The sequence below is a fragment of the Streptomyces sp. HUAS 15-9 genome, assembly GCF_025642155.1.
GTDB lineage: Bacteria > Actinomycetota > Actinomycetes > Streptomycetales > Streptomycetaceae > Streptomyces.
This window is the reverse complement of sequence record NZ_CP106800.1, coordinates 1-96,071: the sequence shown is the minus strand read 5'-3', so window position 1 is coordinate 96,071 and position 96,071 is coordinate 1. Positions and strand designations below refer to the sequence as shown.

104 protein-coding genes and 1 pseudogene are annotated in these 96,071 nt (G+C 69.9%); 66 read left to right on the top strand and 39 right to left on the bottom strand.

Features of this window, described 5'->3' with window-relative positions; all coding sequences use genetic code 11:
- Positions 1-1,041: 1,041 nt before the first annotated feature.
- Positions 1,042-1,800, top strand: a complete 759-nt coding sequence (locus N8I87_RS43940) for a hypothetical protein (protein WP_263217553.1) — start codon at positions 1,042-1,044, stop codon at positions 1,798-1,800.
- On the top strand, positions 1,797-2,270 hold the full coding sequence (locus N8I87_RS43935) for a helix-turn-helix domain-containing protein (RefSeq protein WP_263217551.1): 474 nt from the start codon (positions 1,797-1,799) through the stop codon (positions 2,268-2,270). Before N8I87_RS43940 ends, N8I87_RS43935 begins: the two co-directional genes overlap by 4 nt.
- Before the next feature lie 609 nt (positions 2,271-2,879).
- On the opposite strand, the gene N8I87_RS43930 is transcribed toward N8I87_RS43935, so the two are convergent.
- From N8I87_RS43930 to tpg (N8I87_RS43900), 7 genes are all read right to left on the bottom strand, one after another.
- Positions 2,880-3,041 carry a hypothetical protein gene (locus tag N8I87_RS43930; RefSeq protein ID WP_263217548.1) on the bottom strand — a complete coding sequence of 54 codons (162 nt, stop codon included), beginning with the start codon at positions 3,039-3,041 and terminating at the stop codon, positions 2,880-2,882.
- Positions 3,042-3,154: 113 nt separating this feature from the next.
- The gene (locus N8I87_RS43925; protein ID WP_263217546.1) at positions 3,155-3,526 is read right to left on the bottom strand and encodes a toxin Doc; all 372 of its coding nucleotides are present in this window, start codon (positions 3,524-3,526) and stop codon (positions 3,155-3,157) included.
- Position 3,527: 1 nt separating this feature from the next.
- On the bottom strand, positions 3,528-3,785 hold the full coding sequence (locus N8I87_RS43920; protein WP_263217544.1) for a type II toxin-antitoxin system HicB family antitoxin: 258 nt from the start codon (positions 3,783-3,785) through the stop codon (positions 3,528-3,530).
- Positions 3,786-4,282: 497 nt separating this feature from the next.
- Entirely contained in the window at positions 4,283-5,260 is a 978-nt protein-coding gene (locus tag N8I87_RS43915) for a CopG family transcriptional regulator (protein ID WP_263217542.1), read from the bottom strand.
- On the bottom strand, positions 5,257-5,808 hold the full coding sequence (locus N8I87_RS43910; protein ID WP_263217539.1) for a hypothetical protein: 552 nt from the start codon (positions 5,806-5,808) through the stop codon (positions 5,257-5,259). Before N8I87_RS43910 ends, N8I87_RS43915 begins: the two co-directional genes overlap by 4 nt.
- A 183-nt stretch (positions 5,809-5,991) precedes the next feature.
- On the bottom strand, positions 5,992-6,780 hold the full coding sequence (locus tag N8I87_RS43905; RefSeq protein ID WP_263217537.1) for a hypothetical protein: 789 nt from the start codon (positions 6,778-6,780) through the stop codon (positions 5,992-5,994).
- Between the two features lie 104 nt (positions 6,781-6,884).
- Positions 6,885-7,478, bottom strand: a complete 594-nt coding sequence (gene tpg / locus N8I87_RS43900; RefSeq protein ID WP_263217536.1) for a telomere-protecting terminal protein Tpg — start codon at positions 7,476-7,478, stop codon at positions 6,885-6,887.
- A gap of 101 nt (positions 7,479-7,579) precedes the next feature.
- On the opposite strand from tpg (N8I87_RS43900), the gene N8I87_RS43895 reads away from it, so the two are divergent.
- From N8I87_RS43895 to N8I87_RS43885, 3 genes are read left to right on the top strand one after another with little or no spacing between them, the layout of a single operon-like run.
- Positions 7,580-7,939 (top strand): DUF8825 domain-containing protein, encoded by a 360-nt coding sequence (locus N8I87_RS43895; RefSeq protein WP_263217535.1) that lies wholly within the window; start codon positions 7,580-7,582, stop codon positions 7,937-7,939.
- Between the two features lie 2 nt (positions 7,940-7,941).
- Entirely contained in the window at positions 7,942-8,481 is a 540-nt protein-coding gene (locus tag N8I87_RS43890) for a DUF6233 domain-containing protein (protein ID WP_263217533.1), read from the top strand.
- 16 nt (positions 8,482-8,497) lie between these two features.
- Entirely contained in the window at positions 8,498-9,877 is a 1,380-nt protein-coding gene (locus N8I87_RS43885; RefSeq protein WP_263217531.1) for a hypothetical protein, read from the top strand.
- A gap of 136 nt (positions 9,878-10,013) precedes the next feature.
- Here N8I87_RS43885 and tpg (N8I87_RS43880) read toward each other — a convergent pair whose 3' ends face one another.
- Both tpg (N8I87_RS43880) and tap read right to left on the bottom strand, forming a co-directional pair.
- Entirely contained in the window at positions 10,014-10,571 is a 558-nt protein-coding gene (tpg, locus tag N8I87_RS43880) for a telomere-protecting terminal protein Tpg (protein WP_263217529.1), read from the bottom strand.
- Between the two features lie 6 nt (positions 10,572-10,577).
- Positions 10,578-12,818 (bottom strand): telomere-associated protein Tap, encoded by a 2,241-nt coding sequence (gene tap, locus N8I87_RS43875; protein ID WP_263217528.1) that lies wholly within the window; start codon positions 12,816-12,818, stop codon positions 10,578-10,580.
- A gap of 291 nt (positions 12,819-13,109) precedes the next feature.
- Between tap and N8I87_RS43870 the strand changes: the two genes are divergently transcribed.
- Complete coding sequence (locus N8I87_RS43870; RefSeq protein ID WP_263217527.1) at positions 13,110-14,384, top strand: OB-fold nucleic acid binding domain-containing protein; 1,275 nt, start codon at positions 13,110-13,112, stop codon at positions 14,382-14,384.
- A 42-nt stretch (positions 14,385-14,426) separates the two neighbouring features.
- Here N8I87_RS43870 and N8I87_RS43865 read toward each other — a convergent pair whose 3' ends face one another.
- The 3 genes from N8I87_RS43865 to N8I87_RS43855 form a co-directional block, all read right to left on the bottom strand.
- Positions 14,427-15,134, bottom strand: coding sequence for a hypothetical protein (locus N8I87_RS43865; RefSeq protein ID WP_263217526.1), 708 nt, complete (start codon positions 15,132-15,134; stop codon positions 14,427-14,429).
- Between the two features lie 38 nt (positions 15,135-15,172).
- Positions 15,173-15,694 (bottom strand): hypothetical protein, encoded by a 522-nt coding sequence (locus N8I87_RS43860; RefSeq protein WP_263217524.1) that lies wholly within the window; start codon positions 15,692-15,694, stop codon positions 15,173-15,175.
- Positions 15,695-15,799: 105 nt separating this feature from the next.
- Positions 15,800-16,486: a hypothetical protein gene (locus N8I87_RS43855; RefSeq protein ID WP_263217522.1), complete on the bottom strand. Its 687-nt coding sequence runs from the start codon at positions 16,484-16,486 to the stop codon at positions 15,800-15,802.
- Positions 16,487-16,764: 278 nt separating this feature from the next.
- On the opposite strand from N8I87_RS43855, the gene N8I87_RS43850 reads away from it, so the two are divergent.
- On the top strand, positions 16,765-17,673 hold the full coding sequence (locus N8I87_RS43850; protein ID WP_263217521.1) for a DUF4231 domain-containing protein: 909 nt from the start codon (positions 16,765-16,767) through the stop codon (positions 17,671-17,673).
- A 377-nt stretch (positions 17,674-18,050) separates the two neighbouring features.
- The gene (locus N8I87_RS43845) at positions 18,051-18,254 is read left to right on the top strand and encodes a hypothetical protein (RefSeq protein WP_263217520.1); all 204 of its coding nucleotides are present in this window, start codon (positions 18,051-18,053) and stop codon (positions 18,252-18,254) included.
- 71 nt (positions 18,255-18,325) lie between these two features.
- Here N8I87_RS43845 and N8I87_RS43840 read toward each other — a convergent pair whose 3' ends face one another.
- Entirely contained in the window at positions 18,326-20,008 is a 1,683-nt protein-coding gene (locus N8I87_RS43840) for a hypothetical protein (RefSeq protein ID WP_263217519.1), read from the bottom strand.
- A 254-nt stretch (positions 20,009-20,262) separates the two neighbouring features.
- Here N8I87_RS43840 and N8I87_RS43835 point away from each other — a divergent pair, with 254 nt between their 5' ends.
- Complete coding sequence (locus tag N8I87_RS43835) at positions 20,263-20,604, top strand: hypothetical protein (RefSeq protein WP_263217518.1); 342 nt, start codon at positions 20,263-20,265, stop codon at positions 20,602-20,604.
- A gap of 83 nt (positions 20,605-20,687) precedes the next feature.
- Here the strand turns inward: N8I87_RS43835 and N8I87_RS43830 are convergent, their stop codons facing one another.
- The gene (locus N8I87_RS43830; RefSeq protein ID WP_263217517.1) at positions 20,688-21,497 is read right to left on the bottom strand and encodes a DUF6042 family protein; all 810 of its coding nucleotides are present in this window, start codon (positions 21,495-21,497) and stop codon (positions 20,688-20,690) included.
- Positions 21,498-21,969: 472 nt separating this feature from the next.
- On the opposite strand from N8I87_RS43830, the gene N8I87_RS43825 reads away from it, so the two are divergent.
- Positions 21,970-23,799 (top strand): hypothetical protein, encoded by a 1,830-nt coding sequence (locus N8I87_RS43825; protein WP_263217516.1) that lies wholly within the window; start codon positions 21,970-21,972, stop codon positions 23,797-23,799.
- A gap of 29 nt (positions 23,800-23,828) precedes the next feature.
- On the opposite strand, the gene N8I87_RS43820 is transcribed toward N8I87_RS43825, so the two are convergent.
- The gene (locus N8I87_RS43820) at positions 23,829-24,392 is read right to left on the bottom strand and encodes a GntR family transcriptional regulator (RefSeq protein WP_263217515.1); all 564 of its coding nucleotides are present in this window, start codon (positions 24,390-24,392) and stop codon (positions 23,829-23,831) included.
- Between the two features lie 599 nt (positions 24,393-24,991).
- Here N8I87_RS43820 and N8I87_RS43815 point away from each other — a divergent pair.
- Complete coding sequence (locus N8I87_RS43815) at positions 24,992-25,117, top strand: hypothetical protein (protein WP_263217513.1); 126 nt, start codon at positions 24,992-24,994, stop codon at positions 25,115-25,117.
- A gap of 86 nt (positions 25,118-25,203) precedes the next feature.
- Here N8I87_RS43815 and N8I87_RS43810 read toward each other — a convergent pair whose 3' ends face one another.
- The 3 genes from N8I87_RS43810 to N8I87_RS43795 all read right to left on the bottom strand — a co-directional run bounded on the left by N8I87_RS43810 (position 25,204) and on the right by N8I87_RS43795 (position 28,123).
- Positions 25,204-25,569, bottom strand: coding sequence for an ASCH domain-containing protein (locus tag N8I87_RS43810; RefSeq protein WP_263217567.1), 366 nt, complete (start codon positions 25,567-25,569; stop codon positions 25,204-25,206).
- A gap of 1,091 nt (positions 25,570-26,660) precedes the next feature.
- Complete coding sequence (locus N8I87_RS43800) at positions 26,661-27,227, bottom strand: AAA family ATPase (protein ID WP_263217511.1); 567 nt, start codon at positions 27,225-27,227, stop codon at positions 26,661-26,663.
- On the bottom strand, positions 27,224-28,123 hold the full coding sequence (locus N8I87_RS43795; RefSeq protein ID WP_263217509.1) for a hypothetical protein: 900 nt from the start codon (positions 28,121-28,123) through the stop codon (positions 27,224-27,226). The genes N8I87_RS43800 and N8I87_RS43795 overlap by 4 nt, the downstream gene beginning before the upstream one ends.
- Positions 28,124-28,594: 471 nt before the next feature.
- On the opposite strand from N8I87_RS43795, the gene N8I87_RS43790 reads away from it, so the two are divergent.
- On the top strand, positions 28,595-30,388 hold the full coding sequence (locus tag N8I87_RS43790; protein ID WP_263217507.1) for a hypothetical protein: 1,794 nt from the start codon (positions 28,595-28,597) through the stop codon (positions 30,386-30,388).
- Between the two features lie 68 nt (positions 30,389-30,456).
- Here N8I87_RS43790 and N8I87_RS43785 read toward each other — a convergent pair whose 3' ends face one another.
- The 3 genes from N8I87_RS43785 to N8I87_RS43775 form a co-directional block, all read right to left on the bottom strand.
- Positions 30,457-31,359, bottom strand: coding sequence for a hypothetical protein (locus tag N8I87_RS43785; RefSeq protein WP_263217505.1), 903 nt, complete (start codon positions 31,357-31,359; stop codon positions 30,457-30,459).
- A gap of 178 nt (positions 31,360-31,537) precedes the next feature.
- Positions 31,538-32,410: a DciA family protein gene (locus N8I87_RS43780; protein WP_263217504.1), complete on the bottom strand. Its 873-nt coding sequence runs from the start codon at positions 32,408-32,410 to the stop codon at positions 31,538-31,540.
- 9 nt (positions 32,411-32,419) lie between these two features.
- Positions 32,420-33,916, bottom strand: coding sequence for a helix-turn-helix domain-containing protein (locus N8I87_RS43775; RefSeq protein ID WP_263217502.1), 1,497 nt, complete (start codon positions 33,914-33,916; stop codon positions 32,420-32,422).
- 852 nt (positions 33,917-34,768) lie between these two features.
- Here N8I87_RS43775 and N8I87_RS43770 point away from each other — a divergent pair.
- Positions 34,769-35,416, top strand: coding sequence for a hypothetical protein (locus tag N8I87_RS43770; RefSeq protein WP_263217501.1), 648 nt, complete (start codon positions 34,769-34,771; stop codon positions 35,414-35,416).
- 260 nt (positions 35,417-35,676) lie between these two features.
- On the opposite strand, the gene N8I87_RS43765 is transcribed toward N8I87_RS43770, so the two are convergent.
- From N8I87_RS43765 to N8I87_RS43755, 3 genes are read right to left on the bottom strand one after another with little or no spacing between them, the layout of a single operon-like run.
- The gene (locus N8I87_RS43765) at positions 35,677-36,234 is read right to left on the bottom strand and encodes a hypothetical protein (RefSeq protein ID WP_263217500.1); all 558 of its coding nucleotides are present in this window, start codon (positions 36,232-36,234) and stop codon (positions 35,677-35,679) included.
- Entirely contained in the window at positions 36,234-36,776 is a 543-nt protein-coding gene (locus N8I87_RS43760) for a GNAT family N-acetyltransferase (protein ID WP_263217499.1), read from the bottom strand. Before N8I87_RS43760 ends, N8I87_RS43765 begins: the two co-directional genes overlap by 1 nt.
- Before the next feature lie 8 nt (positions 36,777-36,784).
- Positions 36,785-38,107 (bottom strand): NsdA family TPR-like regulatory protein, encoded by a 1,323-nt coding sequence (locus N8I87_RS43755; protein WP_491743954.1) that lies wholly within the window; start codon positions 38,105-38,107, stop codon positions 36,785-36,787.
- A 222-nt stretch (positions 38,108-38,329) separates the two neighbouring features.
- Between N8I87_RS43755 and N8I87_RS43750 the strand changes: the two genes are divergently transcribed.
- Complete coding sequence (locus N8I87_RS43750; RefSeq protein ID WP_263217498.1) at positions 38,330-38,614, top strand: hypothetical protein; 285 nt, start codon at positions 38,330-38,332, stop codon at positions 38,612-38,614.
- A 107-nt stretch (positions 38,615-38,721) separates the two neighbouring features.
- Here the strand turns inward: N8I87_RS43750 and N8I87_RS43745 are convergent, their stop codons facing one another.
- Positions 38,722-39,480, bottom strand: coding sequence for a GntR family transcriptional regulator (locus N8I87_RS43745; protein ID WP_263217497.1), 759 nt, complete (start codon positions 39,478-39,480; stop codon positions 38,722-38,724).
- Between the two features lie 246 nt (positions 39,481-39,726).
- Between N8I87_RS43745 and N8I87_RS43740 the strand changes: the two genes are divergently transcribed.
- The 20 genes from N8I87_RS43740 (at position 39,727) to N8I87_RS43645 (ending at position 53,574) form a co-directional block, all read left to right on the top strand.
- On the top strand, positions 39,727-40,122 hold the full coding sequence (locus N8I87_RS43740) for a hypothetical protein (RefSeq protein ID WP_263217496.1): 396 nt from the start codon (positions 39,727-39,729) through the stop codon (positions 40,120-40,122).
- A gap of 43 nt (positions 40,123-40,165) precedes the next feature.
- Positions 40,166-40,477 (top strand): hypothetical protein, encoded by a 312-nt coding sequence (locus N8I87_RS43735; RefSeq protein ID WP_263217494.1) that lies wholly within the window; start codon positions 40,166-40,168, stop codon positions 40,475-40,477.
- A 278-nt stretch (positions 40,478-40,755) separates the two neighbouring features.
- On the top strand, positions 40,756-41,481 hold the full coding sequence (locus tag N8I87_RS43730; protein ID WP_263217493.1) for a hypothetical protein: 726 nt from the start codon (positions 40,756-40,758) through the stop codon (positions 41,479-41,481).
- Positions 41,482-41,648: 167 nt separating this feature from the next.
- Positions 41,649-41,969 carry a hypothetical protein gene (locus tag N8I87_RS43725; RefSeq protein WP_263217492.1) on the top strand — a complete coding sequence of 107 codons (321 nt, stop codon included), beginning with the start codon at positions 41,649-41,651 and terminating at the stop codon, positions 41,967-41,969.
- Complete coding sequence (locus tag N8I87_RS43720; protein ID WP_263217490.1) at positions 41,969-42,244, top strand: WhiB family transcriptional regulator; 276 nt, start codon at positions 41,969-41,971, stop codon at positions 42,242-42,244. The genes N8I87_RS43725 and N8I87_RS43720 overlap by 1 nt, the downstream gene beginning before the upstream one ends.
- A 75-nt stretch (positions 42,245-42,319) precedes the next feature.
- Entirely contained in the window at positions 42,320-42,487 is a 168-nt protein-coding gene (locus N8I87_RS43715) for a hypothetical protein (RefSeq protein WP_263217489.1), read from the top strand.
- A 268-nt stretch (positions 42,488-42,755) separates the two neighbouring features.
- Positions 42,756-44,495 carry a DUF2637 domain-containing protein gene (locus N8I87_RS43710; protein ID WP_263217488.1) on the top strand — a complete coding sequence of 580 codons (1,740 nt, stop codon included), beginning with the start codon at positions 42,756-42,758 and terminating at the stop codon, positions 44,493-44,495.
- Between the two features lie 146 nt (positions 44,496-44,641).
- Positions 44,642-44,914, top strand: a complete 273-nt coding sequence (locus N8I87_RS43705; RefSeq protein ID WP_263217487.1) for a hypothetical protein — start codon at positions 44,642-44,644, stop codon at positions 44,912-44,914.
- A gap of 183 nt (positions 44,915-45,097) precedes the next feature.
- A complete protein-coding gene (locus N8I87_RS43700; protein WP_263217486.1) occupies positions 45,098-45,565 on the top strand; it encodes a hypothetical protein in 468 nt (155 codons plus the stop codon).
- A gap of 17 nt (positions 45,566-45,582) precedes the next feature.
- The gene (locus tag N8I87_RS43695) at positions 45,583-46,869 is read left to right on the top strand and encodes a hypothetical protein (protein ID WP_263217484.1); all 1,287 of its coding nucleotides are present in this window, start codon (positions 45,583-45,585) and stop codon (positions 46,867-46,869) included.
- Complete coding sequence (locus tag N8I87_RS43690) at positions 46,866-47,591, top strand: hypothetical protein (RefSeq protein ID WP_263217483.1); 726 nt, start codon at positions 46,866-46,868, stop codon at positions 47,589-47,591. The genes N8I87_RS43695 and N8I87_RS43690 overlap by 4 nt, the downstream gene beginning before the upstream one ends.
- A 163-nt stretch (positions 47,592-47,754) precedes the next feature.
- Positions 47,755-49,821: a P-loop NTPase family protein gene (locus N8I87_RS43685; RefSeq protein WP_263217481.1), complete on the top strand. Its 2,067-nt coding sequence runs from the start codon at positions 47,755-47,757 to the stop codon at positions 49,819-49,821.
- Positions 49,822-49,838: 17 nt separating this feature from the next.
- Entirely contained in the window at positions 49,839-50,141 is a 303-nt protein-coding gene (locus N8I87_RS43680) for a hypothetical protein (RefSeq protein ID WP_263217479.1), read from the top strand.
- Positions 50,142-50,227: 86 nt separating this feature from the next.
- Positions 50,228-50,830: a hypothetical protein gene (locus tag N8I87_RS43675; RefSeq protein ID WP_263217477.1), complete on the top strand. Its 603-nt coding sequence runs from the start codon at positions 50,228-50,230 to the stop codon at positions 50,828-50,830.
- A 126-nt stretch (positions 50,831-50,956) separates the two neighbouring features.
- Complete coding sequence (locus N8I87_RS43670) at positions 50,957-51,166, top strand: hypothetical protein (RefSeq protein WP_263217476.1); 210 nt, start codon at positions 50,957-50,959, stop codon at positions 51,164-51,166.
- A 112-nt stretch (positions 51,167-51,278) separates the two neighbouring features.
- A complete protein-coding gene (locus tag N8I87_RS43665) occupies positions 51,279-51,806 on the top strand; it encodes a hypothetical protein (RefSeq protein ID WP_263217474.1) in 528 nt (175 codons plus the stop codon).
- Positions 51,803-52,090, top strand: coding sequence for a hypothetical protein (locus N8I87_RS43660; protein WP_263217473.1), 288 nt, complete (start codon positions 51,803-51,805; stop codon positions 52,088-52,090). The genes N8I87_RS43665 and N8I87_RS43660 overlap by 4 nt, the downstream gene beginning before the upstream one ends.
- Before the next feature lie 137 nt (positions 52,091-52,227).
- Positions 52,228-52,437 (top strand): hypothetical protein, encoded by a 210-nt coding sequence (locus N8I87_RS43655; protein WP_263217471.1) that lies wholly within the window; start codon positions 52,228-52,230, stop codon positions 52,435-52,437.
- A gap of 20 nt (positions 52,438-52,457) precedes the next feature.
- Positions 52,458-53,192 (top strand): hypothetical protein, encoded by a 735-nt coding sequence (locus N8I87_RS43650; protein WP_263217470.1) that lies wholly within the window; start codon positions 52,458-52,460, stop codon positions 53,190-53,192.
- Positions 53,193-53,271: 79 nt separating this feature from the next.
- Positions 53,272-53,574 (top strand): hypothetical protein, encoded by a 303-nt coding sequence (locus N8I87_RS43645; RefSeq protein WP_263217469.1) that lies wholly within the window; start codon positions 53,272-53,274, stop codon positions 53,572-53,574.
- A gap of 112 nt (positions 53,575-53,686) precedes the next feature.
- Here the strand turns inward: N8I87_RS43645 and N8I87_RS43640 are convergent, their stop codons facing one another.
- Complete coding sequence (locus N8I87_RS43640; RefSeq protein ID WP_263217467.1) at positions 53,687-53,920, bottom strand: helix-turn-helix transcriptional regulator; 234 nt, start codon at positions 53,918-53,920, stop codon at positions 53,687-53,689.
- 135 nt (positions 53,921-54,055) lie between these two features.
- Here N8I87_RS43640 and N8I87_RS43635 point away from each other — a divergent pair, with 135 nt between their 5' ends.
- The 19 genes from N8I87_RS43635 (at position 54,056) to N8I87_RS43545 (ending at position 66,978) form a co-directional block, all read left to right on the top strand.
- Entirely contained in the window at positions 54,056-54,490 is a 435-nt protein-coding gene (locus tag N8I87_RS43635; RefSeq protein ID WP_263217465.1) for an RRQRL motif-containing zinc-binding protein, read from the top strand.
- A gap of 50 nt (positions 54,491-54,540) precedes the next feature.
- Positions 54,541-55,752, top strand: coding sequence for a DUF4097 domain-containing protein (locus N8I87_RS43630; protein ID WP_263217464.1), 1,212 nt, complete (start codon positions 54,541-54,543; stop codon positions 55,750-55,752).
- Between the two features lie 166 nt (positions 55,753-55,918).
- Positions 55,919-56,827 carry a DUF6919 domain-containing protein gene (locus N8I87_RS43625; protein ID WP_263217462.1) on the top strand — a complete coding sequence of 303 codons (909 nt, stop codon included), beginning with the start codon at positions 55,919-55,921 and terminating at the stop codon, positions 56,825-56,827.
- Between the two features lie 17 nt (positions 56,828-56,844).
- The gene (locus tag N8I87_RS43620; protein WP_263217461.1) at positions 56,845-57,240 is read left to right on the top strand and encodes a RapZ C-terminal domain-containing protein; all 396 of its coding nucleotides are present in this window, start codon (positions 56,845-56,847) and stop codon (positions 57,238-57,240) included.
- Between the two features lie 94 nt (positions 57,241-57,334).
- Positions 57,335-58,126 (top strand): hypothetical protein, encoded by a 792-nt coding sequence (locus N8I87_RS43615; protein ID WP_263217460.1) that lies wholly within the window; start codon positions 57,335-57,337, stop codon positions 58,124-58,126.
- Between the two features lie 104 nt (positions 58,127-58,230).
- On the top strand, positions 58,231-58,722 hold the full coding sequence (locus N8I87_RS43610) for a hypothetical protein (RefSeq protein ID WP_263217459.1): 492 nt from the start codon (positions 58,231-58,233) through the stop codon (positions 58,720-58,722).
- A 93-nt stretch (positions 58,723-58,815) separates the two neighbouring features.
- Entirely contained in the window at positions 58,816-59,271 is a 456-nt protein-coding gene (locus N8I87_RS43605; RefSeq protein WP_263217458.1) for a transcriptional regulator, read from the top strand.
- Positions 59,272-59,327: 56 nt separating this feature from the next.
- On the top strand, positions 59,328-60,338 hold the full coding sequence (locus N8I87_RS43600) for an ATP-binding protein (protein WP_263217457.1): 1,011 nt from the start codon (positions 59,328-59,330) through the stop codon (positions 60,336-60,338).
- Positions 60,335-60,721 carry a hypothetical protein gene (locus tag N8I87_RS43595; RefSeq protein ID WP_263217456.1) on the top strand — a complete coding sequence of 129 codons (387 nt, stop codon included), beginning with the start codon at positions 60,335-60,337 and terminating at the stop codon, positions 60,719-60,721. Before N8I87_RS43600 ends, N8I87_RS43595 begins: the two co-directional genes overlap by 4 nt.
- Positions 60,718-61,029 carry a hypothetical protein gene (locus tag N8I87_RS43590; RefSeq protein WP_263217455.1) on the top strand — a complete coding sequence of 104 codons (312 nt, stop codon included), beginning with the start codon at positions 60,718-60,720 and terminating at the stop codon, positions 61,027-61,029. Before N8I87_RS43595 ends, N8I87_RS43590 begins: the two co-directional genes overlap by 4 nt.
- Positions 61,026-61,442 carry a hypothetical protein gene (locus N8I87_RS43585; RefSeq protein WP_263217453.1) on the top strand — a complete coding sequence of 139 codons (417 nt, stop codon included), beginning with the start codon at positions 61,026-61,028 and terminating at the stop codon, positions 61,440-61,442. Before N8I87_RS43590 ends, N8I87_RS43585 begins: the two co-directional genes overlap by 4 nt.
- A 110-nt stretch (positions 61,443-61,552) precedes the next feature.
- The gene (locus tag N8I87_RS43580; RefSeq protein WP_263217451.1) at positions 61,553-62,125 is read left to right on the top strand and encodes a hypothetical protein; all 573 of its coding nucleotides are present in this window, start codon (positions 61,553-61,555) and stop codon (positions 62,123-62,125) included.
- Between the two features lie 34 nt (positions 62,126-62,159).
- The gene (locus N8I87_RS43575) at positions 62,160-62,408 is read left to right on the top strand and encodes a hypothetical protein (protein ID WP_263217449.1); all 249 of its coding nucleotides are present in this window, start codon (positions 62,160-62,162) and stop codon (positions 62,406-62,408) included.
- Between the two features lie 93 nt (positions 62,409-62,501).
- Positions 62,502-62,798 (top strand): hypothetical protein, encoded by a 297-nt coding sequence (locus tag N8I87_RS43570; protein WP_263217448.1) that lies wholly within the window; start codon positions 62,502-62,504, stop codon positions 62,796-62,798.
- Positions 62,795-63,439 (top strand): ASCH domain-containing protein, encoded by a 645-nt coding sequence (locus tag N8I87_RS43565; RefSeq protein WP_263217446.1) that lies wholly within the window; start codon positions 62,795-62,797, stop codon positions 63,437-63,439. Before N8I87_RS43570 ends, N8I87_RS43565 begins: the two co-directional genes overlap by 4 nt.
- Before the next feature lie 124 nt (positions 63,440-63,563).
- Entirely contained in the window at positions 63,564-64,688 is a 1,125-nt protein-coding gene (dnaN, locus tag N8I87_RS43560; protein WP_263217444.1) for a DNA polymerase III subunit beta, read from the top strand.
- A gap of 104 nt (positions 64,689-64,792) precedes the next feature.
- Positions 64,793-65,512: a hypothetical protein gene (locus N8I87_RS43555; RefSeq protein WP_263217442.1), complete on the top strand. Its 720-nt coding sequence runs from the start codon at positions 64,793-64,795 to the stop codon at positions 65,510-65,512.
- 70 nt (positions 65,513-65,582) lie between these two features.
- Entirely contained in the window at positions 65,583-65,957 is a 375-nt protein-coding gene (locus tag N8I87_RS43550; RefSeq protein WP_263217440.1) for a hypothetical protein, read from the top strand.
- The gene (locus N8I87_RS43545) at positions 65,950-66,978 is read left to right on the top strand and encodes a DUF5131 family protein (protein WP_263217439.1); all 1,029 of its coding nucleotides are present in this window, start codon (positions 65,950-65,952) and stop codon (positions 66,976-66,978) included. Before N8I87_RS43550 ends, N8I87_RS43545 begins: the two co-directional genes overlap by 8 nt.
- 333 nt (positions 66,979-67,311) lie before the next feature.
- Here the strand turns inward: N8I87_RS43545 and N8I87_RS43540 are convergent, their stop codons facing one another.
- Positions 67,312-68,400, bottom strand: coding sequence for a ParB/RepB/Spo0J family partition protein (locus N8I87_RS43540; RefSeq protein ID WP_263217437.1), 1,089 nt, complete (start codon positions 68,398-68,400; stop codon positions 67,312-67,314).
- Positions 68,397-69,545: a ParA family protein gene (locus tag N8I87_RS43535; protein ID WP_263217436.1), complete on the bottom strand. Its 1,149-nt coding sequence runs from the start codon at positions 69,543-69,545 to the stop codon at positions 68,397-68,399. The genes N8I87_RS43540 and N8I87_RS43535 overlap by 4 nt, the downstream gene beginning before the upstream one ends.
- A 622-nt stretch (positions 69,546-70,167) precedes the next feature.
- On the opposite strand from N8I87_RS43535, the gene mobF reads away from it, so the two are divergent.
- Both mobF and N8I87_RS43525 read left to right on the top strand, forming a co-directional pair.
- Entirely contained in the window at positions 70,168-71,976 is a 1,809-nt protein-coding gene (mobF, locus tag N8I87_RS43530; protein ID WP_317633577.1) for a MobF family relaxase, read from the top strand.
- Positions 71,973-72,320, top strand: a complete 348-nt coding sequence (locus N8I87_RS43525; RefSeq protein WP_263217435.1) for a hypothetical protein — start codon at positions 71,973-71,975, stop codon at positions 72,318-72,320. Before mobF ends, N8I87_RS43525 begins: the two co-directional genes overlap by 4 nt.
- A gap of 478 nt (positions 72,321-72,798) precedes the next feature.
- Here N8I87_RS43525 and N8I87_RS43520 read toward each other — a convergent pair whose 3' ends face one another.
- On the bottom strand, positions 72,799-73,263 hold the full coding sequence (locus N8I87_RS43520; RefSeq protein WP_263217434.1) for a hypothetical protein: 465 nt from the start codon (positions 73,261-73,263) through the stop codon (positions 72,799-72,801).
- A gap of 262 nt (positions 73,264-73,525) precedes the next feature.
- On the opposite strand from N8I87_RS43520, the gene N8I87_RS43515 reads away from it, so the two are divergent.
- The 5 genes from N8I87_RS43515 (at position 73,526) to N8I87_RS43495 (ending at position 77,352) form a co-directional block, all read left to right on the top strand.
- Positions 73,526-73,996 carry a hypothetical protein gene (locus tag N8I87_RS43515; RefSeq protein ID WP_263217433.1) on the top strand — a complete coding sequence of 157 codons (471 nt, stop codon included), beginning with the start codon at positions 73,526-73,528 and terminating at the stop codon, positions 73,994-73,996.
- 118 nt (positions 73,997-74,114) lie between these two features.
- Positions 74,115-75,173: a replication-relaxation family protein gene (locus N8I87_RS43510; RefSeq protein WP_317633576.1), complete on the top strand. Its 1,059-nt coding sequence runs from the start codon at positions 74,115-74,117 to the stop codon at positions 75,171-75,173.
- Positions 75,174-75,328: 155 nt separating this feature from the next.
- Positions 75,329-75,793 (top strand): hypothetical protein, encoded by a 465-nt coding sequence (locus N8I87_RS43505; protein WP_263217432.1) that lies wholly within the window; start codon positions 75,329-75,331, stop codon positions 75,791-75,793.
- Between the two features lie 413 nt (positions 75,794-76,206).
- Positions 76,207-76,341, top strand: a complete 135-nt coding sequence (locus N8I87_RS43500; RefSeq protein WP_263217431.1) for a hypothetical protein — start codon at positions 76,207-76,209, stop codon at positions 76,339-76,341.
- 150 nt (positions 76,342-76,491) lie between these two features.
- Positions 76,492-77,352, top strand: a complete 861-nt coding sequence (locus N8I87_RS43495; protein ID WP_263217430.1) for a hypothetical protein — start codon at positions 76,492-76,494, stop codon at positions 77,350-77,352.
- 21 nt (positions 77,353-77,373) lie between these two features.
- Here the strand turns inward: N8I87_RS43495 and N8I87_RS43490 are convergent, their stop codons facing one another.
- From N8I87_RS43490 to N8I87_RS43485, 3 genes and pseudogenes are all read right to left on the bottom strand, one after another.
- Positions 77,374-77,721: a hypothetical protein gene (locus tag N8I87_RS43490; protein WP_263217429.1), complete on the bottom strand. Its 348-nt coding sequence runs from the start codon at positions 77,719-77,721 to the stop codon at positions 77,374-77,376.
- A gap of 48 nt (positions 77,722-77,769) precedes the next feature.
- Positions 77,770-77,967: pseudogene (locus N8I87_RS44845) on the bottom strand (zinc finger domain-containing protein); the annotation flags it as partial.
- Between the two features lie 118 nt (positions 77,968-78,085).
- The gene (locus N8I87_RS43485; RefSeq protein WP_263217428.1) at positions 78,086-79,420 is read right to left on the bottom strand and encodes a 3'-5' exonuclease; all 1,335 of its coding nucleotides are present in this window, start codon (positions 79,418-79,420) and stop codon (positions 78,086-78,088) included.
- 220 nt (positions 79,421-79,640) lie between these two features.
- Here N8I87_RS43485 and N8I87_RS43480 point away from each other — a divergent pair, with 220 nt between their 5' ends.
- The gene (locus N8I87_RS43480) at positions 79,641-80,174 is read left to right on the top strand and encodes an AAA family ATPase (RefSeq protein WP_263217557.1); all 534 of its coding nucleotides are present in this window, start codon (positions 79,641-79,643) and stop codon (positions 80,172-80,174) included.
- Positions 80,175-80,304: 130 nt separating this feature from the next.
- Here N8I87_RS43480 and N8I87_RS43475 read toward each other — a convergent pair whose 3' ends face one another.
- Both N8I87_RS43475 and N8I87_RS43470 read right to left on the bottom strand, forming a co-directional pair.
- Positions 80,305-81,201, bottom strand: a complete 897-nt coding sequence (locus N8I87_RS43475; RefSeq protein WP_263217555.1) for a replication-relaxation family protein — start codon at positions 81,199-81,201, stop codon at positions 80,305-80,307.
- Positions 81,202-81,782: 581 nt separating this feature from the next.
- Entirely contained in the window at positions 81,783-82,607 is an 825-nt protein-coding gene (locus tag N8I87_RS43470) for a cell division protein ZapB (protein ID WP_263217427.1), read from the bottom strand.
- A 164-nt stretch (positions 82,608-82,771) separates the two neighbouring features.
- Between N8I87_RS43470 and N8I87_RS43465 the strand changes: the two genes are divergently transcribed.
- Together N8I87_RS43465 and N8I87_RS43460 are read left to right on the top strand one after the other, a co-directional pair.
- Positions 82,772-83,278 (top strand): hypothetical protein, encoded by a 507-nt coding sequence (locus N8I87_RS43465; RefSeq protein WP_263217426.1) that lies wholly within the window; start codon positions 82,772-82,774, stop codon positions 83,276-83,278.
- Positions 83,279-83,406: 128 nt separating this feature from the next.
- Positions 83,407-83,919, top strand: coding sequence for a hypothetical protein (locus N8I87_RS43460; RefSeq protein WP_263217425.1), 513 nt, complete (start codon positions 83,407-83,409; stop codon positions 83,917-83,919).
- 83 nt (positions 83,920-84,002) lie between these two features.
- Here the strand turns inward: N8I87_RS43460 and N8I87_RS43455 are convergent, their stop codons facing one another.
- Positions 84,003-85,574, bottom strand: coding sequence for a zinc-ribbon domain-containing protein (locus N8I87_RS43455; RefSeq protein WP_263217424.1), 1,572 nt, complete (start codon positions 85,572-85,574; stop codon positions 84,003-84,005).
- A gap of 145 nt (positions 85,575-85,719) precedes the next feature.
- On the opposite strand from N8I87_RS43455, the gene N8I87_RS43450 reads away from it, so the two are divergent.
- Both N8I87_RS43450 and N8I87_RS43445 read left to right on the top strand, forming a co-directional pair.
- Positions 85,720-86,355, top strand: a complete 636-nt coding sequence (locus N8I87_RS43450; protein ID WP_263217422.1) for a hypothetical protein — start codon at positions 85,720-85,722, stop codon at positions 86,353-86,355.
- 87 nt (positions 86,356-86,442) lie between these two features.
- On the top strand, positions 86,443-86,679 hold the full coding sequence (locus N8I87_RS43445) for a DUF8825 domain-containing protein (RefSeq protein ID WP_263217420.1): 237 nt from the start codon (positions 86,443-86,445) through the stop codon (positions 86,677-86,679).
- Between the two features lie 486 nt (positions 86,680-87,165).
- Here N8I87_RS43445 and N8I87_RS43440 read toward each other — a convergent pair whose 3' ends face one another.
- Both N8I87_RS43440 and N8I87_RS43435 read right to left on the bottom strand, forming a co-directional pair.
- The gene (locus tag N8I87_RS43440; RefSeq protein WP_263217417.1) at positions 87,166-88,302 is read right to left on the bottom strand and encodes a hypothetical protein; all 1,137 of its coding nucleotides are present in this window, start codon (positions 88,300-88,302) and stop codon (positions 87,166-87,168) included.
- Entirely contained in the window at positions 88,299-89,579 is a 1,281-nt protein-coding gene (locus tag N8I87_RS43435) for a hypothetical protein (protein WP_263217415.1), read from the bottom strand. The genes N8I87_RS43440 and N8I87_RS43435 overlap by 4 nt, the downstream gene beginning before the upstream one ends.
- Positions 89,580-89,728: 149 nt before the next feature.
- On the opposite strand from N8I87_RS43435, the gene N8I87_RS43430 reads away from it, so the two are divergent.
- Entirely contained in the window at positions 89,729-91,771 is a 2,043-nt protein-coding gene (locus tag N8I87_RS43430) for an ATP-binding protein (RefSeq protein ID WP_263217413.1), read from the top strand.
- Positions 91,772-91,888: 117 nt separating this feature from the next.
- Here N8I87_RS43430 and N8I87_RS43425 read toward each other — a convergent pair whose 3' ends face one another.
- Together N8I87_RS43425 and N8I87_RS43420 are read right to left on the bottom strand one after the other, a co-directional pair.
- Complete coding sequence (locus tag N8I87_RS43425) at positions 91,889-94,561, bottom strand: DEAD/DEAH box helicase (protein WP_263217411.1); 2,673 nt, start codon at positions 94,559-94,561, stop codon at positions 91,889-91,891.
- A complete protein-coding gene (locus tag N8I87_RS43420; protein ID WP_263217409.1) occupies positions 94,558-95,559 on the bottom strand; it encodes a hypothetical protein in 1,002 nt (333 codons plus the stop codon). Before N8I87_RS43420 ends, N8I87_RS43425 begins: the two co-directional genes overlap by 4 nt.
- Positions 95,560-96,071: the final 512 nt, after the last annotated feature.

The following is a 96,071-nucleotide window of genomic DNA, read 5'->3' as shown; positions in this document are numbered from 1 at the left end:
CCACATCGCTGCGCGATGTGCAGTGGGGCGGTCGCTGCGCCCCGCTGGCCCGCGCGATGCGCGGCGGTCCTTCCGCTGCGCTCCAGGGACCGGTGGGGCCGCGCGATGCGCGCCTGGCCGGCCGCGCATCGCGCGGCCGTGGCTGGCGGGGTGTCAGGTGCGGCTAGTGGGGCCTCTAGTAGGGGAGTTGTGGAGTGCTCCGCACTCCTGGGCGGGTCCGCTGCGCTCCCCCGCCTGACGGTCCTTCCGGCTGCGCCTCCAGAATTTTGTAGGCCGCTGTCGCGGGCCGGGCTGGCTACGAGGGGTGCGGGTCGCTCGTTCGTGTGGGTTCCAGTGTATCGCGTGCATCAGGTTGATGCAGCATGTACCGTTGGCGGAAACACGAGACACCCCCCAACCACCCGGACGGGGCGCGTCTTTTGATAAGGCGTCAGCATGCGGATTCGGTCCGTCAACTCACGCGAGGAATCACGAATTGGGGAGCTTCGGGCCTCAGTCGAAGAACGTTACTTCAGATATGGGAAAGGGAGAATTCAGAGGTTCGGAGGTACCGGAGCCGAACGGCCCCCAGGGCCGGGCGGCGGAACCCCCGGCGGCGCCAGCCACGCCTTGCTGCTGCTTGTCTCGTCACGGCGGGCACCACCCGAGACTCAGAGCCGCTGGTGCCGCCTACGGTCTGCGCGGGCCCACGGGCCCGCACGCGAAGCCGCCTCAGCCACGACGGGTCCGGCCGGCGGCTGCGGGTGGACCTCGGCCACCTAATACTTACCCAGATCAAGAACCCGCTGGTCAGAGGCGTGCACATCCGGCGATCTGTCACCTCAGGAGGTACACAACGCCGCCGATGTGTACCTCCTGAGGAGTCACATCGAGGCCCGAATGTCAGCCAGGCCGACGGTTCCGAGCCCGAAACGTCAGCCACGCCGACATTCGCGACGGCGTCCCGTTGAGCGGTCCGCCGGAGCGCGCAGGGGGGAGATCTGTCCCCCCTGAGGGGACACAACACGCCGGAACGTCAGCCAGACCGACATATCTGTCGGAGTGGCTGACATACTTCTGCCGTCCAAGATCAGCGAAGTGGAGAGCAGCCTCGTGTCATCCGAGCCACAGCGCCGCCATCCCGCACCGAAGCGCGCGCCGCGCCGCCCGGAGCTGCCCCCCAACGATGAGATCCAGGCGTGGTCCAAGCCGGTCCAGCCGGTCGACGACCTGGACTCGGTGGCCAACCGCTACCCGGACCGGCACCTGTCGCTGAGCAGCAAGCGCAAGCCGATGGAGTTCTACGACACTCCCGAGCGGCCCAAGGCCTTCTCCATGGACTCGCTGGAGTTCTTCTTCCTGATCGCGCAGTACTTCCGCGAGGCGCTGCCGCTGCGGCTGATTCTGCTGATGATCGCCTGCCAGAAGGCCGGCGGGCAGATCCGTCTGACCCAGGAGGAGATGGCGACGGTCCTGGACGTACACCGAGGGAAACTCAACGAGGCCCTCGCGGAAGTCATGTCGCACGGCATCGTCTTCAAGGTGCGCCGTGGCATCTACCAGTTCAACCCGCCCTACTCGTACCGTGTAGCTGAGTTCATCCCGGGCACGGAGATGATCGAAGCCGAGTACGTCCAGGTCGACCAGGACAAGACGATCGCGAAGATCCGCAAGGATGAGACCCTGCCGGATCTGGTGCGGTTCCCGTCGCTGGAGCACATGCGCGAGGCGATCGAGAACCTGCGCAAGCAGCGGGCCGAAGAACGCGCTGCACGCCGGCTGGCCCGTGCCCAGCGCCAGGAGGAGGGATCAGCCCAGTGAGCACCTTGAAGTGGTCGGCGACCAACGCCGACGGTCTTCTCGCCGACCTGGACCTGCCGCCCGCCGCCTACCGGGCGCTGCTGAAGCTCCGGGCTCGCAGCGAGGCCGGCGGCCGCATCGCGATGGACCAGGCCACCCTCGGTCAACTGCTCGGGCTCAGCCGCCCCAGCGTGAACGCCGCGCTGCGGGAGCTGGAGCTGGCCAAACTGGTCAAGAAGGTCCGCAACGGCGTCTACCAGATCAACCCGATGCTGGCCGGCTACACATCCCCCGAGGAGGCCCTGGCCGCCGTCAAGGCGATGCCCAAGGCGGACCGCCTGGACAGCAAGACCTACGTCGCGGACTACCACCGGGCCGTCGCCGCCTACCAGGACCAGCTCGCCGAGCAGCGCAAGAAGCGCGCGGCCGCCGCGGCCGCCAAGAAGGCTGCGGCCGCCAAGAGGCGCGGCTCCCTGCACGCCGTCAGCTGACCCGGCCGCCCGCCCGGCCGGGTGACACGACATCAGTGGCGCCGCACCCCTCCGGCAGGGGCGCGGCGCCGCTTTCGAGTGCGGGCGGTGGGTGTCAGATCCGGACGGGCGGCCCCATGGGCGGGGAACGCGCACCGGCTTGTCCCGCCCAGCGCAATACATCGTTCCCGCCCAGGGGAAACCACAGGTCGCCGAGGTGCTGCACGAGAGGGCGGTATCACCAGAGGAACCGTGTTGTTCTGGAGAAGCAGAACAACCGGCAGTCCGCGGGCAGCCGCGTACATCCTTCCCTCGGAGGGGAAAGGCACAGGTGAACGGAGACGGCGAGCAGCACCAGCCTGGGCGCTCCATGCAGTAGCCGTGCATAGATCTCATGCATAACATCGCAGATCTGCGATGTTATGCAGACGCCGCTGCCGGGCTACTGCCTCGGAGGCAGCGGCGCCGGCTGCCCAGGTGCGGCCGTCCAGTGGCCAGGTGTCCTGGGTCGTGCGAATACTGCGCACCGAACCCTGAACCGGCTCACCCCAGGAGCAGCGGGCGCCGTGGGGCGGGGCTGGCGGTTCCAGCTGCACCGCCCGCGACCGGTCGGATCTGCGGCTGTGGTCGTCAGTCGATGCCGAGAGCGCGGTGCACGGCCTGGCGGGCGCGGGCGACGTCGGCGTCCGAGGTTGCCTCGTCGTCCTCCACGCCGCTGAGCCACTCGCCGATCTCGTTGGGATGCCAGCGGTCGAGGTCGGCGGGGATCTCCAGAGTGCGGCTATCGGTCACCGTGTTCCTCCTTCGTACGGTCACCGTGGTTAACGGCCGCCGCCGCTGCCAGGTTGTCGGCGAAGAACGAGCAGCAGGCGGTCTTAAGTCCTGCTTCGGCGCCGGCCCGGTGTTCAGAGCCGCCAGGAGCGGATGCGGTCGGCTGCGTCGTACCCGTCGGCGCGGCCGGTGTCGATGTCGCGGGCGAGGTCGATCAGCGCGCCGTAGGGCGGGTCGATGGCCTCGCCCGCGGCGTCCATGTAGGACACGACAATCGCGGCGCCGTACAGGGCGTTGCGGGCCGGGAGGGGGCGCAGCCGGATGACGGCGTGCATGAGGGCGGCCGCGCGCCAGGCGTTGTCGACGGTCACGCCGACCTGCGGGGTGTTGACGCGGTGGCGGGCGATGGCGGCCACGAGGTTGGAGAAGTCGTGGACTTCGGGGTGCTTGGGCAGCACCTCCGCCTGGCGCTCCAGCAGCCAGCGGATGTCGATGTGGAGCTCCACGTCAGGCCGCCCGCCCCGGGGCCTCGGCAGCGTCCAGGCGGGCGGGGGCGTCGTCGGGGAAGGCCGCGTCGAACGCGTCCGCGTTGTCGGCGACGAACTGGCGGAAGACCTCCGCAGCGCCTTCGAGGCGGGGGTCGCGGACCGCGTTGCGTGCGGCCTCGGTGATGAGTGCGGTGACCGTGGTGCCCTCGGTCTCGGCCCGCTCCTGCAGCTGCGCGTGGAGGTCCTCGGGGACCCGGATCGTCACTGATTTCGACATACCTCGAACGTACAGCAGGGCGTACAGCACGGGTACGGATTCGGCAGAATCACCCCGAAAGAGACGGCCCCAGGCCGACACGGACCCAGCGACCCAGCCGCCCGGCCACCATGCTGGGTCCGGCTGGCCGCCATGACACAGATCGGCTGATCAGTGACACAGAAGGCGTGTCCACCAGGCAGGACCCGGGGTCGATGACACAGGTCGCAAGACTGATCAGTGCCTGCCTCCCCCTGCGGGAGCGGGACGTGAGACCTTCGCGGCACCTCGGGGTGGCTACGTTCCGTATCGCACACGAGGGCACGCGAGGCAAGATCATGAGTGTCACGCCCTGCCCGCGATCCGCCCGCAGAGGGGGTTCACTGGCCTTAAAATCGGACATACGCGGATGTATTCGAGGTAGCGTGACGCTTTTCCGGGAGTGCGTGACAGCCCGTGTCATGCTGACAGAGCGTGAGCGTGACACGGGCTGTGTCCGGTCTCGGGGGCGGCGGGCACTATCCCCAGCGCCGCAGCTCTCGTGTCAGCTCCTGGTGCCACGCTGTCCGGCGTGATGTGCGATGGCCATCGGGCGGAGTGCCAAGGGCGACCACGGGATCGGTGATCTGGTAGGTGACCCGGTAGGCCAGGACATCGGTCGCGGCGTCCATCCAGTCGTTGGCGTTGCGTGAGGGCGCCATGGGACCGAGCGCGGTGACGAACCACACCGGCAGCAGCTCCGCGCCGCTGAGGGCGTCGGAGAGCCGGCTGCGCAGCCGAAGCCGCAGCTTCGTGTTCGCCCGCTGGCCGGCCTCGATCGCCTTGGCGTTCTTCGCGCGCAGGACGTCGTCCGCCTCCAGCTTCTGACGGGCCGCCTCCGCGCTGGTCGTCAGTGGCCCGATCCGGCTGTGAGCCTGCTGGGCCTTGGGTGCGGACTCCTTGAAGTCGCGTTCGGCCGCCTTCCGCTCCGCGTCTGACGCCTGCGTGGTGGCCAGGACCGCGGCGGCGCGAAGGACCGCGGCACGGTGCCGACCCCGTTCCTCCCGTGCGTGCTTGAGATGGTCACCGGCCAGCTTCAGCCGGGTGCGCTCGTAGTCGGGCAGGAGGCCGGCCTGCGCGGCGAGGCCCTTGTTCACGGTGACCGTCAGGGCGTGCAGTTCGCCTCCGCGGTCCTCATCGAGGTCGACGACGACGGCTCCCTCGGCTTGGCGCAGGTACCGCTCCAGCGCCGCCACCCGGGTAGTGAGCCGGTCCACGCTCCCGTCGACTTCCGAGATGCGGTCATCAAGGTCGCTTTCGACCCGCTCGGTCTCCTCCTTCGCCTCCCGCAGGTCGTACTCGAGACTGTCGACCCGGCGGGGGATGCCCTCCAGCTGGTCGACGGCGTCCTCCACCTCCGACAGCTTGGAGCTCACATCGGACAGGGAGTGCCGGAGGCTGGTTTCAAGGTTGTGGACCTTGCGGTCCAGGCTCGTGTACGACCCTTCCAAGCTCACGCTGCCGCCTTCCCTTCCCGCGCGTGTGCGGCGTCGGCGTCGGTCGCCAGGACGAAGCTGCCGATCCAGCCGGCGGCCGCGGCGATCCAGAACCATCCGGGCAGCACGTCAAAGACGAGAAGGGGCACCAGCACGGTGACCGCCCCCAGGGCGCCCGCCGCGATGCGCAGCTCCCGGTGTCCCTGAACCGGGGCGTCCATCCCGCTGGTCACGAACCCGACCAGCAGCTGGAAGACGGCGAGAGCGACCCAGCCCCAGCCGATCCAGCCGGTCAGCGGCGCCAGCGTGAGCAGTACGGCCCCGAGCATGTGCACCCGCGCCGACCAGGTGAGGGCGCTCTTGCTGACCTTCCGGTGCGGCTCTTCCCGTTTCGCAGGGGCCTGGGCTTCGTACTCCAGCAGCGCTGATCCGGCGTTGACCAGCTGCGCGAAGAGCGCCTCATAGCGCGGATGGTCTTCAGGCAGGCCCTGTAACTCTTCGAGCACCGAGCTGATGTCCCCCTGGAGACCGGCGACCTTCCCGGCTATCTCGTGATCGATCTCGCCCACTCGTACCCCCTGTCACGACGCGCCGACGGAACACTTCCCGGCGACGGCCCGCACCAGCCGCAAACTGATCGACCGTACCGACCCGCGTCCGAAGTGAGCTGGGCAATGATCAGAAGTGGCCGAATCCGCGCTGCCCCCCTGGTGCCCAGACCGCCACAACGGCCTCGAGCTCCTGGCGCTCGCTCAGGCCGGGCTCCCCGCAGGGTCGTTCGCCCCGCCGGCGCGGGTGAGGAACGCCGCGAGATCGGCGGCGGCCTCGGGGTCGGCAGCGGCAAGCTGTGCCGCGAACGCCAGCTGGCCCGGGCTTGCGTCCGGGACCAGGCGGGCGAGTTCGGCGAGCAGCGCGGCATGCGCGAGTAGCGGCGGCGGCAGGAGGCCGGCGGCGGCCTCGCGTGCCGCCGGGCCCGCGTAGTGCCCGCGGTGCGCGGCCAGCGCGTGCGCAAGCCACGCGTCGACGTCCGTCTGCACGTACGACCCGGCGCGGCGGGTGAGTTCGTCCCGGACGGCTTCGTCACCCTCGCGGGGGTCGGTCTGCTCCAGCGTGCCCAGCTCACGCAGCGCCTGGAGCTCATCGGCCCGGGCGGCGATCCGCTGTGCTTCGCGCAGTTGGACTTCCCGCTCTGCGGCGGCCGCGGCTTCGGCGGCGAGTTCGGCCTGGACGACGTCGTCGGTGTCCGGGGCGTAGACGGTGCCGGGAGCGGCGGCGGCGAGCAGCTGGTCGATGCGCTCCCACTCCGCGAGCTCCGCGCGGCCGCGCTCATCGTCGGCCAGGTGCTCGTGCCTGGAGTCCTGCCGCGCGTCGACCCGGGCGTCCTCGAGGGCGCGTGCGACGGCGCCGGCGTCCATGCCTTTGGCGCGGCGGCGGACGACGCGCCGGCCGACGCGGGCGTGGTCGAACGGTTCGCGCGGCGCGGCCACACGCGGGGCGAGCGGGCGGCGGACACCGCGCCGGGGCGGCCAGGGCGTACTCATCAGGGCCTCGCATCCGTCGTGCCGAATAAGAGGTGGGCCGTCGCCAGAGCGCTGTACGGCGACCCACCGAATACGGTTTATAGCAGGCCCCGAATTCAGCGTGGTCAGAACCGAAAATCTATGCTGCGGACGCGCGTGAAATCCGCGCGCAGACCATCGCAGCGGGTGCCCCAATCCGTGAAATACGACTCGGTGATGGCCTCCGCGACGATCGGATGCAGGTCCTCCTCCGTCGCACCGGCCTCCTGCATCCGGAGGATCTCCTTGGCGTAGGTGGGCGAGATCGGCGTGCTGATGAACCGCTCGCGGCCGTCGTCCGAGGACCCGGAGGCGGTGAACCCGAAGTAGGCGTACACCTCCACCTGCATGCCGCCGGAGGTGGCCGCGCGCTCCCTTGCTCGTGCCCTGACCTGCGGTTGCCACTCCGAGGCGGTCTCCTCCGTCAGGGCCTCCCGGAGCTTCTTCTGAGGCTTCTTCAGCTGTCCGGCGCGGTAGCGCTCCACTGTGCGGGTGGAGACGCCTAGGCGCTCCGCCAGGTCCTTGGCGGAGTCCTTCATGCGTGTGAGGAGGAATTTCACCTGGGCATTGGCGGATTTAGGGGCAGGACGGGTGAAGACCTTGCGCTCCGCCCGTACGAGGGCGTCCAGGACCTTCCCGCGACGCGGGGCCGGCTGCTGCGAGTCGTGCTGATCATCCATGGAGGGAAGCGTCCGTCAGGTCACCTGTGGACAGACGGCAGCGAGCACGCCCCCGGTGTCGTACGGACGGCGCTGTCGGCGGGTCGAACTACTGTTGGGCCGTGACGACGTACGACTATCCCGGCGATCTCCTCCAGGCGCAGCAGGACCTCAACGAGGTGCGCGCCAGCCTCAATGCCCTGGTCAAAAGGCTGCCGTACTCCGTGGAACCTATGGAGTCGTGGCAGCGCCCCGAGGGCTACTGGCTCGCCGCGTCCCCGGCCTACCCCGCCTCGCCGGGCTGGTCGGAGGAGGAGCAGAAGGACGTCGCCGCGCGGCGGGAGCGGGAACGCGACCTCGCCGCTCTGATCGTCACGCACCCGTTCTGGAACGAGGTCGCCGGGCCCGAACGCCCCGATGCCCGTTCCCAGCTCAGGCACGCCCTCGGCAACGGGGACGGCGAGGACCAGGAGGCCGCGTAGCCGTGGCGGACACCCCGCCTGAGCCGCCGCCCATCACCGTGGTCCTCCCGGACGACCAGGAGGTCACCGGCCGTCTGCACGAACGCCGACAGACGCCGGAGGGCTGGCTGTACAAGGTCTCGGTCCCGGCCTGGATGGTTCAGGACAGCCAGGTGGTGCCCTCCTGGTACACGGTGTGGGTGCAGGCCCCCGCCCACGTGAAGCCGGTCAAAGGCGTCTCGTACGACGACGTTCCCACCGAGCGCCTGGAGAATCCGTCGACGGCGCGCGAGATCCTGGGACCGCGCAGGCCCTCCGGATGGGTCCTGCAGAAACTGGACGGCGGCCGCGGTCCGGGCCGGGGCATCGTCCACGCCGTCGACTGCGAGGAAGCACCCGCCGGGGCGCCGCCGCTCACCCTGGACCAGGCGCTGGACGCTGCCGAGCATCCGGGCACCCGGCTGTGTTCCCTGTGTGGTGCGGCGGCCGAACTCGACCCCGTACTCAAGGGCTTCGAACCTGGCTTCGGCAGTGCGGAAAACGACAGCGGGGAACCGTCGTGATCGTCACACTGACGGGATGAGCTTGTTCCACGCTGACGCCTACGACCCCGACGACATGATGGTGCACCCTCGCCATCAGGCGATGCAGTCGGTCTTGGTTCAGCTCATTCAGCAGCTCCGCGACTGCGAGACGGTGGAGGCCGGGGTCGATTTTCAACGGGACCTGCTCAACCGCCTGCTGGAAGTGGAGAAGGACCGGGCGGGGTTCAAGCGTGTCGTCAAGCGGATGCGCAGCGGCAAGGGGCCGCACCAGGAGGCGCCGGAGCCCCAGTCGGGCCGCGACCTCGCCGACGTGGCGACCTGGCGGTTCGAGCAGGACGTGTGCGACCGGCTGGCCCGCCAGCTGCGCTCGGTCGGCGACGCGCTGGCCTGGCGCGTCTTCGGCTTCCACCGCCCGTTCATCCTCGCTCTGTGCCGCAACCAGTCGCCTGGCCTTATGCACGGCAAGGCAGGACTGCAGGCGGAACGCGAACACGTCGAGAGGGCCTTCAAGGAGGACGGTGCTTTCGCACTCCTGCACGACCTGACCAACTGCCTGCGCATCGGCGACATCACGGTCTGGGACGGCGTGCACCCGCCCCACACGGAAGAGATCAAGACCAACCCGAACAACACCAAGAGCGCTCAGCTACGGCGGATCAACCAGGCTCGTGCGGCGGTACTGGACGGCGGCCCGCTGCCCGGAGACAACGCCTCGGAGCTCCTCTACGACCTGAACCTGCCGCTGCGCACCCACCTGGACCTGCTGCGCGAGGCCCTGGATCGGGCCGCGACCGAGGGCATCTACGCCACCGAGGTGCCCGGCAGCCGGGCCCTGTTCGTCATGGACCAGTACGGATGTTCCCAGCAGGGACTGTCCTCGAAGCAGTACAACCAGCGCCTTCAGCAGACAGTCGACGCCGCCGTGCAGTGGGCAGGGATCGCGGCCGGCCGCGAGGACCACAACATCTACGCCACCAGCCTCGACAGCACGGCCCGCGACCCGCTGAGGGTGCCCTGGGCGAACTACCCACTGCATCCCGTGGCCTGCGCCCGCCTGATCGCCGACTACACCGTGGCCACCGTGGAGACCTCCGGTCCTCTCCTGGCCCGGCTGCTGCAGGTGGCCGGCCTGGACGCGCGCTGGGTTCGCCCGCCGGGGAAGGCAGACCTCCAGCCGGGCGAAGTCGTCATGGAGATCCACCAGCAGGAACAGCTGCGGGCCGTGGCACTGCCGGGAGGCCTGACGATGACGCCCGGCTGGACGCTGCAGATGCGCCGCTCCGAGCTGGAGCGCTACCTGCTTGAGCTGCTGCGGCCGGGCTCATGGGTGGCGGGCATCAAACACGTCCTCGCCGCACGGCAGGCCGGGCGGCCATGGCCGCACTACCGCAATGAGCACGAGATCTGGGTCTAGCCGGCCGCCAGCCAGTGACCCGTCCCGGTCCTGCGCGTTGAACACGGCATCGCGTGCATGAACATCCGACCCCCCCGCGGATACGCGAGCGCGCCCCGGACTAGCCAGTCCGGGGCGCGCGGCATGTTCGGGACGTCTACAGGTCGAACTCCAGGTGCTGGATGTCGGTGAAACGCACCTCCTCCAGCTGGCCGGCGCGGCGGCCGTTGTCCTGGAAGTACACCTCCTTGAGCGCTTCGGCGGCGATCTCCTGCAGGCGCTGGTCGGTGGCGCCCTGCTCCTGGGCCTCGAAGAGGCGGGCGGCGTACTGCGGTGGCAGCGCTACCGTGAGGTGGCGCAGCCGGTCCTCGTCAGTCGAGCCGATCGGCGCGGTGTAGCCGATCCGGGCCTGGGTGTCGATGACGATGCCGCCGGTGGTCGCCGCCTTCTGCCGCGCCTGGGCACGGATCTGCGGCTGCCACCGCTTCTTCACCTCGGTCTCCAGCCGGGCGGCGAGGTCCGGGCGCGGCTTCTTGATCTGGTCTTTCACGTACCGCTCAACGGTGCGCTGGGAGATCCGCAGCATCTGGGCGACCGCCTTGGTGCCCTTGAGCTGCTTGACCAGGTAGCGCATCTGCGCACCCGCGCTCTTGGGCGCCGGCCGGGTGAACGCCTTCTGCACCGCCTTGTCCAGGCCGTCCCCGAACACGCTCATCGGCTGCTACTCCCCGTCGTCCTTGTTGGTGACCTCACCGGTCTTGATGTACCGGGCGAGGTTGAGTTCCGGCGCCTCGAACCGCTCCCGGACCTCTTCAGCCCACAGCACGGTCTGGGTGCCCTCGTGCTTGACCAGCCCAGGGTTCACCCCGAGCTTCCAGCCGCCCGGGAGCGGCTTGCCGTCCTTGTAGGGCAGGAAGTCCAGCGGCGAGGGGCCCTCGGAGGCGTACACCACGCAGTCGGAGAGGATCGCGACCGGGTACTGCCCGGTGTAGGCCGCGTGCTTGACGATCTTGCGGTGCATGTTGATGCGGGTGCGGGAGATGACGGCCGCGCGGATGTCCGGGCGCCACGTCGGCCTCGACAGAGCCCGCCACGGCTCGCCGGACTTCCAGCCCTCGCCGCGCGGGCGTTCGCGCAGCTTGCCCAGGCCGCCCTTGACGGTCGCCTTGACGGCGGAGACCACGATCGCCAGGTGCGGGTCGCGGTCCTTGTAGCCGTCCATCGCCTTGAGGAACTCCTGCGGCGGCAGGTCAGCGGGGACCCCGAGGTCGGCCATCGTGTCGATGTACGCGTCACGCAGCCGGTTGTACCAGGAGTCCAGGTAACGGCCGTTCTCGTAGCGGACGTTCGCCTCGAGGGGGGCGACGTCGTAGCCGAGCTCCACCGCGTAGGCGACGGTCCGCGTCTCGTACCAGGCCGGACCGGTCGGCCGCTCGCCGGTCGGCGTGAACGGGCTGGGAAGCAGGCTCGCGTCCAGCTCCACCCACTCCTTGCCGACCTTCACGCGGGACAGGTCGACGTGGGAGAGGTCGACCAGCCAGGAGCCGGGCAGCTTCGGGTCGAACACCGGGTTCTTCACGTTCGTCGGCTCACCGAGGCCGACGACCAGGCCGTTCGCCCCGGCCGCGAAGGCCATGTTGACGTCGATGCCGACCAGGTACCGCTTCGTGCATTCGTCGTCGGTGAGCGGCCGTGCCCAGTCGAGGATCTCCTCGAACAGCTTCTCCGCCGGGGTGCGGCGGTGGAAGCGCGGCAGGTCCTTCAGCAGCGGGTGTCCGTCGGGGACCTCGCACGGCGCGGGGTCGACGGGATCCTTGCCCAGGCTGCCGGGGTTGTGCTCGCTGTGCCGCTTGCCGTTGGCGTCCGGCTCGGAGGCGCGGGTTGGCGGGTGGAAGGCGGTCATCAGCTCCAGGCTGGTCACGGCGGCCGATCCGCGCGGCGTCATCACCCGCGACGCGTACGTGCCCAGCATCTGGGCGAGTTCGGCCGGCGGGAGCTGCCCGGCATCTCCCCAGTGGCGGGTGTCGAGCGCGTTCCACGACGGAATGCACAGCTGCACGCAGTTGCGTTCCGAGCCCTGCGCCGGGCGGTAGATCCGCGCCCACGGCCCGAACCCGCGCTTCGTGAGCTTCCAGTCGGCGCGTGCCAGCTGCTTGATGACCTTGTGGCCCTCCGGCAGGCGCCCGGCGAGCCGCTCTTCCTCGGTGAGGGCGACGGGAAGGCCGTAGCGCTCCAGCGCGGCTTCGGTGAGCACGATCAGCGGGTCGGCGTCCTTGCCGGGGCCGGACAGTTTCGGCTGCCCGAGCTTCGCCTCGCGCAGGGTCCAGTCGACCAGGGCCGGGATGGACTTGGCGGGCACGTCCAAGACCAGGCCGCCGACGCAGTACGCGAGGACCTGGCCGTCATTGTCGACGTCGACGACCGCGAGCGGACCGTTGGCGAAACGCGGGTCGGTACCGGCCGGGGTGTTCGCCGGGGCGGCCTTCCGCGCGGCCGGGCGGCGCGACGTCGACGACGGCCTGGCGGTGCGCGCCGGACGGGACGCCGCAGCCGGAGCCGATTCGGGCGTGGAGGCGGGCCGGGTGTTCTGTTCAGTCGTCATGACCGCAGCCTCGGAGACCGGGCCTGTGGACACGGGCCGCGTTCCCGCCGCCGGGGCGGGAGCGTTCGCGAACGTCTCCGGGACGGCCGTGTCCTCAGCGGGAGCCGCGGAGTTGAGGTCGGCGGGGTAGAGCTCCGCGAGCTTGCTGAGCAGGCGCGCGTACGCATCACGCTCGGGGGGCCTGGGCTCCGTCTTGCCGGACTCCCAGGCGCTGACGGTCGCCCGCCGCACCTGCAGAGCCTCAGCGACCTCGTCCAGCGTGAAGCCGTGGGCCTGGCGCAGTCGCTTGCGTTCCGCCGGCGGCGGCAGCGGGGACCGGGACGCGATCAGCGCGTCGACCCGGTCGAACAACTCGGACATGGAACACCTCCTGTTCCTCAATTGTAGCGTGAACCGTACGGATCGCGTACCAAACGCGTACAGATAGCGCACATCTTGCGGGATTGGGTTGCTAGCGCGGCAACCGCCTCCGAGGTGGTCAGGCCCGTACGAGCGATCCGGCGGCGGCGATGAAGGTGCTGTGTGCGGCCCGGGCGACGGAGGCCGCGTACCAGGCGGCCCCTTGCGGACCGCCTGGCCTTGGCCCGTCTTTTCACACACCTGCCATTCGTGATCCCCTAAAAGCCCTGTGGATCAAGGGGGTTGGAGGCGTTGGAGAAGGCGCGCCTGTACCAGGACGGCAAGGTCGGCAAGAGGGTCTTCGCGCACGAGATCGACGACGAACCGTGGTGGCGCCGCGAGAAGATCCCGTTGATCTGCGCGTTCTGCATGACGCGGGTGGTGTCCCAGCGCACCACGGTGGGCCGTGCTCCCCGGGCCGCGCTGTTCCGGCTCGCCCAGGACCGGCAGCACGAGGACATCTGCCCCCTCAACCCCACCGAAGTCCTGCAGAAGATCGCGCACGGTTCCCAGGGCGTGGCCGTGATCGAAGGCGACGAACTGCACCTGGTGCTGCCCGACGACCTGGGCCAGATCGACACCGGCCCCACAGTCGACACGGGGCCTGCCGCCCCCGGCGACCCGTTCGGCGTGAACATCTCCACGGTGCGGCCGCTGCTGCCCCCTCTGATCAACAGCGCGGTCGTCATCGCCCGGTTCCTGCAGAAGCACGACTACGACCCGGACGTGGTCGCCCAGTTCAAGGTGCGCCGCCCCGGTGAGGCCCAGACGGTGGGCTGGGGCGAGTTCTGCCACGGCCCCGCATCCGGCGACCATGCCCGGCTGTACGCGCGCCTGACCGGCGCGGCGAAGCCCGAGCACCCGGTAGCCGTCTACGGCCGTGTCACCGCTGTGGAGCGCGACAGCCAGAAACGGCCGGTCCTCCGGCTCGCCGACGGGCGCGGCTTCACCGTACGCATCCGGTCCGAACACGCCAGCTTCCTCAACCCGCTCGCGCCCGGCTCTTTCGTCCTGGCCGTCGGCACCTGGAAGGTCTGGACACCCCGCAGGGGCAGGCCCGAGCTGCAGATGTTCGCCGAAGAACACTGGCAGCTCGCCCACTGGACGTATGACGCCGCCACCGGCCGAAGCAGTCGGCCCGCCTGCCCGCCGCCGCTCTCCCTCGCCCAGCGCACCCTCCAGCAGACCCGATCGGCGGCCGCCGCACGCAAGCCAGGACCTGGACGGGCGGCCCGCCTCTCCCCCAGGCCGCCGCGCCCAAGCGGGCCGCCCACATCCGACGCGCCGCCACCGACTGCCACACCGCCGGTGCCGCCGACGACCGCAGTGCCGCCGCCCGCAGCTTCCCCTGCCCCGCCCACGCCGCCGTCCCCGCCCGGTCCGGTCGTACCGGATGAGGTCCCCACTGAGCCCGCACCCCCGGCACGCCCGCCTGTGCCGCCGCGACCCTCGACACCGCCACGACCGGCTGCTCCGCCGCGTCGCCGGACGCGGCGGAGCTGGTGGCCGTTCGGCCGCCAGCGCTGAACCTGCGGCGTCTGGGCGTCGGCAGCCCGACCATGTGCTGTGTCAGGTGGGGATCTGGTGGGGCAGCGCGCCGGCTCGGGACCGCTTCAGGTACCAGCTGATCTCGTTGGGGAACTGGTCGGCAAACCGCAGGAGCCGTTCCAGGACGCCTTCGTACAGCGGGTCCGTACCCAGGCGGTCGAAATCGGTGAGCCGCCCCGCCCACAGGGCAGATGCCTCCGTCGGGACGCCGTCGCCGAGCTCGGCAGCACACTCGATGACGCCCTCCACCGAACGCAGCAGTTCACGGCGGTCTTCCTCGTGCCGGTCCCGGAACGAACTCTCGCGCGCGATCAGCAGGTCGCTGCACGGGATCGACAGAGCATCGCGCAGCTGGCCGAGGGCTGGCTCCTCGCAAAGCTCCGTCACCACGGCTGCCGTCAGGGCGGGCCGGCCGCCCACGACGCGGTCCAGGATGCTGGTGCCGAGCACCACGGCCGCGCTCGCGTAGCGCCAGGCGAGCAACCCGACGCCGCGCTCGTAGCGGTCGGCCAGACGGCCAAGCCGGTGCAAGGCGTCGGGGTGGTGGGTCAGGGCTCGGCCCTGCGTATACACCTGCGCGTTCTCCTCCAGCCGGTAGCAACGGCCGGTGAGGGCGAGCGCGGACTCGTACTCGTGCCGCAGGTCCTGCGACGTAACGTGCAAGGAGCGCAGCGCCTCGACCTCGAGCGCGGTCAGCGGCGCCGCATCGGTGAATACCGGAAAATCCATGGGTGTCGTCTCCTCAGGACACTGTCGGGTGTCGTCTGTCAGACCCTTTTCGGGTCTTCGCGCGCCCGCCATTCCCGGCGGGCGTACTCGCGCACGGCGTCGCGCTGCGCCTCCGTGCAGCCTTCCTTCAGCGGCGGCGGTATGTCGCCGGTCCGGCTCGTGCCGTGGCGCAGGTCGTGCTCGGCCAGGTGGCTGGCGACGCTGGAGGCGTCGGTGCGCACCTCATCCGCTTCGTCCGGCCCGTCGGGCTCCTCTTTGTAGGGCCAGGGCAGGTAGCCGCCCGGCGGGTGGCACAGGGCGAGCACGTCCAGGACGACGGCCGTCTCCAGCAGCTCGTCTCGGTACTCCATTGCCTGAAGGCGAACGGCGGACAGCACCCGGTCCTGATTGCCCTGCTCGTGCGCGACGGCCAGGTCCTTGCGATCCATGATGTGGCCGTAGAGCAGGGCCGGAATGAGTTCGGAGATGCGGACCAGGTGCTCGCCGTATACGGCCTGTGCCGCGCGGCTGGTCACCCAGCCCGGCCACGGCTCGGCCGGGGACGCTCGGTGCGGGATCATGCACGCCACGCTACCGGCCGCGTACGACATCCCGGCCCGGCGCCAGCTAGCCGAGCGCCGGGCCGGGCAGGCGTCAACTGGCTCACGTGGCAGGGTGGTTGACGGTCAGGTGAGGGGGACCCAGCCGAGGAAGATGTGGCCGGCGGCGCCGTAGCGCAGGACGTCGTTGGGTCCGGTCGCGGAGACCGGCTCGAACACGGTGGAGACGCCCAGCAGCAGCCCGTTCTGCTTCCGGCACGCCTTGATGGTCTCAAGGTCCGCCGACGACGACCACTGTCCGTCCAGGCCTGCGTCAATGTTGATGGTCGATCCGGTCAGGCGGGCGCGGGGCGGGGCCTGGTCGGCCACCCACTTGTCGACGACCAGCTCACGGCCCATGGGGCGGAACCCGCGGGCCCGCCAGTGCCGTTCGGTGTTCACCGCCCAGCCGTCGCCGCCGTCCTGGTCCAGGGTGACCGCCTCGAGGTGCGGGCAGACAATGAACGTCGCGCGCGGGCCGCGCTCGCCGTCATCGACCGGCAGGGTGAAGAAGCGGCTGGTCCACGACAGGTGAGCCCCGGCTACGACCGCGCGGACGTGGTACCAGCCCGACGGGCGGCAGCTCTGGTGATTGAGCATCGCGCTCAGAAACGGCCCGTTGTCGTCGATTGTCAGGGCGGGCGCATCGGCGCCGAGCGGCTTCCCGCAGGTCTGGCAGTCCCGCTTGTGCAGGTGGGCCGCCGCCTCCGCGAGGGTCTTCTCCGACAGCCGGGTCCTGATCTCGTCCGCGATGAAGAGCTCGGTCACTGCCATGGATGCCTCCTGAGCAAACGGGAAAGGGGGGGGCGGATCTGCTGGTTCGGCTGCCGCACATCCTGTGCAGCTGCCGGCACCGGCACGCGGCCGGCTGTCACACTGCCCGGCTCTCGCTGCGAAATGACCGAGACCGCATCCTTGCGGTGTCGTCGGCACTGCGCCGCTCATGGCAGGGTCATCGGTGATCGTGAACAGCCAGGCTTTGCGGGGGAGTTCGTCGTGCGCCTCACCCCTGTGGGCCCGCTGCCCAAATCGGAGAGGGAGGGGCGCACCAGGTGGGCCGCCACATCGACGACGACTTCCCGCGCCGGATAGCGAACGCGGATGCAGCGCTCGCGGAAGGAGAGGGCTCTGCAGACGAGCCGCGGACCGTGCGGTACCTGACGGTGGCCGTGCGGAACATGGAACGCGCCATCGCGAAGACGCGGTTCATCACCCGAACCCAGCGCGTGTGCGTCGTCGTCGGCGTGGTGGCGCTCCTGGCCGGGGCGGCCGGCACCATCCTGGCCTGGGGAACCTCCCTCCCGTTCCTGAAACCCGCCATCGGCTGCGGGCTTGTCGCACTGCTGGCCGCCGCGCTGTGGATCGGCGTATGGGATCGGCCCCGGGATGCCGGGGATGGTCAGCGCACCGTGTTCAAGCCGCTTCCGGAGCTGGAAGCGCTGGCTGAGGCGCTCCGTTCAGAACTGGCGATGGCCCGGGCGCAGGAGTACCCGGAACTGGGCGACCGGCGCAGCCGCTACCGCGACGACGTTCGCGGCATCATCCAGCAGTACCAGGGCGAAAGCCGCCACTACCGACGCGTCCACAACACGCTGCAGACCGTCATCATGGTGGGCTCCGCCATCGCCACCACCGCATCGTCCCTGGACACTGAGCCGCTGAACTGGCAGAGGATCACCACGATCGCCGTCAGCTTCACCATCACCGTGTCCGCGGCCATCACCGGCTACTACAAGTACCGGGAGCGGGCCTACTTCCTGCAGCAGACCGCCGACGCCGTCGAAGAACAGCTCAATGGCTACGAGTACGGGGTCGGCGACTACCAGGATGACGACCAGGACGCCGCCCTCGCCCGGCTCACGCAGAACGTGGAAGGCCTGCGCAACGAGCAGCGCCGCCGCCAGCAGCAGCTGGATCAGCCCACTGAACAGGCGACGACCGGCAGCCAGCCGTCGGCCTGAACACGTGTGCGTGTCGCGAGGGTTGGTGCGCGGTCCTTCCACTACAGTGCGGGGCGCGTGCGACATGCGCGAGCCTGGGATGCCGACGTGTCCCGGGTCGGCCGACAACAAGGCGCCCCGAAGCGGGCTTGAGCCTTATTGCGCTGTCTGAGTGGCCGTTGCTGGGCCTGTGGCTGATGCCTCGAGAGCCCGATTGTTGAGCCCACGACCCCCTGCTTCCCAGCTCACCGGGATGAACAGCCATAGTGCGGCCCTGGCAAGGCACCGAGACCAGTGAACGTCGGCACGGCCTCAGCAAGACCCCACGTAGGCAACGTGGTGGTCGGGCTGAGAGCCGTGTGCCCCAGGTCCGGCCACCGGAAAGGTCATCCGGACCGTTGGAGTTCAACCAGTCGTTCGGCGTCAAAGTGCTGCTGGTCGTGATCTGCGCCCTGATCTCGATAATCGTGGCCACCGGCGCCGGAATCCTCACCTACACCACCGGCGCGTCACTGGCCGAGGCCGTCCTCTCCGCAGGAGGTGCCTTCGCCGTCTCTATGGGGCTCTCTTTGACCACCTTGGCTGCGCTGGGCCTGGTCTGACAGCCGACATGGCAGCTGGGCCGCCGCGGAAAGGTCTGCGTACGGCCCAGCTATCCACCATCGCTCTCTGCCTACCTCTTCGGCGGGGGCTTCCGGAGACGGCTGTACTCCTTGGCCAGCTCGACTCGTGAGCGGTGCGGGCCGCCGGGGCTTTCACAGCGAGCATCAGGGCCCTGGCTGCAGTCGGGACACGTGACGTCGTACACGCGCCACGGAGACGGTGGCGGGGTCTGCTGTTGCTGTTTGGCCTTTCGTTCTTCGAGGATCGGCTGGAGCCGCTCGTCATGGGGGACGTTGCGCACCTCGCCGGTGCTGGTCTGGTTGTCGATGACGCAGTTGTGGCCTTGGCCGGCGTGGCAGCGCGGGCAGCTTCTCTTGATCCAGTATCGGCGTGCCACCTGCTTGTGCAGATTCCTCCGTCTGGGCTGCTGCTGGTCTCCGGCGGGTGCCGCCCGGGCGGGCCTGGCCGGGGAGGGCGAGGTCGGCTGGTTGAGGCCCGCGCGCTCCTTCCAGTAGGCGATCTGGATTGCTTCGCGGTCGCCCGTGAGGCTCCCTGCGTCGGCCGCTGCCTGGATGGCCTTCTCCACCAGGGGGCGCATCTGCGCAGGTTGCAGATGTCGCCCGGTGCGGCTGAGACCATCGAGGATGCCCCGGACCCGCTCGTAGGCCTCCGAGGTGAAGGCGGTCATGTAGTCGGCGGCCGCGGCCGCGATGACATCCTCGGTGTCGGTGCGGTCGTGGCTCGCGGTCGCGTTGACACGGGCCAGGAGTTCCCGGATCTGCTTGGTGCGCCGGGCGGCCACGGCCTCGTCCAGGCGGGCGAACAGGTCTCGCCGGACTTCGGCCTGCCCCTCCAGCCAGCGGTTCGCCCCCGCCACGGCCGTGTCCAGCTCGGCCTGAGTCTGCTGGCTCACACCAGTTACGGCGGCGATCTCGCCCAGTACCCGGTTGACCACGACCACGGACTCCACCTTCAGGGCATCAGCCAGCCGGCGCAGAACGACCTGGGCGCGTGCCTCGGTGCCCGGAACCTTCTTGACCTTGCCCGTCGGCCACCGTGACGGAGGGCGTGTGCTGCGGGCGCGGACGATCCGCTCGACCGCCGGCGTCGACAGCCCCCGCTCCGTCATCTCGCAGTCGTCCAGCGCGAACCACTCGGGTTCCCGCGCGAACGCCTCCGTGCCGATCTGGACCTTCCGGCTGGTGCCCTCGCTGTTCAGCCGGATGCGATGGACGTACCAGCGGTCGATCAGGGTGTCCCGCTCCACCGGCACCGACATCCCGAGCACCGGCTCGAGGCCGTCCTGGTCCCACGCCGGCTGAACCGCCTGGTCCAAGTGCACGCGCAGCCCGCCGTGCTGGAACTGGATGTCCACGACCGAGCCGACCGGCGCTCCCTCGGGCTGGGTGAACTCGAAGTCGGCCTGAAGGCCGCGGTTGCGGAGCCAGGCGGCGGCCTCGGACTTCACGTACAGGTGGTCGGCGCTGTTCACGCCGCGGGCGCGCCGCCCGCACACGTGCGGGTGCCCGTCGGGACCGGGGTAGTGGGCGAAGTGGCAGACCCGATCGGTGTACAGCTTCGTCGTCAGCTGGAGGCCGCAGCCTCCGAGCAGCAGCCCGCACCAGAACGTGTCGTGCTCGTGATGGCGGCGGAAGGCGTCCAGCTCGATCGCCTCCAGCGGCAGCATCAGCGGATCCTCCGAGTCCGCGCCGCCCAGGACCGCCGTCTGAATCTGCCGCCTGTCACCCTGCACGAACCCCCACCTTTCATTCCAACTTATCGTGCCACCAACGGCGTTGGCCTCACAGACGATCGACGTGCTCAAGCCGTCGTACGCAGGGGACAGGCTCGGCAGGAACAGCCGACGTGTCGGCCTGACGAGCGGCACGCTCCGCCCGGGCCCGCCGCAGCGCAAGAACCCGGATCGCTTCGGATTCGCGGCACCGCTCGCACCTCACCCGAAGGGGCTGCTTGGATAGGGCGACTTCGCCGCGAGAAGGGACTGCTATGGGGCTGAATATTGAGGTCACGTGGGATGAGCCGGTCACGATCGGCCTGCTTGAGCAGTTCATCAACCAAGCGAAGGCTGGCGGAGCATCATCGGACACCGTGCTTGAGGAGATCACTCACGACCAAGATCCTCAGGTTCCCCTGGGGTGGCGCGTCCCGGCAACGGGCACGGCAGGGCTGCCGCGTGAAGTAGCCATGCCCCATAGGCTGATGTGGAACATCCACAGCATGCTTGACCAGATCGGCAGCGGAGACGGAGACGTCCGAGAGCTCCAGGCCGAAATCAACGGGCTCGACAGCCAGTTGTGGGAAGCGCTGATGAAGCATGTGGGCCAGTGAATGCGACTGGGCTTGGCCGTCAGGCGACCCGGCCGGCCTTCCCGTATTTGTGATCTCTCTTCCTGCTGTACGACGGGCGGCGGCTACGGCCGGTCCAGTTCGCTGGGCAACGTGACCGAGAGCCTGCCGTCCTCGGTCATGCCCTGAATCCCGATCCGTGCCTGGTCGAATCGGTCCCAGTTGCACCGGATACGGAAGACTTTGTGCGACGGGAGGCCGTCAAGATCGAGGCTGGTGGCGAAGTCGCCCGCCTCGGTCAGGAGCCGGACCGCCTCGCGTGCGTCGTGGGGGTCGCCCTTGATGAGCCGGGCGAGCCGGTCCAGGCTGGTCACCACTTCCTCGTGGCGTTTCCCGTCAGGTTCGAAGAGCTCGATGATGCGGTACGAGTCGCCCTCGTATGCGCTGTCGATCCGAAGCTGCCTCTGGACAGCGGCTTCTTCCTCATCTAGGGGGAACACATCTGCGGGCGCAGGCGCGGGGACCTTGGGGTAGAAGCGCGCTACGCCGGTTCCGTCGGGCACCTCGTAAATGGCGCCTGCCGCCACAAGAAGGTCCAGGACATCGGTGTGGGTGCGCAGGGGCGGCCGCCCGTATGCAGCTGCATAGCGCTCAGCGTCCTCAACGTGCGTCGCGTGCTGGGCACGTTCTTCATCGTCGAGGTCTTCAGGGTCCTCCCAGCAGGAGGCATCCAAGTTGCCTTCCGGGTTGTCAGCGTTGCGCACCCCGCGCTTCAGATCCTCCGGAGTGGCCCCGCGCTCTGCGATCCCCACCCCCAGGAGCAGGAACAGAAGCGAGTACGGACGCATCCGCGTCCAACCGCTCCGCATGACCTGCTGGAGGTAGTGCTCGCGATCCTGCTCGGTCCAGTTCTTCGGCGGCTCGAACGTGGCCAATGCAGTCTCCTTGCAGAAGGGGTGGGAAATGAAGCATGCCAGTCAATGCAAGAGCGGTGTCTCCGTCCCGGCCGCCCCTGGCGGCCTTCGGCCCGGGCCCGGCACGGGGCCAGGGCGTGGGTGGCCTCGGACTCGCGGCGGCGGTGGATGCGGGCCGTCTCGATCGGGGCCGGCTGGTCGTCCGAGGATATCTCCGGCCGGGAACGCCCATCGGCTCAGCTCGCGCATCGCCCTGGTCGGCCACGCCACGGCCTCCGCGATGCCCGGGCCCACCCACGGAGCAGGCCTCGCCCACCGCCCTGCCGTTGGCCTGACACCGGTGCCGTGGCGGTGCTCGCGCATGCAATGGCAAGCACTGGCCCGATCGGTGCCCCGGCAAGCTCCTGTCGTGCGTGCTGCCTGCGGATCTATCGTTGACTAAGGGGGATTGGGGGTCGCCACGGTGCGCGACACGCGGCTGGTTCAGACTGCAGTGGTTGGTGATGAGCACTCGGACGTTCCGGTCGTTCTGCCGACCGAGGCGATCGAGCTGGACGGCTTCCGGCGCGCGCACGCCCACGACACGTTCTGGTGCGGGGTGCTCCTGGGTGGCTGCGGTGCCCAGCTGGCGCACAAGCTGTACATCGATCGTCAGTGTCATTTCCAGCACTTTCCGCAGCCCAACGGGGCCCCGCATGCCTGCCGCCGGCCACGGGTCGGTGAGTCGAGTGCCGACCATCTGTATGTGAAGTCGGCGATGTCCCGGTCCCTGCTGGAGCACGGCCGGGCCGGCCGGTTCGCCTTCCCGCAGCCGATCGGCTCGCTGCTGGACGTGGACCTTGAAGACGGTCTCTCCCTGCGGGTGCACATGGACGGCTTGGTGCCGCCGGACTGGGCCGGCGGCCGTACTGTCGTCCTCGGCCCCGGTGTGGTGCCGGATCCGGGCGTGCTGTCGAGCTGCCCGTATGTGTACCGGGTGCGGTGCGAGAGTGACGGGGCCGACCGGCGGGTCTGGATCGGCACGCAGAGCCTGGCCCGCTCGACTGACTGGGTACCCCTCGCCGACTGCGTGTGGACCGACGACGGCCTGATAACTCCGGCCGCAGCCCAGATCCTTCGTGACCATGCCGCTGCTCCCGCCCATGCGACGGAGACGGGACACTGCTCCGGTGCCCTGCCGAAGAGCGTTATCCGGTTCATACGCGGCCTGGAGGCAGCGCAGCGCTCTGGGACTGTCGAGCACGTGCGGCGCCTGTGCGCCGGCAGCGGCCCCTTCCTCGACAGCCTCGACGGCGCAGCCCGCGCCGAAGCCGAGCAGGCCGTTCAGGAGGCCCGGACGTGGTTGACCGGCCACGAGGACTACCAGCAGCGCGTGTTCGCCGGACTCGACCAGGCGGTCACCGAGAAGCGCGCCTTCGATGTGCGCTCCCAGCTGCCGACCGCCGTGTCGCTCACCCGCCGCGGTGCCAGCGCCGCCGAGCAGCGCGTCCTGGCCGCGGCCCGCGCCTTCCTCCGGGAGCAGGACGGCCTGCCCGCCGCCGGATCGGCCCGGACCGTACTCACCCCCCTCACCCTGCCCCCGCCACGGCGCCCCCAGCGCAAACGCTCCAAGCCACAGGAAGCACCCAGGTCACACAAGGCGCCGAAGGAGCAGCAGAAGAAAGAGCCAAAGAAGGAGAAGCCGAAGAGGGAGGAGCCGAAGAAGGAGCCGAACACCTCCCGGAAGGAACGGCGAGCACGTCGCGCGGCCGTGGTCCAGGCCAGGAGCATCCTTCAGCACCTCGACCAGCGATTCCATCTCTCTACTGCCGAGCAGCGGAGACTGACGGAAGAACTGGCCCCAGCCGTGGAAACCGCTGGTGACTGGCTGTCCGACAGTGAGCGGCAAGAGGCGAGCTTCTGGATCAGGAGGATGACCCGGGCCAAGAAGCGGGCCGAGGAACGCCAGGCGCGCCAGGCGCGCCGCGAGCTCGCTCCGGGCGTTGTGGAATCCGCCGCCGCTGCCGTCCGCGGGGCACTCAAGAAGGCCGCCCGCGAGCAGACCACCACCAGCTGGCACCGCCTGGAGCAGCAACTTGGCTCCGCACTGCCCCACATGACGCTCGCGGACCGCGTCCAGGTTCTGACGCTGGCCGACCGGGCCACACCGGCCGACCAGGCGCTGCTGTCCTGTCTGGTCGCCGCGGGAGACCCGGATATGACGACGCCGTACCGCGAGGTCGCCGGTGCGCTGGGCCTGGGCCTGCCCGATGACGACGACGATCTGCGCGACCTGCTCCAGGCAAACGTGCAGCAGGTCCACGAGCACTGGCGCTACCAATAGCGGTGGGGCGCCGGGCGTTGCGGGCGGGGCTACGTGTCCTTCGCACCGTCGTCGGCGTCCATCTGCTGCTCAATCTCCCGTGCCGTCTTCATCAGTTCGAGAGCCTCGCGGCGCAGATCGCTGGCGCGCTCGCGCAGCTGCTTCACGCGCCGGCGCTGCTGCTGGGGGCTGTACTCGTTGACGTACTGCCCGCGCGGCCCCACAAGCAGCCCTTCGGCCACCAGCAGGCGCACCGCGGCCGCGGCTTCCTTGGTGCCGATCTCGAACGTGCGGGCGATCTCGTCGCGGTTCATGAACCGCTCGCCCGGCAGGAAGCTGCGGTGAATTGAGGCGCGGATGAGCCGGTAGGCGCGCTCGGTTGGGGTCATCGTGCCGACGCTGTAAAGGCGGTAGCCATCGTGGAGGGTCACCAGCCCTTCGGCGGTGAGCTGTTCCAGAGCGGAGCGGACCACGGCCGTCGGCAGCTGGACTTGCCGCGCGATCGTGGCCAGGGCGGGCAGATGGGTGCCCGGCTCTGTGCACGACAGCCGCACCCACCGGCGTACCGACTGCACGTCTTCGTCGCTCGCCACCGGGTTGTCCGCGACCGTCATGCCTGTCCTCCCTGTCCAGCCGGTCAGATGCGAGGACCAGCCTGACGGGCCGCGGGACGCGGGCGCCACGAAGTTGCAGCGAATTGCGCGAACCGGGTCTGCATACGCCGGAGCAGATGGCAGGCCGGCAGGACCAACGTGCAGATCAGCGAGCCGCCTTGGGGATAGCCGCACCGCCTGTCGGCCCGCATTTCGTGTGACTCCCCAGGGTGTTCTTGCGACTCCTACGGGTGCCGGATTGGCTTTCCCGCCGACAGTGGGTGCAGGATGCGCAGCGAAGCGTCCACGGTCAACTGCCGGTGTAGTTCTACGTCGTGGATCTCTTCGCGGGGGGTGGCGGTCAAAGCCAGGGCACGTACTCTCCGCCCGACCATCGTGGTCCCGGCACGCAAAGGGGAGCCCCGAGGTCATGCCCGAGCTTTGGACGGCGCAGGGCACGGCCGAGGACTCCCCGGTGTCGCGCTGAGATCACATCCGCACGAGCGAAATCATGAGAGATGAATCCTGAAGCGACACCGCGAAACAGTACATCAGTGAGACCGGCGTCCCGTCTTGCCCGCGTCGGCCAGACGGCGCCTGCCCTCACTGCACTATTGGCAATGGTCGCGATCTGCCTGCTGGCCGCCTTTGGACACACGGAGCAGATCACGGCTGTGGCCTGGTTCGGCGGCACGGTCTTCGCCGGCGGCGCGATCGTCAATGTGACCGTCCATATCCGCCGCTGACGACGATGGTCAGGCGCGGTTAGCATGCGAGGCGCCCTGTCCCCGGCAGCTGGAATGCCGGGGACAGGGCGCCTTTGTGTACGCGGTCAGGCGGTGACGCGTTCGATCTCGATGGCGAGGACGCCCAAGGCCTCCTTCTCCGGGCCGTAGATACGGCGGATGTTCGTCAGCTGCTGCTCGCGCGGAGAGTCGGGGTTGACGTTCTCCGGCCCTTCGGTGTCGAGCATCTCCTCGAAGGAGGCGTAGCGGGCGACGCGGACGACGCGGACCAGGCATTCGTCCTGCCCGCAGGCGAACTTGATGTGCTGGCCGGCGGCGAGGTTGCGCAGGTTGGCGTACTGGACGCGGACCTCGATCGTTTTACGGCCGGAGGCGACCAGGTCGAAGTAGCGGCGGTAGAGGTTCATGTGCCGGGCGCGGGGCTGGGCGGGGGCTGCGGTGTGGCGGGTCATGAGGCGGTCGATCTCCTGGGTGGTGTAGGAGCGGTAGAAGTGCTTGGGGTCGGCGAGCATGACGCCGACCAGCCAGACCATGGCGTCGACGTAGTCGTCGACGCTGCCGTCCCAGGCGGTGGCGTCGAGCATCCACGGGCGGGCGCCGGGCGGCGGGGGCACGGTGCCCTCGCGGATCAGCGATTTTGACAGCTTGGCGCCGGTGTCGGTGAGCACCATCGGCGTGAAGATGCGTGGCGGGGCGCCGGGGCCGGGCAGGGCGGCGAAGGCCTCGTCGACCAGCTGGCAGCCGTAGGCCCAGTCGCCGCCCTTGACCATGACGTTGAGGGTGCGCGGCGGTGCGGGCAGGCGCTCTTTGACGAGGTTGCGGTAGAGCGTGGCGAGGTCGATGTACGGCTCGGGCCGGTCGGGGGTGACCAGGACCTCATAGGGGCCGTGGTCGGTGCACACAGCCTTGAATACGGCGCCGCCGGAACCGTGTATGTCCAGCCGGGTGCGTTCCGCGCGTTTTTCAGCCCAGCCGCAGGTGGGGCAGGGCAGCCGGACGTGGACGATGCCGTGGGAGGGGGCCAGGGCCCAGCGGATCTCCTCGAGGCGCTCCAGCGTGGCGAGGAAGCCGAGCCGGTAGGCGGGGTCGGCCTGCTGCTGGGTGTAGGTGTGGACTTCGTAGTCGATGCCCGTGGCGTCGGCGAGGCTGTCGAAGAAGTTGCGGTAGTACTTGCCGATCATGTCGGCGACGCCGTCCGCGCCCAGGGCGTGGAAGTAGGTGATCTGGTAGGCGTGGTGGGTCTCGGGGTCCAGCCGGATCTCGTGCGGGGCGTTGTCTAGGGCCCCGAAGCGCACGGTGGCGTCGATCCCGAAGTTCCTGCGCACGGCCTGGGCGAGGAGGAACGCGGCGGTCTGCACCAGCGAGGTCCCCAGGTGCGGGGTGCCGTTGATCTGGGTGCCGACGCTGAAGACCACGTTCTGCGGCTTGGTGGCCTGGATCCGGGGACGGATCAGGTCGACCGCGCGGGCCATGCAGTTGGCGGTGACGTTGTTGGGCGAGACGAGCAACGGCGTTGTTGTCATCGGTCTTCCCCCGGGTGAGGTCAGGTGTGTGAGGTGGCAGGTGGGGCGGAGATCTGGGCGAGGATGAAGTCGACGCGCGCCGGGGCGGAGTCGACGGGCACGAAGATCGGCCGGTATCCGGCGTCGTAGTAGCCCTGGATGATCAGCTGGTGGACCCGGGCGATCTCGCGTTCGCGGGCCCAGACCACGTCGTCGGCGGTGGTGAAGTCGTCCAGGGCGTCCAGGACGAACACGGTGTCGTAGCGGTAGGTACGGGCGGCTTCCTCCAGCTCCGGGTAGGGGCCCAGGCCGAAGAAGGCGTCCCAGCCGTAGCCGTCGGGGATGCCGCGGTTGTAGAACCGGTCGCCGGCCTTGTGAGCGCAGTACTCGGCAACGAAGCCCTCCAGGACCTCCCGGGAGTACTCGCGGCGGTCGCTGACCTGCAGATGGCGGCCGAGCCGGTCACGGTGCTTGCGGTAGATCTCGCGGGCGATCTCACCGGTGGAGGCGGGCAGACCGCGCTTGTGCAGCTCGTCGAAGACCGCCTCCTTCCCGGAAGAGGGGCCGCCGGTGATGACGAAGCGGCGGGGCGGATGTGGTGTGCTCACGCGGTTCTCCTTGCGGTGGTGTCGGTCAACTGCTCGATCAGGGCCTCGTGCCAGGCGTCACGGATCCGCACGCCGTCGCCCGTCTCACCGAGCCGAGCGGTGAAGGCCTGCCAATCGGCCGTCACGGGGAGGGCGGACAGCAACGCCAGGTCGGTCGGGGGCAGTTGGGGCAGGGGCCCGGCCAGCTTCTCCAGGTCGGCCGGAGCAACCGGGGCGGTGTCAGCGGGCAGCAGGACAGGGCCGTAGGCAGCGCGGTAGCGAGCGATGGCTGCCCTCAGTGCCACGTACCGCCACAGCACCTCATCCGAAGCCTCCGGCGGAACGGCGTCATCCATGCTCGCCAGTCGCGCCGTTCTCAGCAGTGCAGCCCGCAGCGCGTACAGCCTCGACCACAGCTCGCACAGCGCTTCCTCGTGTTCGGCGACCTCCCAGGCGAACACGTCCGCTGGCAGCCGCAGCGAGCCCGCTTCCGGCGACAGACGGGGCGCGGCCGCGTGCGCGGCCGCGAACGCCTGGGCGTCGGCCAGCAGCTGTTCGGCGAGCAGGGTGCAGATGCGGGGCTCGATGTGCTTGCGGAAGTGGTGCACCTCGTAACCGGAGACCTTGGCGGCCTCCGCCCGGCGGGCCGTCAGCGTCACGCCCGCCGTGGCGGGGACTGCGCCGAACAGCAGCCGGGCGGCCGGGGCGAGAGGGGCATGCGGCAGGCGGGCCAGCTGCCCGCGCAGCATCCCGTCCAGGGCGTGGGCGCGCACGGCCAGATCGTTCGAACCGTGAGCCCGCGCCACGACACCGGGCAGGTCCAGCAGCTCGCCGCCGACGGCGGCAGGATCGACCGGCAGTCCCCGGCGCAACAGGCGACGCAGCTCGACCGCCAGCGTCTTGGCATCGGTGGGCATGAGACCTCCTTCAGGTCTTACCCACAAAATACCCGCTTTGATGCCCAGAAAATACCCACATTCCAGCCGGGTGTGTTCACCACCCCGCGGCCCCGCAGGACGGCGCGCCTACCTGCGGCAATAGCCCTATGACCGCACAGGCGGGGGAAGTGGTATCGGTCGGGACCTCGCGCAATGCAGTCATGAACCGACGTGAACGCACCCCGCTTGCCCAGATCGAACAGGGCGTCCTCCAGGGCGTCCTCGACGACACCAAATCGCCGGCCGGAACCCAGCGCAAATGCGTGGTCCTCGAGGCCATGCTGGCCCCGCAGCGCTCCGCGACCGAGCCCAGCGCGAACTGCGCGGTTGACGATCCGGGCATTTCGCCAAACCCGGGCCGGTGGGCGGGCGCCACGCGTACGGTCACACCAGGAACGGCGGTGACCGGCCGGTCACGCCGAGTCAACGCGCCGGGGAGGGCCAAAGAGCATGGTGAACGCCGGGACGTACTGGCTGTGGCAGCAGCTCGCCGTGAGCGACGCATTGCCGGACGAGGCACTGCCCACGGTGATCGAGGCACTGTGCTCGACCTCCCTGGCCCCCTACGGCGTCGACAGCCGCGGCGAAGAGCGCCGCGCCAAGGCCCTCGCGGACGCACTGCCGGCCCTGCTCAGCCGCGTCACCCGCCCCGGACTGCGCCGCCAACTCCTTCAGCAGGCCGACGACAAGCAGCTCGCCGAACTCGCCGGCCAGGGCGTCGTTGTGGCCGGCGACCTGCCGACGATCCTGCGCACCCACCGCCCGACGCCGGGCCTGGTCATCGGCCTGGCCCGCCACCCCGACCAGGTCGACGCCGCGATCGGCCTGCTGCCCGGCATGCACGACACCGACCTCGAGGACGTCGTCACCGACTGGGAGCCCAACCGCCACCTGTACCGGCCGGACGCCGAACCGGCCCCTCCTATCCCCCCGGCGCTCTTCGACGCGGTCCTGGAGCACGCCCTCACCCCGCTCGCCCGGCTGCTGAAGGACCCGCAGCACGAGGAATGGCAGTTCGCGCAACGTGTCGACCGGGGCCTGCCCCACGAGTTCGGCGAAGGCGCTCCCTGGCGCATCCTCGCGACCTGCCCCGAGCGCTGGCACGACCTGGTCGAACACCCCACCCTCGGCACCGCCGTCCAGCACCTCCTGCTGGACCAGGCCGAAGTCGAGTCCCGACGCAGCCGCATGATAGCGGCCAGCAGCTCCTCCCTCACCGGAGACACGGACGACAGCCCGGCCGAGCAGCCCGAGCCGGAGCCGGCGCTCGACACCGCCCTGCTGCGGGCCTGCCTGCCCGCCCTGTGCCTGCCGGAGATGGCCGGCCTGCCCAAGCCGAGCGTGAACGCCCGCCACCGGCTCCACCACATCGCCAACCGGGTCCGCTACAACCCCCGTCTCACCGACATCGCAGCCACCCAGCTGCAGGCGGCCGCCGACGAATGTGTCCGCCGCGGCCGCCTGCTCACCCCACCGCGCAACGACGACCGCAAGCACCGGGCCGTCGCGATTGCCGAGGACCTGGCCCTGCTCAGCACCAGCCCCGCCCACCTGGCCAAGGCCTGCGCCCTGCTGGCCACGCTGGAACAGCCCGCCGTCGTCTCCACCCCGCCCAGCCCCCGCCTGTCCCGCGTCACCGACGGCACCGACCTGCTCAGTCCGGTCCGCCTCCTGGAGCACAACTACCAGCACCGGCGCGTCGCCGCGCTGACCGCACTCGCCGGCAACCGGCACACCCCGCGCGCCGCGGTCACCGATACCCTCCCCGGGCTGCACCCGCTCGAACTTGCCTGGCTCTGCCACCAGAACGACGTCCCCGAGTGGCTGCACACGGCCGCGGCCGCCCTTGCCCCGGCCGACACCAACGAAGCCGTGCTGCGGCTGCTCACCGACGAGGAGCTCGACCGCCACCCCGACCCGGCCGCTGTCCTGCAGTCCTGGCTCGACGCTCCCGAGTCCGAAGGGTTCTGGTCACGCCGGGACGTCTACCGTGCCGTCCTGGACTCCCGCCACCGCACCCTCGATCACCTGCGCCAGCTGCCCGCAGACGAGATCCTCACCCGCAGCGAGCCCGACCTCGCCCTGCCCCACCTGCTCGCCCTCTGTGGCACCCAGCCGCAACGATGGACCGCCCTGCTCCAGGCCCTCGACTACGGCCCCACGGACGAAAAGATCACTTTTGGGGAACTGCTCGACGGCATCCAAGATCTCGCCCCTGCCCTGGGAGCGGCTCCACTGCGATAGCCGGTGACGCCGCGGGGCAGGTCCCGGCGCTTCGGCTGGCCCCTGCCCCGCGGCGTCTTGGCACGTCGTCAGTCGCCCACGGGTGCGGGTTGGTGCGGGTAGCAGAACTCTGCGTCGGTGAGCCACCCGAGCCTGGGAGCCGGGCGCTGCAGTGCAGGGACGGGAGCCTCACACAGTGGCCCGCTGTCGTTGCTGGGCGAGACCCAGACACCGCTCCATCGTGGGTGACGGTCGGTGATGGGGTCGCCGCAGTTGGCGCAGAGGATGACCGGGACGCCATGGTCGTGCAGCAGCCGGGCCAGCTGGGGAGGTTGGAGCTCGGGTACGTCGTCCGAGTCCCCGACCAAGCCGGACATCATGGTGGAGCTGTTCCAGGTGGCCGTGTCGATCGTGTCGTCCCAGGTGGTGTCCGGGCCGACGCTGTGGAAGGTACGCCATCCGAACACCGGTGTGCCCGGACCGTTCGGTTCGGGCGCCTCGTGGAAGGACTCAAGTACGGCAGCGGTGTAGTCGGGACGGACCTTACGGACGCCGGCTTCCACAATCGGCCGGATCACCGTGTGCAGGGCGGCGAGAGCGGCGAGCACGCCCGTGTGCAGTTGGTCCCTGCCGTGCTCGCCGGCCTGGTGCGCTGCGCACAGCACCATCTGCTCCAGGGTGCCGTCGAGGAAGACGGCCTGCTCGACTACGGCTTCACCGTTGTCGGCGAGGAGGACACGGTGGCGCATCGTGGCGCCCTCAACGTCGCCGATCCACTCCACCGGCTCGCCGGCCTGGACGGCCTTCACTGCGTCAGCCGGAGTCGGATACCGGTCGGCCAGGGCGCTGAGCGGGTCGAAGTCCTCATCGGGAAGGCTTTCCCAATCGGCTTCCCCGTCGGCGGGCTGCGCACCTGCCTGCTGCGGGGAAGTGCTTCGCCTGGGGCTGTTCTGCCGGGGCGCCTTGCGGTTCTTCTTACGCTTCTTCGGCATCGCTTGTGGTCTCCGATCGTTGCCTGCGCCTGGCAGATCCTCAATCTTGTCATTCGGCAATGCGCCGAATGATCCGGTTACGAGAAGCAGATGTCGGGACGGTACGGAGGCGGTGGCGATCGCCCAGTTCAACCGGCACGCCGGTGAGGCTGTCCGCCGTCGGTCCTGGCCTGCGCATTCACGCCGTACGCCGGACCGCCGGGGGCTGCGGCGTGGCAGCCGCCGTCCCGGTCTGACGGGCCGCTCGTTCGGCCCGGGCCCGGCGCAGCGCCAGGGTGTGGGTGGCTTCGGACGCGCGGCGGCGCTGGATGCGGGCCGCCTCGATCGGGGCCGGCTGGTCGTCCGAGGACGCCTCCGGCTCGGGGAAGGCCCGCCGGCTGAGCTCGCGCATGGCCCTGGTCTGCCGCTCGACTGCTTCCGCGATGCCCGGGTCCACCCGCCTGTCGGGGGCGACGGCCATGTGTGCGGCCAGCGCCTGGTGGTAGCCGGGCGAGGCGGTGTCGCGGGTCTTCACCGACGCCGGGGGCGCGGTCGTGGTCTGCGGGGCGGGCTCCGCCGTACGGGGCTCGGGCGCGGCGCCGGCGGCCAGGACGCGGACGGTGCGGACGGCGTCGGTGCCGACTTCCTGGTTCGCCGCGGTGATGATCCGGGCGGTGATCAGGCGGAGTTGGGTGGCGTAGGCGGGTGAGTCCGGGCGTAGGTCCAGCTGCCCGCTCTCCGGGTGGAAGGCCACGGCCTGGACGTGCTCGGGCAGCCGGGATGAGACCGCGGCTGCGATGTCCGGCCAGCGGTCCAGGACGCTGCCGCCTGCGGCCGGGACCGCCCAGGCCCGCTCCGCCATGAGGCCCTGGAGCACGGCGGCGAACCCGCTCGGCTCGCGGCCGTCGCGCTTCACGACACGCTGTGTGCGGCGGCGCGGCATCCGGGCCTCAGTTTCGCCGCGCTTGCGGGCGGCATCGCGGGCGGCGTGCAGCGCGACCCGCGCGAGGTCGACACCGGACAGCTCGGGGCCGTCCGAGCCGGCCTGCTCGATGGTGGTGGTCTCGGTCATCTGGGCCTCCTACCGGTGGGTGATGGTCATGAGCGAGCTGCGGGTAGCAGTTGCCAGCTGGCGGGCGCGGCGCATCAGGTCCGCCCCGTAGAGCTGTTCGGCGGCCTCGGGGCCCATGGAGTCGACCGCCAGGTCGATCAGGTCGGTCACGCCCCGCATGAGCTCGCCGTGCGCCTGCTCGCGCATCTGCTCGACCTGCGGGTCATTCAGCTCCGGGTCCACGCACCGGTCATCGACGCTGGGGGCCTGGTCCTGGTGGCGGCCGCCGTTAGCCACCTCGCGGACCTGGGCGAACGCCTGCGCCACCTCGCGCTGGACGGAGCGGCTGGAAGGTGCCTCCCAGTCCCCTTCGAACCGCTCCCGCTGGGCACGGACCTGCTGGATGCAGTCACGGCGGGCCGCCTCCTGAGCACCGCGCCACCGGGCAACAGCCTCGGCCCGCTTGGCCGGGGTGTCCAGCACGGTCACCGCGTTGGCCAGCAGCACGGCGAGCAGCCCGGAGCCCCGACGGACGTGGGCCGCCTCGCCGCGCAAGTGCAGCCAGGCACGGACGTCGGTCACGGTCCATCCGGCATCAGCAACGGTCCGGGCCACCCAGGCGATCCGGGGCACCGAGCAGCCGCGCAGCCAGTCCAGTTCCTGGGTGAGCTCCCTCGCCAGCTGGAAGCGGCGTCCGACCGTGTTCAGCTTCCGGCGACCGCCGGCCTTGGCCTTGGACTTCTCCGGGATGGGTGACTCGCTGCCCCCGCTTGCGAGCTTGCTCTCAGGGGGGAAGGAAGTAGTACTCGCAGTCGAAACACTTGAGGAACTACCCCCCATTGGGGTGCAACGGGACTCCGCCGAAACAGCAGTCACAGAGGCCTCCGTAGCCCCCTTTCGGGCAGCCTTCGGCGCGGTCCTCGAGGACATCGGCGACCGGGGCCGGCGCACCTTCCGGGCCGCCTTCGCTGCCAGCTTCGCCATCAACTTGCGACCGAACTCCGCGATCCCGGTCACCCGCCGCCCGGTGCCCTCACCAGCCGTCCGGATCCCCAGCGCGGCATCGAACTCGGGCGGCAGCATCAGCGCGAACTCCGACGCCTGCGGCGGCCCGCCCCGCTGTCGCGTGCCCTTCACGATGTAGGCAAGCAGCCCGGTCTCCCGGAGAATCTGCAGGTGGCTCTGCACCGCCCGCTTCGTCAGGCCGGTGCGACGCATCAGGTACTCGATCCCCGGACGGCACGGCGACAGCTCGCTGAGCAGCTGCGCGATGAACACCGTCGTCCGCCCGAACGAACGCGGACCGTGCGACCGGTGCCGACGCGGTTCGTACAAACCCGAACCCGCCACCCAGTGCACCCCCTGCATCCACGAGTAGCCCTCCGGCGCGACCCGGCCCGCCGACGTTGACAGCCACTGCCGCGCCTCCGGCACGTAGAGCGCGGGCAGCACGTCGACCGCGACGTCGTCGACTGACGAACGCGCAGCGGGAACCATCACGGCGGCCGGCGCCGCCACGGCACTCATCGGCCCGCCCGGAAGGACGTCAGAACATGATCCATCCGGCGACCATGGACCAGATCACCTGTAGACAGATGACGCGCCGAACGGGCCCCGCGGCTGTGGACAACCGCAGCAGGAACCCTCGGGGCAACCCCGAAGCCGACCCGAACAACCGCACATTCGGGACGTACGGGGCGGACATTTTCCGTCACATGTGACAGCCCAGGCTGGCAAACCCGGATCAACCGGGCATTGTCAGGCTGGCGCGAGGCAAGCTGGTGGTGCAAAATGGCGACGGCCTCCTTCGAGTAGAAGAGGGCATGACGAAGCCCCCTCGTGGTGCTTTGTGGTTCGGCGAGAACCAGAGATCGAACTGTTCGACCGGGTGCGAACCGGACGGACAATCCCTTCAGAGGGCGTGCGAAACCCTCTGGAGACAGATGGGGCGCCAGCCGGGGTGATTGCGAGTCACCTGGGTGGCTGAGCGTCCCGGCGGCGAATGCCGCCCCAGACCTACGTCATCTCGACCCCCTCCGCGGAGGGCTGGTCGGGGTGCGCGGGAACGCGAAAAGACCCCGCTGACGTGCGGCGCGAGTGATCGCGAAGACGGCGGGGATCTTGTGTGGCCTGGAAGGCCCACGGGTACAGTGGTGCCATGAACACCGAGAGCCTCCTAGTTAGGTTCTCTACTCCCCCGGCGTTGCTTAGGCGCTGGGGGTTTTCAATATTCAGGTAGATCTTGATCGCAGCCACCATACAGCGTCGCTCACGCTTCGTGCAGAGGGCGTCGCGGGTGAGTCGGCGAGAACCGTGTGGAAGGGACATCTCGGAGTGCAGCGACGGGGCCTGACAGTGGCTCAGGGGAAGATGACGTCCATGCCTGCATCCCCTCCCCTCGGCTGGGACGCCCTGGACCCCGGCGTGGCCACCTACGCGACCGCCGCGCAACAGCGCGCGTACATCGCGGCCATGAAGAAGATCCGCGAAGGACGGAAGGTCGGCGACCCGGTCCGCGTCTACATCTGCGCCACCCCGCACATCGCCCGCCGCAGGGAGTGGGACCGGCGCCTGGCGAAGATCCGCCACCGGCTGCCCGGGACCGAGCTCCTGCAGTTCGACGACCTGTTCACGCCGGAGACCTACGCGGAGAAGTGGAAGCAGGAAGCGGCCGGCTTCGACGGCATGGTCGTCGTCGGCTCCACCAAACGCGGCGCCAACGGCCACGTCTACCGGCTGGGCGAGACCGCCCGCCTCGAGGTCATCGACATGGTGAAGGCTGGCAAACCGGTCCTCATCCACGCCAAGGGCCTCGGCCTGATCCCGTTCGTCGACTGCAAGATCCACCGCGTCGGAGGGGAGCGGCTGCGGACGAAGGTGACCGTGCCCGACGACTGGAACCCCGCGGACTACGAGCCGACGCTGAGGGCCGCGCTGCGCGCACTGCGCCCCCGCAACCCCGAGACGGACAAGACCCAGGACGCTCCCCCGCACCTCGCGCATCCCTTCGCTGCACCTCCCCGATGACGTCTTCGACCCGTTCTCGACTACAAACGCGCAGGTCGCGTCTGTAGTGCCCTTGATCCGAACAGACTTTTCCGGATTCGCCAAGAGGGATTTGCCGGGTTCGCCGGATCTCCCGTCCGGCGGGCAACTTTCCGAGTTGGCCGCCCGCCTGACGGGAAGCAGAGGACCAGAACAGCATTCACGATCAGCGCCGGATGCACCAGGAAGAGGGTCTTCCGGTAGGAACATACAAACGCTCTGGTCGGCCACCATCGCTTCGGTCATAGCCCCGCCTCCGGGCCGAGGAATGACCACATGCTGATGCTGGCGCCGAGGTCCTGTGGCGGCCGGGCCTGCTTCGGATCCAGGATCCGTACCTGGACCATCCGTGCCGGGCATCCGAAGCACGGCGCTTCGAAGACGGAGATGTAGCGGCCGTCGAACGTGACGGCTTCGGAAATCTGCCGGGGAGTTCCCGCCCCGGCGTGTGCGCACGTATCGGGATCTTTCTCAGCCCAGCCGTGGCGGCCGGGGTGGCCAGGGAAGAGTCCGCATGGTTGGGACTTGACTTCGTCCTGCGGGTTCCAATCGACGGGGCAGCTGTCCAGCGTGACGAGCTCGTGCACATCGTCGTCCCAGCGCACCCACCAGTTGTTCCCCTCGAAGATGGACGTGACCTCGCTGTGGTGCGGTACTCCTGTGTGCCCGTTCGACAACTCGCACCACTGCAAGCCAGTGAACGCGTCGACTGGGGTTTGAGGATCGGCGCGCCTCAGTACTTCGACCTGGTCCTCGGTGAGCTTGGTCCGGCCGGCGCAGTGAACGAACCGCCCAGCCATCACCAGCTCCACTCGTGGGCGAGAACGGAGAACAGCGCGCTGTCGCGCCACGCTCCGTTGGTGAACACGTGGTCGCGTAGCACGCCCTCGCGGGTGAAACCGAGCTGTTGCACGACCGCGATTGAGGCGGCGTTGTCCGGACCGATCGCCGCGGTGATCCGGTGGAGACCGATCTCCTTGAACGCGTACGTGACCAGAGCGCGGGCCGCGTCCCTGGCGTAGCCGCGACCCCACTCCTTAGCTGCGATGGCGTAGCCCAGCTTCCCGGCCTGGACGCCACTGAGCCCGATCCGGGCGAATCCGATCACGCGGTCGTCGTCGCGCTTGGTCACCCCGAGGTAGAACTCCGTCCGGGGCTCCTGCTGAGCGCGCTCGAGCGTGCCCTCGATCATGGCGACGGCCTGGTCACGGTCGCGGCTGTCGAAGCTGAGCCAGGTCGTGACCTTGTCATCACCAATGATGGCAAGGACGTCGGCGGCGTCATCGCGGGTGAACTCGCGCAGGACGACGTGGTCACCGACGATGCGGATCGGATACGTCAACGGGACTCCTAACGGGGCAGGGACTTCAGGGGCGTGCGCGTGAAGATCTCGATCTGCTCCTGCAGACCGGCGCCAGCGTCGGCGAGCGGCGAGTCCCGCAGAGCGCGGTGCACCCGCTCCGTGCAGTTGATGATTCCGTTGATGCGCTGCTCGGGAGCAAGCCCGAGGACGGGCGCCACGGCTTCTTCTGCGCCTTCCAGCTCTCCAGCCTGGATACGTGCGATGGCCAGGGCGCTGTGCGAGCCGGCCTGGTCGCCGAATGCCCACTCCGGAGACGCGGTGTCCGCGTAGGCCTCCACGGCGCGGGTGGCGTAGTCGCCTGCCGCGTCGGCCTGGGAGGGCAGCCACGACAGGGCTTCGGCCGCGTAGTAGATCTGCCGGGTGCGGCCGAAGCTGCACAGACCGCCCAGCTCGTCGACCTCGTCCTCCTGCACGCCGTCCCAGGCGTCCTCCGCCCGCTCGATGGCGGCCCGCGCCGCGTTCGCGTTGCCGAGTGCCGCCCAGGCGCGGGCCTCGTTCATCGGCAGCCACACGCTGGACGTGTTAGTCGTCGCGAACTCCGCGCCGGACTGGGCGTAGCGGACGGACTCCCGGGTGCGGCCGGCCCAGTAGGAGACGAGCGACTGGATGCCGCGGATCCAGGCCCGCAGACCGTTGTGGTCCGCGTTGTCGGCGCACACGAACGCCGTTCGGGCCTGCGTCAGCGCCGCGTGCGGGTCGGCCATGTCGTGCGAAGCCTTCGCGAGCAGACCCCCCGTGACACCAGCGAGGAAATAGAGCTGGCGCGCCTGAGAGGGGCGCCGTTGCTGTTCCAGCAGCGTGAAGACGGTGTCCTGCGTGGTGATCAGGTCTGGCAGCAGCTCCGACAATGGAAGCTGCGGGTAGTCGGTCGCCAGCCGCTGGACATCCGCGTGTACCTGTTCCATCACGCCGGACGTCAACTCCGTCTGGCCTGCCGCGAGGGCGAAACTCTTAGCGCGTCGTGCCGCCATTTCAATCAACTCCCGGTCCGCAGTTGGCTGCCCTGTAGCCAGGACCAGCCCCGTGGATTCGTCCACCGCCGGTAGAGCTCCGCCGTCCCACGGCGCCAGAAGCTCATCGAGCGGCTTGCCGAACATTTGCTGCAGAACACGACGCATGACTGGCGTTGTGCCAGCCCGTGCCCCACTGGCCAGCCGACGAAGGTGCCGAGAGCTGAGCGTGACGTCCTCACCCAACTCGTCAGCGAGACGCCCGAATTCACGGACGATCTCTTCGTACGTACGCGGCTGTTGGCGCAGCAGGAACTCCAACGTCGTACGCGGATCTCCCTTGCGCGCGTTGCCGGCCACCGGTCCTCCCGAGTCACGAATACGTGCTCTGCAGCGCCCAGTGTCGTGCTGCGACGACGGCTAGTCAGCAGAGCAAGGGCCCTGGTCCGGCAGCGGTCCTCTTCATGTCCCGGACTGGTCCGGTACGGGACCGCTGCCGGACCTCGTCTGGTCATGCTCCCCCATCAGACGGTTGTGATCAGCAAATTCATGTGATCTGGCGGCGAGTTGAGGAGGGACACCATGACCGACAACCGGCACCTGGTGACCGACGCGCACGGCCGCTCCACCGACCTCACATCCAACCCCCCAGTCCTGGGCTGCCGTTGCGGCGAGCACACACCGTTGCCGAGGACGCGCCACTGGGCCCGAGCCGCTGTAGCCGCCACGGCAATCCTGACTGTTGGCCTTGTCATCTCGGTCATGCTCCTGGTGGTCCGGGACATCGTCACCACCGTGGCCAGCACCAGCGTGACAGGCCTGGTCTTGAAGGCTTTGCTGATGCCGTCTCACCGGCGGGACCGGTGAGACGCATGGGCTCTTGCGATCGGCTTCGTGCGCGCCGGGCACTGTGGGTTGGCTCCCTGTGTAGCGGGAGTAGCAACCCGCAGCGCCTGGGGCACGAAGCGGGTCCATCAGGCGTCGAACTCGTAGTCGAGCACGTACGCGGCGGAGTCCATGGTCATTTCATTGACTTCAACTGCCCGTCCGTCAGCATCCAGGGCGGTGCGAGCCAACTTGATGACGGACCGGTCGGCCGGAATGGACAGCCGCGCCACTTCTTCCCCAGATGGCATACGCACCCGGATCTCCTCACGGAACCGAGTAGGCGCGTGCCCGAGGTCTGCAAGGCGAGCGTAGATTCCGCCTGGACCCGGATTGGCCTCGGTGATTGCCGATCCAGCGACCAGGGTCTGCGGGAGGTAAGACGCCGCGAGCATGACGGGTCGGCCCTCCATGACGTATCGACGGCTGCGTACGCAGACGGTCTCGTTCTCCGCGAGGTCGAGCACCTCAGCAATGTGCTGAGGCGCGACCGCTCCTTCGGTAACCGTGACCTGGTCAACGTCTGGCGAGCGGTCATCGTCGGCGGACCAGATCGTCTTGCCGCTTCCCCACTGGTCACGCGCCAGTCGGGGAATGCCACGACGGCGAATGGGGCGGAAGTCCTCGACATACCAGCCCGATCCCTTGCGGGACCCCACCAGGCCTTCGCCTCGCAGCAGACCGAGAGCTTGGCGCATGGTCAGGGACGCCACGCCGAAGTCAGCGGCGAGCGTGTTTTCGCCTGGCAGCCGGTCGCCAGGGGCGTAGTCACCGCGTTCCAGGATCGCCCGCAGCTCTGCGGCGATGCGCAGGTACTTGGGCTGGTCTGTGCTGGACTCGCGGCTCATCTATCTCCCCAGGCTCTTTCTCTCTATAGAGCTGATCGTACGGGCCGGGCGAAGAGCGAAGCCACGCTCGCGCGCCGGTGCAAGGATCTCACAGGATCTCTATGGAGAACTGTTGACCTCTTTAAAGAGATTTGCTTCACTGAGGTCAGTGCAGGAGGGGTCACCTACGGAGACCGTCTGATCACCTTGCGCTGGCCTACTCGACTGAACCGACAGGTCACACCCCTTCGAGAGGAGCTCCACCCCGTGAAGATCACCCGCCGTCCCACCGCCAGCCTCGCCAGCGAGTCCTTTGACCGCGAGACCCTCGCGCTCCTGGACGAGTTGGAGGTGGAGTTCCCGGAGTTCGGCGATGTCGACCTGGACGTGGCGTTCGGTACGCCGCTCGACTTGTACGAGGCCGGCACGTTGGCCCACGAGCAGCTGGACGGGCTGGACATCTACACCGCCATCGAGGCGATCGAGGCCCGCGAGAACCGGCTGGCCGCCGCCCGCGACATCGTCGCCGACCCGGCCGTCACCGCCTTGGTCCGTGAGCGCCTGGTCGACGTCCTCCTCCCGTACGCCTCCCAGCTGAACCCCGCGAACACGGAGGTGTCCGCGTTCCGCGGCACCGTGACCGTCGCCCCGCTCGCCGCCTGAACCCCGCCGATCCGCCGATCAACACCGAGAGGACCTGATTGCGATGCAGACCCCGGACTCCTTCCGCGCCGCGCACGGCGATGTCACCACCTGGTCCACCGCCGAGATCGAGGGCTACGAGCACACGGTGGAGGCCGCGAGCCCGGCCTTCGCCGAGGCCATCGCCACCAACCGGTTCGTCCTCGGCCGTCACGCCGAGGGCGGTCAGGTCGTCGTGGACCTCGCCACCGCCGAGGACCTGGCCCAGCGCCGGGAGGCCGGCACCCTCCACCTCCTCATCGGCGGCACCACGGGCGGTGGCAAGACCAGCCAGGCCGCGCTCCTGCAGGCGCAGATGGACCGCTTCGCCAGCTGACCCCGGACGCCTTCTATCAGGACCGCGCCCCGCTCGGCCCTGGTGGTGGGAAGCCGGAGACGGCCCCAAGCACCACCCCAAAACCAAATAGCGCAGCACCGCTCTGAGTTGTGTGATCGCTCACCTGATGGTGGGTGCCGGGAGACGTACCACGAGGTCCCCGGTCGGCTCTTTGCGGGCGCAGCCGACAGCAGTTGCGCTGCCTGTCCCCCACGGCCCTTTCCGATAAGCCCGTGGGGGGCGGAGAACGCAACCCGCCGTCTTGGAGGACATTCCTCATGAAGCACAACCAGCGGACTCCGCTCAAGGCGAGCGAGATCCGGCCCGACCTGATCAATCTTCGTCCCGGGGAGCGGTCCGTCGTCTGCCCAGACTGCAAGACCTGGCGCACGGTGGAGGGCCGCATGATCACCGCACATCGGGCCGAGCCGCACAGTGGCCAGCCCCGGCACCGCCGCACCGAGGACCGTGTGCCCCGCTGCCCCGGCAGCGGCCAGCGCATCTGGTTCGACATCATCCCCGAGAAGTGGCTCGCCAGGTACGAGAGGCTGGCCGACCGCCGTCAGAACCAGGCCATGGACGCTGGCGCCCGGCACACCACCCGGGTGAAGCGGATGGGCACCACCGTCGCCCCGCCGGTCAGCAAGGTGACCCCGGCCCCGCTCACCGCGGCGGCGGCTCTCAAGGCGTACCGGGCCCACTGCGAGCAGTGCGCGGCCTGCCCCGGCCGCGCGGGCTGCACCGATGGTGCACGTCTCGCCGCTCTCTACACCCGGCTGCAGCGGCAGGAGCCGAAGCGGCGCCAGGTCCGCGCGGGCATGGAGGAGCTGCGGCAGCAGGCCGAGCGCCACCTGGCCGAACAGCTGCCGCGCCGGCGGAAGGCCGAGTGGGCCGCCGTCATCGCGGACGTTCAGGCCGCTGACGCACAGCGTGCCCAGCTGCCCGACGGCGACGCCCCCGCAGAGGGACCTGGTCTCCCGCTGCTGAAGAAGCCCGCCGCCTGAGCGCACCTCGCCACGAACGACCACGGCTGCCGCCCTCCCGACCAGCACGGGGAGGGCGGCGGCCGTGGCTGCTCGTACGACAGCCGACCGAAAAGGCGACAGCCCCCGGGGGCCACCGGGGGCTGTTCGAACGGACCTACCTGGAGGCCCTGTTGCACACCCTCAGCATGACACACCCGCTCCCCCCGCCCGCGGCCGCGAGCGGTGAGACCACGACCCTCGAAGCACTGCGCCGGGTCGTCGACGAGCAGATCGGCCCCCGCGACACGGGCGCGATCTACCAGAACAGCGACGGCGCCTTCGAGGTGCTCGCCGTGGTCCGCGACCCGCAGCGGGCCCGCGAACTGCTCAAGCGCCGCTGCGCCCAGTGGGCGCTGATCGTGAAGGACGTGCTCCGCCCCGGCGGCGAGCCCTTCCCGATCGGCACCGTATGGACGACGTCGGACCACCTGGTCCGCGAGGCCGGCGCGAACGGAGGCGCGAAGTAATGGACTGGCGATTCCGCGCCGAGTGCGCCAACGAGGACCCGGAGCTGTTCTTCCCCATCGGCAACACCGGCCCGGCCCTGATCCAAATCGAAGAGGCCAAATCGTGCTGCCGTCGATGCCCCGTCATCGAGACCTGTCTCCAGTGGGCGCTGGAGTCCGGCCAGGACTCCGGCGTGTGGGGAGGCCTGTCCGAGGACGAACGGCGCTCGCTGAAGCGGCGCGCCGCCCGCAACCGCGCCAGCCAGGCCAAGAACAAGAAGGGGGCGACGGCATGAGCGACACCGAACGTCAGCGCCTGCAAGACGCGCTCCGTCGCACCAACTCCGATCACGACTTCGGCCGCCGCGCGCATGGCTGACGACCTGTACCAGCGGTACATGGCCGCCGACCGGGCGCTCCGCGAACACGCCGACACCTGCACAACCTGCACGCCCGAGTCCCTCTGCGGGGCCGCGGCCCGGCTGGTCGAGTCGTTCGGCCGGCTGCAGGACGCCTACCTCAACCGCAACAAGGGCTGAACCTCCCCGAGTTGCCTGTCGCCCCCGCCCTGCGGCGGGGACGGCAGGGAGCGCCCGGGGCCTCCCCTCTGGTCCGCTCCGCTGGCTCCCGCCGACCGGGAGCGGCACCCAACTTCGCGCCCGCCGAACGGGCCTTCGGACAGCAGCCCGCCCGCACTGCGGGCCGGCGCCTTGTCCTCGCCCGCCAGGTCGGGCAGACCCCCGGGGTTGAGCGACCCCCACCCGCCATCCCCCGCCGCCCCCGGCACGACCGATCAAGGAGCACACAATGACGATCCCCGCGGACCTGGTCCGCTCCGACGCCGAACCGGCGACCGACCACTTCCCCGCCCCAGACACCCCGCCCGCCCTGCGGGCCGACCTCCACCCCGAGCCTGTAGCCGAGACGGACGACGTTCCGGAGACCACGGAATCCGCGTCGGACAGCGACCCGCGCACCATGCGGATGCTCGCCGTCATCGCCGGCGTCGGCGGCACGGTGCTCGCCGCGATCGGCTTCACCGGCTCCTACAACACCCTGCGCCACCTCGCGGAGAGCAAGCACTTCGGCAGCTTCTCCTACGCGTTCCCCATCGGGATCGACGCCGGGATCCTCGTGCTCCTGGCGCTCGATCTCTACATGATGCGCAAGCGGATGCCGCTGCCGATCCTGCGCTGGGCCGCCCACGGCCTGACAGCCGCCACGGTGGCCTTCAACGCAGCCGCCGGGGGGCCGGTGACGGACGACCCGCTCGCGGCGTCCATGCACGGCGTCATCCCGGTGCTGTTCATCATCGCCGTGGAGGCCGCCCGCCACTACATCGGCCGGATGGCCGACCTGCTGGCCGGCGCCACCCCGCTCGGGTCGGTCCCGCTGACCCGGTGGATCCTCGCCCCGCTGTCCACGCCCCGCCTCGCCCGCCGGATGCGGCTCTACAACCTCCCCTACACGGTGGTCGCTGCCCAACACCAGCAGCTGCGGATCTACCGCGAGGGCCTGCGCCAGAAGTACGAGAACGATCCGCGGGGCTGGCGCAAGGCGGCGTCCGCAAACGAGATGCTGCCGTTCAAGCTGGCGCCCTTCGGGTTCAGCGTGGAGCGCGCCCTCGGGGTGCCGCTGGTGGAGGAGACCAAGCGGATCGAGAGGGAGGCCCAGGCCGCTGTTCAGCGTGCCGAGGCCGAGATTCAGCGAGTCAAGACCGATGTTCAACTCGGGGCCGCTCGCATTCAAGCGGAGGTCGACAAGATCCGCGCCGAAGGTCAGCTGAAGATCGCCCGAGCCGAAGCGGAACGCGAGGCTCAGGCGGAGATTCAACGAGCCGAGGCGGACTTTCAACTCCGTGAGGCCAAGCGTCAGCACGCGCTCAAGCTCGCCGAGGACCAGGCCGCAGCCGAAGCGCAGGAGCTCGCCGACGAGACCGAGCGACGCCGCACCCTCGCCCAGATCGAACGGGAGAAGGTGCAGGCCAGCTGGGGTCTGGAGAAGCAGCAGATGGCCACGCAGGCCACCGAGGAAGAGCGCCGGATCCAGGCCGACGCGGCCGCCCGCGCCCAGCAGGACGAACTCGCCCGCCAGGCCGGAATCGCCCAGGAACAGCAGCGCCTGGCCGAGGCCGAAGCCGCCCGGGCGAAGGCCCTCGAAGAGGCCGCTGAACACGAGCGGAAGGAGGCTGAACACCGCGCCGCGACGGTGAACGCGGCCAAGCAGGAGCAGCTCGACAACGAGGAAATCGCCGCATCCCTCGCCCGCCAGGAGGCCGCGAAGGAACAGGCCGCTGAACTCCGCGCCCGCGCCGCTGAACACGAGGCGCGTGCGGTTGAAGCCGCCGCCATGGCCCGCATGAGCCAGGTCGACTGGGACACCCACCGGGTCGCCGCGATGATCCAGGCCCGAGGCGAGAGCGCGGTCACCGTCCGCGTCATCTCCGAGGAACTGGGCATCTCCACCGGCTCCGCCCAGGACCGCAAGCAGCGCGCGCTCCAGCTGCTGGACGAGCAGGACGGCGGTCAGACCGCCCAGGCGGCCTGAAAAGGCCGCCGACCTGCGAAAACGAGCTATTCGACGGCTCCACCGGCCCCCGAAGTGATGTTGGCACCTCGGGGACACGGTGAAGGCGCCGAAGCGCCGGCACCAACCCTGCCACGAAACCGCCCTGGAAGGAGGCAAAACCGCAGGTGAGCGACACCAGCGAATCCGCCCCGTGGAACAACCCGCCGCAGCGGAAGAAGACACTGCGGCGCAAGCGGGCCGAGAAGCAGGCCCGGCGCGCGCAGCACTGGGGACAGCGCCTGGAGGAAGCCCGCCAGGAGGGCCCGGACATGGTCGCCGCGGTCACCTTCGACCGCCTCCGAGGCGTCCTCGACAAGCTCCCCGCGGAAGCCCGCGCCCGCGCCTACGAGGCCGCCACACAGGCCCTCGAGCACATCCGCGAGACGCACGCACAGTGACCGCCCGGCTGTGACACGAGCTGTGACGAGACCTGTGACAAGCCGCTGTGACAGCTGAAACAGACCCCACCCGTACGGCCGCGCGCACCAGCGCGCGCAGGCGCGCCCGTGCGCGCGCGAGATTACGACGCTCTGTGACGCCCTGTCAAACCCCCACCGAGTCCAGGAAGGACACCCAAAACCATGATCGACGCCGCTGTCAGCGCCGCCGCCGGCGGGGCCTGCGCCGGGTCCGCCGCACTCCTCTACTACGCGGAGAAGCTGCCCGGACTGAACAAGGTCACCAACAAGCTCCACACCGACCGCGCCCAGGCCGTGCTGATCGCCACCGCCTCGGCCGCCATGGTCGCCACCCCGGCCGGCCACTGGTGGAACGAGACCGTCAACACGGTCAACAACTGGTCGACCAGCTCGATCGGCGAGTGGACCGGCCTGATCGTCACCGGCTTCCCCGCCCTGTTCGTGACCGCCGTGTTCGTCAACGACCTGGTCACCAAGAAGGTGGAGATGCGCACCCGGATCCTGGGCGCCGTCCTGCCGGTACTCGCCTCCACCATCCCCGGCCCCATCGGCGAGTTCATCCAGACCTCCCTGGCCTGGGTCATCACGACCGTCGGCCACCTGGTCGCCGGCGCCTTCGGCCTGGCCTGAGCAGGAGGTATCGAGTCGTGTTCGAACTCATCCTGCTGATCGCCATCGCCTACGCCGGAGCCCGCGGCGTGGAGAAGGTGACCGGCACCGAAAACCGCCGCTACGACACCCCCGAGTCCCGTAAGACCGTCGAGAAGGTCGCCGCCAGCGGCCCGAAGGACGGCTCCACCACCGTGGTGAAGAATCCCGGACCAACCGAGCCGGGCGGCACCTTCAGCGCTGCCGCCCCGCGCAGCGCCAAGGTCGGCGGCGCTGCCGCCTACCCGCTCGCGGTCATCACCGAGACCGGCTCCACCATGTGGAAGGCCGTCGGCGAGGGCTACCGCGAACGCTGGCCGGAGATCCGCGAAGAGCACCGCCGCAAGATGCAGGTGAAGGCGGAGGAGCGCCAGCGGAAGAAGGAAGAGCTCGAGGCGAAGAAGAAGGCGGAGGAGGCGAAGGCGAAGGCCGGGCCTCCCCCGCCCTACCCGCCGAAGCCGACCGAGCCGCCGAAGACCGCCGACCCGGACGCGAAAGCCGACGATCCGGACACGAAGGAGGAGCCGGAGGAGACGAAAGACTCCCCGGCGACTGCTGAGGCGGGCACCGGCATCCCGAACCTGCCCGGCGGCCCCTACATCGACCTCAACGCCGTCCTCGAAGAGGCCATCAGGCAACGGAGGGAGGCGGAGGCGAAGGCCGAGGAGGCCCGCAAGGAAGCCGAGCACACCCGCGACCGCGCGGCGACCGACAAGGTCCTCGCCGCGCAGAAGGAAGCCCGCGAGGCCAAGGAGCGCGAGGAAGCGGCCGAGGAACGGGCCCGCGCTGCCGAAGCCAAGGCCTCCGAGGCGAAGCCCGCCGAACCCGAATCCCCCGCCGGGCGCCGCCACCTGGCGGTGGTGCCCGACCCCGCACAGAACGGAGACCTCATGTCCTCACCTGCCACGGTCATCCCCGAGATCCGCACCCTGGACGGGCTGATGAACGCACTGACCCTGACGAAGGCGATGTGCGAGATGCGCTCGGAGGAGGCCCTCGCGATCGCCGCCGACGACAAGGCCCTGTCCGACCGGCTGGACCAGATCGAAGCGGAGATGGCCGACCTCGAGGTCGACGCCAAGACCCGCGCGGAGGTCGACGCGCTGCGCGAGTCCATCCACACCCAGTCCCAGGCCGCCGCCCAGTACGGCGCCGCCGCCAAGGACGCCGGCGACTTCGCCACCGCCGCCGCGGCCGCCGCCTACAAGTCCCACGGCGGCATCGCCGAGGCCGTCCAGTCCTCCCCGATCGAGCAGGCCGCCCAGGCCGGCTACTACGACCGGTGAGCGAGCCCCGGAGGGTCGAGCCGTACGTGTGGACGTGGGAGGAAGACGGCATCTCCCGGCAGGTCAACGTCCACTACACGCGGATCGGCACCACCGTCATCTACGCCCCCCGCTACGCCGGCGACTCGTGGCCGTGGTTCGACGCGGACTACGAGTTCGAGAGCGACCGCGGCCGCTGGCAGGAAGAGGACATCGTCACCCTCGGCTCCCCCGACGACCCCGGCTACGGGCTGATCGATCCGGAAGACGACATCGACGCCCCCGAGGACTTCAGCGGCGTCATCGAGGACGTCGACCCCGATGAACCCCCCGAACAGGAAGGAACCCGACCTATGGCGATCACGAAGATCGGCGACGTCGTCAACCACAGCGCCCTGCTCAACGCGCTCAACACCATCCGCGCGGAAGTCGAATCCCGCCAGGAGGACGTCGACAACCTCGCCGCCTGGTCCGGCGAGATGGCCGAGCGGATGAACGGCATCGCGGAGGAGCTGAAGGCGCTCAAGGTCGACAACTACACGGTCGGCAACATGAACATGCTCGGTGACCTGATCACCGGGCAGAAGACCGCCGCCGACGCATACAAGAACGCCACCGACATCTCCGTCAACCAGGCCGAGGTCGCCGCGCGGACCGCGCACCGCCACCACGGCCGCATCCAGGACGCCGTCGACGACGCCGACGTCCCGATGGCGCAGAACACCTTCTACAACGCCGAATAGGCGCCCCACCCCGTAGCCCCCGGGCCTGCCAACCGGCGGGCCCGGCCCCCGTGTTGCCCAGACGCTCCCGAACCGCGCGCCCCTTGCGCGGCTCGGGAGCGGTGGGGAGCACCGGGTCCCCCAACCCGTCCTCCAACGCCCCGAGCATGAAGGGATCACCGCCGTGCGCGCCCCGAAGAACCCCACCCCCCAGTACGTCGACCTCGCCGCCTTCCTCGCCGCGCAGACCAACCCGGCCACGGCCCAGGCGGCGACCGGCAAGAAGCAGTCCCGCACCCTCTCCCAGTGGGCACTCGACAACCGCGGCCGCCTCACCCTCGCCGCCACCGCCGCCAGCATGGGCCCGGCCGGCGAACTGCTGTCCGCCACGCCCGACGGCTGGAAGACCGCCCTCACCCTCGGCTTCGCCGGGGCCGCGGCCGCCGGCGCGTGGGGCTGGGTCCCGGGCCTGGTCAAGTGGAAGGGCGAGTGGCGGCCCGCCCGCACCCTGCCCGCCGAACACGACCGGTACATCGGCCTGTCCATGCCGCTGACCGGCTCCACCCTGCTCACCACCATGGCGAGCGTGGGCGGACCCGAGTGGGGCGAGAACCCCTGGTGGGGCTCCTCGCTGGCCTGGTCGCTCGGTTACGGCGCCTGGGCGTGGCGGCGCTGGGGACGGCGCCCGGCGGCGAAGACCCCGGAGCTCACCCGGCAGATGCTGGACTGGATGGAGTACGCCGCCGTCTCCGACGGTCCGTACCCCAAGAGCAAGCTCATCTCGCCGGTCGCCCTGCCCAAGGGCGGCTGGACGGCGGAGGTGCTCCTGCCGAGGAACAAGAAGTTCGAGCTGCGGCTGGTGGAGACCGCCTCCGCCCTCGACATCGACGACCTCGACCTGATCACCATGGAGCAGCTCGGCCCCCGCCGCGGCCGCATCAGCGTGTTCACCGAGAACCCGCTGAAGAAGGGCACCCTGTTCGGCCCCCAGCACGTGCTGGACCCGGAGACCGGACTCGCCCCGATCGGCATCTACTACGACGGCGAGCCCGCCCACTACCGGTTCTTCCTGCCGGGATCCGGCGCCGTGCACTCCTTCGTCACCGGCACCACCGGCTCCGGCAAGTCCCGCCTCCTGGACGGACTGCTCGGCATCGAACGGCGCAGCCCGCTGGTCTGCTCGATCGTCATCGACCCGCAGGCCGGCCTGTCCCTGCCGGACTGGCCCGACGGCGTCTGCGTGTTCGCCCCCGGCAACGCGTTCGGCATCGTCGTGCTGCGCGCCATCCACGCCCTGATGAAGGAGCGCGGCCAGCGCTACAACCGCATGAAGTGGGTCGACGACAAGGGCCGCACCCGCGTCGGCCGCGCCTTCTTCGTGCCGGGCGATCCCGACCCGCTCATCTCCGTCACCCTCGACGAGGCGCACGACCTGCTCAACGACCCCGAGTACGGCGAGGAAGCCGTAAAGATCATCGGGGACCTCGCGAAGGAAGCCCGGAAGGTCGGCATCAAGTTCCGCCTCGCCAACCAGTCGCCGAACGCGAGCGAGCTGGGCGGCGAGACCCTGATCCGCGACCTGCTGCAGGGCGGCAACAACGCCGTCCTGCGCTCCGGTTCGTCCGCGACCGGCAAGCGGGCCGCCGGCAGCGCCCTGGCCGGGGTCGACCCGGGCGCCATCCCGAAGGAGTTCAACGACGGCAGCGGCACCGGCGGACTCGGCTACCTCGCCGGACCTGACAACCGGGCCGCGATGTGGCGCGCCCCGTACGTCGAAGACCCCTTCGGCCTGGCCCACGAGGGCGAAACGACCGGCATCGAGCAGGACAGCATCGACGCCCTGCCGATCCTCCGGCACATCCTCGACGAGCACGCGCTGATGCTGCGCCTGCGCAACGCGGGCGAGCAGTACACCTACGACCCGGACCGGTTCACTGACACGGCCCCCGCCCCGGCGAAGAAGCCCGGGAGGACGGCCGTTGCCGCGCCGTCCATGGAGAAGGTGCCCGACGCCGTCCAGCCCGATGCGGCGGCGAAGTCCGACACCACGCGGAAGATCGTCGCCTTCCTCCACAAGCACGGCAAGCCCGCACCCCCGGCGATCATCGCCAAGTCGCTGCAGATGACCGGCCCGCAGGTGCGCACCGCGCTGAAGCGGATGAAGGACGACCCGGCCGTGCCGGTCGTCAACATCGGCCACGGCGCCTGGATCCACAAGGAGCACGCCGACGGCTACATGGCCGCCGCCTGACCCGAAGGAGAACGCCCATGCCCAGCACCGACCCCACCCCCACCACCGCACTGAGGCTCCTGGACCAGGCCACCGCCCTGGTCCGCGAAAGGACCGCCCGCCTCGGCACCGAGCCCACCCCGGCCCCGACGCTCACCGTCGTCCTGGACGACGCACCCGCACTCCTGGCTGGACTGTCCGGCCCCGAGCGCGACCGGCTGACCGAACTCATGACCAGCGGCCGGGCCGCCGGCGTCCGCATCCGCGGCTGCTCCCGGCTCCCCCGCCAGTACGCCACCCTCGCGGAGCTGGACGCCGCCGCCGAGCACGGCGATCTGTAGCAACCCACCCCGCCCCACCACCGAGGCCGGTCCCTTCTCCCCCGAGGGGCCGGCCTCGGCCGTACCCGACTCCCCTGGAGCGCCCGATGAACACCGAGCAGCACCTGGTCGACCAGGAAGTCGGCCCCCGCACCCCCGCCCTGCCCACCGCGATCTGGCAGCCCGCCCCCCAGCACCACCAGGTCGTACAGCACGCGCCCGCCCCGGCCCTGACCCTCTACCAGGTACCGGTCCCCGGCTCCGTCCAGGTCCAGCTCCCCGACGGCCGCATCGCCTGGGGCCGCCCCGTGGAACACCGCCTGGACCCCGTTCCCGTCGCCACGCCCCGCGAGCCGATGCCCTCCTGGGCGAAGGCGATCGGCATGGTCGCCGGAAGCATCACCGCTCTCGCCCTCGGAGGCGCCGTCGCCCTCCGTATCGCCGCACCCGCCCTGGGAGGCCTCGTGGACGTGCTCGACATGCTCTGGAAGGTCGCCCTGGTCCTCGCCGTCATCCTGTTCGGCGGCATGGCCGTCGCCCGCTCCCTGTTCGCCAAGGCCGCAGGCCACACCGGCAGCGACCACGGCACCGGCAGCGAGCCGTCGACCGTCGTCTTCGCCCCGCAGATCGACACCGGAGGCAACCGGCTCATTGGCCGCGGCGGCGACGTGAACATCCAGTGGGGCGACGGCAACCGCAACAAGCAGTAACCCCACCACCCCTGTCCTGCCGACCTGCCTGGTCCTCGGCCCGCCCCCGGCGGCCCCGAGGACCGGCCAGGCCGACCGGCCTGCCCGCACCGTCCTTCCCTCCACCTCGCCAAGGAGCGATCCGCCATGCCCAAGCAGCAGCCCGGACCCGTCCTCACCCTCCAGCCCGCGCCCCAGCCCGGCTGGTGGCAGACCAACCGCCACAAGGTCCTCGCCGTCCTCGCGCTGATCGTCGGCTTCCTGCTCGGCCAGAACAGCACCGACGCCCCGGCCGCCACCAACACGCCGCCCGCGCACACCGCGCCCGCCGACAGCGTCACCCCGGCCACGCCGTGATCCGGACCGCCCGCCCGGCCCTCGCCCCCATCGCCGCCCCCGTGCGGCAGCACAGGGCGAGGACCGGACAGGCCGCCCGGCCCCACCCCGACTCGCCTGCAAGGAGCCCTCGTTGACCACCGCCCCCCTCAGCCCCACCGAGATCCGCTACTGCCAGCACGCCGCCAGAGTCGTCCGCATCGAAGCACCCGTCGTCACCGAACTGGTCGCGGCCATGGCCCACCTGGACCAGGCCCTCGAGGCCGACCCCCAGGACAGCGCCTCCCACTACGCGCCCCGCGGCCAGGAGCACCTGGTCCCCGACTGGATCCGCGCCAACGCCGACAAGATCCGCGCGCAGCTGGACGGCCTCGTCAACCGCTACACCGACCCCGGCAGCGGCCTGCTCAGCCAGGTCACCGACCAGCCCGGCACGTGGACCGACCCGGCCACCGCCCGCACCTTCGACCTGGACGCCGACTACGTGCCCGCCAGCGACGACCGCCGCCGCCCCGGCATCGTGTGGCGCTACCGCGGCATGCACGCCGCCAACGGAGCCCCGATCCTCCACCCCCACCACCTGCCCGACCGCACCCCGTGCGCCGGACCCTGCTGGCCCGTCGGCACCATCCCGACCATCGCCATCGGCAGCGGCGCATGAACCCTCCCACCGTCACCGCCTTCACCGAGACCGCCGCCCTGTACGCCGTCATGAACGAGGACCTGCCGGGCGCCCGCCGCATCGTCGGCGACATGCTCCCCGGCGAACGCGCCCAGCTCGCCCAGCAACTGGACCAGCTGCGCGAGCTGCTCGGCCCCCGCTGCGACGGCTGCGACGCCCTCACCCCCATCGGCACGAGCGTCCTAACCGACCCGCTGAGCACCGAGCGGCAGTACCTGTGCCGCGACTGCGCCGCCGCTCCCACCCCCGCGCCGGCGACCTGACCCGGCCTGCCCGCCCGGCCTCCGGCGCCCCGCCCCTCGCGGCGGCTCCGGGGGCCGGACAGGCCGACCGGGCCTCCCCAGCACCCCGTCCCCGCCGCAGCAGTGCCTGCGGACAACCCACAAGGAGAGCAGTCGCTTTGGCGAAAGCGCCCGCCGTCATAGGTGTCCTCACCGAGCCCGCCCCGCCCACCTGGTGGAAGGCCAACCGGCACAAGGTCTTGCTCATCCTCGGCCTGATCGGCGGCTTCTACATCGGCACCCACAGCAGCGACGCCGCGACCAAAACCGACCCGCCCAGGCCGGCGCACACCGCGCCCGCCGCCCCCAGCTCAAGCCCGTCCCGCTGACCACGAGAGGCGACACCACCATGAGCGTCACCCCGTTCCCCCACTCCCGCGCCGACCGCCAGCAGAAGCCCACCACCCAGGCTCGGGCCTACAGCTGGTGGAAGCAGTTCAGCGGCGAACACGGCTGGCTCGGCCGCCGCCTGAACGACATCCGGATGGCCCCCACCTACGGCTGGCGGCTCATGGCCGGATGGATCAAAACCGTCATCGTCCTCGCCGTCGCCGCGGCCGCGTTCTTCTCGCTGTACGGCATCGGCACCAGCGTGATCGACGCGGCGCGGGCCCTGCCCTGGTCCGCCCCGACCGGCGACCACACCGGCCTGCTCGCCACCATCGACCAGCCGGTCCGCTCCTACCTCGCCACCCGCACGCAGGCGCTGCCCGTCGACGCCACCACCGCCTACAGCACCTGGCAGGCGGTCGGCGTCGTCGCGTTCATCCTCGGCTACCTCCGCAACGGCGGAGCCCGCCTCACCTGGACCGCGTGGGGCGCGGCCACCGTCGCCATGGTCTGGATCGGCACCCCCAGCCCCGGCCGCGAGGTCGCCGCCGGCATCGCGGTCCTGGCCTGGGCGGCCCTGTCCGTCCTGGCGCTGCGCGGCATCAGCCTCTCCCCGGCCGCCTTCATCAACGTCGACGTACACAACCAGACGCCGCCCGCCCCCGAGGTCCGCGCCGAGATCCACTGCCACCACCCGGAACCGAAGCCCTCGTACCAGCCGTACGACCCCACGCAGCCGCCGTCGCTGAACTGACCCTGACCGCTGCCTGTCCGGCCCGCGCCCCGCGCGCGGACCGGGCGGAGAACGGCCAGGACCCGGAAAGGAAGGCGTGTTGAACGGCACGGAGACGAACAGGCCCCGGCCTCCGCTGGCCTGCTACTGGGTACAGGAACCCGACGGAACCCGCTGGCTGGTGCCCGGATGCATCTCCCGGCTGCACGACCCGGACGCCGACGCCTGCACCTGCCCCACCCTCGCCCAGCAGCTCGCGCAGGCCCACACCGAGCGCGACCAGGCGCAGCGCGGCCACAGCGGCCTGCGGGCCTGGACGGACGCCATCATCGCGGCCGTCAACGCCCACCCCGACGGCAAGAAGATCATGCGGGACGCCGCCGCCCGGGCCGCCCGCCGCTGAGCCGGGCGGAGTTTCCCGCGTGAAACACCGGTGCGCCGCACGGAAAGATCCGTGCGGCGCACCTCGTACGCGGCGCCCGATTCTCAAATGTGGGAACCGTGGGCTGCCCGCCCTACTGCTGGGCGGTGTTCTTCGGGGGCCGGCCGCCGACGTTGTCGCGGTCCCAGCCCTTCTCCCACTGCACGACAGCCGCCCTCTCCCACACCCGGCCGGCCTTCGTCTGGGCCACCGGTGCCGGGAAGTCGGGCCTGGCCACGAGCCTGTTGGCCCGCTGGCGGCTGACGTTCAGCATCTCTCCGATCTCCGTGACGCCGACGTGCTGAGCGGCGGGTGCTGTGTTCGTCATGCCTTCGAGGATCAAGCCCCACGCGCCACCTGTCAACGTCTTTCGCTTGTAAACCTGTTGACAGAAGAAACTCGTTTACAGCATGGTGGTTGTGCACCGACCGAGAACACCAACTCAGCCGGAGAGGGGACACCCGTGCGTGCAGGCGACTTCGACCCGCAAGAGAACGACGACCTGGTCGACGTCGACCCGTACGCCCCCACCGAGCCCGAGCTGACCATCCCGGTCTACAAGCGCAACCAGGCACCCGAAGGACTCGCCACCAAACGGCAGTTGCGCGCGATGGGCCTCAGCATCCGCGGCCTGGAAGTCGTCGCCGAAGTCGAGACCCTCGGCCCGAAGAACGGCTTCCTCTACGAGATCGCCAAGGCGAAGCCGGTCCGGCCGATGACGCTCGCCCAGGAATACGCGCTCGACAAGGCCATGGCCGCCCGCCAGACCTGCCCCGAGTGCGGCCGCCGCTACTACGGCTGCCTGCGTACCTCGCTCGGCATCTGCCTGGAGTGCCACGACGGCACGCCCGCCCACCCCAGCTCCTACATCCCGCCGGCCTCCCCGAAGGCCGCCTGACCGCTCTGCGCGACGACCACACCCAACACACCCAACCGGGGGGAGAACCCGTGTTCAGCAAGGACCAGCTCGCCAGCCTCACCGGCGCCGAACGTGACGAACTCATCCGCGACTTCATGACTGAGTACGGCGTCAGCGAGCCCACGGCCGCCATGGCGACCAACCTGTTCATCACCATCGCGTCCGCCCTGCCCGAGGACCAGGCGCAGGAGGAGTTCCAGCGGGCCGTCACGCAGATGGTCGCGCAGGGCACGCAGGGCGAGTCGTGGGCGCAGGAGTTCATCCAGGCGATGTTCAACAAGCAACTGCCGGGCTTCCGCGCCACCTACCAGCGCGCCATCACCACCGGTCAGGACCCCGCCGCCCATCTGATGCGCGAGCACGCGATGCCCGCCGCGGCCGCGGCCGAGCTCGTCACCCTGCTCAAGAGCGAGACCGGCGTCGCGACCACCAAGCCCGCGGACGAGCAGAACCGGCAGGAGACGCCCACCGGGCGGCCGTATCTCGCCGACGTCACCTGCCCGTCCGGAACGGTCAAGGTGACCGTCGACCCGCGCGCGACCGTCCCCACCGCCACGGTGCGCACCGACGACAAGACCGGCCCCTCCGCGGACGCCGTCCGCCGCAGCACCGTCTCGCTGAACGGGGACCGGCTCACCGTGATCGTCCCGGAGATGGAGGGCACCGGTGGCGTCACCCAGATCATCAACACCGGTCGCGGCCGTACCACGGTCTTCCAGAGCGCCGGCGTCGTCTACGGCAACCTCACCGGCGTCACGATCGACGGGAACGGCAACATGACCATCGGCGGCGTCTCCGGCGGCGTCGCCTCCAGCCCGATCGAGGTCCTCGTCACCCTTCCGGCCGGGTCCGGCGTCAGCGTGAAGTCGCACAACGCCCACCTCGAGGTCGACGGCCCGCTGGCTGCCCTGCGCATGGACACGCACAACGGGCACGTCCGCGCCGGAGTCGTCGGCCGGGCGAAGATCGACGGCCACAACGGCAACTACACCTTCGAGGCCATCCAGGAGTCGGTCGACATCGACTCCCACAACGGCCACACCATGATCGGCAGCTACAGCGGCAGTGACGCCCGTGTGATCACCCACAACGGCACCCTGAACCTCGCCGCCACCCCCCGTGCCACCGGCGGGATCGTGGCCCGCACCCACAACGGCTCGGTCACCCTGCGCGGTGTGCGCGGCCGCCAGGACCTGGACGTCCGCACCAGCACCCACAACGGCGCCGTCCACAAGAGCTGACCCGGCCGGCTTCTGTCGGCCCCGACCACCGCGCTCAGCGGGCGCCGGGGCCGGCGGTGGCCGACCGGCCAGCACCGCCCGGCCCGGGCGTGCCCGTGATCGCGCCCGGGCCGGGTCACCACTTCGGACCACCGCCGCTTGGAGGAACCGCATGAGGCGCTTATGGATGAGCCGCGCCGACCGTGCCCGCTGGCAGGCCGCCCGCACCCTGACCGACCTCGGCAAGGTCACCGCCGCCTGGTGGGAGGGCACCGTGCGCAGCCTCCCCGGTCACCGCGCGAACCACCGCCCCCACCCCGCCCTTGCTGAGCACACCACGGCCCTCGCCACCGCCAACCGCGCCGGATTCCTCATCCAGGCTGCGCAGGCCGGCTTCGTCGACGGGCAGCTGCAGCAGCGCGCGGCGGTGCAGGGCTTCGCCACCGACCCGGCTCTCATCCGCCGCCTGGTCGACGCCGCCGAAAAGGCCGGCCTGGAGATCGCCCTCAACGACTGGCTCGACTTCGAGTACGACGGTCCCGGCACCGGGATCACCGTCACCACCGGCGACGGCGCCGACAACCTCTTCGGCCAGGCCCTCGGCCTGCCGGACCTGAAGGCGATGTGGCCGAAGCTCCCGCACGCCGTGGATGCCGTCGCGGACGCCCTTCAGATCACCCTCGCCGACCCGCGGTTCGGCCCCAGCACCCTCCTGTGGGACACCCTCACCGCAGCCATGCCGGCCGAACCCTCCCCCGCCCCGAAGATCATGTGCCGGGAGTGCGGCTGCACCTTCCGCAGTAACTGCGCCGACGGCTGCATCGGCGGTGTATGGGACCAGGCCGACGGCCGCTGCCCCGCCTGCATCGACCCCAGCATCGTCATCGACTGGTCGAAGGAGCCGGAAGAGAAGGAGTGCGCCCTGTGCGGCGCCCCCTTCTTCCACGCCGGGTCCTACTGCTCCCTGGGCTGTGAGGCCGCCGACGGCTACGGCGACGACGAGGAGGACGAGGAAGCGGCCGAACGGCCCTCCCCCGCAGCCGTCCGCCCGTCCGGGAGCGACGTCGACGACCCGTGGGCCACCGGCCCGTCTTGAGCCCGGAGGCCACCCTCATGGACATCCGCATCACCTCGTTCGGGCACTTGCACGGTCCCCGGCCCGCTGACGCGCACATCGTCCTCGACCTGCGCCAGCACTTCCGCGACCCGCACTTCGACCCGAGCCTGCGCACCCTGACCGCCCGCCACCGCAAGGTCATCCGGGCCGTGAAGCGCACCCCCGGCATTGAGCAGCTGCTCGCCGCCACCGTCGCCCAGACCCAGGCCTACGCCCGCGGCCCCGGCGCCGGACAGCACCCGCTGCACATCGCCGTCGGCTGCGCAGGAGGCAAGCACCGCGCCGGTGTCACGGCCTACCTGCTGGCCCGGCGCCTTCGCCGCCGCGGCCACCAGGTCGCCCTCCACCACCGCGACCTGCACCGCCCCGTCGTCGAACGCGCCGCAGCCTGACGGCTTTCCGTGCCGCCCCAACCCGTCCGCGGGCTGGGGCGTTGCGGAGGACCGGGACAGTCCGGCCCACCCCAGAGCCCCTCGGAGGCCAACTGTGAACCAGCCGCAGCACCACTACATGGTCACCATGCCCGACGGCACCGTTCCGCGTACCAGCGGCTCCACCGGCGCGTACACGACTGTCAACCTCGCCGAGCACGTGGGCCAGGTCGTCGACCACCCCAGTCCGGGCAAGCACAAGTGGTTCGACGAGAGCGCGTTCTCCTACTTCCGCACCTACACCCAGCGCGGCGTCGGTGAGGTCCTGGACCGCCGCTGCGAGTGGCCGGTCCAGTGGCCGGTCCGGCTGTGGATCGTCGAGCCGCTCGGGGAGACACACACCTGGGGCGGGCAGTACTACCGGCACGAGCTGCTCGCCCACCAGCTGCGCGTCGTGGAGGAAACCGAGATCTGGCGGGCCTTCGGCCACCGCGGCAAGAAGGTCATGGACCTCATCGACCGTCAGCTGCCCGACCTCGCCCGGCAGTGGGCCGCGGAGTGGACGGCCGACCCGGACGGCACCCGCCAGCGGTACGACGCCTGGGCTGAGCGCCTGGACGACACTTACGCGCTGAGCAGCTGGGTGCACTTCAGGGCGCGCTACTCCCGGCGGGAGGCAGCAAAGGAGGTGGCGGAGAAGCTCTCCCGGGCCGCCGCCGAGAAGGCCCTCACCACCGTGGGCGCCGACCAGGACGCCATCAAGTCGATCAGCCTGCGCGCCTGGTGCCTCACCGCCGGCCAGCTGATGCACGACCGCATCTGCCGAGGCGACTACGAGAAGAGCATCCGCGCGCTTCTGCTCGGCACCGCTCTCGAAACGAACGCCCCCGCCCTCGCGTGCGCCTGAGCCGCCTGACGGCCCCCTGCGCCGCCTCAACCCCCGACCGGGGCTGGGGCGGTGCGGAGGACCGGGCAGATGGGCCCGATCCCCGGACGCACCAAGGAGACCCTGTGACCGACATCCTCGAACCCGTCATCGCCCCCGCTCTGGACGACGCCTCCCCGCTGGCCCGCCTGTTCGCGATGGTCAGCGAACTCGACACCTACACCGAGGCCGAGCAGCGCGACGACGCAGAGATCGCCGCCGCCCACCACGTCTACAACGCCTACGGCGCCACCGTTGGCCAGGTCCTGGACGGCGAGGACTGGGCCGGCCAGATCCCGGTGAAGGACAACCGGCTGGAGGCGAGCGCCGTCGCCTGGCTGGAGGGCGGTCTCTGGCTGCACCACACCCTCGACATCAGCGAGGACGACGGTGCCCGCGACGTTCTCACGCTGATCGCGCCCTGCGCCTGCGGTTCCGGCTACGTCGACTTCCAGCTGGAGAACGAGGACGACCTGCTGGAGATCCTCACCGACCTGCGCCGTACGCACGGCCGCGTCCCGCACGACGACGGCGAGTGCGCCAGCGTCCCCGACCCGCACGCCCCGACCACGAAGTGACGCCCGGGGGCGGCCGCCGCATCCGACCAAGAACGCCTGCGGCCGCCCCCGTTCTCCCGCAGCCCGAACAACGAGATGAGGAGCACCTCCAGCATGACCGATCACAGCCCCCGAGCCGCCCGTTTCGCCGCCGTCTACGCCCTGATGCGTATGGCCGCGGACCTGGGTGACCACTGGATCCAGTCCGACCACCAGGCCGTCACCAAGGGCCAGCACGACGGGAACGATGGCCAGTCCAGCCGGGCCGGGCGCATCGCGTGCACCGCGCACGTCGCCACCTACACCGCCACCCAGGCCGCCGTCCTGTACGCCGGATCCCGCGTGCTCGGCCTGCGCTTGAAGCCCGGCTGGGTCGCCGCGGCGCTCGCCCTGTCGGCCGGCACCCACTGGTGGGCCGACCGGCGCATGCACCTCAAGGCCGTCGCGGACGCCACCGGCAAGGGCAACTTCTACCAGCTGGGCGGCCCCCTGGGCGGCGCTTACGCCCTGGACCAGGCCTTCCACCACACCGTGGAAACCGTCGCGGCTGCCATCGCGGCCGCCAAGTGAGCCCCGCCGACCGTCCCGCGCCCACCCAGCGCCTCGTTCCCGCAGGGAGCCCCACCGTGACATCGTTCCTCGACACCGACTTCCCCGACCCAGCCGTCATCGTCCTCATCGGCCCAGCCGGCTCGGGCAAGTCCACCCTGGCCAGCACCTGGGCGCCCACCCAGGTCCTCAGCCTCGACCACTACAGGGCCCTGGTCTCGGACTCCGCCGGCGACCAGTCCGCCACCGGCGACGCCGTCTTCGCCCTCCTGCGCGTCCTCGAGGCCCGCCTGCGCCGCGGGCTGACCTCCGTCATCGACGCGACCTCCATCAACCCCGAAGACCGCGCCACGCTCCTGGCCACGGCACGCCGCTACGGCGTTCCCACCGTCGCCCTGATCGTGCCCACACCGCTGAGCGTGTGCCTGGAACGCAACGCCTCCCGCACCGGTGACCAGCAGGTGCCTGAGGCCGCCGTCCGCGCTCAGCACCAGGCCATGGTCGCCACCGCCTCCCCCGACCGCCTGCTGCAAGAGGGCTTCGACTACGCCGAGTTCACCCCCGGCATCCAGCGTCTCGGCCGGCTCGGCACGCTGCTGCAGCGGGTCAGCGACACCCGGCGCCTCGAGCTCGGCCTGGACGGCGGCGTCAAGCCGGGCGACGCCTGGCGCTTGCGCCGCTACTTCGGCCCGGAGATCGCTCGCCTGGCCGCCTGGAAGGACGGCTCCGACCTCGTCACCGGCAACGACCGTGTCGTTGTCCTGGAAGTCGCTGGCGACTTCCTCACTCTTGCCTACCGGCACGACGCCGACGGCGAGGGCAACTTCGGCTTCGACGTCCTGGTGCCCTGCCCCAACGACACCGACCGCGACGACGACGAACCCTGTGGTCCGGCCTGGGTGCCCGCCTACAGCGCCACCGACCTGCTGCGCGCCTACCAGGGCCAGCACGAGACCTGCGACGGTCTGATCTGCGAAGGCTGCGGCTACGAAGGCGAGATCGACCACGAGGCCGCCGACTGGGAGGCCGGAGCTGACCCCGAGGGCGACGACCGCCAGACGCAGTACACGGAGGCGGTCCGGTCGTGAACACACCCCCTATCGAACCGACCTTGGACCCGGTCGAACGCCTCGCCGCCGCCCTGCGCGCGGGACTCGGACAGGCGTGGGAGCCCACCATGGGGCCCGGCGCTCCGGCCGCGATCCTCACGAACACTGGCGCGGGCCGGTCGGTCGGCGCCGACCCCGACCCGGAGACGGGCCGCATCACCCTCCAGGCGTGGATCGACGGTGGCGACGGGCGTACGCCGACCGCGATCTACACCGTGGACCTCTCTGGGCACCGCGACCTCGCCCACTGGCTGTCCTGCGGCAACCTCACCGAACCCACCGTGGTGATGGCACGGACCCTGCGTCTGCTGCTCGCCCAACTCCCCTCCCACCTCGACTCACAGGACAGGGGCGAGAAGTGAGCGCCAGCGGGGCCTCGCGCCTCAACACGGCAGCGCAGGGATGGGACCAAGCGGTCTTCCGCTGCGGCCGGTGCGGTGCCAACCGCACGGTCAGCACCGAGGCCGACTACCTGAAGGCCGTCGGCGCCCACCGCGACGCGCACGCGGTCTGGGACCGCCTCAACCCGATCGAACGCGACGGCCTCGCCTCGATCCTGCGGGTGCTCCTGGCCGACGTCGACCTCGGCCGGGAGTTCCTCGCCCTCATGGACAACCAGCAGCCGGCCACCCGCCCGAACCCCACCACTCCGGAAGGAGCAACCCCGTGAGCCTCAGCGGCCAGGAAGAAGGCATCGAGCACGGCACCCTGCGCGGCCACCGCCAGCACACCCGCCGCAAGGTCCCCGCCACCGAAGCGTGCGGCTGCCTGCAGGCCAAGCGCGACGACGAACAGGCCAAGTCCGAGGCACGGCAGGCCGGTCGCGCGCCCCGGGCCGCCGGGCAGCACAAGTGGAACGGCGGGAAGTTCGCCGCCGGCACCTCCCGCCCCGAGGCGAACACCGCCGTACGGACCCCGTGTCCCACCGAGGGCTGCGGTCAGGCCGACCGCATCCCCCAGCGCGGCTGGGTCCTCGTCCACGTGAGCGGATCGACCGAGCCCGCCCGCGAGTTCTGCTCCGGCGCCTGCGCGACGTACGGCATCGCGCTCGCCGAACTCCGCATGGACAACGCCGCCGCCTGAGCTGACGGCCGCCCGTGCCGCCCCAACCCCGCACACGGGTTGGGGCGGTGCGGAGGACCGGACAGACCCGACCGGCCCTACGCAGGATCCCGAGCGGAGGACCACCCCTCATGACCGTTCTTCAACTCGCCCCCGCCCTCCACAACCGAGACGACCGTCCGCACGACAACGACACCGGCCTTGAGCCGATCGTCGCCCTGCACCAGCGGGTGCAGAAATTCGACCTGTCCCAGCGGGAGGAGCAGCACGACGAAGAGGCCGCCTTCCAGGCCGTCCTCAACGCCGACGCCGTACTCACCGGCGCCTTCCCGGACACCCTCGACACCGTGGTGCAGGCCATGTCCTGGACCGGCCACCCGCCCGTACCCGACGCGCAGTTGATGGCCTCCGCCGTCACCTACCTCGGCTCCGCCGACGGGCTGCGTGGCTGGTGGCTCCACTACACCCGCCGCGAGGAAGGCTTCGGCGAGGACGGCGACCTGGTCCACGTCCTCACCCTCATCGCCCCCTGCTCCTGCGGCACCTACCTCAGCGTGGAGCTGGTCGACGAGGACCACCTGATCGTCCTGCTGGACGAACTCGACACCGCCCCCGGCGCCCCCATCGACTGCGACTACCGCTTGCGGATCCGATCCAGCAGCTACGCCGACCCGGCACACACCAGCATTGAGCCGCCCTTCTAGGGCCCGCTGACGCCGACCGTGCACGGACGAAGCGATGCACTCCGACCCGTGGCTGGTGACCTTCCGCCTGCTCGATGAGGCCAGCACCCGCCACAGCTACGTGATCAAAGAAGCTGCCAGCGCGTACCTCGCCCGCGAGGCCGCCCGCAAGCTCGCCAACAGCCCGGCCGAACAGGCCGCCCGCGACGGCGCAGCCATCGACCCCCGCTACGACGACGTCCTCGCCCTCACCCCGATCGTCCTGGCTCACACCCTGCGCTTCGACGCCAGGACCCCGACCTGAACCCGCCCCGGGACGGCCGCCTTCGGCCTGAGAAACCAGCCGGCCGTCCCGGGCCACACCATCGCGCCCGCAGGCGAGAGGAGCACCCTCATCATGCCGTCCCGACCCCGCCCCGCCCACTCCCCCACCCGCAAAGCCCGCCAGGCCGCAGCCGCCAGAATGCGCGCCATCGGCCTGGGGCGCCGCCGTCCCCTGCCCCGCCGCGGTCCCAGCTTCCTGTGCGGACGCTGCAACGTCGCCTGGGCCGGCGCGGAAGCCGACTGCTTCTCCTGCGGCCTGCCCGCCACCCAGGAGCACAGCCACCCCGGCACCGCCCTCCAGGTCCTGCTGATCGCCGTCGGCCGCACCCCCGTCTTCAAGACGGACCCTGAGCCGGAGGAGTCCCGGTGACCGTCACGATCGCGGACGCCTACGACGCCCGCCTCTACGCCCGGGCCCGCCACGAAGCCGAACCCACCGGTGCCCTCTTCACCGCGCCCCAACGGCCGGCGCCGCTCACCGCCGAGCAGCAGCGCCTCAACTTCGAGCTGCTGGGCCAGAGCATCAGCTCCCGCCACCAGGCCCCGGCCTCGGACCCGAACTCCACCAAGATGCGCGCGATGACCATCCAGCCGCCCTGGTCGGACCTGATCGCCCTCACCGACGAGGAGATCGCCAAGCGCATCGAGAACCGGGTGTGGAGCACCCACTGGCGCGGCACGCTCCTCATCCACGGCGGCCAGACCGTCGACAGGCGGGCCCTGACCCTGCCCCACGTGCGCGCGGTGCTGCCCGACGGCTACGAACCGGTACAGGGACACGTCGTCGCCGTCGCCGACCTCACAGGCATCCACGCGGACGACGGCACCTGCACCCGCTGGTCCGAGCACGGCTGCTTCCACTGGCAGCTCGCGCACGTCCAGCCCCTCCCCGAGCCCGTCTACGCCACCGGATCGCAGCGCCTGTGGAAGCCCAGCCGCAAGCTCCTGGACGACATCACCGCCGCCAATCCGCACCTCACCGCGCGCCTCGAGGCCGCGGAGTCGAGGTGACCGCGAGGACCTGGGCCGCGACCTCCCGCCGGCGCTCGCCGCCCGCACCCCGGTCGGTCGCCCGCAAGCGGCCGGCCCCTCCCCCAGTGCCCACGACCCACAGCACAGACAGGAACCCGTTTTCGTGAAGCTCACCCTGGATCAAGCTGACCTCGCCTCCGCCGTCGGCTACGCCGCCCGCAGCCTCCCCACCCGGCCACCCGCCCCCGTCCTCGCCGGACTCCTCCTGGACGCCAGCGACGGCACCCTGCGCGTCAGCAGTTTCGACTACGACACCTCCGCCGACACCGTCGTCCCCGCCACCGTCGCCGACAACGGGCGCGCCGTCGTCTCCGGACGGCTGCTCGCCGACATCGTCGCCCGCGTCCGCGGCAACGTCGACCTCGAACTCACCGGCCCTCGCCTGGTGCTGCGCGCCGGATCCGCCCGCTTCACCCTGCCCACCCTGCCCCTGGAGGAGTACCCGTCGCTGCCCGAGGCCGGCGCCACCTCCGGCACGCTGCCCGGCCCGGCCTTCGCCGAAGCCGTCGCCCAAGTCGCCTGTGCCCTTGGCAAGGACGACACCCTGCCCGTCCTCACCGGCATCCAGCTCCGCCACGACCAGGAGGACGGCACCCTCACCCTGGCCGCCACCGACCGCTACCGGTTCGCCGTACGCACCATCGCCTGGAAGAACTGCGACCTCAGCGCCGACTGCACCACACTCGCGCCCGGAAAGCCGTTCCTGGACGCCGTCAAGGCCGTCGCCGACGACACCACCATCGACCTCGCCCTCCCCGACGCCTCCGGATCCAACGGCCTCTTCACGCTGCGGACCGACAACAGCACCACCACCCTGCGCGGCCTGGAAGGCGACCTGCCCAAGTACCAGAACCTCTTCCCCACCGAGTTCAACCACACCGCCACCGTGGAGATCGCCGCCCTCAAGGACGCCGTCCAACGCGTCGCCCTGGTCGCCACCAAGGAATCCCCGCTCAGGCTCACCTTCGCCGCCGACAACACGCTCGTCCTGGAAGCCGGCACCAGCGACGAAGCCCAGGCCGTCGACAACGTCGACACCAACCTCGACGGCGACGAACTCACCGTGGCCTTCAACCCCGCCTTCCTCCTCGACGGCCTGAACGCTCTCACCGCCGAATCCGTCGACTTCCACTTCACCACCAGCACAAAGCCCGCCGTCCTGCGCGGGCACGGCAGCGACGACCTGGCCCTGCGCTACCTGCTCATGCCGATCCGCCTCACCGGCTGAACCACCCAACCCCACGCCTGCGGGGCGGCCGTCGACACGACTCCGGCCGCCCCGCAGCACCACCGGCCCCGCCAAAACCATCACCCCACAGGGAGAGCCTCTTCATGACGAACGGCACCACCCAACTCACCCGCCTGCGCACACGGATGCTGGCCACCGCGTACAGCAACGCCGACTTCTGGGTCCAGCGCACGGCCTTCCTCACTGACCAGGCCGTGGCCGCGCTCGCCCGCCGCGACCCCACCGCAGCCGAAGCCCTCGCAGCGTCGCTGATGCGCGCGGAACCCCTGCACGACACCCAGATCCTGAGCGCGGCCGTGGAAGCCGGAATCGACACCAGCAGCTGGGAGGAGCGCCGCGAGAAGATCCGGACCTACGCCCGCGACGCCTACGAACTGTCCCCGCAGACCGACCCGGCAACCGAGGCCAAACGGATCTGGGCGTCGCTCTACGACAACTACCCGCTGATCGCAGACGCCCTGGCCACCTTCCTCCGCGACATGCCGCCCACCTGGCGAGAGGACCTGTTCACCACCAGCCCCCACTCCCCCGCCGCCCGCCGGACAGCCTCAGAGCTCCCCGGACCGGAGACCGCACCGTACGACCCGCTGGACTGGAAAGACTGCCCGGCCTGCGCCGAAGCACAGGACCAGTGCCGCTACCACGCGGGCGTCTTCGCAGGCATGGAGTACCAGCGCGACCTGATCACCACAGCCCTGACCGATCACGCGGCCATCGACCAACTCCAGCAGCGCCAAGCCGAGCTCGAGGCGAGCGCCTCCCAGACGGCGGCCGCCGAAACGAGCGCGCCCACTACCGCCTGACGCCCGGGGCGGCCGCAGGCCTCCAGCCCGGCCGCCCCGGCCTCCCTGCCCTCCTTACGAAAGGACTGCTGTGCACGGTCAGACCGACACCACCACCACCACCCGCCCGCCGATCGTCGCGCTGTGCGGGTCGACCCGGTACTGGGACGCTCTCGCCGAAGCCAACCTCTACGAGACCGCCGCCGGCCGCATCGTCCTCGCCCCCGGCTGCAACATGAAGCAGCCGCACCCGCTATGGGAGGACCCGGCCCGGGCCGAGCGGCTCAAGCAGCAGCTCGACGAACTGCACCGCCGAAAGATCGACCTCGCCGACGAGGTCCTCATCGTCAACCCTGGCGGCTACATCGGCGACAGCACCCGCAGCGAGATCGACTACGCCCGCAGCCTCGGCAAGCGCATCCGCTACACCCACCCCGTACACGCAGACGAGGACACCCGTGGCTGACACCACTTCGATCGAATGGACCCGAGCCGAGGACGGGACCCCGGGAGCCACCTGGAACCCGGTCACCGGCTGCACCAAGGTCAGCCCCGGCTGCGACAACTGTTACGCCGAAACTTTCGCCGAACGGTGGCGCGGAACGGAAGGCCACCACTTCGAGAACGGCTTCGACCTCACCCTCAGGCCGGACCGCCTGCGGCTGCCGCTGACGTGGCGCAAGCCGCGCCGCATCTTCCTCAACAGCATGTCGGACCTGTTCCACCAGGACATCCCCGACGCCTACATCGCCCAGGTGTTCGCCGTCATGGCGCTCGCCCCACAGCACACGTTCCAGATCCTCAGCAAGCGGCACGCCCGTATGAAGGCGCTGTTGTCCAGCCCCACCTTCTGGCACCAGGTCGCCGACGAGGGCAGAAGGCACTTCATCGGCTGCCAGCAGGACTGGCTTGCGGTCGGCGCGATGCTGGGCGGCGACCCGCTCCCCAACGTCTGGTTGGGTGTCTCGGTAGAAGATCAGAAGTGGGCCGACATCCGCATCCCGGTCCTGCTCGAGACTCCGGCCGCCGTGCGCTTCCTCTCCTGTGAACCGCTGCTGGGGCCGGTCGACCTCAAGCGGGCCGTCATCACCATGGGCAGCGAGCGCGGCCACGGCCTGACCGCTTCCTATGTTCATGCCGGGGGCTGCTGCGAGCGCGGCCTTCACGGCATCGACTGGGTCATCGTCGGAGGTGAATCCGGTCGCAAGGCGCGCCCGATGCATCCCCAGTGGGCCCGCGACCTGCGCGACCAATGCGAGTGGGCAGGGGTGCCGTACTTCCTCAAGCAGTGGGGGGAGTTCGCACCCGAAGATCACGGACACGACCGCGGCGGCATCACCCTCATCGACGCCCAAGGCCGCAGTTGGAACCGCATGGAGGCCCTCGCCCCGCAGGACGCCGTCCGCATGCGCCGTGTCGGCAAGAAGAACGCCGGACGCCTCCTGGACGGCAAGCACCACGACGCTGTCCCCGCGGCCGCCCGATGAGCGGCATGACCGGCCGGGTGTACCTCGAACGAGGGCACCCCGTCACCGTGGTCATCCCGTTCTGCGCTCGCCGTGCACCTGGCATCACGGGCGAATGGCTCCATTTCCAGTGGCCTGGGTGTCGCCCGGCTGCCGGACCACGGAACCTCGCCATACGTCGCGCCGACGGCAGCACCGTCGTTCGACCGTTCCGCGGTCTGATCCGCCCGCCCGAGACAGACGACACCGGAACCTGGACGCCCTGACGTACCCCCGAGCGTGACGAAGGCCCGTACTCCCTGCCGGATGGAGGGGAGTACGGGCCTTCTTGCGTTTCGCGGTCTGTCTGGGATGTCAGGCCGGCTGCTGTTCCTGCTGGGTCAGTTCCTCGAGCAGGGCGCTGTACGCGTCCGGGTGCTGTTCACGCAGGATCCCCAGCCACACGCGGGCACCGTCAGCGAAGGCCGACGGCTCCATCTTCAGGTGCAGGTGGGTGACCACGGAGAAGGCATCGTCGTACGACAGTTGGCCCGGCTGTCCGGCCTCGGTCTGCCCCGTGCTCTCCGGGCCCTGAGCCTCCTGGGTATTAACGGCGTTAACGGTCGGCGGCGTGGGGGAGCCGACCGACGCCCCGCCCTCGGGGGTATTAACGGCGTTAACGGTTGAGGCCTCGCTGGACTGTTCCACCGCAGGCTTGCGCCGCTGGCGAGGAGCCTTCGCGGCCTCGATGGCCTTCTTTGCCTCGCCCGCCTGCTGAGCCTTGGGGAGCCGACCGATCCGGCGAGCCGGTTCGACCTTCAACTCACCCGTCTCCACCTGCTCCTGGAGCTCGGGCGTGAGTTCCAGGAGAGCTAGGCGCTGCGACACCCAAGGGGGCGTCTTCCCCAGTCGCCTGGCCACCTCGCCCTGCGACCCATGCACCTTCACGAGATCCTGGATCGCCTTTGCCTGGTCCATGGGAGCCACATCCTCGCGGTGGATGTTGGCGATCAGCGCAGACTCCAGGAGGTCCGCCGCGCTTGCTGCGAGGTCGTCGTTGACGTCGATCCGCAGCTCTTCGAGGCCGGCCAGGTGGGCGGCAGCCAGACGCCGGTTGCCGTCGATGACGACGTACTCGGCTTCAGCGAGCGCGTCTTCCTGCCCGGGGTGTGCCGTCAGGAAGGCAGCTCGCCGCGCCACGGTGACCGGCTGGATCTGTCCCTTGGCCCGCAACGAATCCGCGGTCTCTTCGAGGTTGGTGAGCTCTTCGCGCGGGTTGAACGGGTTGTGTGCCAGCGATGCCAGCTTCACCGAGGCCGGGGGCCTCTTGCCTTCCCCATTCATGATCTGTGAGCGAGTCCGGATGCGACGGGGTGTTTCCTGCTCTCCGCCTGTCCCGTCGTCGTCAATGCTGAAGCCACGCGTGACCCGCGGCTGGCCGTCCTTCTTGCTGGTGTTCCTCATACCGCCAGTTCCTTCGCCAGGTCGCGCATCGCCTGCGCGTGTTCGCTGTCCGGTGCGTACTCAAGCAGCGGGATCTCGCCGTCAGCGGCCTCGCGGCCTTCCTTCAGGTCGCCGATCACCGCCAGGACAGGTGGGGAACTGCTCTTCTCCCACTCATCCTTGTTCTCCTTCACGAGCTTGCCGCGGCGGCTGTCGTACGCGTTGATGATCAGTCCCAGGTAGTCGACCTGGATCCGGCCCTTTGTGCACAGGTCGTCCTTCTGGGACTTCAGCAGACGGAAGGCGCGGTGGGAGGCCTTGTTGGCCCAGACCGGCGTGATGACGCCTGATCGGTCTGCGAGTTCGCCTTCGCGTCGGCGCACGTAGTACAGGGCGGTGTCCATGTTCAGACCGAGGCTGGGCGGGCCGTCGATGATGATGACGTCGTAGTCCTCTTCCAGCGGCTCCAGAGCGCGTTCCAGGGCGGCCTCGCTGAAGCTCACCTTGGACAGGGCGACGTCCCGGAGGAACGCGTCGTCGGACGCGGGAAGCAGATGCAGCCGCTCACCGAAGCGCTTCTGGTCCAGGGCGACCAGCAGGTCATGGATGTCGCCCTTGGCGGTGCCGTCCATGTGCATCATGAGCGTCTCAACGTCGTCCTCGTACATGAGGTCTTCGAAGCCGAGCTCGGCAGTGAGGTGCCCTTGCGGGTCGTAGTCAATGATCAGGACGCGACGGCCGGCCTCCGCGAGGGCCTGGGCAATGCCGGAGGAGATGAACGTCTTGCCGACGCCGCCCTTCTGGTTGGCCACTATGACGCGCACGACCGGCTGCGAGACCAACGGGGTCGTGGGGGAGGGGTGGTTGTTGAGCCACAGAGTCAACGCTTGCGCGAGCCCCTGCACGTAGGTGATGCCGCGCTGCGAGCAGACGGCCTTGAACTCATCAGGGCCACCTACGGGGAGGAAGGTCCCCCACGTCTTGGCTCCGTCGGTATCAACCTCGGGGACGTCATCGGCTTCGTACCAGGCCTTGATGGCGTGCTCGGTCGCGTCCTGGATGTCCATTCCGTGCTCAAAGGCGCGGATCTTCAGGTGCCTGCGCAGCTTGGGAGTGAGAGCGGTAATTAGCTTCTCTCGCTCTCCTCTGGGGCTCGGGATGCTCATGCGGCCGAACTTTACTAGGTCCACTGTGCGGCGAGACTGAAGCCAACCCGCACGTCACCTATTGGGATTCATGCAGCGGACGTATCGCTGAGGGAGACGGGAGGCCGTCAGCGGCAGGTGAACACCCGAAATGACGCTGCCGCAGCACGTGTTGACCCAGCCGTCCCGGATCGGGGCGACAGAGCGTGCGCTGGGTGACGGTGGAGTCGGTTGCCGTGGCATTCCGGGGCTGGTGTGGTGGTGGCGCAGTAATCGCACGGCCGAGGTCAGCTCTCGTAGAGGGCGCGCATCACGTCCCAGAACTGCTGGGGTTGGGTGGCCTCGCAGTGGCGCAGCGATACCGGTGGAAGTCGGTGCGGGCCGGGCGGTCCTGCTGTGCGGAGGGGCCGCTGCTGAGGAACTCGGGTCGCAGCGGTCGCGAGCACAGTGGGCAGGGGCCTGCGTAGATCAGCTGATTCGTCATGCGGAGGACTGTGCACACGTCGGCGGCTTACCGTCTCGGGCTGTCTCGGCGGCCCGCCTGACGGGCGCTGCGGTAAAGACTTGGTGATGGCCTCCCGCCCGGCGGGAAGGACCCCGGATCGCGCTTTTCCGCAGGTCAGTGCCGGGTTTCCATGGGGCGGTGATCAGCAAAGCGAAGGTCCGTCCGGGGGACGGGTGGCGCTATCTCTTCCGTGGCGTGATGGTCGGCGACGGCCACCGCTCTGCGGGCACGCCGCTGCGCGCCGCCCAGGACGAAGCCGGTGTCCCACCCGGCGTTTGGAAGGGCCGAGGCTTGGCCGCACTCGGGCTCAAGGACGGGGACGTGGTGACCGAGCGACAGGCCGAACTGCTCCTGGGGGAGGGTCGGCACCCGGACGCCGACCGGATCGAGCGCGAGCTCCTGGCGCAGGGCAAGAGCCCAGCACAGGCCCGGCGCGCGACCGTGCTGGGCAGGCCCATCGAGCACAACCGCTCACCCAAGACCGACAAGGCCAAGGAGCGCACCCCCTGGCTGGCCTTCGACCTGACGTTCCGGCCCCCGCCGACGGCACACCTCGCGTGGGCCCTGATGGACGACTGGCACCGCCGGATGCTGGAGCTGTGCGAGGACATAGCCCGCGACAAGACCCTGGCGTGGTTCGAGGAGTCGGTCGCGGAGATCCGCTGGAAAGCCGGCGGCAAGCGCCGCGCCCGGGTCAAGGACGGACTGATCGTCGCGGTCTTCAGGCACTACGAATCCAGAGCCACGGAATCGAGGCCACTTCTTCACGATCACGCGATCGTGTCGATCCGCGCCCGGCGGCCACACGACGGGAAGTGGGGCAACCTGTCGGCGGACTCGCTGATGACCCACATCGTTGCGGCCGACACCCTCTACCTCCTGTACTTCATGGAGGAGGTGTCCGCCCGGCTCGGGTGGGCGTGGGAGCCGCGCGAGGTGACGCCCGGCCGCCGACCGGTCATGGAGATCGTGGGTATCGACCAGCGGCTGATTGGCTGGCAGTCGACTCGCCGCCAGCAGATCGAGGACGCGCTCCCCGTCCTGACGGCCAAGTATGAGGAACGGCAGGGGCACGCGCCGGGGGAGCGGGCCTCCTACGCACTGGCCTGTCAGGCCGCCGACCAGACGCGGCCGCCCAAGCGCACCGAGATGCTGTCACTGACCGAGCTGCGCGAGCGATGGCGCACCTCAGCGATCCGGGCGTTCGGCGCCTGCACCGTCTACCGGCTCGCGGAGCGAGCGCGGGCGGCAGCCGCGGCGGTATGGGCGCGGGTGCGGCCAGTGGTCGACATCGCCCTGGCGGCCGTCGACGTCGTCGCCGTGGTGTACGTGATGCGCGGTGCCTTCAAGCGCCACCACTTGCTCGCCGAAGCCCGCCGTCACATCTCCTACGCCCTGCGTGGCCGGCCCCACCAGGCGGGCCTGGACGAACAGATCGTGCAGACGGTCGTCGACGACTACACCCGCCCTGCCAGCCAACGGATGATGACCGCCGACCTGCGCGCCCTGTACCCGCGCGACACCGAGGACCAGGCCGTGCTGCGCCCACTGACCCGGAAGCGGTCCGCGCCCCAGTACGAGCGGGCCCGCCTCGCCGCCGGCGCCCTGGCCGCCCGGGTCCATGCAGCGCGACGTGCGGAGCGCCTGAGCTCCCGCACCCGGCCGCGCGCCGTCGCCGTGCCCGCCCCCTCGAGGTCGCACCCACGGCCGTTCCACTCCGACCGGGAGGCCAGCCGCGTCCTGGAGCAGGAGACCGGCGTCGACACGGTGGAGCAGACCCGCCGGACCCTTGAGGCCGCCGCCGCCAAGCTCCAGGACGGCATCCGGGATCGCGCTGTCACCCACGGTCCTCGACCGCAGCCCGCCTCGGCGACGGCCCCGCCGCCGCACACCCAGCACCCCGGCACCCAGCACACACCGGGCTGGACCACAGGAGGAGTCGCGTGAGCACCCCGGAAGAACAACCCAGCCTTGATGACGCCCTCGCCCGCGCCCGCGCAGCAGCCAAGGACATATCCGCCGCGCTCGAAGAGGACCAGGAGCCCGAGTCCGATGAGCCCCTGGGGTGGCAGCCCATCTGGAAGCGCCCCCGGAAGCCGAAGTCGAAGGCGGCGAAGAAGGTGGAGCTGCGCAAGCAGCGGCGGCGACTCCAGGACGCCGGGAAGCGCCGCCTCGCCGCCGCGCAGTCGCGCCGGCCTCGATCGCGGCAGAACCGGATCGGCAATGCGGCCGCGCGCCGCGACGCCCGCGCTCTGTCCCGGGTGCGGCACTCCAACGCCTGGCTGTGGTGACGATGCCGGGCATCGTCCACCGAGTGGAGCCCACGATGTTCTGCATCCAGTGGCGATGCACGACATCGGATGGGCTCCACTCCGGCGCGCCGGATGACGATGGACGCCACCATGGTGCGCACCGCGATGTCCGCCACCGCATCCTGCGGCGCACCACCCGACGATGCCCGGCACTCTCGCGCGCGCCCGGTGCGCCGCACCCGATGTCCCGCACCGCACCGGTTCGCCCACCGCCGACCAACCCCTTGACCAGGTGCGGCCGGTGGCGTGCGCCCCCTTGTCCAGGTCCGCTACCGAGGACGAATCCCCTTGACACAGCCCCTTTTCGGCTCGCGATCAGGTCGTGGTCAAGGGGGTGTGTGATAGAGGAGCCCGCCCGATCGTCGCGCGCGCCCGGTGCGGCGCGGCGATGCCGATGGAACGCACCACGATGGGCGCTGCGGTGCGGCGCGCGGCGGTGGAGCGCATCCGATGCCTACTACACGACGGTCAGGCGCACCGGGTGCGAGCCGGCCGGTGCGGGGTGTGCATCGAGGGCCTGGCCCACACCGACGGCCTCCAACTGGCGCAGGGTGTCGGCGACGTCCTCGTAGTCCTCGGTGAGGAACTGCGCGGCGAAGTCGATGACGGAACGGGCGATGCCTTCCGCCGTGTCCGGCCCGGCCTGTGCCCAGGTCCGCAGCGAGGTCACGAAGACGCGTCCGAGGGCCTCCAGGGCGAAGGTGTCCGCGCACGGCTCGCCCGACTCCGGGCCGGGCAGCGCGGTGACGGGGACGACGATCCGCATCGCGACGTCGACGAGCAGCTCGGGCATCCGCGGCTCGGCGCTGGCGAACTCGCGGGCGGCTTCGACGTCGTCGGCCTGGACGGCCCGGAGGTAGCTGAACGCGGAGATGGCCGCGTTCGGGGTCATCGGGGCGAGCGGCATGGTGGTGTCGGGCATGACGGCCTCCTCATGTACGGGCCGTCCGGCTGATCGCGGCGGCCTCGGATCCGATGCTCAGGGGACCGGCCTGTGGATGGAGTCCGCGCACTGACGGTGAGCAGTCGTCTGCCCGGCCGCGCCACGAAACTCCTTGACACGGCTCGTTACGTGCGAGATTCCGCCCATATCGATGGGGGAGAAATCTCCGTCCCGGCACGCTGTGCGACGGCACGGGGAAAAGCCGCTGCCGCCCGGGGCGCGCCGCTGAGAGACTGCGGGGATGACGCCGCAGCGGCCTACGTCCCCGGTCCCGGACGAACGCGCCCACTACTTCTTCGACAGCTACGCCGACATGCACGACCTCGTTGAGGACCTGGTCGTGCCCGAGGGCACTCCCGAGGCCGCGGCGACCGTCCTGCGTACGGCCCGCGAGCTGCTGCGCCAGTCGTACTACTGCTACGAGTTCTCCACCGTGGCGGTTATGCACTCCCTGATCGCGGTGGAGATCGTGCTGCGCGACCGGATCCCGGACGCGGGCACCAAGCCGCTGTTCCAGCTCATCAAGCAGGGCGCCGCCGACGGGATCCTGACGTCACGGCAGGCGGAGTACCTCGACTATGGCCGGCAGATCCGCAACGGTATGGCGCACGGTCAGACCACGCACACGGTGATGCCGCCGGCGATGGCGGTGCCGATGGTGACGACCTCGTTCACGATCGTCTCCGAGCTCTGCACGGCGCCAGCCGGATGATCACGGGTCGGTAACGGCACTCAGTGGAGCGTCACACCGTCGACTTTCGCCACACCTCTAGTAAGTGACGGGGGGCTTTCATCCGGACCCCCGCGCCACCTGCGTGAGGAGCCTTGCCATGACGTACACCAGCAGCGCCCGGCAGCCCGAGCCGGAGCCGCGCCCGACCTGGACAAGGGGGGCTGAACGCCCGGCGGGCGGCCCGGAATCCAGTGCCGTGAACGGTGCCGCGAACGAATCCAACGTCGTGCCCATCACCGCAGCTCACACCGCACGCCAGGGGGTCTTCCAGCACGCTGACACCTCTCTTCCTTCCCCTGAGACGTCGGCGAAGGGGAAGAGGTCCACTCCCACGGCCGGGAAGGTGCGGGCCGATGCGCTGCGGATGCTGGGGTGCGTGCGGATAGCCACGGTGCGGCAGATGGCTGAGGTGATCACGGCGGAGGATCGGGACGGCCGGTCGTACGTGCGCAGGGCGATGAAGGAACTGGCGGAGCTGGGACTGGCGGAGATGAACGGCAAGGCGGGCAGGCACCCGATCTGGAACCTGACTGCGGCGGGACAGAAGGCTCTGGCCGACGGCAACGAGCTGCCTCCCCGACCGAAGGCCGGCACCGGAGCGAAGGCCGTTCGAGCCGGGTTCGGTCCGCACGGCGTCGCGGTGACGGACATGATCCTCGCCTACGGCGGCCGCAAGCACCTGACCGACTGGCAGGTGGAGGTCAACCACGCCATCAAGGAGACCGGCCTGAGCTTCAACACCGACGCCGTCCTCGCATGGCCGACCAAGACCAGCGAGGTGCGCCTCTTCGAGCTCGACAACGGCACCATGTCCCAGGACCGGCTCGCCAAGGAAGTGTGGGACTACGAACGCTACGCCGGACACCGCGTCTGGGAAGGCGCCCGCGGCACGATCGGCAACACGTACCCGTTCTGGCAGCGCCACCGCTACACCCGCTCCCAGACCTTCCCGCGGCTGCACGTCGTCCTGGCGGGCAAGGAGGAGCACCTGCTCGACAACCGCCTCCAGGCGCTCGCCGACGACGTGAAGGGCATCGCCGTCGCGGTGTGGGCGAACACCCTGCCCCGGCTTCAGCGCGGCGAGCCCTGGTACGAGATCGGCGTCGACGACCCGGACCGGCGCCGCCGGCGCTACCCCGAACCCGCCGGCCGCTGACAGCACGCGCGACGCCGGGCATGTCCCCGCCACGAATGGGGCTGCCCGACGTCCGGCCCGGTGGGCGGAACGGAAGCCGAAGACCTCATGCCACCGCATGGGACGGACGGGCCGATCCGACGGCGACAACCCACAGGAGGCCCTACACAGGCCGTATGAGACGCAGCCGAGAAGAGACCGCACCCCAGGATCTGCCGGGCGACCTGTGGCACGCCCTGTCCCAGCTCCACCACACCCATCCCGAACCCGTGGGCCGCGTCGGGCCGCTTGCCCGCCCGGTCGGACTGCTGTCCTTCGCCGCAGCCACCGACACCGTCCTCACGGCCCGCGTGCAGTTGTCCGGCGCGGAGACGATGCACGGACTGAACGAGACGCTCCGCTCGATCACCGAGGGCATGCATGCCCACTTCACCGGCTCCGGCGTCGCGCTGGAGGTCACGCTCGGCAGACGGCAGGAGCTCCCGCTGCACGCCTTCCATGCCGTCGGCCTCACCCGGCTCTTCCAGAACGCTGCCGGCACCATCGGTGCCCGCAGCACGCCAGAGGGAAGTTGGTGCTTCCACTGCGACGGCACCGGGCTTGCCCGCCCGCTGTGGGAACCGGCACTCAGGGCCAGCTGAGCAGCAAGCGGCGGGCAAACTAAAAGCCGGCTCGGCCGGTGGGACGCGGCGTGCTGCTCGTTCACGCGCCCCTCCGGTCCCGGCTCCCGGGTATGAGTGCAAACACCGCCCGGCGGTGAAGGCCGTTCGGCTGCTTGTTCAGGGTCGGACATAGCCGGTGCCCGGACCTCCCTGCTGTCCAGACCGGGGCCGGGATGCCGGTGTCCCCGCGTACGCTCGGATCGCCCCTCATGCCCTCAACCCAGGAGACCCCGGTGACCGCACAGGAGCCCCGCATCAACCCCGCCTCCAACCGCGGAGGAGAGGACTCCCCGGCACCAGTGATCCCCGGATGCACGCGCGTCGAACGGCAGATCACAGCACGCGGCGCGACTGCGGATGAACTCGAAGCCCTTGGCTTGCCCAGGTACGCCATGCTTCCAGTCGTGGTCTACCAGGCCATTCAGTACGACCAAGGCGGCAATGTCCTGGCGGCCACGACCACCGTCGTCCCTTCCCAGCATCCGACTCCCGAGGGCTGGGAGCCTTCGCACCAGGGCGGCGACTGATCACTCAACTGCGGAGCTCTCCACCACGCCGCACACCCCCGTGTGATCGACTCGGGCAAGCAGCGTTGGGAGGAACCGCCAGCCGCGCTCGGGCAACCGGATCGGGGATGGTCACCGCGCCGGACGGCGGGGAAGGGTACATGTACCGGTATGGCGCGTGAGCGGGTGCGGTGGCCGGCCGTGGTGGACCGGGCGAGACAGATCGTGCTGGGATACGCTCCGCTCAAGGTCACGCTGCGGCAGGTGATGTACCGGCTCGCCTCCGAGGGGATCCTGCCGCACACGCCGCCGATGTACCGCCGCCTGTCCTCGCATCTGGCCAAGGCGCGCCGCGAGGGCCGCTTCCCCGACCTGATCGACACCCTCCGGGAGGTCCACGTCCCGGAAGCCTGGCCGGACGCGGGCGCGTTCCTGCGCGAGGTACCGGACTGGTTCCGCCTGGACCGCACCGAGGGCCAGGAGCACGCCCTGTACGTCGCTGCGGAGAAGGACACCCTCCGGCAGCTGCTGACCGACTGGCTCGCCCCGTTCGGCATCCCGGTCCTCGTGGTCCGCGGCTTCGGCTCCCAGTCGTACGTCGACGTCGTCCGTGACCGCACCACCCGCGACCCGCGCGAGGCACATCTTGCGTACGTCGGCGATTTCGACTGCTCGGGTGAGGACGTCGAACGCGACTGGGTGGAGCGCACCGGCTGCTGGAGCCGGGTCACCCGGGTGCTGCTCACCCACGCCCAGGTCCAGGGGTACACCCTGCCCGCGACCGAGGGAAAGCGGGACGATCCGCGTTGGCCGGCCTTCGCCCGCCGCTACGGCTTCGACATCGACCGCCCCGTGCAGTGGGAGGTCGAAGCCCTCGAACCCGACGAACTTCAGCGCATGGTCCTCGCCGCCGTCGACCCGTACATCGACCGCGGCGTCCTCGCCGAACAGATGGCCCGCGAGGAACAGCAACGCCGCGCCCTGTCCGACTTCCTCGGAGGCTGGGGCGCGGCGGGCGGGACGTCTGTGTGAGCGGGCCCGAGGGGGCCTCGGCTACTCGGAGGCGTCTTTCTGCGTGTTCCGTTGCTGGCGTGCAAGGTTGACGTGTTCGCGCACCAGGTTGGTGTACACCGCCTCCGGAGTGCTGTGCGCTCCGGCGATGACGCCGGCGAGTATGCCCACCTGGACGGCGAGAACCGTCACCAGGTCGGCGCTGCCTATGGGCCCGCGGGCGAGGACCAGGGTGCGGGCAGCGTCATCGAGCCGGTCGATGGTGGGGTCGTCACCGAGACCGATGCCGAGCCGGTCCGCCATGACGTGCGAGACGATCGCCACGGCGTCACCGAGAGGCACGTCGATGTTGAACTGAGCCCGCGCCTTGTGGCTGTCCTCGAGGATCACCGGGAGCGTTCTCGGCCTCTGGAACAGCCCTTCCTTCCTCCATTCCTCGTACGGGAGCGGGCCTGCGGCGTCACGGCGAGCACGGTGATGGTCGGTGGGGTGACCGGCGGCGCTGCGGCAGGCGCGACCGATGGCCGCGCTGCAGCTCGGGCAGGCCACACGCCGGTACCAGGCACGGACGCGCTTCGTCTCTTCACCGGCCGGGAACTGCGGGCGCCAGTGCCCCCACTGATCAGCTTGAGTCACGACGCCTCCGGTAACTGTGTGGCCTCCCGGGCCAGTTCGAGCATGCGTTCCTCCAAGCGGCAGAGGGATCGGGCAGGAGATCACCCTAGGGTCAGAAGCCGTGCGCGGTCTGTCGATGTCACGCGGCGGCGGGCTCCTCCATGCGGTCGAAGGGGCTGGGGTAGGCGGCCATTTCCTCCAGCCGCCGGATGACGGCACGTGTATCGCCCAGGGCCCGGTGGCCGCCGCCCAGCTTCTGCCAGGTGTAGCTGCCGAAGCAGTCGTGCCAGTCGCCGTAGAAGGCGGCGTACTGCTCCATCGCGCACACCTCCCACTCCTGCGCGTCCAGCCAGGCCTGCGCGGCCCGATGCCGACGGACGGCGTAGCGGGCCTGCTTGGTCAGGTCGACCGTGCCCTGGGCTTGGTGGTGCAGGTGGAGCTCCCACAGCAGCCGTCCGGTGTCGTACTCCCGGTTGTAGATCACGATCCGGCGTCCGGCCAGGGCCTCGGTGAGGCGGGGGAGGATCTCGGAGAACGTGGGCGCGCCTTCGACCATGGTGTCGGTGATGCCGTGAATTGCCGTCGCCTCAGCCGGAATCGGCTCGCCGCCGGGGTTGAGCAGTGTGTCGAGCAGTACCGTCCCGGACGCCGTGGTGACGGCGATCTCCACGATCCGCGAGGTCGCGGTCAGACCCGTCGTCTCCGTGTCCAGGATCGCGTACGCGTCTGGGGTCGCGAGGATCTTCTGCGCCCACGCGATGGTCGGTCCGAGGTCGTCCCACCGAGCCCGGTCCGCCCGCCGCTGCGCCTGGACGCGCTCCTGCTCGATCTCGCGTTCGCACGCAGCGCAGTGCCAGTCGGCCATGGCCTGCTCGCGCTCGCTCATCGCCGCCCACACCGTGAGCGGGTACAGCTGCACCAGGCACCGCCGGCAGGAGCGTTCCACCAGCGACCGCGCCACCCGCCGTCCTCGCTCGAGGCGTTCGTCGCATGCCAGGCACATCCCGTCGCCGTAGTTCCTGGCCGGTGCCGGGGTGCGGAAGACGGTGCCGCAGTCCTGGCACGTCCGGCGGCGCAGATCGGCCCGGCGCCGGGCTTCCCGGTCCCGGCACACGCCGCACATCCCCCACACCGGAACGGGGAACACCTCGCCGCAGTCGGTGCAGGTCCGGCGCTCCTGCATCTGGCGGCGCTGCAGGGCCGACAGTGGCCGCATCTTCGCCGCCTGCGCCGGGTCCCACAGCGCCACCCGGTCCCGGTACCAGCGGGTGTAGATGTACGCGGCTGGCCGTTGCCCCACGGCGGGCTTGCGCCGCGCCCCGGCCAGTTGGGCTTTCGTCCGCAGAAAGGCCGGCGCCCCGCCGCTGTCGTACACCGGTACCCCGTCCTTGAACGCCACCGGCTTGCCCCGGGCCACCCGGCCCGGGTCGACGTCGTCCTCCTGGCCCGCCGACGCGGTCAACACCTCGTTCACGAATTGCCTCCTTCGGCCTAGCAGCGACCAACCGCAATGGAACGTGACATAACGCATGAATAAGTGTCAAGTACCAGGAAAAACAGGCAAGTTGGGCGTATGCGCTTAGATACCCGCTCGCGTACGCGAGGGAAAAAGTCACCCGTCCGGGCGTCGGCGTCGACGCCCACCCGGAACACCCACAGCGCTGTCACCGGCCCTCGATAACGTGACCGCCGTGATGGTGGGCACCGAAGAAACCCGGCTGGTCGTGCTGCGCGGCAACAGCGCGTCGGGGAAGTCGTCCGTCGCGGCCGGCCTCCGCGAGAAGTTCGGCCGAGGCCTGGCCCTGGTCAGCCAGGACAACCTCCGCCGCATCGTGCTCCGCGAACGGGACCGGCCCGGCGCCGCGAACATCGGCCTGATCGACCTGACCGCCCGCTACGCCCTGGACGCCGGATTCCACGTCGTCGTCGAAGGCATCCTCTACGCCGACCGCTACGGCGACATGCTCACCGAGCTGCGCGCGGACCACCGCGGCCCGACCCACAGCTACTACCTGGACGTCCCATTCAGCGAAACCCTCGCCCGGCACGCCACCAAGCCGATCGCCGACGACGTCAGCGAGACGCAGCTGCGCGACTGGTACCGGGCACGCGATCTGCTGCCCAGCGGCACCGAGACCGTCATCGGCGCCGACAGCGCCCTGCACGAGACCGTCGGCCGCATCATGCTCGACACCGGCCTGGCCCACCTGCCCGCCGTGGACCGATGACCGGAGCACATCTGCGACGCGCCGCCCACGCCCCGACCATGAGGCCGACCACGGGTATGACTATGCCGTGCCCAGCCCCGACCATGGCTGGTCAGCCCACGGCCGACGCCTTTTGTGCGGCGACCGCGCTTCATTTCTGCCGATGCCCGGAGCCGGTCCAGGGGACTCGCTGGTCGGGGTCGTGGACGGGGCGCCACACAGGTGCGGAGGGGCCGTGCTGGAGCAGGTCGGCCAGCGGCACCGCGAGGACAGGGACGTCGTACGGGAAGCGGGCCAGCAGCCCGACCGCGGCACGCAGGGCGCGGATCCGGTTCTCGACACCGGCCGGGCCGGTGCCGTCCAGGACGAACAGGACGCGGGGGAAGAGCGGGTAGCGCCGCCGCCACTCCTCAACCGCCGGTTCCTGGAAGGTCGGCCGGCGCCCCGGGACCACGGGCACGTAGCGGTGGAGGCGCTCGTACGCGGTGAGCTTGGCGGCGAGGCGTTCGGGGCCCATGGTGGCCCGGTCGACTTCCACGAACGCCCGCAGCATCGACCCGCTGTCACCGCCGGCGGGGCCGGTTCGGTAGTACAGGAGCGCGTCGGGGATGACGGCCTCGCCGCTCCCGATCGGGTGGTGGACCTCGGGGATCCAGTCCAGCGGCTCGCAGACATCACCGCGGCGGCGGGCGTCCTCGAGGAAGACGAGCGCGGTCTCGGTCACGGTCAGCGTGTGGCCGGCCTTCAGCCGCACGGCGGTCGGATCGGACACGGTCCTCGAGGGCCGGTGCCCGCGCAGCTCGGGCCACTCACAGGCGAGCTGCACGCCGTACGAGGTCGGGAACCACACCCTGGTCCGCCCGGCCTGCGGCAGGGTGATGCGGTCGACCAGCCCCTCCTGCCGAAGTCGGGCCAGCCGCCGCCGGGTCTGCTCGATCCGCACCCCTGGGGCGATCACCCGGTGCATCTGCTCGGTGGTGGCCATCCGGTACTGCGCCAGCACACCCAGCGCCAGCCGGTCCCCGCTGCCCGCGTCCACGCCGATCATCACGGATCCGCTCGCCTCCCTGCCGGTGCGGCACCGTCCTGCCCGGCGCCGCGCGTACCGGTCACAGCAGCAGCCGGCCCCGACCAGAACCCCGACCACGAAGACCCGACCACGGTCACGAAGCGACAACACCTCCGTGGACCAGGCCCACATCCCCGCCGACAACCCGTCCGACAACCGCCCGCCGCCTCTGCCGCGCCCGTCCGTGAATCCGCAGGCCACCACGCCGGTCCGGCCGTGGTCGGGAGGCCGACATCCCCTCTACGCCCCCGAGTCCACGCCCCACAGCAGGAAGAAAAGAGAAGTGGGTGGGTGGGACAGGCTCCGGGCGATGGGCGAGGGGATCGGGCGCCGCCGGTGTTCCTCGCGCGCGACGGCGGGGGCCGCGCGCGACGACGGGCGGACAAGCCGCCATGGCGGCGTCGTGGGCGGTGCAGCGGGTCCTCCGGACCGGGCCGCCTTCAGGTCGCGGCCGGATGTCCGGCACCACAGCAGCTGCGACGACCTTGACCCGCACCGCCACGACGAAGGGGCGGGCTGCCGGTGCTTGGCAGCCCGCCCCTCCATCTGGCTTCCGTCCGTCAGGCCAACGGCACGCTGCGGTCGGCGTGGACGACCGTGCCGTCGGCCAGCTTCACGTAGGGCCGCATCTGCGCGTACGGGATGCGCTGCTCTCGCTCTACCCGCCGCAGCTCATCGACTCGGACCCAGAACTGCGCGGGAGGGGCGCCGGGGGCGAGCACGTGAGGGAGCCGAGTGGCCCAGTTCTCGCCTCGCGTGACGAACATGCGCCGGTCACCGGGAAGCTCGATGCCCCAGCTGGTGATGGCAATCGGCTGGTCACCGGTGTTGACCGCCTCCACGCTGACGAAATCCTCGCCCAGGTCCTGACTGCCGTCGGGCAGGTCGTAGACCGGGATGGAGTAGGAGACCTTGACGAGGACCCGGGGGCCTATGGGAGCGGGCAGGTAGCTCGCGATGTGGAAGCGGTTCTCCTGCTGGTTGTGGTTTCCGACCTGCAGAGCGGCGGGGCCGTTGAAGGTGTTGCCGACCATGCCCTGGCGGGCCGCGAACGCCTGCTGCTCTGCCACCAGCGCCTGAAGTTCGGTCGCGGCCTGCTGCCGCTCGGAGCTCTCCAGGTTCTCCAGGAGCGACTCGAAACGGGTCTGCCACGATGCCTCCTGGCGAAGGCGCGCCCGCTCCGTCTCGCCGGCGGCATCGGCTTCCTCCAGCGCCTGCACGGTCCGGTCCAGGCGCTCCAGCTCCGCTCGCTCGCGCTGAGTGTCTCCGCGCCCCAGGAGACGGGCTACGCGTTGCCGCAGGCCGGTCCATGCGTCGGTGCCGGCGGCTTGGACGACGGCGGTGCCGCCTGCTCCGGCCACGGCCATGAGTGCTTCGGTGAGCATGTACCAATCCTTCGAGTCCGGGAACGCTGACCCTCAGGCTGCGGCGCTGAGGCTTGAGACCAGTGTCCCGGGCACCACTGACAACAGGGCCCTGGTCAGCGGTGCCAGCCCAGGTTCACGAGGCCCCGGCCTCAGCCCCCGAGGGCGTGTGCATACTGCTGGCCATGACGTCCCCGCTCGGCACCCGTGTGTACGTGATGACCGTCGCGCTGCTGGTGTGCGTGGTGAGCAGCGGAGCCTGCTTCGGCTTCGTCCTGGACAACTGGTCGGGGGCCGTGGTGGGCGCGACTACCACCGCCCTGGGCGCGGGATTCGGCATGCTCGCCCGCCCCCGGCCCGCGGTGACTTCCGTCCAGGCCGTCAGCGGCGACGGCTATGCGGAAGGGATCGCCGACACGGTCCTGCTGAGCATCGCGATGTACGAGGCCGCGGTCTTCCCACTGACCCCTGACGGGGCGAGCGATGAGGAACAGGACGCCCGCCGCACCGTCGCGTACCGGCTCTCCGCCTATGACGGCCTGCCCCGGTCCGTTCGAGTGTCGGCGGCCGCCGCGCTGGAGGCCCTTGACGACGGCCTGGACGCCGAACGTGCCCGGGCCGCGGTGAAAGATCTGTCACTCGCGGTCTACGACTGCCGCGGCAACCGACACCCGGGTCCCGAGCTCCGCTGATCCGACACAGCCGCTCACATCTCGAACAGGCCCGGTCAATCTGCGCCGTGATGACGTTGATGGCTCCGCCGCCGACCGCGAACGTGCTGGACTGGCGGCGTCCCGTACGCAACTCCAGAGGAGGGGCCATGGGCGAGGTCGCCACGGCCGTGTCCGACGAAGCGTTCGCCGCACTTGCCGAGAACCTGGGCCACATCCTGGAGACCCGCGCGCTGCTGTGCGTCATCGCGCCGGAGGACGTCCAGGGCGAAGCGGTGGTGGAAGCCGCTCTCAGTCGCTGCGACGGGGCCGACTCCGTCGCGATCGCGACGGCCGCGCCCGGGACCCTGGCGGCGCTCCTGGACGCGTTCCACGAGGCTCTGTACCTCGGTGCCCGGCCGCGACGGCTGGCCGACGCACAGCGGGCTGTCGAGAACGAACTCGCGCGGCGCTCCTGGCCGGTGGTGGTCGTACGCGATGCCCATCTGCTGCGCACGGAGGCCCTGCTGTACGTCTACGGGGTGTGGAGCCTGTTCCAGGAGCGTGAGCGCCGGATGCCCGTCGTCCTGGTGGGGCCCGAGCGGATCCGGTCCGTGCTGCGCCGGCCGTCACTCGCCAGCCTGGAGAGCTGCGTCTTCATCTGGCACCGCCTCACCCCATGAACGCACAAGACCCCGGGCCTCGACGAACGGCACTTCCCACCCCACTTGCCTGACCCCGACAACGTGGCCGAGTAGCCCGGCCCTCACCACAAGGCAGACTGCACGCCCTCGATCCGCCCCGAGATGGACTGAGGTGCGGGCCGGTCATCGGCCGGTGGAGCAGCGGATTGTCGCTTGTTGATCAGACGCTGTGCCAGCGCAGCTCCCTGGCGGCGGCCGCCCTTGAGATAGGCGCGCGCCCGCTGACGGGTGTCGTCGGGCCACGACGCCAGCGGCATCAGGTGCTCGACAACGATGCTGGCGGCCGTGAACGGGTCCGCCAGGTACGGCACGACCACGTCGCCAAGCCGGGTCGGTCGCAGCGGTTCCTCACGTACCCGCACCACCATCCAGCCGGGCCGGTGGTGTTCTACGGACTCCGCCTTGAGCCGATCGCGTTCCTCCACGTCGCGGTGCCAGTACGAGCCGTCGAACTCCACGGCCACGGCCTGGTCGTGGTCCGCTGGGAAGAGCATGTCGAGCCGGTAGCGGCCGTGCAGCGTCTGCAGCGGGTACTGCTGCTCTCCGCCGGTGAGGACGAGCTGGAGTTCGGCGAACAGTTCCGTCTCCTGCCGGGAGACGCTTGTCCGCTTCCGGCAGCGCGGACAGCCCTGCCTGCCCATGAAGACGTGCGCCACCTGGGCGGACCAAGGTTCGTGTCCGGCGGGGCACAGCCACCAGACCGGCACGTTGGCCCCGGCGGTCACCTCCGCCGGGGTGAGGGCCTCGTTCAGGGACGGGTGCCACAGCGCCGCGACTTCGGGGCCCTCGCGCGACAGCGCCTGGTAGCGCACCCGGCCGGAGCAGGAGGGGCACGCGGCCAAGCCGCGGACGCGGTGGAAGACCTTGGCCCGGAACTCGCCGGCGCACACGGTGCACTTCCACCAGACCAGGCGGTGCGAACCAGCGGTGACCGCTTCGGCCGTCAGCCCGCCGTTGCGCTCGGGGTGCCACTGCCCTGCCAAGTCCGGCCGCGCCTCGGGCAGAGCGGGAGCACGCTTCCTCCGGGCACAGGCCGGGCAGCCCGACCCGGCGACGGTCCGGTGGCTCACCTTCGCCTCCCAGCGGTGTCCACGGGAACAGCGCCATCCCAGCCGTACGCGGGAGTTGACCGGCAGTTCCGCCACGTCGGCCGGTGCGGTGTCGGGGTCCACCTGCGCAAACAGCTCGGGCATGTCCGCCAAACGCCTGTCCGGTGCATCACGGCCGGCCCTCGCGCAGGCCGGGCAGCCGGTACCGCGACTGCGGTTGGATATTCGCGCCTGGTACTCGTGCCCCACCGGACAGCGCCACCAGACCTTGCGCTGCGAGCCGGGCCCGAACTGGTCCGGCGAAGCGTCGTTGCGCGGGTGCCACTCAGCTACCAAGTCAGGCGAGTGCTCGCTGAGTGTGACCCGGCCACGGGGCACGTACCCGGCGCACTGCGGACAGCCGGTCCCAGCGACACGGGAATGGACCTGCGCCTGCCAGACGTGCCCGTCGTCGCACCGCCAGAACACAGCCTTGTGCGAGCCGGGACCGATCTGCGCCAGGTCCAGGTCGGCGTTCAGCTCCGGATGCCACTGGGCGGCGATGGACGGGTGCTCGTTGACCAGAAAACGGGTGCGGCGTGTCATGAGCACGCACCGTAGGACGCGCCACTGACATGCCCTTGCCGCGGTCACCGGGCTGGAGCGAATCACCGATGGCCCGGTCATATGCTCTGACGGTGATCACCGTCACTCCCCGGCCGTTGTCAGTGGGCGAGCGGAGAATCACTGGATGGCTCATGAACTGACGGAGGCTGGCGAGTCCGAGATCCTCGCCGCTTCCTTACGCACCTATCTGTTCGAGACCGGCTTCTCTTTCAGCGGCCTGACCGGTAAGGAAGCGACCCGGTCCATCACCCGGGCGGTGGTGCAGTGGGTGGGAGCGTCGGGGTGGAGGTGCAGATCAGAAGCGCAGATGCGCTACATCGACCCGCCCGTGTTGAAGAGCGGCGGCTGCATCGCCTACTGGTCGCCTTCCTGGTCTGCCTACCTGGATTTGCGCGTGATGCGCAAAGACGGCCCACCGATCGCCGTGGAGATCGACCGCGCGGACGAGAGCACCGCCGTGGAAAAGCTCCGCGACGAAGCACTCCGCGGGCGCCCCGCGCTGTGGATCCGCTGGCACGGAGCGCTGCGTGCCGAGCTCCCGGCCGGTGTGGCCCGTCTCCACCTGCCTGCACGATCCAGCAAATCGCCCCTCCGGTACTCGCTGGCCCCAGTAGTCGGCACCGAGGCGATCACCCTCGGGCCGGCCGTCACCGCCGAGGCCCGAGCGGACGCTCTGCAACGCGATCAGCAACGGATTGCGGACGAGGAGCGTGCTGCCGCTCACCCCCCAGAGCCCGGCCCCACCCGCTGCTACTGGTAGGCCAGACTCGCCACGGCTGCGGTGGGCGGCTTCGGCCAGCGCGTGTCCGAAGTGACACGCAATTCGAACAAGAGATCTAATGCCGGTATGGACGTGATCGACTTCCCCGACGACCTGGTGCAGACGCAAGCCGCCTGGAACGCCACCTACCAAGCACTCGCCGCACCCCGCCCCCGCGACACCACCGCCCTGCGCCGCCGCCTGCTGCACCTGTCCGTCCGGCTGTGGTGGCACCCCTACTGGGAGACCGTCCCCTCGGTGCCGGCGGCACGCTCCGAGCTGCGCCACCTCGCCCGCGCCCACGGAGCCGTCCGGGCCGCGTGACCGTCGGCCCGGACGACTAGGGGCACGAGGTTGCGCCAAGGGTTGTGTTAGGTGTTGCGCGGCCCGCATGACCCGTCTTCGTGTCCGTGCAGGTCACCACGCGGTATTGCCGTGGTCGGCCTGCTGACATCCCCGTTGCGGCTGCTCTGCCCATGTCCCTTGGCTGGAGTGAAGGAGGAAGGGACGGGTGGGATGGGCGAGATGGGCGGCGCGGCCACGGCCGGGGATCGGCGCGCTCACCCGTCGCGCGTCGGCGGGGGCCGCCGCGCCCGGCCGCCGTCAGCGCGGCGGTGACGTCAGGCGGGGACGTCGGCGAGGGAGAGGGAGGGCGGGATCGGCGGCGCGTACGCAGCCGGGGATCGGGGCTGTGCTCATCCCGGTTGCGCGTCGGATGGACCCGCCGGGCCCCGCCGCCGACAAGTCGGCGGCGAGAGCACAAGCTGCAGGACCATCTCGAGGGAGGCCAGGCACCGGAGCTTAGTCGGCTCACGGCAAGGGTTCGCCGAGCAGGAGCGATCGGGTGCGGGCCCGGAACCCGCTGTCCAGGCCGGCGGTGCCGACCAGAAAGCCCACGACATCGGCTGCCCTCTTGGCCGCGATGTCGTCGTACAGGCCACCCATGTCCTCAGGCTGCGCAAAGCGCTGGCCGAGGGCAGTCACCGTGGTGGCGAGTTCCAGGAGTCTCAGAGCCGACAGCACGCTGTCGGGTCGCTTCATCACCCGGACCGTGAGTTCCAGCAGGCGGGGGTAGTAGGTCGGCAGCAGGTCGACGTGGACTGTCGGGGGCAGGGCACCGTTGCTCTTGATGCTCTCGAGCATCTGTGCCAGTCCCTGCTTTTCCCGAAGACCGGCGGGGCCGCCGAACAGATACTCCTGCAGACCCTGATCCGGATCAGCCACATGGGCGGCGCGCAGGTTCTGGACAGCATGGCTGAGGGTCAGCAGGTACAGCCACGCGCAGTCCAAGACCAGCGCGAGGTGATGAGGGTTGCGCGAGTCCAGATGTGTGGCGACCGCCCGCAGCTCGTCGACGAGCCGCAACGGATTGCGGTGCTCTTCTGCGATCCAGTATGTGAACTGCCGGTACTCCAACAGTGGCCGGAGACGCTTGTCGAGCCCGGTGAATGCGCTCAGCACCGTGGCGGCCTTGTCGCGCTGGAACAGCCACGCCAGTGGCTCCTCGCTCAACGCGAGTTCGCAAGGATGCAACTCCTCCAGGCTCGTGACCTCATCGCTGGTCAAGGCAGAGATCTTCAGACGGGAGGTGAGCTGCCGGGCGGCGCTGCTGAGTTCCTTGTCCCGCACCATGTAAGCGGTGTCAGCGGCGAAGAAGTCGGCCACTCCGCGGACCCAGAACATGCGCGACGTAGAGCCCCTCGCGGAGGTCTTGCAGTCCACGATGGCGCTCTGGACCTGGAAGCCGCCGACAAGGATTATCCCGAGGACGTCGAGGTCGGTGTAAGCCTCGGGAGCGCTGGAGCGTTGACCGCGCACCGGCCTGCCACTGGACTTCGGGTCAGGGGCTGCAACGCTGCGCAGTTCGACGTCCAGGCGGGTGGTGTAGCCCATGCGCCACAGCAACCGCCGCGAGGCCACTTTGAGACCCAAATCGAGTTCGCTCACTGGATCCTTCCCCTCCCCAAGGCGGCGTCGATCACCTTCTGCCACTGCGCGACGCTGACCGGCGCTTTCGGGCGCGTTCGGTGCAGCGTCTGCATGGGAGCCGTGAACGGCTGCTTCAATGCCAGCGCCTGGCGTGCTTGCTCGTCGCCGACTCGGCCTGACAGTTGCTCGCCGAAGGTGATCAGGTCGCGAGCGATCTGCAAGGCTTCGCGGTTGTCCGGGGTGTCGATGAAGCGAGGCGTGACCCAGCTGCCTCCCGGCCGCAGATCCGGATCGAAGGCGAGCAGGCCGACGGAGTGCATCAGTCGGTACTGCCGTGTGTGTGAGCCGTGCGGCATCAGAAAGCCTCGAGCTGGGTCCAACAGCTTGTCGATGACGTCGACCAATGCCGCCGGCGAGAGGCTCGTTGCACCTCCGAAGTGCTGTCCGCAGCGCAAGCAGGCCACTACCGCCAGAGCCTTTTCCAAGACCGGCTTCCGGCCATGTAGCAGCTCGCGGTCCAGCGAGTACGGCAAAGCGGCGAACGGCTGCAAGCCCCCTTCGGGAAGTTCGACCGCTGGGGCCAGGAGCAGCCCACGCCTGATGGCGTCCTGCAGTAGCGGCTGGGCATCACTCACCGGCAGGCCCTGCTCCCCGCGGACCGCAGCGAAGGCCTCCGCCAGCTGGTCGGAACCATGCTCCCGCACGAGATCTGCGATCACTTGGGGATTCTCGAAGCCGAAGAAGGGGGAGTAGAGGACATCACCGTCTGGCAGCTGGATGCGCTTCACCAGTTCAGCGCTTTCGCCCACGACCAGCAGGTCGTTCAGAGCCTTGGAATCCAGGCTGGCTCGGTCGGCGACCTCTTCCTGCGGTGTAGGTCCGTGCGACAGGTGATCCACCAGGAGAACCATCTGCTGCTCCACCTCCGACGGGCCACGTTCACGCCATGCCGTACCCAGCCGGTCATACAGGTCGTCGTAGTAGGGAATGCTCTCCGTGAAGCGAGTGATCTTTCCGCCGGACCGCTGCACACCTTCCACCAGGCCGAGCTCAGCGAGCGCGTCGATCACTGGGTCGAAGGCGAAGGGGTTGACGTCCAGCTGCTCGGCTGCGAGAGCCCGCAAGGCCTGGGCATTGTCGATGACCTCCTGCCCTCGGATTAGGGCAGCCAGACTGGCGGCCATCCCGATGAGCTGCGTGTCCGCCAGATGCGTCAGGGCGCCGGAGTTCGGATCGACGTTCCGAAGACCCGCATGGACGTCCTGGCAGCGAAGTCCCTCATCAAAACTCTCCACAGAGCCCCCTCATCTGTGCTGACAGCATCGAGTCACCTGTTCTCGAACGTCGGGAACGCGATATGTAACCTAGCGTGGTTAACCGGTACGGTCTGCGCATGGCTATGGGGGATCACGACGAAGAAGGCCCTTCTCGCGGAGGAGTTGGGGTGGGGACGGCGAGCGTGGCTGTGCCGTCGCAGGCGGGGCCGGCGGCAATGGAGTTCCAGCTGTCGGTCGGCGAGGGCAAGATCCTTCAGTTCAAGAAGAAGGCCCAGATCGCTGCCATCGCAGAGCTGGTGTGGAACGCTCTGGACGCGAACGCGACGGTAGTGGACGTCGAACTGCGTCGGGAGTGGGACGCGATCACCCAGATCGTGGTTACAGACAACGGCCACGGCATGACACTGCAACGGGCTCGTGCTGCGTTCGAGGGATACGGCGAGACCTGGAAGACAGGCAAGACGCACACCGAGGGCAACACCCGCATCCTGCATGGCCGCAACGGTGAGGGACGCCTATACGCCTTCGCCCTGGGGGATCGATTCACGTGGGAGTCGGTGGCTGAGGTTGACGGCGAGCTTGCCGGGGTTCGGATCAACGGTGACGCCGACCACGCCACCATCTGGCAGGTCGTACAGACGGAGCCTGTCCGCGACCGGACCGGAACCATCGTTCGGATCAACGTCCCCCAGGGCAAGACACTGCGCGGTCTGGAGCGTCAGGACGCTGCTGCGAACCTCACCGCGAAGCTGGCGTTCTACCTCCGGGCCTACCCCGACGTCTCGGTGACGTTCGACGGCAAGAGGCTGGATCCCAGCGACATCATCGTTGGCGAACCCATTGACCTGCCGCTGGATCTGCCAGAGGAGTACGCCCAGGAGGACCCGGCCCCCGTCGTGACCTTCGTTGAGTGGAACCAGCGGATGAGCGACCGCAGAATGCTTATCTGCAACGCCGAAGGCATCGCTCTGTACGAACAGGGCCGGGTGTGGGTCGACAGCATCGTCAGCTTCACGCCCTACCTGCGTTCCAACCTGTTCAACGACATCTCCGTTGACGACCTGCACGGTCTGCCCATGTCGCATGGCGGCCTCCTGGACGCGGCCACAAAGGCCGTCCAGGAACACCTCGCTCTGCGCGGCGCACAGATCTCCGCAGCGGTGGTACGGCAACTAAAAGAAGAGGGCATCTACCCCTATCCGGAATCGCCCGTCAGCCGCACACAAGCGATCGAGCGCCAGACCTTCGACGTCGTGGTGACCGTCGCCCGTGACGCGCTCCCGACAAAAGGCGCAGCCCGCCGACTCTCGGTAAGCCTCATTCAGACTGCTCTGGAGAGCAGCCCAGGAGACCTCCACACCATCCTGGAGAAGGTCCTCGCTCTCAGCGATGAAGACCGCCGACACCTGAAAAACCTCTTGGACAGCACCGACCTGACCCATGTCATCGGGGCCGCCACCACTGTCACCAACCGCCTGAACTTCATCGGCGCGTTAAGGAAGATCCTTGCCGACCCCCACCTCCGCAAGGACCTTCGCGAAGTCGACCAGCTGCACCCCATGATCTCCCAGAACCTCTGGCTGTTCGGCGAAGACTGGAACATGGCCATGAACGAGGCTGGACTTACCAACGTGCTCCAAGCACACCTGGAACAAGAGCTTGGTGGGGACGTCGTCCTGGAGAACCAGCTCGACACCGTCACCCAGCCCGACGGGCGCACCGGCCGGGTGGACATTCTCCTGTTCCGCAGCCGACGCGACGACAACTCAACAGAACGACTCGTCGTCGAACTCAAGCGCCCCACCGTCAAGGTCGGAAAGAAGGAACTCGACCAGATCACGGGCTACGCCCGAGCTATCGTCGACGACCCCCAGTACAAAGGCGTCAGCTGCAAGTGGCGCTTCTACTTGGTCACCTACGAATACTCGGACAGGATTCACCGCGACATCCGACAGAAGGACAAGCCAGCGGGCCTAGCCGACGATCACCACGAATACGAGGTCTGGGTCAAAAGCTGGGGCGAGATCCTGGATGCAGCGGAGAAGAAGCTGCTGTTCTTCCAGCGACAGCTGAACTACGAGGCCACCGACGACCGCGTCACACAGCACCTCCGCGAGAGCTACTCCCGCTTCATCCCGGAGTCCCTCGCTGCGGACGATCAGTCGGGCGCAACGACATCCGACGGCGATGGGGAGAACCCACAGTCCTGAAACCCAGTAGTGCGTTGGACCGGCACGTTGCAGTCGTCGACCGGCAGTAGAAGGCCCCAGGACTATCTGTATCCCGGGGCCCGCGTGGTCCTGCTCAACGGCCGGACAATGTCGGCGTCATGCCCACTCCACGCCCAGCTCCCGCAGCGCGGCCAGCTGCTCCTGCGCAAGCCGGTCCCGCCTCGATTTGGTGTTCGATACCCACACACCCAGTTTCACAGCCACCGGCTCCGCCTCGCCGTCGACCGCGATCTCTTCGCTGTGGCCCCTCGGCACCGGCCGATGGCCCTCCCGTTCCACCCACTGCGCGAGGGCCGCCAGGCCCCGCTGGAACGCCTGCTGCGCCTTGCCCTGACCCTTCGCCGCACCCTTGGCGGCCGGGGCGGGAGACGGCGCCTCAAGCGGCTGCACGCCCAGCGTGGACAGCCGCTCCTGCTGCTCGGTCGACAGCTGCGCCCAAGTGGCCGGCTGCTTCTGCCGTTCCAGCCACCGCCCGATGTCATCACCATCCATCAGCACCCCGGGCTGGATCTCGGGAAGACTGCCGTCGGCGTCGACCAGGTCCGCGAGGACCCGGTAGTGCCGCTGCCAGTCCAGCGGCCACGAGCAGTCCCAGTCCGGGTCGATCGCGGCCAGCTGCTCCGCGCGCTCCCGGGCGCGCTCGGGGTCCTTTCCGAGGCCGCCCTTCCTGCGGAGATTGGCCATGTGCTGCCCGACCGGCACCATCGCCTCACCTTCGCCCCACACCTGGTCCTGGCGCGGGGCGAGGTGCCCGGTGGCCCGATGGTAGGACCGGAGCGCGGCGAGCTTGTTCTCCCATGCCTCTTCGCCCGGCTCCCACACCATCCCGGCCTCGGGCGTGTCCAGCAGCTCCTTGCGCCGCTCCTCCAGCTCCCCGGCCCGCAGCGCCTTCCGCTGCTGGTGCACCCACCTCCCCAGGGGAAAGGACTTCGTCGTGCCGACCTCGGTCTCCGTGTCATAGGGAACGGCGTAGAGGCCGGTGATCTCGTTCTCGGCCCGCCAGCGGATGAGGGCCTGGTAGCCCTCCAGCCAGACGAGGCTGTCCGGCCGGTAGACGCGGGTGCGCAGGAAGGCGGCGATCGTGGCCGCGTCCCGGGGAGTGGAGAAGTGGAGCAGCGCCGATTCGGCGGCGGCCTGGGTGTTGTCGCGCTCCTGGTCCTCGCTGTCACCCGAGCCGTCGGCGCCGACGATCCGGCCGTTCTCGTCGCGCTGGACGTGGACCTTGCGCTTTCCGCTGCTCAAGGCACGGGAAGCGAGCTGCTCAACGAGTCGTTCATCATGACTGCGTAGGCCCTGCAAAACGGCTACAAGGGGGCGGAAGCTGGCGGAGGCGACCATGTCGGTGGGGTCCTCGCCGGGCTCCAGGAAGATCGGCACGATGATGCGGGCGATCTTGGTGGTGCCGTCGCGGTTGAGCCTGAGTGCGCGGCCGATGTTCTGGACGATCTCCACTTGGGAGCCGCGGGTGTCGGCGAAGCAGATCGCCTCCACTCCGCGCTCGCCGGTGATGTCGACGCCCTCCCCGAGGACCCGCACGGAGGCGAGGAACGCGCGGTGTACGCGCCGGTTGTCGGCGTCGATCCCGTTGGCGAACTGGCGGATCTTCTCGCGCCGTTCGACGACCGTGTGGTCGCCGCACAGCCACGCCGACCACACCCGGTCCGGCGGGACGTGGCGGCCGGCCTCCAGGCCGTAGAACTCCGCGTCGATCGACGACGCCGGGAGCTCCTTCTCCGCCTTGACCATGGTCTCGTCATCGGTCTCGGTGACGTACAGCTCGGCAGCGGTTTCCGGCAGCTTCTCCGCGAACGCCGCGGCCTCCTCCACCTTCTGGTGGAACGTCATGACCGTACGCAGGTTGTACGCCGCCGCGTGCTCCAGCAGGGCGGTCTGCAGCAGGGCCAGGCGCCGGCCTCGCTGCGCCTCCTCCGATTCCCCGAGGACCGGGGAGGGGTCGCGGATCTCCAGGACGTCGATCTCGAACGGGGCGAGGATTTCCCGCTCGATCGCCTCCGACAGCCCGAGTTCAGCCCCAGGCAGCCAGGCGCCGAACGGGCCGTCCGGGTCGTCGGCCATGCTCGCGATCTCCGCCTCCTGGCCGTCGGCGCCCTTCTGTGGCCGGGGTGAGGCGAGGATGCGCGGGGTGGCGGTCAGGTAGAGCCGGAAGTCCGCCGGGATACGGGCGTTGTCGTGGATCGCCGCCCACGGCCTCCCAAGATCACCAGTGGTTCCGTGGGCTTCGTCCACGATGGCGAGCGAAAAACCGTCCATGCGCTGGCCGTACAGGCGCTCTCCGCCCGCCAGAGCGGCCTCCAGCGGCCCGCGAACGCGTCCCTGGCCCATCGGGTCCTCGAAGTCCTCGCGGTCCACGAGAGAGGCGTACGTGGCGAACACGATGACCGGCCCGTGTCCCGCCCACAGGGCGAGCTGGATGGGGTTGGTGGTGGTGCGCACGCCCAGCTCGTTCAGCACCGGGTCGTTCTCCAGTGAGCACACGGCGACCATGGGGGAGCGGTGGCCTACCGCCCGCCACGCCTGGGCGGTCTGCACGAGCAGGTCCAGGGTCGGCACGGTCACGAGGATCCGGCCCTCGGGGAAGCACTCCAGCGCGCTCGCGGCAGCCATGATCGTTTTGCCGGAGCCGGTCGCTGACACGATCGTGCCACGGGCACCCTGTGGGGGCACAGATGACCTTGCAGGGAATCCGACCCACCTACGAAAGGCCGACTTCTGAGTGACCTGGTGTTTCTTGAGCGGAATCCTGCTCATCGTCCGTCCTTTTCCGCCGTGTCGTACAGCCAGGCGTTCTGAAGCCTTTCCAGCGCGGTTTCCTCCTGGCCTTCCTGCGTCCAGATTCCTTCGAGCCAGAGCGGGGTGCTGTCGATCCTCTCGCACAGCACGAAGCAGGCGGGCAGGTCCATGAGAACGATCTCGCCCGCGAACATGCCGCCGGTCCCGTAGCGCTGCCACAGCCGCTCCAGCCGCGCCCTGCGCTCGTGCAGGTACGTCTCCAGGGTCTGCGGGTAGGTGTCCCGCTCCGCCATGCGAACGGTCCGCAGGGCGATGCCCACGACCTCCCGGTCCGACTCCTGGTCCCACTGGTCGGAGTTGGTGCCGGTCACGGCCGCGTAGTGCTGCCCGCAGACGTCCAGGACGCGCTCGACAAGTTTCGCCGGTGCCTCGCCGCCCTCTGCCTCGCGGGCAGAAGGCCGGCCCCCGTCCACCGGCTGCGCAGCGGGGTGGTCACCGGCGCGGAGGGCTGCGTTCAGGTACAGGCCGTGGTGGTCCAGGTAGGCCAGGAGGAACAGGGCGAGGGCGCGGCCGGGGTCGCTGGCGTGCTCGATGTAGGGCTGTTCGCTGGTCCAGCCGAACGTGGCCTGGTGGGGCCGGGGATGTACGCCGGGGGTGTGTGGATCGGGGAAGGTGACAGCGCGGGTGAAGAAGTCGTCCAGGCGGCGGACCAGGTCCGCATCCGGGTCCTCCGGCTCACGGCCACGCACGGTCGCGGTGGCGTTCTCCAGGATGGCGGTCAGATACCGCCTGCGGGCCTCCTCCTGCTGCCGGAGCTCGCTGTCGGGGCTCTCCTCCACCACCTCCACTACGCGGTACAGGCCCTGGTCCCCGTACACCTCGCCCGGCTTCTCCAGCGCCTTGCGGACCTTGGTGACGGTCTCCTCGACCGAGCGTCCGTAGGCGTAGTGCGTCAGCAGGGACGCGCCCGGGTGCTCCGGATCGGTGCGCTGCGCCACGATCCGATAGCGGATCACCTCCGGGTCCGTCCCTGAAGTAACCTCACGTTGAATTTCCTTCCGCGCTTCAAAGCGCTTTTCGAAGCCCGACGGATTCAAAGAGTCCTCGCTTCCCGCGCCCCGTCCGGGTGGTTGGGGGGTGTCTCGTGTTTCCGCCAACGGTACATGCTGCATCAACCTGATGCACGCGATACACTGGAACCCACACGAACGAGCGACCCGCACCCCTCGTAGCCAGCCCGGCCCGCGACAGCGGGCCTACAAGGTTCTGGAGGCGCAGCCGGAAGGACCGTCAGGCGGGGGAGCGCAGCGGACCCGCCCAGGAGTGCGGAGCACTCCACAACTCCCCTACTAGAGGCCCCACTAGCCGCACCTGACACCCCGCCAGCCACGGCCGCGCGATGCGCGGCCGGCCAGGCGCGCATCGCGCGGCCCCACCGGTCCCTGGAGCGCAGCGGAAGGGACCGCCCGCGCATCGCGCGGGCCAGCGGGAGCGCAGCGACCGCCCCACTTGCACATCGCGCAGCGAT

What these genes read in the sequence shown, in the direction of transcription:
- N8I87_RS43660 (WP_263217473.1), top strand. Translation starts at nt 51,803, where the DNA reads ATGAACCCTCCCACCGTCACCGCCTTCACCGAGACCGCCGCCCTGTAC.
- N8I87_RS43450 (WP_263217422.1), top strand. Translation starts at nt 85,720, where the DNA reads ATGGCTCATGAACTGACGGAGGCTGGCGAGTCCGAGATCCTCGCCGCT.
- N8I87_RS43650 (WP_263217470.1), top strand. Translation starts at nt 52,458, where the DNA reads ATGAGCGTCACCCCGTTCCCCCACTCCCGCGCCGACCGCCAGCAGAAG.
- N8I87_RS43480 (WP_263217557.1), top strand. Translation starts at nt 79,641, where the DNA reads ATGGTGGGCACCGAAGAAACCCGGCTGGTCGTGCTGCGCGGCAACAGC.
- N8I87_RS43775 (WP_263217502.1), bottom strand. Translation starts at nt 33,916, where the DNA reads ATGAGTGCCGTGGCGGCGCCGGCCGCCGTGATGGTTCCCGCTGCGCGT.
- N8I87_RS43750 (WP_263217498.1), top strand. Translation starts at nt 38,330, where the DNA reads ATGACCGACAACCGGCACCTGGTGACCGACGCGCACGGCCGCTCCACC.
- N8I87_RS43670 (WP_263217476.1), top strand. Translation starts at nt 50,957, where the DNA reads ATGCCCAAGCAGCAGCCCGGACCCGTCCTCACCCTCCAGCCCGCGCCC.
- N8I87_RS43815 (WP_263217513.1), top strand. Translation starts at nt 24,992, where the DNA reads ATGGTCGCGATCTGCCTGCTGGCCGCCTTTGGACACACGGAGCAGATC.
- N8I87_RS43640 (WP_263217467.1), bottom strand. Translation starts at nt 53,920, where the DNA reads ATGACGAACACAGCACCCGCCGCTCAGCACGTCGGCGTCACGGAGATC.
- N8I87_RS43510 (WP_317633576.1), top strand. Translation starts at nt 74,115, where the DNA reads ATGACGTACACCAGCAGCGCCCGGCAGCCCGAGCCGGAGCCGCGCCCG.
- tpg (WP_263217529.1), bottom strand. Translation starts at nt 10,571, where the DNA reads ATGAGCGTGTTCGGGGACGGCCTGGACAAGGCGGTGCAGAAGGCGTTC.
- N8I87_RS43715 (WP_263217489.1), top strand. Translation starts at nt 42,320, where the DNA reads ATGGCTGACGACCTGTACCAGCGGTACATGGCCGCCGACCGGGCGCTC.
- N8I87_RS43515 (WP_263217433.1), top strand. Translation starts at nt 73,526, where the DNA reads ATGACGCCGCAGCGGCCTACGTCCCCGGTCCCGGACGAACGCGCCCAC.
- N8I87_RS43810 (WP_263217567.1), bottom strand. Translation starts at nt 25,569, where the DNA reads ATGACCCGCCACACCGCAGCCCCCGCCCAGCCCCGCGCCCGGCACATG.
- N8I87_RS43620 (WP_263217461.1), top strand. Translation starts at nt 56,845, where the DNA reads ATGGACATCCGCATCACCTCGTTCGGGCACTTGCACGGTCCCCGGCCC.
- N8I87_RS43720 (WP_263217490.1), top strand. Translation starts at nt 41,969, where the DNA reads ATGGACTGGCGATTCCGCGCCGAGTGCGCCAACGAGGACCCGGAGCTG.
- N8I87_RS43540 (WP_263217437.1), bottom strand. Translation starts at nt 68,400, where the DNA reads ATGAGGAACACCAGCAAGAAGGACGGCCAGCCGCGGGTCACGCGTGGC.
- N8I87_RS43495 (WP_263217430.1), top strand. Translation starts at nt 76,492, where the DNA reads ATGGCGCGTGAGCGGGTGCGGTGGCCGGCCGTGGTGGACCGGGCGAGA.
- N8I87_RS43820 (WP_263217515.1), bottom strand. Translation starts at nt 24,392, where the DNA reads ATGACGGTCGCGGACAACCCGGTGGCGAGCGACGAAGACGTGCAGTCG.
- tap (WP_263217528.1), bottom strand. Translation starts at nt 12,818, where the DNA reads ATGTCCGAGTTGTTCGACCGGGTCGACGCGCTGATCGCGTCCCGGTCC.
- N8I87_RS43520 (WP_263217434.1), bottom strand. Translation starts at nt 73,263, where the DNA reads ATGCCCGACACCACCATGCCGCTCGCCCCGATGACCCCGAACGCGGCC.
- N8I87_RS43445 (WP_263217420.1), top strand. Translation starts at nt 86,443, where the DNA reads ATGGACGTGATCGACTTCCCCGACGACCTGGTGCAGACGCAAGCCGCC.
- N8I87_RS43785 (WP_263217505.1), bottom strand. Translation starts at nt 31,359, where the DNA reads ATGCCGAAGAAGCGTAAGAAGAACCGCAAGGCGCCCCGGCAGAACAGC.
- N8I87_RS43500 (WP_263217431.1), top strand. Translation starts at nt 76,207, where the DNA reads ATGCTTCCAGTCGTGGTCTACCAGGCCATTCAGTACGACCAAGGCGGC.
- N8I87_RS43790 (WP_263217507.1), top strand. Translation starts at nt 28,595, where the DNA reads ATGGTGAACGCCGGGACGTACTGGCTGTGGCAGCAGCTCGCCGTGAGC.
- N8I87_RS43460 (WP_263217425.1), top strand. Translation starts at nt 83,407, where the DNA reads ATGGGCGAGGTCGCCACGGCCGTGTCCGACGAAGCGTTCGCCGCACTT.
- N8I87_RS43735 (WP_263217494.1), top strand. Translation starts at nt 40,166, where the DNA reads ATGCAGACCCCGGACTCCTTCCGCGCCGCGCACGGCGATGTCACCACC.
- N8I87_RS43860 (WP_263217524.1), bottom strand. Translation starts at nt 15,694, where the DNA reads ATGATCCCGCACCGAGCGTCCCCGGCCGAGCCGTGGCCGGGCTGGGTG.
- N8I87_RS43455 (WP_263217424.1), bottom strand. Translation starts at nt 85,574, where the DNA reads ATGACACGCCGCACCCGTTTTCTGGTCAACGAGCACCCGTCCATCGCC.
- N8I87_RS43570 (WP_263217448.1), top strand. Translation starts at nt 62,502, where the DNA reads ATGCCGTCCCGACCCCGCCCCGCCCACTCCCCCACCCGCAAAGCCCGC.
- N8I87_RS43920 (WP_263217544.1), bottom strand. Translation starts at nt 3,785, where the DNA reads ATGTCGAAATCAGTGACGATCCGGGTCCCCGAGGACCTCCACGCGCAG.
- N8I87_RS43475 (WP_263217555.1), bottom strand. Translation starts at nt 81,201, where the DNA reads ATGATCGGCGTGGACGCGGGCAGCGGGGACCGGCTGGCGCTGGGTGTG.
- N8I87_RS43675 (WP_263217477.1), top strand. Translation starts at nt 50,228, where the DNA reads ATGAACACCGAGCAGCACCTGGTCGACCAGGAAGTCGGCCCCCGCACC.
- N8I87_RS43725 (WP_263217492.1), top strand. Translation starts at nt 41,649, where the DNA reads ATGACACACCCGCTCCCCCCGCCCGCGGCCGCGAGCGGTGAGACCACG.
- tpg (WP_263217536.1), bottom strand. Translation starts at nt 7,478, where the DNA reads ATGGATGATCAGCACGACTCGCAGCAGCCGGCCCCGCGTCGCGGGAAG.
- N8I87_RS43555 (WP_263217442.1), top strand. Translation starts at nt 64,793, where the DNA reads ATGACGAACGGCACCACCCAACTCACCCGCCTGCGCACACGGATGCTG.
- N8I87_RS43765 (WP_263217500.1), bottom strand. Translation starts at nt 36,234, where the DNA reads ATGGCTGGGCGGTTCGTTCACTGCGCCGGCCGGACCAAGCTCACCGAG.
- N8I87_RS43465 (WP_263217426.1), top strand. Translation starts at nt 82,772, where the DNA reads ATGACGTCCCCGCTCGGCACCCGTGTGTACGTGATGACCGTCGCGCTG.
- N8I87_RS43780 (WP_263217504.1), bottom strand. Translation starts at nt 32,410, where the DNA reads ATGACCGAGACCACCACCATCGAGCAGGCCGGCTCGGACGGCCCCGAG.
- N8I87_RS43770 (WP_263217501.1), top strand. Translation starts at nt 34,769, where the DNA reads ATGCCTGCATCCCCTCCCCTCGGCTGGGACGCCCTGGACCCCGGCGTG.
- N8I87_RS43745 (WP_263217497.1), bottom strand. Translation starts at nt 39,480, where the DNA reads ATGAGCCGCGAGTCCAGCACAGACCAGCCCAAGTACCTGCGCATCGCC.
- N8I87_RS43730 (WP_263217493.1), top strand. Translation starts at nt 40,756, where the DNA reads ATGAAGCACAACCAGCGGACTCCGCTCAAGGCGAGCGAGATCCGGCCC.
- N8I87_RS43625 (WP_263217462.1), top strand. Translation starts at nt 55,919, where the DNA reads ATGAGCCGCGCCGACCGTGCCCGCTGGCAGGCCGCCCGCACCCTGACC.
- N8I87_RS43855 (WP_263217522.1), bottom strand. Translation starts at nt 16,486, where the DNA reads ATGGCAGTGACCGAGCTCTTCATCGCGGACGAGATCAGGACCCGGCTG.
- N8I87_RS43680 (WP_263217479.1), top strand. Translation starts at nt 49,839, where the DNA reads ATGCCCAGCACCGACCCCACCCCCACCACCGCACTGAGGCTCCTGGAC.
- N8I87_RS43425 (WP_263217411.1), bottom strand. Translation starts at nt 94,561, where the DNA reads ATGAGCAGGATTCCGCTCAAGAAACACCAGGTCACTCAGAAGTCGGCC.
- N8I87_RS43885 (WP_263217531.1), top strand. Translation starts at nt 8,498, where the DNA reads ATGAGCTTGTTCCACGCTGACGCCTACGACCCCGACGACATGATGGTG.
- N8I87_RS43470 (WP_263217427.1), bottom strand. Translation starts at nt 82,607, where the DNA reads ATGCTCACCGAAGCACTCATGGCCGTGGCCGGAGCAGGCGGCACCGCC.
- N8I87_RS43535 (WP_263217436.1), bottom strand. Translation starts at nt 69,545, where the DNA reads ATGAGCATCCCGAGCCCCAGAGGAGAGCGAGAGAAGCTAATTACCGCT.
- N8I87_RS43605 (WP_263217458.1), top strand. Translation starts at nt 58,816, where the DNA reads ATGACCGATCACAGCCCCCGAGCCGCCCGTTTCGCCGCCGTCTACGCC.
- N8I87_RS43710 (WP_263217488.1), top strand. Translation starts at nt 42,756, where the DNA reads ATGACGATCCCCGCGGACCTGGTCCGCTCCGACGCCGAACCGGCGACC.
- N8I87_RS43575 (WP_263217449.1), top strand. Translation starts at nt 62,160, where the DNA reads ATGCACTCCGACCCGTGGCTGGTGACCTTCCGCCTGCTCGATGAGGCC.
- N8I87_RS43580 (WP_263217451.1), top strand. Translation starts at nt 61,553, where the DNA reads ATGACCGTTCTTCAACTCGCCCCCGCCCTCCACAACCGAGACGACCGT.
- N8I87_RS43835 (WP_263217518.1), top strand. Translation starts at nt 20,263, where the DNA reads ATGGGGCTGAATATTGAGGTCACGTGGGATGAGCCGGTCACGATCGGC.
- N8I87_RS43700 (WP_263217486.1), top strand. Translation starts at nt 45,098, where the DNA reads ATGATCGACGCCGCTGTCAGCGCCGCCGCCGGCGGGGCCTGCGCCGGG.
- N8I87_RS43795 (WP_263217509.1), bottom strand. Translation starts at nt 28,123, where the DNA reads ATGCCCACCGATGCCAAGACGCTGGCGGTCGAGCTGCGTCGCCTGTTG.
- N8I87_RS43905 (WP_263217537.1), bottom strand. Translation starts at nt 6,780, where the DNA reads ATGAGTACGCCCTGGCCGCCCCGGCGCGGTGTCCGCCGCCCGCTCGCC.
- N8I87_RS43505 (WP_263217432.1), top strand. Translation starts at nt 75,329, where the DNA reads ATGAGACGCAGCCGAGAAGAGACCGCACCCCAGGATCTGCCGGGCGAC.
- N8I87_RS43865 (WP_263217526.1), bottom strand. Translation starts at nt 15,134, where the DNA reads ATGGATTTTCCGGTATTCACCGATGCGGCGCCGCTGACCGCGCTCGAG.